At 32.5% G+C, this 115,343-nt stretch carries 90 protein-coding genes and 7 pseudogenes (1 of these 97 running past the window's edge); 29 read left to right on the plus strand and 68 right to left on the minus strand.

The window, feature by feature from the left end; genetic code table 11:
- Nucleotides 1–595: 595 nt before the first annotated feature.
- Complete coding sequence (locus tag B5P40_RS15590) at nt 596–1,552, plus strand: alpha/beta hydrolase (RefSeq protein ID WP_070139341.1); 957 nt, start codon at nt 596–598, stop codon at nt 1,550–1,552.
- An 88-nt stretch (nt 1,553–1,640) separates the two neighbouring features.
- On the opposite strand, the gene B5P40_RS15595 is transcribed toward B5P40_RS15590, so the two are convergent.
- The 7 genes from B5P40_RS15595 to B5P40_RS15625 all read right to left on the minus strand — a co-directional run bounded on the left by B5P40_RS15595 (nt 1,641) and on the right by B5P40_RS15625 (nt 20,538).
- Complete coding sequence (locus B5P40_RS15595) at nt 1,641–3,095, minus strand: pyridoxal phosphate-dependent decarboxylase family protein (protein WP_113709406.1); 1,455 nt, start codon at nt 3,093–3,095, stop codon at nt 1,641–1,643.
- Nucleotides 3,096–3,150: 55 nt separating this feature from the next.
- The gene (locus tag B5P40_RS15600) at nt 3,151–10,161 is read right to left on the minus strand and encodes a non-ribosomal peptide synthetase (protein ID WP_113709407.1); all 7,011 of its coding nucleotides are present in this window, start codon (nt 10,159–10,161) and stop codon (nt 3,151–3,153) included.
- A gap of 32 nt (nt 10,162–10,193) precedes the next feature.
- Nucleotides 10,194–11,171, minus strand: a complete 978-nt coding sequence (locus tag B5P40_RS15605; RefSeq protein ID WP_113709408.1) for a SagB/ThcOx family dehydrogenase — start codon at nt 11,169–11,171, stop codon at nt 10,194–10,196.
- 871 nt (nt 11,172–12,042) lie between these two features.
- On the minus strand, nt 12,043–14,613 hold the full coding sequence (pulA, locus tag B5P40_RS15610) for a type I pullulanase (protein ID WP_113709409.1): 2,571 nt from the start codon (nt 14,611–14,613) through the stop codon (nt 12,043–12,045).
- A gap of 516 nt (nt 14,614–15,129) precedes the next feature.
- Nucleotides 15,130–16,833, minus strand: coding sequence for a M4 family metallopeptidase (locus B5P40_RS15615; RefSeq protein ID WP_002127556.1), 1,704 nt, complete (start codon nt 16,831–16,833; stop codon nt 15,130–15,132).
- 686 nt (nt 16,834–17,519) lie between these two features.
- Nucleotides 17,520–19,466: a bifunctional metallophosphatase/5'-nucleotidase gene (locus B5P40_RS15620; RefSeq protein ID WP_113709410.1), complete on the minus strand. Its 1,947-nt coding sequence runs from the start codon at nt 19,464–19,466 to the stop codon at nt 17,520–17,522.
- A 556-nt stretch (nt 19,467–20,022) separates the two neighbouring features.
- Nucleotides 20,023–20,538 carry a DinB family protein gene (locus B5P40_RS15625; RefSeq protein WP_002185757.1) on the minus strand — a complete coding sequence of 172 codons (516 nt, stop codon included), beginning with the start codon at nt 20,536–20,538 and terminating at the stop codon, nt 20,023–20,025.
- Nucleotides 20,539–21,074: 536 nt separating this feature from the next.
- Here B5P40_RS15625 and secY point away from each other — a divergent pair.
- Both secY and B5P40_RS15635 read left to right on the plus strand, forming a co-directional pair.
- The gene (gene secY, locus B5P40_RS15630; RefSeq protein WP_002069884.1) at nt 21,075–22,379 is read left to right on the plus strand and encodes a preprotein translocase subunit SecY; all 1,305 of its coding nucleotides are present in this window, start codon (nt 21,075–21,077) and stop codon (nt 22,377–22,379) included.
- Nucleotides 22,380–22,460: 81 nt separating this feature from the next.
- Nucleotides 22,461–22,904, plus strand: a complete 444-nt coding sequence (locus tag B5P40_RS15635; RefSeq protein ID WP_002127553.1) for a carboxymuconolactone decarboxylase family protein — start codon at nt 22,461–22,463, stop codon at nt 22,902–22,904.
- 215 nt (nt 22,905–23,119) lie between these two features.
- Here the strand turns inward: B5P40_RS15635 and B5P40_RS15640 are convergent, their stop codons facing one another.
- Complete coding sequence (locus B5P40_RS15640) at nt 23,120–24,037, minus strand: DMT family transporter (RefSeq protein ID WP_002127552.1); 918 nt, start codon at nt 24,035–24,037, stop codon at nt 23,120–23,122.
- A gap of 148 nt (nt 24,038–24,185) precedes the next feature.
- Between B5P40_RS15640 and pdxR the strand changes: the two genes are divergently transcribed.
- Nucleotides 24,186–25,625, plus strand: coding sequence for a MocR-like pyridoxine biosynthesis transcription factor PdxR (pdxR, locus tag B5P40_RS15645; RefSeq protein WP_002127551.1), 1,440 nt, complete (start codon nt 24,186–24,188; stop codon nt 25,623–25,625).
- 78 nt (nt 25,626–25,703) lie between these two features.
- Here the strand turns inward: pdxR and B5P40_RS15650 are convergent, their stop codons facing one another.
- Complete coding sequence (locus tag B5P40_RS15650; RefSeq protein ID WP_002127550.1) at nt 25,704–26,267, minus strand: hypothetical protein; 564 nt, start codon at nt 26,265–26,267, stop codon at nt 25,704–25,706.
- A 456-nt stretch (nt 26,268–26,723) separates the two neighbouring features.
- Between B5P40_RS15650 and B5P40_RS15655 the strand changes: the two genes are divergently transcribed.
- Nucleotides 26,724–28,220: a multicopper oxidase family protein gene (locus B5P40_RS15655; protein WP_113709411.1), complete on the plus strand. Its 1,497-nt coding sequence runs from the start codon at nt 26,724–26,726 to the stop codon at nt 28,218–28,220.
- A 104-nt stretch (nt 28,221–28,324) separates the two neighbouring features.
- Here the strand turns inward: B5P40_RS15655 and B5P40_RS15660 are convergent, their stop codons facing one another.
- Nucleotides 28,325–28,822, minus strand: coding sequence for a DUF421 domain-containing protein (locus B5P40_RS15660; protein ID WP_002168315.1), 498 nt, complete (start codon nt 28,820–28,822; stop codon nt 28,325–28,327).
- Nucleotides 28,806–29,079: pseudogene (locus B5P40_RS34020) on the minus strand (hypothetical protein). The gene B5P40_RS15660 and the pseudogene B5P40_RS34020 overlap by 17 nt, the downstream one beginning before the upstream one ends.
- 127 nt (nt 29,080–29,206) lie before the next feature.
- Here B5P40_RS34020 and B5P40_RS33460 point away from each other — a divergent pair.
- A pseudogene (locus B5P40_RS33460) lies at nt 29,207–29,448 on the plus strand (hypothetical protein).
- Between the two features lie 35 nt (nt 29,449–29,483).
- Here the strand turns inward: B5P40_RS33460 and B5P40_RS15670 are convergent.
- A complete protein-coding gene (locus tag B5P40_RS15670) occupies nt 29,484–29,687 on the minus strand; it encodes a hypothetical protein (protein WP_000290880.1) in 204 nt (67 codons plus the stop codon).
- A gap of 398 nt (nt 29,688–30,085) precedes the next feature.
- Here B5P40_RS15670 and B5P40_RS15675 point away from each other — a divergent pair, with 398 nt between their 5' ends.
- Nucleotides 30,086–30,739, plus strand: a complete 654-nt coding sequence (locus tag B5P40_RS15675) for a CPBP family intramembrane glutamic endopeptidase (protein WP_002127542.1) — start codon at nt 30,086–30,088, stop codon at nt 30,737–30,739.
- Between the two features lie 82 nt (nt 30,740–30,821).
- Here B5P40_RS15675 and B5P40_RS15680 read toward each other — a convergent pair whose 3' ends face one another.
- From B5P40_RS15680 to B5P40_RS15690, 3 genes are all read right to left on the minus strand, one after another.
- Nucleotides 30,822–31,700 (minus strand): SDR family oxidoreductase, encoded by an 879-nt coding sequence (locus B5P40_RS15680; RefSeq protein ID WP_002168316.1) that lies wholly within the window; start codon nt 31,698–31,700, stop codon nt 30,822–30,824.
- A 134-nt stretch (nt 31,701–31,834) separates the two neighbouring features.
- Complete coding sequence (locus B5P40_RS15685; RefSeq protein ID WP_002127537.1) at nt 31,835–32,251, minus strand: VOC family protein; 417 nt, start codon at nt 32,249–32,251, stop codon at nt 31,835–31,837.
- Between the two features lie 243 nt (nt 32,252–32,494).
- On the minus strand, nt 32,495–33,865 hold the full coding sequence (locus B5P40_RS15690; protein WP_002127535.1) for an aminotransferase-like domain-containing protein: 1,371 nt from the start codon (nt 33,863–33,865) through the stop codon (nt 32,495–32,497).
- Between the two features lie 124 nt (nt 33,866–33,989).
- On the opposite strand from B5P40_RS15690, the gene B5P40_RS15695 reads away from it, so the two are divergent.
- Both B5P40_RS15695 and B5P40_RS15700 read left to right on the plus strand, forming a co-directional pair.
- The gene (locus B5P40_RS15695; RefSeq protein ID WP_113709412.1) at nt 33,990–34,928 is read left to right on the plus strand and encodes a DMT family transporter; all 939 of its coding nucleotides are present in this window, start codon (nt 33,990–33,992) and stop codon (nt 34,926–34,928) included.
- A 17-nt stretch (nt 34,929–34,945) separates the two neighbouring features.
- Nucleotides 34,946–36,637 carry a M3 family oligoendopeptidase gene (locus B5P40_RS15700; protein ID WP_113709413.1) on the plus strand — a complete coding sequence of 564 codons (1,692 nt, stop codon included), beginning with the start codon at nt 34,946–34,948 and terminating at the stop codon, nt 36,635–36,637.
- 70 nt (nt 36,638–36,707) lie between these two features.
- On the opposite strand, the gene B5P40_RS15705 is transcribed toward B5P40_RS15700, so the two are convergent.
- A complete protein-coding gene (locus tag B5P40_RS15705) occupies nt 36,708–37,784 on the minus strand; it encodes a helix-turn-helix domain-containing protein (protein ID WP_113709414.1) in 1,077 nt (358 codons plus the stop codon).
- A gap of 330 nt (nt 37,785–38,114) precedes the next feature.
- Between B5P40_RS15705 and B5P40_RS15710 the strand changes: the two genes are divergently transcribed.
- Entirely contained in the window at nt 38,115–39,083 is a 969-nt protein-coding gene (locus tag B5P40_RS15710) for a phosphotransferase enzyme family protein (protein ID WP_113709415.1), read from the plus strand.
- A gap of 84 nt (nt 39,084–39,167) precedes the next feature.
- Here the strand turns inward: B5P40_RS15710 and B5P40_RS15715 are convergent, their stop codons facing one another.
- The 5 genes from B5P40_RS15715 to B5P40_RS15735 all read right to left on the minus strand — a co-directional run bounded on the left by B5P40_RS15715 (nt 39,168) and on the right by B5P40_RS15735 (nt 43,303).
- A complete protein-coding gene (locus B5P40_RS15715; RefSeq protein WP_113709416.1) occupies nt 39,168–39,917 on the minus strand; it encodes an aminoglycoside phosphotransferase family protein in 750 nt (249 codons plus the stop codon).
- A gap of 116 nt (nt 39,918–40,033) precedes the next feature.
- On the minus strand, nt 40,034–40,828 hold the full coding sequence (locus B5P40_RS15720; protein ID WP_113709417.1) for a VOC family protein: 795 nt from the start codon (nt 40,826–40,828) through the stop codon (nt 40,034–40,036).
- Nucleotides 40,829–40,945: 117 nt separating this feature from the next.
- Nucleotides 40,946–41,779 carry an alpha/beta hydrolase gene (locus B5P40_RS15725; RefSeq protein WP_113709418.1) on the minus strand — a complete coding sequence of 278 codons (834 nt, stop codon included), beginning with the start codon at nt 41,777–41,779 and terminating at the stop codon, nt 40,946–40,948.
- 136 nt (nt 41,780–41,915) lie between these two features.
- Entirely contained in the window at nt 41,916–42,668 is a 753-nt protein-coding gene (locus tag B5P40_RS15730; protein ID WP_113709419.1) for a class I SAM-dependent methyltransferase, read from the minus strand.
- A gap of 287 nt (nt 42,669–42,955) precedes the next feature.
- Entirely contained in the window at nt 42,956–43,303 is a 348-nt protein-coding gene (locus B5P40_RS15735; RefSeq protein ID WP_002085409.1) for a winged helix-turn-helix transcriptional regulator, read from the minus strand.
- Between the two features lie 186 nt (nt 43,304–43,489).
- Here B5P40_RS15735 and B5P40_RS15740 point away from each other — a divergent pair.
- Nucleotides 43,490–44,205 (plus strand): annotated as a pseudogene (locus tag B5P40_RS15740) (SDR family oxidoreductase).
- Nucleotides 44,206–44,345: 140 nt separating this feature from the next.
- Here B5P40_RS15740 and B5P40_RS15745 read toward each other — a convergent pair.
- The 13 genes and pseudogenes from B5P40_RS15745 to yqeK all read right to left on the minus strand — a co-directional run bounded on the left by B5P40_RS15745 (nt 44,346) and on the right by yqeK (nt 57,302).
- Nucleotides 44,346–45,158: a MerR family transcriptional regulator gene (locus tag B5P40_RS15745; RefSeq protein WP_113709420.1), complete on the minus strand. Its 813-nt coding sequence runs from the start codon at nt 45,156–45,158 to the stop codon at nt 44,346–44,348.
- Between the two features lie 130 nt (nt 45,159–45,288).
- Nucleotides 45,289–46,745, minus strand: a pseudogene (locus tag B5P40_RS15750) (serine hydrolase domain-containing protein).
- Nucleotides 46,745–47,257 carry a DUF1129 domain-containing protein gene (locus B5P40_RS15755; RefSeq protein WP_002168325.1) on the minus strand — a complete coding sequence of 171 codons (513 nt, stop codon included), beginning with the start codon at nt 47,255–47,257 and terminating at the stop codon, nt 46,745–46,747. Before B5P40_RS15755 ends, B5P40_RS15750 begins: the two are co-directional and overlap by 1 nt.
- Nucleotides 47,254–47,595 (minus strand): PadR family transcriptional regulator, encoded by a 342-nt coding sequence (locus B5P40_RS15760; protein WP_002032268.1) that lies wholly within the window; start codon nt 47,593–47,595, stop codon nt 47,254–47,256. The genes B5P40_RS15755 and B5P40_RS15760 overlap by 4 nt, the downstream gene beginning before the upstream one ends.
- Before the next feature lie 462 nt (nt 47,596–48,057).
- Entirely contained in the window at nt 48,058–51,228 is a 3,171-nt protein-coding gene (locus B5P40_RS15765; protein ID WP_113709421.1) for an ATP-binding cassette domain-containing protein, read from the minus strand.
- A 79-nt stretch (nt 51,229–51,307) separates the two neighbouring features.
- A complete protein-coding gene (locus B5P40_RS15770) occupies nt 51,308–51,787 on the minus strand; it encodes an SRPBCC family protein (protein ID WP_113709422.1) in 480 nt (159 codons plus the stop codon).
- 444 nt (nt 51,788–52,231) lie between these two features.
- Entirely contained in the window at nt 52,232–52,792 is a 561-nt protein-coding gene (locus B5P40_RS15775) for a class I SAM-dependent methyltransferase (RefSeq protein WP_113709423.1), read from the minus strand.
- Between the two features lie 195 nt (nt 52,793–52,987).
- Nucleotides 52,988–53,836, minus strand: coding sequence for a GNAT family N-acetyltransferase (locus B5P40_RS15780; RefSeq protein ID WP_113709424.1), 849 nt, complete (start codon nt 53,834–53,836; stop codon nt 52,988–52,990).
- 27 nt (nt 53,837–53,863) lie between these two features.
- A complete protein-coding gene (locus tag B5P40_RS15785) occupies nt 53,864–54,604 on the minus strand; it encodes a class I SAM-dependent methyltransferase (protein WP_061690203.1) in 741 nt (246 codons plus the stop codon).
- A 14-nt stretch (nt 54,605–54,618) separates the two neighbouring features.
- Nucleotides 54,619–55,254: an SDR family oxidoreductase gene (locus tag B5P40_RS15790; RefSeq protein WP_113709425.1), complete on the minus strand. Its 636-nt coding sequence runs from the start codon at nt 55,252–55,254 to the stop codon at nt 54,619–54,621.
- A 16-nt stretch (nt 55,255–55,270) separates the two neighbouring features.
- Entirely contained in the window at nt 55,271–55,981 is a 711-nt protein-coding gene (gene mtnN, locus B5P40_RS15795; RefSeq protein ID WP_002032255.1) for a 5'-methylthioadenosine/S-adenosylhomocysteine nucleosidase, read from the minus strand.
- Nucleotides 55,982–56,005: 24 nt separating this feature from the next.
- Nucleotides 56,006–56,680 carry a DUF3885 domain-containing protein gene (locus B5P40_RS15800; RefSeq protein ID WP_113709426.1) on the minus strand — a complete coding sequence of 225 codons (675 nt, stop codon included), beginning with the start codon at nt 56,678–56,680 and terminating at the stop codon, nt 56,006–56,008.
- A 13-nt stretch (nt 56,681–56,693) separates the two neighbouring features.
- Nucleotides 56,694–57,302, minus strand: coding sequence for a bis(5'-nucleosyl)-tetraphosphatase (symmetrical) YqeK (gene yqeK, locus B5P40_RS15805; RefSeq protein ID WP_085311257.1), 609 nt, complete (start codon nt 57,300–57,302; stop codon nt 56,694–56,696).
- A gap of 197 nt (nt 57,303–57,499) precedes the next feature.
- Here yqeK and B5P40_RS15810 point away from each other — a divergent pair, with 197 nt between their 5' ends.
- From B5P40_RS15810 to B5P40_RS15820, 3 genes are all read left to right on the plus strand, one after another.
- Entirely contained in the window at nt 57,500–58,195 is a 696-nt protein-coding gene (locus B5P40_RS15810; RefSeq protein ID WP_002016575.1) for a response regulator transcription factor, read from the plus strand.
- Nucleotides 58,185–59,342, plus strand: coding sequence for a sensor histidine kinase (locus tag B5P40_RS15815; RefSeq protein ID WP_002085430.1), 1,158 nt, complete (start codon nt 58,185–58,187; stop codon nt 59,340–59,342). The genes B5P40_RS15810 and B5P40_RS15815 overlap by 11 nt, the downstream gene beginning before the upstream one ends.
- 181 nt (nt 59,343–59,523) lie before the next feature.
- Complete coding sequence (locus B5P40_RS15820; RefSeq protein WP_113709427.1) at nt 59,524–60,540, plus strand: D-alanyl-D-alanine carboxypeptidase family protein; 1,017 nt, start codon at nt 59,524–59,526, stop codon at nt 60,538–60,540.
- A 58-nt stretch (nt 60,541–60,598) separates the two neighbouring features.
- Here B5P40_RS15820 and B5P40_RS15825 read toward each other — a convergent pair.
- The 4 genes and pseudogenes from B5P40_RS15825 to B5P40_RS15840 all read right to left on the minus strand — a co-directional run.
- Nucleotides 60,599–60,832 (minus strand): annotated as a pseudogene (locus B5P40_RS15825) (DinB family protein); the annotation flags it as partial.
- 20 nt (nt 60,833–60,852) lie between these two features.
- The gene (locus tag B5P40_RS15830) at nt 60,853–61,413 is read right to left on the minus strand and encodes a nucleoside/nucleotide kinase family protein (protein ID WP_113709571.1); all 561 of its coding nucleotides are present in this window, start codon (nt 61,411–61,413) and stop codon (nt 60,853–60,855) included.
- 49 nt (nt 61,414–61,462) lie between these two features.
- A complete protein-coding gene (locus tag B5P40_RS15835; RefSeq protein WP_002165757.1) occupies nt 61,463–61,975 on the minus strand; it encodes a GNAT family N-acetyltransferase in 513 nt (170 codons plus the stop codon).
- A gap of 124 nt (nt 61,976–62,099) precedes the next feature.
- Nucleotides 62,100–62,456 (minus strand): hypothetical protein, encoded by a 357-nt coding sequence (locus B5P40_RS15840; RefSeq protein WP_113709428.1) that lies wholly within the window; start codon nt 62,454–62,456, stop codon nt 62,100–62,102.
- Between the two features lie 461 nt (nt 62,457–62,917).
- Between B5P40_RS15840 and B5P40_RS15845 the strand changes: the two genes are divergently transcribed.
- A complete protein-coding gene (locus B5P40_RS15845) occupies nt 62,918–63,220 on the plus strand; it encodes a hypothetical protein (RefSeq protein ID WP_172798757.1) in 303 nt (100 codons plus the stop codon).
- 107 nt (nt 63,221–63,327) lie between these two features.
- On the opposite strand, the gene B5P40_RS15850 is transcribed toward B5P40_RS15845, so the two are convergent.
- Together B5P40_RS15850 and B5P40_RS32800 are read right to left on the minus strand one after the other, a co-directional pair.
- Nucleotides 63,328–63,708 (minus strand): hypothetical protein, encoded by a 381-nt coding sequence (locus tag B5P40_RS15850; protein WP_113709429.1) that lies wholly within the window; start codon nt 63,706–63,708, stop codon nt 63,328–63,330.
- A gap of 165 nt (nt 63,709–63,873) precedes the next feature.
- Nucleotides 63,874–64,044, minus strand: coding sequence for a hypothetical protein (locus tag B5P40_RS32800; RefSeq protein WP_181462945.1), 171 nt, complete (start codon nt 64,042–64,044; stop codon nt 63,874–63,876).
- Between the two features lie 329 nt (nt 64,045–64,373).
- On the opposite strand from B5P40_RS32800, the gene B5P40_RS15855 reads away from it, so the two are divergent.
- The 3 genes from B5P40_RS15855 to B5P40_RS15865 all read left to right on the plus strand — a co-directional run bounded on the left by B5P40_RS15855 (nt 64,374) and on the right by B5P40_RS15865 (nt 65,876).
- Nucleotides 64,374–64,742 (plus strand): FtsB family cell division protein, encoded by a 369-nt coding sequence (locus B5P40_RS15855; RefSeq protein ID WP_113709430.1) that lies wholly within the window; start codon nt 64,374–64,376, stop codon nt 64,740–64,742.
- A 197-nt stretch (nt 64,743–64,939) separates the two neighbouring features.
- Nucleotides 64,940–65,377, plus strand: coding sequence for an exosporium leader peptide-containing protein (locus tag B5P40_RS34025; protein ID WP_113709431.1), 438 nt, complete (start codon nt 64,940–64,942; stop codon nt 65,375–65,377).
- A 301-nt stretch (nt 65,378–65,678) separates the two neighbouring features.
- Nucleotides 65,679–65,876 (plus strand): hypothetical protein, encoded by a 198-nt coding sequence (locus B5P40_RS15865; protein ID WP_002017016.1) that lies wholly within the window; start codon nt 65,679–65,681, stop codon nt 65,874–65,876.
- Between the two features lie 443 nt (nt 65,877–66,319).
- Here B5P40_RS15865 and B5P40_RS15870 read toward each other — a convergent pair whose 3' ends face one another.
- The 13 genes from B5P40_RS15870 to B5P40_RS15930 form a co-directional block, all read right to left on the minus strand.
- Nucleotides 66,320–68,260 (minus strand): AMP-binding protein, encoded by a 1,941-nt coding sequence (locus tag B5P40_RS15870; protein WP_113709432.1) that lies wholly within the window; start codon nt 68,258–68,260, stop codon nt 66,320–66,322.
- Nucleotides 68,261–68,309: 49 nt separating this feature from the next.
- Entirely contained in the window at nt 68,310–69,851 is a 1,542-nt protein-coding gene (locus B5P40_RS15875) for an acyl-CoA carboxylase subunit beta (protein WP_113709433.1), read from the minus strand.
- 2 nt (nt 69,852–69,853) lie between these two features.
- Complete coding sequence (locus B5P40_RS15880; RefSeq protein ID WP_002017012.1) at nt 69,854–70,642, minus strand: enoyl-CoA hydratase; 789 nt, start codon at nt 70,640–70,642, stop codon at nt 69,854–69,856.
- Between the two features lie 4 nt (nt 70,643–70,646).
- On the minus strand, nt 70,647–71,558 hold the full coding sequence (gene mvaB, locus B5P40_RS15885) for a hydroxymethylglutaryl-CoA lyase (RefSeq protein ID WP_002017011.1): 912 nt from the start codon (nt 71,556–71,558) through the stop codon (nt 70,647–70,649).
- A gap of 21 nt (nt 71,559–71,579) precedes the next feature.
- The gene (locus B5P40_RS15890) at nt 71,580–71,795 is read right to left on the minus strand and encodes an acetyl-CoA carboxylase biotin carboxyl carrier protein subunit (RefSeq protein WP_001985297.1); all 216 of its coding nucleotides are present in this window, start codon (nt 71,793–71,795) and stop codon (nt 71,580–71,582) included.
- Between the two features lie 26 nt (nt 71,796–71,821).
- Nucleotides 71,822–73,159 (minus strand): acetyl-CoA carboxylase biotin carboxylase subunit, encoded by a 1,338-nt coding sequence (locus tag B5P40_RS15895; RefSeq protein ID WP_113709434.1) that lies wholly within the window; start codon nt 73,157–73,159, stop codon nt 71,822–71,824.
- A 15-nt stretch (nt 73,160–73,174) separates the two neighbouring features.
- Complete coding sequence (locus B5P40_RS15900; RefSeq protein ID WP_002189664.1) at nt 73,175–74,320, minus strand: acyl-CoA dehydrogenase; 1,146 nt, start codon at nt 74,318–74,320, stop codon at nt 73,175–73,177.
- 216 nt (nt 74,321–74,536) lie between these two features.
- The gene (locus B5P40_RS15905) at nt 74,537–75,505 is read right to left on the minus strand and encodes a YbgA family protein (RefSeq protein WP_113709435.1); all 969 of its coding nucleotides are present in this window, start codon (nt 75,503–75,505) and stop codon (nt 74,537–74,539) included.
- A gap of 4 nt (nt 75,506–75,509) precedes the next feature.
- On the minus strand, nt 75,510–76,163 hold the full coding sequence (locus B5P40_RS15910) for a TetR/AcrR family transcriptional regulator (protein ID WP_002065518.1): 654 nt from the start codon (nt 76,161–76,163) through the stop codon (nt 75,510–75,512).
- 24 nt (nt 76,164–76,187) lie between these two features.
- On the minus strand, nt 76,188–77,207 hold the full coding sequence (locus B5P40_RS15915; protein ID WP_033709125.1) for an ABC transporter permease: 1,020 nt from the start codon (nt 77,205–77,207) through the stop codon (nt 76,188–76,190).
- The gene (locus B5P40_RS15920) at nt 77,204–77,929 is read right to left on the minus strand and encodes an ABC transporter ATP-binding protein (protein WP_002032219.1); all 726 of its coding nucleotides are present in this window, start codon (nt 77,927–77,929) and stop codon (nt 77,204–77,206) included. Before B5P40_RS15920 ends, B5P40_RS15915 begins: the two co-directional genes overlap by 4 nt.
- Before the next feature lie 184 nt (nt 77,930–78,113).
- The gene (locus B5P40_RS15925; RefSeq protein ID WP_113709436.1) at nt 78,114–78,365 is read right to left on the minus strand and encodes a hypothetical protein; all 252 of its coding nucleotides are present in this window, start codon (nt 78,363–78,365) and stop codon (nt 78,114–78,116) included.
- A gap of 216 nt (nt 78,366–78,581) precedes the next feature.
- Nucleotides 78,582–79,424 (minus strand): metallophosphoesterase, encoded by an 843-nt coding sequence (locus B5P40_RS15930; RefSeq protein WP_002189658.1) that lies wholly within the window; start codon nt 79,422–79,424, stop codon nt 78,582–78,584.
- A gap of 600 nt (nt 79,425–80,024) precedes the next feature.
- Here B5P40_RS15930 and B5P40_RS15935 point away from each other — a divergent pair.
- The gene (locus B5P40_RS15935; protein ID WP_002016999.1) at nt 80,025–80,594 is read left to right on the plus strand and encodes a hypothetical protein; all 570 of its coding nucleotides are present in this window, start codon (nt 80,025–80,027) and stop codon (nt 80,592–80,594) included.
- Nucleotides 80,595–81,015: 421 nt separating this feature from the next.
- Entirely contained in the window at nt 81,016–82,431 is a 1,416-nt protein-coding gene (locus tag B5P40_RS15940; protein ID WP_113709437.1) for a phosphatidylinositol-specific phospholipase C, read from the plus strand.
- 153 nt (nt 82,432–82,584) lie between these two features.
- Here B5P40_RS15940 and B5P40_RS15945 read toward each other — a convergent pair whose 3' ends face one another.
- On the minus strand, nt 82,585–83,961 hold the full coding sequence (locus tag B5P40_RS15945) for a lytic polysaccharide monooxygenase (RefSeq protein WP_113709438.1): 1,377 nt from the start codon (nt 83,959–83,961) through the stop codon (nt 82,585–82,587).
- Nucleotides 83,962–84,249: 288 nt separating this feature from the next.
- Entirely contained in the window at nt 84,250–84,825 is a 576-nt protein-coding gene (locus tag B5P40_RS15950; protein ID WP_002016995.1) for a TetR/AcrR family transcriptional regulator, read from the minus strand.
- Nucleotides 84,826–84,972: 147 nt separating this feature from the next.
- Between B5P40_RS15950 and B5P40_RS15955 the strand changes: the two genes are divergently transcribed.
- Nucleotides 84,973–86,097 carry an alpha/beta fold hydrolase gene (locus B5P40_RS15955; protein ID WP_113709439.1) on the plus strand — a complete coding sequence of 375 codons (1,125 nt, stop codon included), beginning with the start codon at nt 84,973–84,975 and terminating at the stop codon, nt 86,095–86,097.
- Between the two features lie 182 nt (nt 86,098–86,279).
- Here B5P40_RS15955 and B5P40_RS15960 read toward each other — a convergent pair whose 3' ends face one another.
- Nucleotides 86,280–86,516 (minus strand): ArsR/SmtB family transcription factor, encoded by a 237-nt coding sequence (locus tag B5P40_RS15960; protein WP_113709440.1) that lies wholly within the window; start codon nt 86,514–86,516, stop codon nt 86,280–86,282.
- A gap of 516 nt (nt 86,517–87,032) precedes the next feature.
- On the opposite strand from B5P40_RS15960, the gene B5P40_RS15965 reads away from it, so the two are divergent.
- The 5 genes from B5P40_RS15965 (at nt 87,033) to B5P40_RS15985 (ending at nt 94,661) form a co-directional block, all read left to right on the plus strand.
- The gene (locus tag B5P40_RS15965; RefSeq protein WP_002127477.1) at nt 87,033–87,356 is read left to right on the plus strand and encodes a hypothetical protein; all 324 of its coding nucleotides are present in this window, start codon (nt 87,033–87,035) and stop codon (nt 87,354–87,356) included.
- Between the two features lie 1,688 nt (nt 87,357–89,044).
- Nucleotides 89,045–90,088, plus strand: a complete 1,044-nt coding sequence (locus tag B5P40_RS15970; RefSeq protein WP_002016992.1) for a Fic family protein — start codon at nt 89,045–89,047, stop codon at nt 90,086–90,088.
- A gap of 850 nt (nt 90,089–90,938) precedes the next feature.
- Nucleotides 90,939–92,447, plus strand: a complete 1,509-nt coding sequence (locus B5P40_RS15975; RefSeq protein ID WP_113709441.1) for a spore germination protein — start codon at nt 90,939–90,941, stop codon at nt 92,445–92,447.
- The gene (locus B5P40_RS15980; RefSeq protein WP_002109990.1) at nt 92,434–93,537 is read left to right on the plus strand and encodes a GerAB/ArcD/ProY family transporter; all 1,104 of its coding nucleotides are present in this window, start codon (nt 92,434–92,436) and stop codon (nt 93,535–93,537) included. The genes B5P40_RS15975 and B5P40_RS15980 overlap by 14 nt, the downstream gene beginning before the upstream one ends.
- Nucleotides 93,534–94,661, plus strand: a complete 1,128-nt coding sequence (locus B5P40_RS15985) for a Ger(x)C family spore germination protein (protein WP_113709442.1) — start codon at nt 93,534–93,536, stop codon at nt 94,659–94,661. The genes B5P40_RS15980 and B5P40_RS15985 overlap by 4 nt, the downstream gene beginning before the upstream one ends.
- A gap of 503 nt (nt 94,662–95,164) precedes the next feature.
- Here B5P40_RS15985 and B5P40_RS15990 read toward each other — a convergent pair.
- Both B5P40_RS15990 and B5P40_RS15995 read right to left on the minus strand, forming a co-directional pair.
- Nucleotides 95,165–96,601, minus strand: a complete 1,437-nt coding sequence (locus tag B5P40_RS15990; RefSeq protein WP_113709443.1) for an MBL fold metallo-hydrolase — start codon at nt 96,599–96,601, stop codon at nt 95,165–95,167.
- A gap of 66 nt (nt 96,602–96,667) precedes the next feature.
- The gene (locus B5P40_RS15995; RefSeq protein WP_113709444.1) at nt 96,668–97,867 is read right to left on the minus strand and encodes an NAD(P)/FAD-dependent oxidoreductase; all 1,200 of its coding nucleotides are present in this window, start codon (nt 97,865–97,867) and stop codon (nt 96,668–96,670) included.
- Nucleotides 97,868–98,390: 523 nt separating this feature from the next.
- On the opposite strand from B5P40_RS15995, the gene B5P40_RS16000 reads away from it, so the two are divergent.
- Nucleotides 98,391–98,645 (plus strand): DUF5065 family protein, encoded by a 255-nt coding sequence (locus B5P40_RS16000; RefSeq protein WP_078177185.1) that lies wholly within the window; start codon nt 98,391–98,393, stop codon nt 98,643–98,645.
- 681 nt (nt 98,646–99,326) lie between these two features.
- Here the strand turns inward: B5P40_RS16000 and B5P40_RS16005 are convergent.
- From B5P40_RS16005 to hblC, 4 genes and pseudogenes are all read right to left on the minus strand, one after another.
- Complete coding sequence (locus B5P40_RS16005) at nt 99,327–101,936, minus strand: putative mucin/carbohydrate-binding domain-containing protein (RefSeq protein ID WP_113709445.1); 2,610 nt, start codon at nt 101,934–101,936, stop codon at nt 99,327–99,329.
- Between the two features lie 511 nt (nt 101,937–102,447).
- Nucleotides 102,448–103,581 carry a hemolysin BL binding component B gene (gene hblA / locus B5P40_RS16010; protein ID WP_002016983.1) on the minus strand — a complete coding sequence of 378 codons (1,134 nt, stop codon included), beginning with the start codon at nt 103,579–103,581 and terminating at the stop codon, nt 102,448–102,450.
- A gap of 31 nt (nt 103,582–103,612) precedes the next feature.
- Entirely contained in the window at nt 103,613–104,842 is a 1,230-nt protein-coding gene (gene hblD / locus B5P40_RS16015) for a hemolysin BL lytic component L1 (protein ID WP_142396323.1), read from the minus strand.
- A 62-nt stretch (nt 104,843–104,904) separates the two neighbouring features.
- A pseudogene (gene hblC / locus B5P40_RS16020) lies at nt 104,905–106,224 on the minus strand (hemolysin BL lytic component L2).
- Nucleotides 106,225–106,831: 607 nt separating this feature from the next.
- Here hblC and B5P40_RS34365 point away from each other — a divergent pair.
- A pseudogene (locus tag B5P40_RS34365) lies at nt 106,832–106,918 on the plus strand (undecaprenyl-diphosphatase); the annotation flags it as partial.
- Nucleotides 106,919–106,925: 7 nt separating this feature from the next.
- Here B5P40_RS34365 and bla read toward each other — a convergent pair.
- Together bla and B5P40_RS16030 are read right to left on the minus strand one after the other, a co-directional pair.
- Nucleotides 106,926–107,852: a class A beta-lactamase Bla1 gene (gene bla, locus B5P40_RS16025; RefSeq protein WP_419762247.1), complete on the minus strand. Its 927-nt coding sequence runs from the start codon at nt 107,850–107,852 to the stop codon at nt 106,926–106,928.
- Nucleotides 107,853–108,289: 437 nt separating this feature from the next.
- The gene (locus tag B5P40_RS16030; protein WP_002168356.1) at nt 108,290–110,425 is read right to left on the minus strand and encodes a peptidoglycan D,D-transpeptidase FtsI family protein; all 2,136 of its coding nucleotides are present in this window, start codon (nt 110,423–110,425) and stop codon (nt 108,290–108,292) included.
- 410 nt (nt 110,426–110,835) lie between these two features.
- On the opposite strand from B5P40_RS16030, the gene B5P40_RS16035 reads away from it, so the two are divergent.
- The gene (locus B5P40_RS16035; protein WP_002032185.1) at nt 110,836–112,596 is read left to right on the plus strand and encodes a peptidoglycan D,D-transpeptidase FtsI family protein; all 1,761 of its coding nucleotides are present in this window, start codon (nt 110,836–110,838) and stop codon (nt 112,594–112,596) included.
- An 11-nt stretch (nt 112,597–112,607) separates the two neighbouring features.
- On the opposite strand, the gene B5P40_RS16040 is transcribed toward B5P40_RS16035, so the two are convergent.
- The 4 genes from B5P40_RS16040 to B5P40_RS16055 all read right to left on the minus strand — a co-directional run.
- Nucleotides 112,608–113,435: an SH3 domain-containing protein gene (locus tag B5P40_RS16040; RefSeq protein WP_033709119.1), complete on the minus strand. Its 828-nt coding sequence runs from the start codon at nt 113,433–113,435 to the stop codon at nt 112,608–112,610.
- Complete coding sequence (locus B5P40_RS16045) at nt 113,425–113,958, minus strand: RNA polymerase sigma factor (RefSeq protein WP_002127457.1); 534 nt, start codon at nt 113,956–113,958, stop codon at nt 113,425–113,427. The genes B5P40_RS16040 and B5P40_RS16045 overlap by 11 nt, the downstream gene beginning before the upstream one ends.
- A gap of 203 nt (nt 113,959–114,161) precedes the next feature.
- On the minus strand, nt 114,162–114,842 hold the full coding sequence (locus tag B5P40_RS16050; RefSeq protein ID WP_002032182.1) for a lipoprotein BA_5634 family protein: 681 nt from the start codon (nt 114,840–114,842) through the stop codon (nt 114,162–114,164).
- A gap of 35 nt (nt 114,843–114,877) precedes the next feature.
- Nucleotides 114,878–115,343: the final stretch of an FtsX-like permease family protein gene (locus B5P40_RS16055; protein ID WP_113709446.1), read on the minus strand. Its footprint extends 1,472 nt past the window's final position; the window shows 466 of its 1,938 coding nt (coding positions 1,473–1,938); its start codon lies beyond the right edge, outside the window — the gene reads right to left on this strand; it ends in the stop codon at nt 114,878–114,880.

The raw sequence follows: 115,343 nt of genomic DNA on the forward strand, positions 1-115,343 counted from the left end.
CTACTTGACAGGGGTCACTGCAGTGAGTTCTTCTCTTTTTTATATTTTTTTAAGATTACTATCCAAAGTAATTATTGCAATTACTTTAAGCTGGCTTTTGAATTATAAATTCTGATTTTCATACTTCTTCATGAGTCTAGATAAGAAAAAAGAATCTACTCCTTTTCTAGCCAAATAAAAGGAATTTTTTTAAACAGTTATTTTAATTTGTACTGTTTTCCTATATTAATGCCTGCCCATGAGTATTTCCCTGAATTATATATTAAGGAATGAAAATGGATTAATTCTTTCCGAGTATGAATTCGAATAGGTATCACTTGCAATATGTCATTAAAATAAAAAGGATTATCACTTGGTTTAATTAGAAGACTAAGTGTACATAAATACAACGACATGAAAACACTTTGCTCCTAAATCCACTACTTGTATTATTGGTTGCGTGAAACTCCTTCTTGAGAAAGGCTTTAATTTCCGAATATTCTGTTGACTTTTATCGCATATCCAATTTACAATTTAATTGTGATATTTTTTCACAATTAAACTACTTAGAATACACTTCATTTATTCGAAAACAATTACAAATAGAGGTGCTAAAATGAAAACAAGAGTAAATCCAGAGTTATTACAAGGGTTAGAGATGTTTCCAAATCTCGATTTACACCCGGAAAACTTGCAATCAATCAGAGAAGGAATAGCTCAAATGAGACCACCTACCGTTGTTGATGAATCCCTTTCGTTAACAGATGAAGTCATTGTTGGACCTGATGATAATCCGTTACCATTAAGAATTTATCGTCCAAAATCAAATAATGAACCTTTACCTGTCTTATTATGGATACATGGTGGTGGTTATATCTTAGGGTCTATAGATGATAACGATGATACTTGTATGAGGTTTGCAAAAGAAGCTGGCTGTGTGGTCGTGTCTGTAGACTACCGCTTAGCACCTGAACACCCTTACCCAGCACCAATTGAGGATTGTTATTCAGCTTTAAAATGGATTGCTGATAATGCGAAGTCATTAAACATTGATTCGAATCGAATTGGGGTTGCAGGAGTAAGCGCTGGAGGTGGACTAACAGCAGCATTATCATTATTAGCCCGAGATCGAAAATATCCTTCAATTTGTTTACAGATGCCACTCTATCCAATGATTGATGACCGAAATAATACACCTTCAGCGAATGAAATTAAAGAAGGATTTATTTGGAATCAAAAGGCAAATGAAGCTGGTTGGAAAATGTATTTAGGAGAAATGTATGGAACAGATCAAATCCCTGTCTATGCAGCGCCTTCTCGAGCAGAGGATTATAGTGATTTACCATATACTTACACATTTGTTGGTCAATTAGATCCATTCCGCAGTGAAACATTAACCTATGTAAGCAAACTAGCGCAAGCTGGTGTTGATGTCGAGTTTCATTTATATCCAAATGCCTATCACTGGTTTGAAGGGTTAAATCCAAATGCCGATGTATCTATTTACGCTGTAAACGAAATGGTACAAGCAGTAAAGACTGGTTTCAAAAGAGTCTCTAAGGTTGAGGCTTAATCCCTTTACAAGAAAAACACTCGTAAATAGTATAATAGCCGATTCTCATTTAGAATCGGCTATTAATATGTAAAATTCACCTAATATATCAAGGTTGAGAAACAGATATAAGATGTTTAGGCGATGTGTTTATTTCCTCTGCCAACGCCTTAATGCTCATCATGATTTGAAGTATTTCTTCTAATGTTGTCCTCGGGTTGATAGAGCAAAGTCGAATTACTACTTTTTCTTTTAATTTAGTCGTACTTAGCATAGCAAATCCTCTTTGATTAATTTCTTCCACCAGTTTTTTGTTTATTTCATGAATTGTTTCTGTAGACGTTCGCTTACAAGGAATATAACGAAAAGTAACAATTCCTAATTGGGCAGGTGTTACTACTTCCCAATCTTTTTCTTTCCTTAAAAACTCTTCAACTTGTTCAGCCAACATAATGCCATGATCTATTGCCTCACGAAAAGCTGTGACTCCAAATGCTTTAAAAGAAAGCCATACCTTTAATGCCCTAAATCTACGAGAAAGTTCAATTCCACGCTCCCCAAAATTCACTTTTTCTTCTATATTAGTTTCCGTATCCTTAATATACTCTGGGATCATACGGAACGTTTTACTTAAATATTGGCTATTGCGAATGAGTACACAACCAACATCATAAGGCTGAAAAAGCCATTTATGCGGGTCTAACGTCAAAGAATCAGCACGATGAATTCCTCTTAACACCTCCCTTCCTTTTTCACTGAGAATTGCTGCAGCCCCATAAGCACCATCCGCGTGTAGCCATACATCTTCATCACCACATAGATCAGCCAATTCATCGAGGGAGTCCACCGCTCCGCAATTCGTTGTCCCTGCATTAGCAATAACACAAAATGGTTTTTTCCCTTTTAATCGATCTTCGTTTATTTGCTTTCTTAAAGTACTAACTGAAATTCTTAAATCTTCATCTGTTTCAATTCGGCAAATTTGATGATGTTTAAAACCTAATACTTTAAGTGCTCGATCTACAGAAAAATGAGTTTGGTTAGAAAAATACACAACCGCATTTTCTATGTCATTATTCAGCTTGACCTGTCTCGCTACAGTAAGTGCAGTCAAATTAGCCATGGAACCGCCACTGACAAATAGCCCTTCAGCTGAATCAGGGAATCCTAGCATTGATTTTAACCAGTTGATTGTCGTTAATTCAATTTGTTCAGCACCTGCACCTACTATCCAAGCTGTAGGAAATACATTAAACCCACTTGCTAAAAAATCTGCTATTACACCAACATAATTATTAGGACCTGGCACAAAAGCCATAAAATGAGGATGATCCACATGAGTAATTTGATTAAACACATTGTTATTAAGAAAATGAAGTAACTCTTTTGGATTGGATCCGTTTTCTGGAATCGTTTCAATTAGCTTGTCTCTAAAAATATTACTATCAATCGTTTCCGAAACTGGTTTACTTTTTAAATGATTCATATGATCAACAATCAAGTCCACCGCTTGATATCCTAACTGACGCATCTCTTCGGCTGATAACTGCAAGTTTTTTGTCATTTGGTTTACTCCTATTCTATTTAAAAAGGCGAGTTCTTGCTCGCCTTTTCATTTTTTATAATTTGTAATCACCGATTGCCTGTATTGGATTTTGAAGAATCATGTTGATTAACTGATGGATGTGATTCAATATTTCCTGTATTTTCTCCGCTTCATATACGGTTTGATCATATCCAAACTTTATTGTAAGTTTCTCTTCAGGGAAGCACATAATTCCATACTTTACATGAGGCTCATCAACAACTTCGTAATCTGTGATGGCAAAATTTCTGTTTTTATTTGAAGAAAAGATAGCTGAGTTAGTCGGATAGTTTTCAAAAACCCAAAGATGGTCAGTCAACTCAGTTTTTAATTCACTTTGTTTTTGTATATCAACAAATGAATAGTATGCATACTCATTACATTTCAATGTTTCTAGTTGTACTTTTTGCAGGAAGTCCACAAAAGATTGCGTTTCTGTCCATGCTAGTCGAATAGGCAAAACATTTGTGAACAGACCGAACATATTTTCAATCCCTTCTACTTCGGGAGGTCTGACTGATACTAGATTAGGTAATACTACTTCTCTCATTCCGTTGTATTTGCCAAGCAATATTCCCCATACAGCTAGTAATGCCGAATTCATAGTTATATTGTTTTTAGTTACAAATGTCTGTAACTGATTAGTCAAATCCTTATCTAATGTTAAATCCATAAATGTGAAATTTAACCCTTCACTTTGAGTTGGTACTTTCTTTTTAGGAATACTAATTTTCCGATTGTATCCTGATAAATAATCCCGCCAAAAATGACGTGCTTTCTCATGATCTCGTGCTACAGTCCAATCTATGAATGTCTCAAAAGGTTTCACCATAGGTAACTCTGCCGTAGTTCCCGCATTTATTGTTTCATAGAGCTGGAATAATTCGTCTATCAAAATGCTGACGCTCCAACCATCACATAATAGATGATGGGAACTCCAAACCACCTTATGCTCATTATTACCTAGTTGGAATATACAGAGGCGGTTCATAAGTTCATCATTTTTGAATCCTTGACTTAAATTTTCATTCATCCATTGGTCTAGGAATTTTTGCTGTTCTTGTTTCGGCATCTCAATCAAGTTTTTTATCTCTGAAATCATTTGAACATCATGTATAACAGCTTGCCAAGGTTTTGCTTGTTCATCTTGCACTATTATCGTTCTTAAAGAATCATGGCGATCAACTAATTGTTGGAAACACTGAATAAAGAGATTAATATCCAGCTCCCCCTCAAGTGCCCAAATTATTTGTTCAAAATATGCATTTGTATCAGGTTCAGTCGCAGCATGTTCATAAATAACTTCCTGGAAAGGTGCCAATGGGTAAATACGTTCTATTTTTATATCCGGCATTTTTTCTTGTATTTTGATAAGTGTATGTTGATTAAGTTGTTTATCTTTAACATTTAGTACTGTAACTTTATTATCGTTCATTTTGTTTACATCACTTGTTTGCGAATTTGGAAGATGATCAAGCTTTTTAACAAATTGAACCATGTCTCCTAATATAGGAAATGAAAATAAATTTTTTGGCTCCAGCTCAAATCCTTGTCTATACAGTCTGACGGAAACTTGAATCGCTTTTATCGAATCTCCACCTAAGGCAAAGAAATGATCATTTACTCCAATCCGATTTACTTTGAGTACTTCTTGCCAAACACTAGTTAATATTTTTTCCATTTCCGTTTTTGGAGCAATAAATACTTCATTTGTTTGTTTCTCCGGAGTAGGGAGCGCTTTTCTATCTAATTTCCCGTTTGGAGTCAAGGGCAATTGTTCCAAATAAACAAAATAAGAAGGAATCATGTAACCTGGCAAGTGATCTCGCAAATGCTTTCGAAGTTCTGTTGTGCTAATATTTTTCTCAGTTACCACATATGCGACTAAAAATTTTATACCATACTCATCTGTCTGATCAATCACTACTGCATGTTCGACTTGTTTGTAAGTGAGAAGACAATGGGCGATTTCTTCTAACTCTACTCGATATCCTTGAATTTTGACTTGATAATCTTGGCGGCCTAAAAATTCAATATATCCCTCAGGATGCATTTTTCCACAGTCTCCTGTCTTGTAAATAAGACCAAAATCAGGATGTGATACAAATGCTTCATTTGTTTTCTGTTCATCATTTAAATATCCTTTAGCAAGGCCCACTCCCCCGATATATAAATCTCCAATTACACCAACAGGGCACATTTTCTTTTCATAGTTCAACACATAATACGTTTGGTTTGCCAAAGGAATCCCGTATGGAATACTTTTCCAATGCGATTCCACCTGTTTGACCGGATAATAAATTGACCAAATCGATGCTTCTGTTGCTCCTCCGAGTGAAACTACTTCCGCAATCGGAAAATGTCGTTTTATTTTTTCTGGTAAAGAAAGTGGAATCCAATCTCCACTATGTAAAACTAAACGCAAGGAAGAATGTTCAAAATGAGAACCTACTTGATCTAATGCCAAATCCATAATTGCAGGTACTGTATTCCAAATTGTAATTCCTCTACGTTCGACAGTACGGATTAATTCTTGCATGTCTCTTGGGTCACGAATCATTACCAACATTGCACCTGTGCTTAACGTTCCGAAAATATCGTATACAGATAAGTCAAAACACATAGAAGAAATACCAATAATACGATCATCTTCATTTACCTGATATTTTTGATTAATATCTTGAATGGTATTTGCAACCGCTTGGTGAGTAATAATTACTCCTTTCGGTTTTCCTGTACTTCCTGAAGTGTAGATAATATAGGCAAGATCTTCCGGACCAGCAATAGCAGGCATATCTTCTGTTGTGTATAATGACAAGCGGTTTTCTGCATAAAGACTAGGTTCTAATAAAAGTTTGCATGAGCTATTTTCTAAAATATATGTTTGGCGATCTGAAGGATGGTCGGGATCAATCGGAACATAAGCGGCACCTGCTTTTAAAATACCTATCATATTAACAATTGTGTCAACTCGTCTTTGTGCTAAAAGACCAACCTTGTCACCTAGACCAATTCCTTGTTCTTTTAAAAAGTGCGCAACTTGATTGGAGCGCTTATGAAGCTCCGAGTATGTTAAGTAGTCTTGTTCAAAAACTACTGCTACTTCATCCGGTGTACGTTTTACTTGGTCTGTAAATAATTGATTTAAAGTAGTCGACGGTATTTTTTCTGTTGTCTCATTGTATTGCTCAATTAAAGCATGGTCTAACTCTTTCATCTGCAAAGATGTTACGTCACTTTGTTTCACTAATTGTTCCAATAAGTCAACAAATTGGTGAAACATCGCTTCTATCACATCAACATCAAACAATTCTTCAACATAGTTCCAGCTAATTAATAACTCTCCATTTTTTTCAATTACCACATTATCCAAATGCACTTGTGGAGTCCGAGCATGAATATAGCGAAGTGAACCAAGTTGTTCCCAAGCAAAAGCCCCCGCACCTGCTAGCATCGAGGTGAAAACAATTGGCATAACTGCTTTTGGCGTCATTTGATGATATCGAGTAAAATCTCGAATGAAATTAACTCCATCGTAATGGCGATGTTCGAGACCATCTAATAAAGTAGATTGCGTTTCTTTTACTCTAGTAAAGAAAGATTGATCTGGATTCACATCAACATCCAACAAGATGAGTGAAGTGAAATCTCCCACAATTTGCTCTACTTCTTCATGAACAGGATAACGGTTAAATACAGTCAAATTAATTGCCAATCGACGTTGATTACTCCAATATGCCAATACATCACCATATATTGTACAAAGCAGAGCCGAAGGAGTTACTTCTTTCTCTTGTGTTAACTTTCGTAGCTTTGTCCATATTTCATTGTCCAGGATCTTATTAAGTGATTGGAACTTAGGAGTAGCAATCTCTGCCGGATCCTTTTTTAACAGCAAAGAAGGCGCAAACGGAAAGTCAGGAAGCTTACTTGTCCAATAATCTTTTGCTGTTTTATATTCTGTACTTTGTTCCAGTTCATCATAGATAAACATGTAATCTTGAAAATCAAAAGATAGAGGTTCTAACCTTTGCTCTGGTTTATAATAATAATGAAACAAATCCTGTCCAACGATGTTCATGCTTGCTCCGTCCATTAATAAAGCATCGTATCGAAAACATAATAAATACGTGTCTTCTTTTAAAAGAAAGGCTTTTAATTCAAACAAAGGCCATTGCCCTAAAGGAAATACATGATTAGTCATTCGAGAACGTTCTTCTTGTAAGCGAGCATTTTGATTCCTATCATCTAAATCTATGAGACTTACTATTTCAATCTCGTAATCAGGAACGCTTTGTAATATTTGCTGTTCTCCCTCTGGTAAAATTACAGCTCGTAACATCGGATGACGTTGAATTACCTTTTGAAAACTTTTTGAAAGACGATTGATATTCAATTCTGTTTCATATTCAAAATAAGTTTGAGGTGAAATACCACTTAATTCAAACTGTGAATTCCGTCCTAACATGTACGCTGTCTGAACCTCTGTTAAGGGAAATGGCTTAGACAAATCTTTAACATGGGTTGGTCTATTTTCAAAGTTTTCCGTTTTATGCTCTAACTTTACACAAGTACTAAGTTGAGCAATCGTGGGATGCTTAAAAAAATCTGTTGTACTTATTTTTAAGCAGTCTTTTCTTAATAGATTAATTACCTGAAGTGCTTTAATCGATTCTCCTTTTAAAGCAAAAAAATTATCATGAATACCGATTCCCTCAATCTCCATAACTTTTTCCCATGCATGCACCAATTTTTGTTCAATTTCATTGCGCGGGGCAACGTATGGAATTGATACATAATCTGTTTGTGTTATATCTAATAACCTTTTCCTATCTACTTTCCCATTTGGATTCAACGGAATCTCTTCCACCTGAATCATTTTTTCAGGAATCATAAACTCAGGTAATTTATCACTTAAATATTTTCTGATTTCATCAAAAGAGACCTTATTATCCGATACATAGTACGCAGCTAATAATTTCCTATTTCCATATACTTGATCAACAACGATAGCTTGGTTTATTTCTGGATATTCCCTTAACTGGCTTTCGATCTCTCTTAATTCAATCCGATATCCCCGAATTTTTACTTGATGATCCATTCGACCTAGATATTCAAGTTCTCCATTAGGCAACCAACGAACGAGATCACCCGTATGATACATCATTTCTCCTGCCGTAAAGGGACTCGGTACAAACTTTTCATCTGTCAGTTTAGATTTCCCAAGATACCCTCGTGCTACCGCCACGCCACCAATGCAGAGTTCACCCGGAATTCCAAATGGTTTTAATTGACCATACTTATTCAATATATAGGAATGATAATTCGGGTTGGGACTTCCAATCGTAACTTCTTTGGCAGAGCTCAAATCCTTTACTGTTGCACAAATGGTTGTTTCTGTAGGACCATAAATATTTAAAATTGTCGCTTCACTGATGCATCGAATTTTTTCAACCAAATCAATGGAAAATGCTTCTCCTGCTAACAAAATAGATTTTAAATCTTTTAGAAAATTTGCCCCTTCTGGATCACTCAAAATCACTTCCATTCGCGATGGCGTTGATTCCCATAAATCCACCTTATGTTCTTTGACCAAATAAGCTAATTCTTTTGTTGCGAACTGATCCTCTGTAGCAATAACTACTTTCGAACCTTGTGTTAAAGGCAGACATATTTCTAACAAGGAGATATCAAAAGATACACTAGCAAGAAACAAGAATGACTGATTATCTTTTACTTTTTCTCTCATTACACTTAAAAAATGGACAAGAGATTTCTGTTCTACCATTACCCCTTTTGGATTCCCTGTCGATCCCGATGTGTAAATAACATAAGCTAAATCATTAGGATAACTTTCTCGAACTAAATTACTTTCCTCACCTTGGAAGAGATATTCCTCATCAAGATACAGCACTTCACCCGCAAATTGCGGCAATTCTACTTCTGTTCGCTTGCTCAGTAAACATTTCGCTTGACTATCTTGTAACATATATTCAATTCGTTCATTTGGATAGTTAGGATCGATTGGTAAATACGCTGCTCCTGCTTTTAAAATCCCCACCATGCCAATGATCATTTCCAATGACCGATCTACCATAACCCCAATAATACTTTCTTTGGAAACACCTTTACTTTGAAGAATAGAGGCCAATTGATTTGCTTTCTTATTCAATTCTCTATATGTCAAAGATTGATCATTACAAACAACAGCAATTTGATCTGGGGTTTTTAACACTTGTTCCTCAAACAAATTTTGAAATGATTGAGACAATTCTATGTCCGCCTGACCTTGATTCAATTCTTCTAGCAACTCTTTCTCTTCTTCTGAAATGATACAAATATCTTTCACAGCCAAATTCGAATTTGTTGACACTTGCTTTAAAACATAAAGATATGAATTTGCAAACTGTTGCAAAGAAGAGAATGAATGAGACTTGAAAGAAATTTGAATTTCAAATTCATTATGTATTTCATTCCATTTTCTTTGTATCCAGATGGCTAAATTATTCTCTGCATATTCTTCTATCAAATTTTTATTATGTAATCCTTCCATCCCAATAACAATTTGAAAAGGAGTTAAATGGTGTTTCGCTAATAATTCAGAGAGTGGATAACTCTGATTGTCATACCCGAATAAAGTCGTTTGTTCAATCTGATTTACTACTTGTTTAAAGCTGTGATGCGGATAGATTTCACTTCCTAAAGGAATCAACTTATTAAGATTCTCGCTTTGTTCAATATTCTTTTCAATTACAGGAATACCAATAGTAATCCTTTCTTGATCTGTATAGTGTGCCAAACAAATCCTTAACGCGGCCTGTAACCAGCTAAATAATAATAAATCTTGAGACTTAATTACTTTTTGTATACTTTTACTAAACTCTACATTCATTATGACTTGAACGTGCTCGCAAGGATTTTCTTTATTTAGTTGGTAACCGCTATTAAATACAGAAAAATCGAGAACCTCGGAAGATAACTGCTCTTTCCAAAACGCCTCTACCCCTTTATTTTCATGAATCGAACTTCGATCTTTAATGTGCATTTTTATCTTTATCCCCCTAATATTCATTTCATCTATTCGTTAATTTTCAAGCCAACTTCAAGCCCATGGAGAAATACTTGATGGTTATCCAAACATAAAAATTGCTGAATCTCTTCAAATTTCATATGACCAACTGAACAAACGCCTAAATTCAATGTCTCAGCCACCATATTTAAGGTAGCAGTGATAATACCAGACTCAATACAAGCAAATAAATATCCATCTGAACCGTATTTCGGGATGGAAGCGTTCGCATTATAAACCAAATAAACTGAAAAGGCAGACTGAGTAAATAAATCTTGGTTAATTAACTCATGATCACTTTTGATTACTTGATCAATATTATTTACAATCACAAGACAGTTTTTTGCTGGGTTATAATAATAAAACCCAGCTTTCATACCTTCTATACGTTTTGGTTTTATATAAATAAAGATATCAATAGGGTAGAGTCCGCCTGCACTTGCGTAATGATAGTATATATGTTCTTTCCTAACCTGTTTTAGAGTTGATATGAATTGGGAAAATTCTAAAAAACTAATATGTTTTTTCATATCAAATTGGCGACAAGACCTACGTTCCTTGATTATAGTGGGTAACTCATTTGTTGTTTCAAGTTGAATTTCGGTTGACCGCACAGCATGGTGTGTTCGATTCAATTGTTCACTCATATACTTATCTAAATCTTCTTTAGAAAAGCGAATCTGGTTGCTATATGAATTCGGAAAAATCTTTTCTTGTGTGGAAAATACTTCTCTTGGGTGTAATATGTTACTTACTAACACACGATTTTTTATCATAAGCTCTACTGTTTTTTGTGTCTCTTCTACATTTCCTAACGAAAAGTGCTCTACTAGTTCACTAATTTTCACACCTTTTTGAGTAAAAAAATAAAACTCAGGAAACCACTCAGACAAAACGCCTGTAAATCTTGTTTCTCCTATCAAAATTTCATTATGCAACTTCTCCCAATGCTTAATAGGAGACCAGTAATAAATTTGCTCGCTCATATAACCCTCCATAAACGTTTTACTTATTTTTAAAATACAATTTTCTAATCTACAAAAATAGTCCTTAGATTCTGCCCTTTGTTTCATAGTGATTATAAATACATGTACTTCAACGTAACTTGAGAATAATGAAATAACTTTTTCTTCATTGAAATTTTTTATTTCGTCATAAAAAATGATTTTTTATTAGACATTTTACATCCTTTCCCATAGTAATCCTATAAGGTATAAACCATTTGGAACATTGAGAATTTCCATGTATTTTCAATGTGAAATTATTGTAATGGATTGGAAAGCAGATGGAAATAGTTATTAAACAAAATAATATTGAGAAAGTTTTATTTGTTATAGCGATAAAATTTCCTAATGAGATTTATTACAAATAGATTAAGAAAAGAATTTAAAATTTTTCTTTAGAAGTTAGTGTAAAAATGTAACATACTATTACATACAAGTGAGTTACTAACATATCGTATTCAAAATAGAGAAAAGACACCAATTAAGGTGTCTTTTCTCTATTTTGATTCTATATACTTTTACGCCGTTGTTATTTTCAAACGATTTGTAGGAATTAATATAATTTAAATAACCGGATATCCAGTTATTAGATTTTATAATGAAAATTATATAAATTAAGAATGTATTTCAGATAATTTTATAAATAAATACAAAGATATCTCCTCTCCTTACTGTTACAATAGCAATAATCTCTTGTTTATTTCTGTTATTAAATTGTAATATAATTACAGTATGTGAAATTATACTACATTAACTTTAAAAGCGAAGTGAAAACAACCTTCACTTCGCTTTTTTCATTTGCAATCCCTATTCAATTTGCTCAATTCAGTATATACTTTCACATTATTTGCTTTTATTTAATCGGTTTCTCTGTTTTTAAAACTAGTGAACTTAATGCAGGAACTTTAATTTTATTGTCATGGACAACGTAAAGTGTTTTACTTCCCGCCTGATTCTCGTTTACTAGCACTTTCCATGGACCTTTCGATGGAAGTGTTATGTCAACGGCTTCCCTATTTGCATTGTGAGCCACCATAAAGTATTCGCTTTTATTCCCACTTCCCTTTCCATCTATTGTATAAGCTACAACATTTTTGGGAACATCGATAAAAGCTACATACTTTTTAATTTGCTCTGCAGAAGTCATACGAAAAGCTGGGTATTTTTTGCGTAAATCTATTAAGCCCTTCATATACTCTACTTCATTATTAAATGCTGCACGGCGTAACCAATCCATCTGGTTAATAGAATCAGGAGATTTGTAACTATTATGATCACCATATTTTGTGCGCATAAACTCTTGTCCTGCATGTAAGAATGGAATACCTTGTGATGTTAATAAAATAGAAGAAGATAATTTATGCATTTGTTTTCGCATTTCTTCACTGTCACCTGAATTAGTCAACTCAAGTTTATCCCATAAAGTATGATTGTCATGTGCTTCCACATAAGTTAGCACCTGCTCCGGATCTTGATAAGTAGACGAATTTGTATCATAGTCAATACCGGCTGTAATGCCTTTTTTAATACGGTCTTCCATGTTTTGCTTTCCATTTACAAAACCATTTTCTTTCTCCTCAAATACACTACCTTTCAATCCATCACGAATATTATCGTTAAAATGAGCAATCCCTTTCATTTTCTCCGCATTTTTTTGATTTGCTTTCAATTCAGCTGCAAGAGGTGTATTTAAATCCCAGCCTTCTCCATGCAGAATAATAGAAGGATCAATTTGATTAACAGCTTTACGTATCTCATTCATCGTTTCATAATCATGAATACCCATTAAATCAAAACGGAACCCATCTAAATTGTATTCTTTTGCCCAGTATGTGACGGAATCTACCATAAATTTTCTCATCATCTTTCGTTCTGAAGCGGTATCATTCCCTACTCCAGTTCCATTTGCTAATGTTCCGTCTTCATTGTAACGATAATAGTAACCTGGAACTAACTTATGAAAATTTGATTCAGCGGCATTATACATATGGTTATATACTACGTCCATCACAACACGAAGATTATTATCATGCAATGTTTGAATCATTTGCTTTAATTCAGTTATTCGAACAGTTGGCTCAAAAGGATTTGTAGAATAGGAGCCCTCTGGGACGTTGAAATTTTTCGGGTCATATCCCCAGTTATATTGTGGTTCATTTAAATTCTCTTCATTTACTGAAGCATAATCAAATATCGGTAAAAACTGAACGTGAGTAACACCAAGATCTTTCATATGATCAAGTCCTGTTTTTACACCTTCAGGCCCTTTTGTTCCTTTTTCTGTTACACCTAAATATTTTCCTTTTTGCTTAATACCACTTTCAGGTTGGATGGAAAGATCGCGTACATGCAATTCATAAATAATAGCATCTTCCGGATTTTTAAATTTCGGTTTTTTGTTTGCTTTCCATTTTTTCGGATTTGTTTCTTCTAAATCAACAACTGCACCTTTATCTCCATTTACAGAAGCAGCACGCACATACGGATCAACCGCTTCAGTCCACTTATCCCCAATTTTCACCTTATACGTATAAAAGAGACCTTTTTGGTTCCCTTTAAGTTCTGCTTTCCAAGTTCCCTTTTCACCTTGTTTCATGTTTATTTCAGTACCTATTTTATTGCTCCATTTTTTATATGTAACTAACTTCGCTTCACTCGCAGTAGGAGCCCATAAACGGAACTTTGTATGTTGCGGAGTATATATATTCCCTAAATCATTACCACCATAATAAAATAAATTATCAAATTCCTCGCTACGAATGACTTTACCGATTTCAGTATTCGCATCAGCTAAGTTTGCTATTTTAACTTTGTATGTTTGTTTTAAATCAATTTTCTGTTCCGTAATTATTTTAACCTTATTAGTAATATCTCCACTATTTTTATCATAAGGACTAATTCCCTTAATTTTAACGCCTTCAATTTCAATTTTCTGTTCCTTACTATTAAACGGAACATTAGTCGTTACAGTAATTTCATTAAAACTATCAATAGTAGCTTTTTGAATTGAGAGATCCGAAGAAGGCTTAGAATCATATACTTTTTCATCACCCGAAAGGATCCATACTTCAGCACGACCATCCCTTATATTTTCAACCCAGTGATCACCTCCATCTTTTTCCCATTCATTGGTACGAACTATAAACCCTACACGATTATAGTCACCATCTATTTTTATCTTAGCGTATTTTCCAAATTCATCTTCACCAGTAAATTCATAAGATTTACCGTTTGCATTTTCTCCCCATACCCAAAGATTCCAGTCTTTTGTATTTCCAGATTTCTCTTTGTAATGAATGATAACTTCAGTTGTTTTCGAATTTGAAACTGCCTTCACACTCTGAAAAGAGAAAACAGATGATAACATAACGATTATGGTAAGTAATAAAAACGATTTGTTAATTAATTTTTTTGTAATTTGCACCCCATACACCCTTTCTTTAAATATTACGAACAATTTATTATGCTCATACTACGAAACACGGTTTAAATTAATCTAGGAATCTCTTTTACTTCACCTCCATATTGGCTATTTTTACGTATGTATTTCAATGATCTTTTATACGAAAATCAAATATAAGATGGAAACAACCCTTACGAAAACGTTTGCATTAAAACTCAAAAAAATAGATTTGTTTATTCCTTCTTATATTTGTAAATACTAAAAGATCAGGGAAATCATTTTAAAGCAATCGTTTGTTATCGCTTTCATTTTATAGCACTTACCATTAAAAGGTCAATATATTATTAATTTTCTGTTTTTATATCCTTGAAATCTTATATATTTGTCGTAACTTATTGAAGATAGATGCCTGATTATTGCTTAGTAATTTTATTTTCACTAATACATTGCTACGTAAAAAATCAGCTAATATCCTTAAAATGACATTAGCTGATTTTCATAATGTATTAATATACGAATGAAAACTATATTTCTAACTTACTTAATTTTTGCTGCATCAAATGCTTTTTGCACTGCTTGAACTTCAGCTGTATTCGCCCCATATTTATTAGTTGCCACTCGAATACATGCTGATTTCAATTCTTTGAAATTAGATGTCATGTTTAATTCATCTGTATTTGCATAATAGAAAATATCAAACATTTTATCTTCACCAATTCCTTTAACAGTTACTCCGTTATGAGTTCCACCTTTTGCAATGAGATACGCAACTTTATTAATAATACTTGAATTAAAATGAACGCCGCCTTGATCCCATCCATTAAAATCGTTAAATTCACTGTAATCATCTGGATAAGGTACTCCAAGTGAAGATGGAACAGAAGCTGGGTTTTCCATATCACGGAAAACAGATCCAGTTTGTTCTCCCATTGTCCAGTTAAAGCTTCCATTATTTACGTATTTCTCAATAGATGTTCCCATAATATCAGATAGCGCTTCATTAATCGCACCAGATTCACCGTAATATTCAAGATTAGATTCGCTAGAAGTAACAGCATGTGTAAATTCATGTCCAGCTACGTCATATGCCTTGACAATAGGATCGCCATATACAAGCATACTTCCATTATTAGCACTTAATGCATTTTGCCAATTTTTCGGATCGTTCGTATCTTCAGAATCCCAAGCATGTACAACTGAAACTACCTTTTGTCCCTTATTATCAAAACTATTACGCTTATATTTATCTTTATAAAAATCAAATACCTTTGTTGCTAAATAATGAGCACTTACTGCTTTTGGATCGTTAAATGTTGTTGAAGTGCTGGTTGCTAATGTACCAGGATAATAGCTTTCTTCTTTAGTAATATCTCTGTAATTCACATCATATGTTTCAATTCCTTGCCCTCTTGTATAATCAGCAAGTGCATATTTACCATTACTTTGTTTAGAAATACCAAATGAACGAGATATACCTAAATCATCTTTTCCTGTTCCAGTTAATGATGTAAGACTACTTTTTTTACTTTCCTTTAAAGCTCCAACTAGTTTTTCACTTGCTTTTAAGTTAGATTCTTGTACCATATTTTTTAACATATCACCATTTTGTGCATTTACTAAATAAGTTCCAGAAACATAGTTTGGTGTTGCCGCTTCAAATGTAACTTGATATGCATTGCTAGCTTGTCCATTATTTTCATCAACAAAAATAACTTCCTTAACTTCTGGCTCAGAAATAAACTTGATATCGTTCCCGTATTTCGTATAAATATATTGTTTCGCTTCATCTTTTGATAGATTAATAGGCTTTTTCAATTCTTCTTGTTTTAAATTTTGCGCGCTATCGCCTGAAACACTTTTAATAACACCGTTATTATCTACGTGTGCAGTTAATTGATGGCCATATACTTCTTTTCCTTCGTATGTTTGCTGCATACGCACAAGTGTTGTTCCATCATACGAACCACGTTTTTGAAGAACTTTATAATCTACTCCTGTTTCTCCATTGACTTGATTTGGAGAAAGAGCTTGTTCAGCTTTCTCCTTAAGAGCATCTTTTACTACATTCTCTGGTGTTTTTTGTGACGGTTGTGTAAGTTCACCTGAACGGAATGAGTCCTCCTGAATTTGAACTTGAAGTTGATCTGTTTCCTCTGCATGACCTATTCCGTATGGTGCCACAGCTGTTAAAGCTAATCCTGTTGTTAATGCTACTTTAGTTAATGTCTTTGTGTTTTTCATTTTTTCACCTCGTATAATTTTTGAAATAGAAAGCTTGTACAAAGTATACTGTCTATTTATGTCGAAAAAAAGAGAAAATACAAAATTTATGTAATATTATGCAAAATTACATATATGTGGTCGATAAAATAAAAAATGAGCCCTTTTAGGTGCTCATCCAATTGGTTAGTCGTTAATTATCTATATTCATTCTAATCAAAGTACACTTATATCTTATTAACAACATAAAAAACCACTCTTTACTATTTTAAGAATAGTAGATAAATACTTTAGTGAGGCAACGCATATACAAGTTAGATTTTTCAATATAATTTTGTTATTTATGTCTATAGCTGCATGGATTGTAACGTTTTGAGACTGCTGAAGTCTTATATGAGTTTCAGGCTTTTTTATCTTGTCAAAAATATCTTTCAAAGATATTTTTGTCTCCCCATTTAAATATAGAAAAGGACATATCTATTGCATGTTATTAACTTAAGGTATGTTCTTTTAAAGCATATTATAAATATACATAGTGAGAAATGAAACAATAATTATTCAAATGAAAAATCCCCTAAATTTTTAAAGCGATTCAGGGGATTTTTTACCGATGATTCTCTATATTTCCATACCGATCACAAACTTTTTTAGGATAATGGTATGTCCAAGTTTAATAGCTTTTTGCACGAGAGCCATCTTTTTTATATTTATTTAATTATCCTACTAAGTTTTTTGTAAAATTCACCTTTTCTTTTTACATGATTAAACTGATTTGGATTAATATTAGCTTTTTGTGAGAGTGCTACAATCTCTTCTTTTGTAATTGAATCTTTAGTATTTATAGATGCTATATTTGTATATTTTCCATCTTCTGTTTTTGGGATTTCTAAAATCCCTTTATTTACAAGATCAACTACAGCCTTATGCTCTGAAGAATGTGTATCTACACCAGTAATTTTCCAATTACGCATAACTTTTGGCGTGTATACACCGTTCTTTACCTCTTTTAAATATGTAATAGCAAGGTTACGAATGGTTCCACCTGTTTCTCCGAATGCATTCTCTTGTTTAGATGACCAAGTTTGTTCAAATTTACGTCCCTCTAAAGCTCCCCCTTTTGCCTGAAGAGCCTCCATTCTATACGCATTCATTCCTAGCGTCATAACATCGCTCATTTTGATTGGTTTATTTGTACGAATAGAGCGTAAATTTGTAATTCTACTACCATATGGTTTTGTTAAGTCAATTTCGTATTTTACGCCTCCAAAGAAATCGTTCGTACTGTATTTAGACGCACGACGATTTTTATCAAAGCTAACTGTTACATCTCCGGCACGAGATGAGTTAAAATATCCTGCTGCCCATTCCATATAGTCTTTTAAATCTTTTCCAGTTATCTTATATACTGTAATTTCTCCCAAAGCATATTGATAATTATAAGCAATATCTTTCTTCTTTATAGGACCTATATCCAAACGGGCATAATCATTATCAATTTGATGGGCTACTACATCCGCCTTACTGTAATGGAGCATGACTTCATGAAAGAAATCTGATAAAGGTGTCTCTTGAATCTGCACACTTGGAATACCCTTTATTTCATTTTCAGGAACAAGGTTTCTACCCTTTAATTGGGCGACTACAACATTTGCATCTCCTCTCGCATACTCATGAAAAGGTGTTAGTGTTTCTTCAAGTGTAGAATCAGATAATACTGTAGTTCCATCAGCATTTTTTACAGGTATAGCGGTAGCTGTTTTATCTTTTAAAACAAGCTTCCCATCTTGCTTTGTAAAAGTAAGGTCAATACGTGAAATATGCGTTCCGTATTTATCTGGTTCTGTAATAATTACGCCATTTACAACTTCTTTTTTTACAAGTTTATGCATATGAGCCGCAAAAATAGCGCTTAGTTCCGGACAAGCATTCGCAATATCTTGAACACCAGTACCTGGGATTCCATTCTCATTTTCTAGTCCCATATGCATAACCCCTACCATTACATCTACTTTATCTTCTAATTCTTTAATAGCCTTTTTTGTCTCTTCTACTGGATTTTTCACTACTAAACCATCCAAATGATCTGTCCCTTTTTCAAAATCACTAATCATTGGTGTATTCATACCAATAATCCCGACTTTAATTCCACCTTTTTCAACAATCGTATATGCAGGAAGAAAACGCTCTCCATTTTCCTTATAAATATTTCCTGCTAACGTCTTTCCCTTGTATTGCTCACTAACTTTTTTCAATGTATCTAATCCAAAGTTGAATTCATGATTTCCAAATGCCCAGGCGTCATATCCCATTGTATTCATTGCTACCATCATTGGCGATTGTGGCTTATCGTTGAATAATTCTACTGAGTTTCCTTGAATTGTATCCCCGGCATCTACTAATATGGTATTTGGATTTTCTTGACGTACCTTCTTTATAACCGTATAAAGCTGCGTCAAACTTCCACTCATATTTGCTCCATCAAGCGCATAATCCCAAGGCATAAATCTACCATGAATATCTGCAGTACCTAACAATGTAATATTAACATTAGATTCCTCAGCCTTAGAAATAGCTGGTTTGACTGTTACTGCTGTTACAAGAAGCATAAGAATAATAAAATTGCATACATAGTTCTTCCATTTCATTTTTTGCATAATAACAATATTTCTCCCCTTTTTGTACTGTCATAAAGTTGCTTGAACTTTAAAAATGTAACTTATTATTCAGAGAAATTCAACTACAAAAGATAATTTTGTAGTTGGTTTTGCTGTGAAAATATAGAGAATAAAATGCATATATCCCCTAACAGAATAGTATTTTATCATTTTCTAATTAAATACTTCTTCCTCCAACGTGTGAAGGGCGCTAAACCAACGGTAGATGTATATGTACTTTCAAAATTTTGGACATGCAACTCATTTTCGGATTTTATTTCTAATTTTTTCCTTCTATATGAAAATACTGAGATCACTTCCAAAAATAATAACCCCGCTCTTCATTTAAGACGGGGTTACACTTATACAGCAAATCGGATTCAGATTTTTTTCAAATGTTCGTTTCCTCTTCAGGAGTAAAATCTGCTAGTTTCGTATTTTTTTCTGCTTTTTGGTTGCTTTCAACTAAATTCATCATAATTTTAATCAGGACTTGTATTTTATCACTCGAACCCTTGATGCTATCCCAAATCGCTCAATAAATAGATAATGATTTTTACTTTTCAACTCCACAAAGCAATTTTATCTCTTTAATTTGTTCTATATGACGCTGTTCATGCAAATAGATCAGTTCTATCCACTGATCAAGAAGTAATTCTCCAAGAGCTGGATGCGTCACTGATTTTTTCGCTAATATAGATTCATCTTCTATTGTACTCAGGAAACGCATCAATTCTTTTCTAGAGTCGTTTAACAAATCAACCATTTGCTGCACTTCAAATGGTTCTATACTTGGTTCAATCATTTCTGGGGCTATAAATTTTATCGATCTATCTAATAAAATAGTGTGAATTTCTTTACGCTCATTTAAGATACTATCCATCTTTTTTAATCCCGATGAAATAACTGTTATAACTCTCTCATCTAATAAAACTAAGTGATGACAAACTTGTGCTATACTCCATTTATCCTTATCTGGTTTCCTATTAAATTGAGCATCACTTAACAAAGTAATTTCCTCAAATAATTGATTTCTAGTTTCATTAAACTTGTCATTTACAAATGTATTCATGTGAATTCTCCTTTCGCTAGAACCTACATACTTAAATTCCTACGCTAGAAATATTCTCTATGGAAAAAAGATTTTCCTTCACTATTATTCCAATCCAATCTTTTCTTTCTTTAGTAGGTTCTCTAATTCATGCTGAAATGTATGAGTTCTCTCAACATCCTTGAAGATTTCCTTGAGGTTATTATGCGCTACAGCTACATCATAATACTTTCAACGGAATCCTTTCAATATAACTACATAAAACGTTCCTAATTATCAATCTAGCATTAAATATATGTAAAAAATCAACCTATTCATTCATTTTTAATGCTTATGTATGTACATTTGTTAATTTATTAGTTATATTATGGGTATTGAATGATTACGAAAAGTTAATAAATCGCTTGTATAACACCTTATATTTTTATATCCGTGAAAACTACAAAATGTATAAAATTCCATTTGTCAAATGAATTTAATGCGGAAGGAGGTTTGTGGTTACTTCATCGGGATATAATAATCAGTTTTGAACTGATAAAAATATAGGAGGCGACATAATGTTTCGTACGATTTCAAATTTCATGAGAGTAGCTGAGATAAGAAACAAAATTCTTTTTACACTAGCGATGCTAATTGTTTTTCGAATTGGCACGTTTATTCCAGTTCCTCATACTAACGCAGAGGTATTAAAAGTACAAGATCAAGCCAACGTTTTAGGTATGCTGAACGTATTTGGCGGAGGAGCACTGCAACACTTCTCAATCTTTGCTGTAGGTATCACACCATATATTACAGCTTCTATCATTGTACAATTACTACAAATGGACGTTGTACCTAAATTTACAGAATGGGCAAAGCAAGGAGAAATGGGCCGTAAGAAATCAGCTCAATTTACTCGCTACTTTACAATCATTCTCGCATTCATACAATCCATTGGGATGTCTTATGGTTTTAATAATATAGCAGGTGGACAATTAATTACAGATCAAAGCTGGACTACATACTTATTTATTGCGACAGTTTTAACTGCTGGTACTGCATTTTTACTTTGGTTAGGTGAACAAATTACCGCTAATGGCGTTGGTAATGGAATCTCAATGATTATCTTCGCAGGACTTGTTGCGGCGATTCCGAATGTCGCTAATCAAATTTATTTGCAACAATTCCAAAACGCAGGCGATCAGTTATTTATGCACATAATAAAAATGGTTTTAATTGGACTCGTAATTTTAGCGATAGTTGTTGGTGTTATTTACATTCAACAAGCTGTTCGAAAAATACCGATTCAATATGCAAAAGCTGTTTCAGGAAACAATCAATATCAAGGAGCAAAAAATACTCATTTACCTCTTAAAGTAAATAGTGCAGGTGTAATTCCTGTTATCTTTGCTTCAGCCTTTTTAATGACGCCGCGTACAATTGCGCAGCTCTTCCCTGATTCAAGCGTATCTAAATGGATAATTGCGAATCTTGATTTTGCACATCCATTTGGAATGACACTATATGTGGGTCTTATCGTTGCCTTCACATATTTCTACGCGTTTATTCAAGTAAATCCTGAACAAATGGCTGAGAATTTGAAAAAGCAAAACGGATATGTCCCGGGTATTCGCCCAGGTAAATCTACAGAACAGTATGTAACAAAAATTTTATACCGTTTAACATTTATCGGTGCGATTTTCTTAGGAGCAATTTCAATATTACCACTTGTATTTACAAAAATCGCTACATTACCACCATCTGCTCAAATCGGTGGTACAAGTTTACTAATCATCGTAGGTGTTGCATTAGAAACGATGAAAACGTTAGAAAGTCAACTTGTGAAGCGTCATTATAAAGGTTTTATAAAAAAAGTGAATTAATTACAAAAACACACTAGAAGTCACAATAGCGACCTAGTGTGTTTTTATTATAAAAACTTATAATAACGGAGGTTTTGTCTTATGAGTCAAAGAATGTCTTATTATGATATTTCGCCTGATGGTATGAAAATTATGATGGATATGGAGAAATACACGAAGAAATCCTCAATTAATCGAGCTGTTAGAGAGCTTATAAAAATTAGAGTCTCTCAAATTAACGGCTGTGCTTATTGTATCGATATGCATACTTCTGACGCCCGAAAATCGGGTGAAACCGAGCAAAGAATTTATTGCTTAAATGCTTGGGATGATTGTGATTTTTATACTCCTGAAGAAAAAGTTGCTTTGGAACTATCGGAGCATCTTACTCTCATTCCTACTAAAAGAGTTCCTGAAAATCTATACAACCGTGTACGTGAATACTTTGACGAAAAACAATATGTTGATCTTGTGTTAATCATTAATCAAATAAATAGTTGGAATCGAATTTCTATTGCGATGGGTAATACCGTAATAAAAAAATAACACTTATCCACCAAATAATATGCGATCGATTTAGTTAAGTGTAAAATTAAATACACCCTATATTAAAACACAGTTGGTTATTTCTCCAACTGTGTTTTTGATTTTACTATCTCTAATCTGTATTCTAATGTGTTAATCATTTTCTTCAAATTAACTATTTTTTCTTCTAAATTTTGAATACGTTTTCCGCTGTTTTCCACATCATTAAGCTTTAACTACATCTCTTTTTTTAACAACCTTCCTTGCTTAAAATAAACTCCAAGTGTAGAACGATTCGCTAAAAATACACCAATCAAGATTAAACAAGCTCCAATTCCCATTGCAGGATTTAATGGTTCTCCTAATACAAAATAACCTACAATAACAGCGATTAACGGGGATACATATAACCACGTTGATGGAAATACAGGATTTGTTTTTGATAAAAGCCAGTAATATAAACCGTGCCCACCGATAGACCCTACAAATATGAGATATAAAATTGGCCATTGTACATTCCAAGATGTTAAGATTGTTAGATTAGGCTGTTCCATTACGATAGATACAATTAACAACAAAACTCCTCCATAGAACATTTGAATGCCGTTAATGAGAAATGGTGATACGTTAGGTAAATCTGAAAGTATTTCTTTTGAACGAATAGAACCTATTCCATAAAACAACTCCCCTACTAATATAACAAGGCAAGCGATACTCCATATGAATGTAAGTTCTTGATGCATTCCAGGTAAAGAAATGCAAAAAACACCTATAAGTGCTATAACTAAAGCAACAAGTTGTTCTTTTTGCAATTTTGTTTTATTTCTCTTTGATTGCAATAGCAAGATCATCATTGGACCCGTAGCAGATAGAATTGCAGCTAATCCAGAAGAAATATATTGTTCTGCCCAGTAAAGGGTCGCGAATGTCATAAATGTTAAACAAAAACCAGCATATATAATACGTTTTGATAATAAGTAAGGCATAATATCCTTTCTCTTTAATTTAAAAATAATAATGAGAATAAGACCGGCCAAAAAGAAGCGAATTCCAGCTGAAAATAACGGCGGTGCACCTGCCTCAATTCCGATTTTTATCGTTAAAAATGTTGTTCCAAAGATGATACATACTAAAATATAATTTAAAATGACCATTTTCCTTCCTCCTTTTTACTCTTGAAATGAGTATAGAGGATATGGTGTATAACAGTGTATCCGAGCATATAACAGTTGAATAAAAATATAGTTGATTGTCAGACTATTTTTCGCTTTAATTAAATTAAAAAGAAAAACAGGTGATTCTATGAAGATAGTACTACGTAAAGAATCCAACATACCATATTACCAACAAATATATATGCAAATTGTTGAGAGAATTCAAAGCGGGATGCTTTCGCATGGCGATTACCTCCCTTCTTTACGTTCTATGGCCGATGATTTGCAAATTAGTTTATTAACTGTTCGTAAAGCTTATAAACAGTTAGAAACGAAAAGTTATATACGAATTGAACAAGGAAAAGGTGCCTATATACATAAACGTGTGAACAAAGATTTCAAACCAATTCCATATCAATGGCAACAAACGAAATCCATTAATGTTATGCGTTCTCAATATGTAATGAACCAACATCGTAAATATTTTGATTTTTCACAGGCTGTCCTTTATCCACGTTTATTACCAAATCCGTTTCTTTCAGATGAAATGCACAAATTACTTAATAAGGATCAAATGATACTGGCAACATACGGACCTGTTCAAGGTGACAAAGAACTTAGAGTGGAAATAACAAACTACTTAAAAGAACACCAACAAGTAGTTACAGATCCATCTCAATTATTAATTACAAGTGGTGCCCAGCAAGGAATCGATTTAATCGCCCAAACATTATTAAAGCCTGGAGACATAGTGTTAGTAGAAAGTCCGTGTTATGGAGCGGCGCTTGATGTATTTGTTAATAAAGGAGTTCAAATTATCCCTGTTAGTCTTGATAACAACGGCATTCGCTCAGATTTAATCGATGATATTTGTCAAAGAAAGAATCCTGTTTTGTTATATGTGAATCCTACTTTTCAGAATCCAACGGGAACAGTAATGAGTAAAGAAAGGAGAATGGAACTTGTAGAACTAGCAGAGCTTTATCAATTTTTCATTTTAGAGGATGATTCTTTCGGAGAGATATATTTTGAAGATTTTAAAATTCCCCCTCCAATAAAAAGCTTTGATACAAATGGTCATGTTATATATTTAAAAGGATTTAGTAAAACGTTAGCACCAGGTCTTCGCATCGCGGCACTTGCAGCTGAAGGTCCTATCTTTGAATGGTTATACGCCGTGAAGGCTTCGATGGATATTGGTAGTCCCTTATTGACACAAAAAGCACTACTTCCTTTTTTACGAGCGGAACGAATGAAAAATCATTTAGAAAAATTACGGACTGCTTTACAAATTAGACGCGATTTAACAATTGATATATTATCTCCATTAAAAGAATTAGAATTTGAAATACCTAATGGAGGATTTAACTTATGGGTTACACTCCCTCAGTCAATCGATCCTTTTACATTATTACAAAAAGCGAATGAAGTAGATGTTTCTTTTTTACCCGGCACAGCTTGTCTGATAAACCATGAAAATCAATATAATCATTTGCGAATTAGTTATTCAATGTTAAATGAAAAAGATATGTTGATTGGATTAGAAAGATTACATGATACAATTGCCAAGTTTAAATCAATGATTTAAACTCCAAAACAACAACGAATAACTTCTTATTCACACAATAAAAACCAACACTTTCAAAAGTGTTGGTTTTTTATTTATTTACAAACTAATTTCTGCTGCTGTGAAAGTAATTGGGCCATTTACAAAAAGTTCTGCAGTTGGAGAGTTAGTGCGCACTGTTAAAATATATGATACTTCATCTTGTGAAGAGCCGATTTGATCAACGTGTTGTGCCACTACTTGTGTTACGTCATCATGAAATTCGGCATCAATTTCAATAATAGATTGATATATAAGCTTTCTATTGAAACCACTTACACGATAAATTGCAGTTATAAGATCACTTGGTGTTAAACTATTATTATTTATGTGGAAGAGACCATTCAACCACACTAAATCCCCAGATTTAACATGTTGTAAAATTACTTCTGCAACTGTAGTTAATTCTTCTGAAACGACAATACTATTACTTAATGGTAAGTTGATGATTGAAGAAGATGTATCATAAGCGAATCCTACTAGTCTGCTTTTTTTCTTGTTACTATCACAATCAGTATTGCATCCTTCATCTTTTTTGTTTCCATTATAATACTTACTTTTTCCTTTACAGCACTTGTGATTTTTCTCTTCATAGCTATCGCAATATTTGCAGTAATAATACAATGAAATCTCCCTTTCTAAATAAATGTAATAATATATAATATTACTTCGATTTAGAAAGGATTGGACAAACTAGAATTTTATGAATTTTGAGGTTCTCTACTAACGAAAATTCACGTTAAAATAGTTAATTGGATATCAATAGTATATCCTTGTCCTTTTTATTTGTGCATTTTTTAATACACCAATTGACTGAACCGTAATATTTTTCATATACACTCTATTTTTATTAAGTATCTCCACATTCTTTTCAATAAACACCTTCTATATTTCCTAAAAACATACAATATTCGCATTTAATATTCAGTTAAATCACTAAATTTTTATGTATATTATTTCAAGTTATATTAGCTACACATGTGCAAGCGATATAACAATGATTTTGTTGGTCAAGTATACAAACAATATAACATTCATTTAATAGAATATATTATATTAAATGAAAGGAGATAGCTATATTTGGAATTAAAAAAATTTATTGATCCCCTTCCGATTCCCTCTGCAATAAAACCTACAGGAACATATAAGGGTAAACCATTTTATGATGTACGTATGATTGAAACGCTACACAAGTTTCATATTGATTTACCAAAGACGAAAGTATGGGGTTATAATGGAATGGTACCTGGTCCAACGTTTGAGGTGAAAAAAGATCATCCTGTATATGTGAGATGGTCAAACGATTTACCTAAAAAACACTTCTTACCTGTTGATACAACCGTTCATGGGGCGCATGATAACCCAGAAGTACGAACTGTTGTACATTTACATGGAAGCCCAAGTGAACCAGATAGCGATGGTCATCCTGAAGCATGGTTTACGAAAAACTTTCAACAAACAGGACCTAGTTTCGTAAAAGAGATTTATCATTATTCGAATCGAGAACGAGCAACTGCCCTTTGGTATCATGATCATGCACTTGGGATTACTCGTTTAAATGTATATGCGGGTCTCGCAGGACTTTACTTGATTCGTGATAAAGAAGAAAAATCACTACCCCTACCTAAAGGGAAATACGAGATACCACTTATCGTTCATGATAAATCTTTTAATCCGGACGGTTCCCTATTTTATCCTGCTCAACCTGAAAATCCATCACCAGGTTTACCATACCCTTCTATTGTTCCTCTATTTTTAGGAAATACAATTGCAGTTAACGGGAAAGTATGGCCATTTTTAAAAGTTGAGCCCCGCAAATATAGATTTCGTTTATTAAACGCTTCTAATACTCGCACATACAAGTTCCAATTAAGTGACCTTAGCTCATTCTTTTTAATAGGGACTGATGGAGGCCTTCTTAAACGGCCGATTAAAGTACAAAGTTTAGATGTTTCACCAGCAGAGCGTATTGACATTATTATTGATTTTTCAAGGTTTGAAGGAAAAAAAGTAGTTTTACAAAATGGAATTGATTTAGATAATCCAACTGGTGAGATAATGGAGTTCCAAGTAACGAAACCATTATCCTGCCCAGATAAAAGTAAAATCCCATGCAAATTAAGTAACATTGACTTTATTCCCGTAGAAAAAGTAAAGAAAGTAAGACGATTAACATTAAATGACTCAGAGGATGAATTTGGACGTCTCATGCTTTTATTAGATAATAAAGAATGGGACGATCCAGTGACAGAAACACCTTTATTAAATTCTGTTGAAATATGGGAGTTAGTAAATTTGACCGTTGGGATTCATCCTATTCATATACATCTAGTTAATTTTCAAGTTCTTGATCGTCATGATTTGAATGGAAACTTATTAAATCCTCTCCCAGCTGATTTCGGATTAAAAGATACCGTGCTTGTAACAGGTGAACAGACCGTCCGAATCATAATGAAGTTTGAGCCCTATTCTGGAGATTATGTATGGCACTGTCATCGTTTAGAGCATGAAGACCATGATATGATGAGACCGTTAAAAATCATACCTTCCAATCTTAATAGACACAAATTAAATTGATAGATACATTAAATAACACGAAAGTCCCTTCAGGATTACTGAAGGGACTTTTACATATTTGCGAAAAATGTCTTTATGTACAAGAAGCGTTTTTCAATCTACAACTATTTTTTAAGATTGTATTGCTCTAATAACTTTTCAAACATTTCTAAAGTAACTGGCTGTGCCGTGGTAGTTAGTTGATACCCAATACGTCCGTTCGTTTCTACAGTTGCTTGTTGTAAATTCTTGATTTCATGTATACCTTTTTCTCTCAGATGCATAAATAATTGTTGTTCTGACATTTTCGCGCGTAATAAATTCTTTTTTAAAATTTCTCCGTTTTCTATAACAATAATGCTATTTCCATTTAGAAATTTTTCTACTTTTCGTGATTTCAATTCAAAAAAATGAATGATAAGTAAAACACTCGCAAAAATAAAAGCAGCAAAAATAGATGGGCCTACTTTCCTACTTAATATAGGTTCTACAATAATACGTCCTATAGAAACCACAATAATAATTTCAGCTCTCGTCATTTGGCTAACAGATTTACTACCTGTCAATTTTAAAACAATAATTCCAGTGAGGATTAAAATAATGCTTTCAAAAAGTATATTCATTACAGCCCAATCCTTTAATAGTGGATTTTACTAGTATTCCCATTAAAGGATTTTTATGATATTTTAAAGTATCCATTCTCTTTACGTGCCTTATTCTTTGAAGCACCTCTCTCCCAGCTAGTAATGGTAAAGCATCAACTTTCTTCATTTGCTTCTACTTGTGATTCGTTACGAATCATTGCATACACAGTATGACCTTCTTTTATTAGCATTGGTATTAAAGAACGTGCTGTTGCACCTGCCACAAAAATTTCCATATGTGTTTCTTCTTATTTTGAATATCATAATTGAGACGAGACATATATAAGCTATGTATAATAATCAATATGAAAGATTCATCCAAAATTAAAGCTATAATGTTGGCTAGCAACCAATAGTGATAACATGATAATTGAATTTGATGGATATGGAATTAATGAGTATGTTATTGGTCATAACTGTTCTATCAGTAAGTTAAAAAAATGTATTTTAACGTAAAAAATGAAGAGTTATCTAATGAGGAGCTTATAAATTTATTTTGTGTACGTTATCATTTTGAAAACATTCCAAAGTCATTACAAGAAGACATTAAGACCGATGTCGTCATTGACTTAGATACGGACTATATTTATATCCCTAATAGATAACAATAACCCAGTAAACTAAAATGGTTTAATGTAACTTACGATTCAGACAAGAATTTAATAAAATAAGTAATTGCCCAAATAGAAGTCGCGAATTGAGTGACAAAATACATTGTCCATTCGAAAGAAGTCAGTTTTCTCTCTCGTTTAATCTTCTTTAAGTATCTGTAAAATATTAATGTACTCAAAAACATAAGTAATAAAGAGAATTGTTGTAAATCATCGACTATACGTACCGCCATAGACTCCATCACCCTCCTATACAAAATATAGACTATACTTTAAGGATATCATTTTTTTGGTAATGATTCCCTATATATTTAATGAAGTTAAAAAATGTTTTATGCGATATATGTGTACAGATAATAAAGTTGTTTAATTTTGTTCTTAGAAATACATTAATCGCCTACTCATAAATTTGATGGGCGATTATTATTTTTGTTTAATAATTGCTTTATTTCAATCACGACATTAATAATAGGTTTTGGTCTAAATGATTCTTGCAAGGAATCTCCTAATCTTGGACTTACTGATTTGGAAAAATAAAATTATTATGATCGTCTCAATTACCATTATTTTGGAGAACAATGTGCTATTATATATTCGTAATCAATGAAATAATAAGAAAGAAGGGGTAGTTGTGGAAACAAAGATTATAGAAACAGAGAAGAAAATTGATTCGAAATCCCTTTTGGCTTTGGGATTATTAATTATTTCCGGGATTGTATATCAACTTTTCGCAGTGTTAGGAGATAATATACCTGAAGTATTGAGGATGATTCTTGAAGCTTTATGGAATCTTGTATTATGTGGAATTATAGGATACTATTTTTTAGGAAAAATATCATTAGAGCAATTTAAACATTTTAATTTCAAGACATTACTTTGGGGTTTGCCTTTAACAATTATCGTAGGTATGGCTTCCAACTTAATATTCAGTTACATTTTTGAACCTGCAACTAAAAATTCCGTTGCTGAAGTAATAAGTATTTCTATGATTTTATTCCGTGTACCCTTTATGTTAATGGGTGAAGAGTTGATTTGCACTAATATAATTATCGCATTACAAAAATTAGGATTAAAATTTGGCACGGCATCATTAATATGTAGTTTGTTGTTCGCTTTGTGGCATATTCCAGCTTATGGTTTTGTGCCAATGCAGTTATTAATAACTATAATCCCAATTAGATTAGCACTAAATTATATATGGAAAAATTCAAAAAGTATTTGGGTAAGTTGGATTTGTCACTTTATTTTTGACTGTATTTCATTTGTACCAATGCTTTTTAAATAACCATTTTATTTTTAAAAGGACTTTATTATTTGCGTATTGTATAAAGAACAAGAGCACTCAGCTATTGAGTGCTCTAAAAACATTAATTTTGATTCAAAACATTCTCCTCAAAATATTTCCCCCAATCTGGGCGTCTTCCATCCATATCTGTAAATCCATACTCTCTTCCTAATTCCCATGAACTTAACGCTCGTCCCGTTTTTTCATGAACATTTGGATCACTTGCTAAAGCTGCTACTGCTCTTCCAACAAAGAAAGGAGTTTCTGATGCGATAAAATGAGGGTCTTGTTTAGCTCCTTCTCGCCAATTCTCCTCTGTTACACCAAATATATCTAACATCGCTTCTGAACGAAGGAATCCTGGACTAACTGCGACAGCTGTAATATTGTGTTGTTCTAAATCTTTCGCCATAGCTTCTGCTAAATGAATTGTTGAGACTTTTGCTAAACTATAGTACAAATTACCTCGATATTGATAATCGACTCCATCTGTAATTTCAATAACAAGTCCCATTTTATTTTTCACCATTAATGGTACACCGTAATGGCTTGTCATTATATGAGAATGAACAGCTCTTTGTTGCATAAGTAGTCCGTTATGTAGGTTGTGTTCCCAGAAAGGTTTCTCCCATTCTGTTAAAGGATCGCCGCCCCAAACATCGTTTACTAAAATATCAAGCTGTCCATTTTGTTCGTCTTGAATCTTTGTAAATAATGCTTTAATATCTTCTTCTACCGTATGATCAACACGAACTGCGATTCCTTTTCCGCCTTGCTTTGTAACAAGCTCTGCCGTTTCTTCAATCGTTTCAGTTCTTCCCATACAGGATAAATTCCCTTTTGTACTTCTTCCTGTTACATATACAGTTGCACCGGCTTCACCAAGCATCATCGCAATACCTCTTCCGGCGCCTCGTGTTGCTCCGGCCACAACTGCTATTTTACCTTGTAATGGTTTCATGTGATTCTCCTTACTCTTTATAATCAAGTATAATTATTTTCGGTACCCCGTTCTGATTTTAAGAAGGGGTTAAAATCATATTAATTAAATTTGATTAGCATTGCACCCTATGCCTCGTTGTGCAGCAGCGAAGTTCATGCTTTTTTGTTCGAAATCAGCACATCTAAATAGTGCTGATTGTACATAACGCCTAATATGTTTCCGAAGGGATCAACTACGGAAGCCGTGATGAATCCCACGCCGCGCTCTGTAGGTGCCTCATACTCTTTTGCTCCCATAGACAGTAGCTTATTGAAAGTTGCTGTTACATCATCAACATGCCAGTACACTATAGAGCCAGATGGACCAGTCACTGAATCAGCTGGCGCATAACGGCTATCGATTAAACCTAGCTCGTGTTGGTAGTCGCCAATGCGAAATTCGGCATATCCTGGACGTTCAAAGTATGGTTCACTTCCTAATAGGTCAGCGTACCATTTCTTTGCGGCTGCTAGATTATCTGTCCAAAAACTAACTGTGGTTAGCCCTCGTAATGTCTGTGTATTGCTCATAATCGATCTCCTCCATAAGGTTGAGTAATATTTCCACATACTAAAACGAAATAACACCTTCTGAATTACCTTTAATTCACATATAAATAACCCATTCTCTTATCCATATTCAAGAAAATGCCCTTTTAATGGCAGATCATGAACGTAACGATTTTTTTGTAATTAAACAATAATATTGTGAATCAATAAGAGCAATACATACAAACAAGGCTATTCTATTCAAAACACGCCCCCTCATAATTTTTATTCTTTTTTAAACTGAAAATCCACACGGTTCGTTCGTTTTATTTCCCCAATTACTTTGCCAATCCCTTCTTCAATCTTTTCTTCTTTTACATTAGATACATTTAACTTTAACAATCTCTCTTTATGAAAGTTACTTAAATAATTTTTATCAATAGAATCTATGCTTATTTGACTCTTGCTTAAATTTTTAATAAATGTGTCCGTGACTATATTTTTTTTCAACTGTAAACAAGTGTGTATTCCAATTGGATCTACTGTTCTAGAAGTAAACAAATGTGGATTTTCATTTTGAACACCTTCTACTACTGCCGCTAGTTTTTTTGACCTATTGTAGTAAGATGCTTTTATTTTATGTTTATGCCGATCAAACATTCCGCTCTTTATGTAAATTTCTAAAGCAGCTTGCGAAATCATAGGACTATCGATATCTAAAATCTTTTTATACTTATAAAAGGCATCTGCAATGGATTGCGGGATGACTGCAACACCGACTCGCAAACCAGGAAAGATGATCTTCGAATAACTTTTTAAATATATAACATGATTACAATTATCTTGGCTGTAAAACGGATCTACTTTTGAATCAGTTTCTAAATCTGCTAAATAGTCGTCTTCTACTATAAATACATTATATTTCTTCGCAAGTTTAATAATCTTTTCTCTCTCTTTTTTAGAATACGAAGTTCCAAGTGGATGATGAAATCTTGGAGTTGTATAAAAGAATTTAATTTTTTCTGTGCTGAATATCCGCTCTAGTTCATTTAAATCTATCCCCTCATGCGTACGCTTAATTCCGATTACAGGAATGTTATTTGTTTCTACATATTCAATATATAAATGGTAACTTGGCTGTTCAATTAGAATCATATTATGTTCATTCGGAAATGGTATTGAAGTTAATATAGCAAGTGCTTGCTGCACACCTGACGTTATAAATATATTATCTTCCTTCGTGAAAACTTGATAGTTTGCTAACTGTTTTTGCACAACCGAAATTAAAGATGGTAACCCTTTCGGTGTTCCGTATATAAACAAATCATTCTTATAGGTATCAATCGCTTTATTAATGCAATGCTGAAAATCTAAGTATGGAAAAACATCTGGATCTGGGGCCGAAGAAGCGAAATCAATAATCTCGTTACTTTCTACGTAACTTCCAGATTTCTTAACAACGTAGTATCCACTTTGAGGTACAGAATAAATAATATGACGCTTTTCCAATTCATGCAGCGCTCGTATTACAGTCGCCTTATTACATTCATATTGTGTAACAAGCGACCGTATAGACGGTAATTTCTTTCCTTCTTTTATCTCACCATTTTGAATCATACTTTCTAAGTCGTTCAAAACATGTAAATATTTATACATCATTACACCTCCTATTTTTTTGTACCGGTACAGTTTGTATTTGTTCACATTGTAGCACTAGATCAGAAGGATTACTATGTACTTATACTGGCCAGTAAGAAATCAACTACTATGAGGTGGAATTATGACAAATACAACAAAAGCATATATATCAGCATTACTCTATTCATTTATTATTGGGTTTTCATTTATGTTTGTGAAACTAGCACTAACCATTACGAGTCCTCTTGATACTCTGGCTCACCGTTTTACAGTTGCCTTCATAGCAGCAACCATTCCGGTTATTTTCGGTTTTGTAAAGTTAAATATATCATTTAAAAACATACTTACACTTTTACCACTCGCAATATTTTATCCAGCATTGTTCTTTGCTTTCCAAGCATTTGGCTTAGTATATACAAGTTCATCTGAAGCTGGAATTATACAAGCAGCGATCCCTATATTTACGATGATACTAGCTTCCTATTTTTTAAAAGAATATACGAATACATGGCAAAAAACATCAGTATGTATTTCTGTCATAGGTGTCATTTATATATTTGTTATGAATGGTATAGGGGCTCATGAAACGAGCTTTATCGGTGTTATTCTCATTTTATTATCGGCATTATCATCTGCTTGCTACAATGTATTAGCTCGAAAAATGACAAAGAAATTCAAGCTGATGGATTTAACATACACAATGACAGCAATCGGTTTTATTAGTTTTAATTTCATCGCAATCATTGACCATATGAACAAAGGTACAATAACTGTATACTTTAAGCCATTTACGAATGGAACATTCCTTATCTCCATTTTATATTTAGGATTACTATCTTCCTTACTGACAGCATTATTATTAAACTATTCATTATCTTATATTGAAGCAGCAAAAATAAGTGTTTTTAGCAACTTATCTACACTTATTACCATTATCGCAGGCGTTGTATTCTTACACGAGCAAATTGCCTACTATCATATTGTCGGTACACTTATGATTGTTCTTGGAGTAATAGGTACAAATTTTCTAGAAAAAAAAGGAATCATAGCGAAAAAGAAGAATACCTCCTTGAGTAAATAAAAAGTGAGGGGTAAATAATGCAGAACTCTAATACGATCGATATCCGTAATATACATGAGCTAGAGAACGAATTATCTACTTTATTAAGTAAACCCATTTCTTCAGGAGAAGATTTAGAAAATTGGCTGAAAATACAGTCGAAATTAATATGGGAAATCGAAGAACAATTGAGATCACACTATATTGACTTTCAATGTAATACAGATAACAAAGAAATAAAAGATACGTTTGAATATGATCAACAATATGTAAGGCCTCTTTTGAAACGTTATCAAAATTCCTTTGATAATAAATATTTAGAGTCACCATTTCGAATGCAACTTGATCCAAAAACTTATAGCTTACTAGATAAAAAAATAAAAAATGCGCAAACATTATTTTGTGAAAAGAACATTGATTTAGAAGTAAAAGAAGACAAATTAGTAACCGAGTACTTCGAAATTACAGGCAGTTTGACTGCACTATGGGATGGCGAAGAAAAAACAATTACTGAACTACAGTCTTACTTACAAAATCCGAATCGTGATATACGAAAAAAAGCAAAAACGCTCATTTATGAAAAATTTTTATCTGTTGAAAATAATTTACAACATATTTTAAATGAATTAATTGCAATCCGTCACCAAAAGGCAAAAAACATTCAATTAGATAATTATCGTGATTATATGTTTAAAAAACATGAACGTTTTGATTATACGGCTGATGATTGCTATGAACTTGCAGAATCCGTTCGTAAATACGTTGTGCCACTTATTGATAATATATTTAATGAGAAAAAAGCTGAACTTCAAGTAGATACACTTCGTCCGTGGGATCTAAAAGCAGCCGCACCAAATCAAAAAGTATTAAAACCCATTGAAGATGAGAGTGATTTAATCGAAAAAAGTTCTCATATTTTACAAAAACTAGATCCAGAATTTTCTGCATTATTGAGCCGTATGCATAAAAATGATTGCTTAGATTTAGAAAGTCGTAAAGGAAAAGCACCTGGAGGATTTTGCGAACACTTACCTGCTTCTCAATTATCTTTTATTTTTATGAATCTCAATCATACACATTATGATGTTACTACTTTCCTCCATGAAATGGGCCATAGTATTCATAATGAATGTATGAAGCAGCTAAAGCTACAAAAATATTTAGAAATCCCTTCAGAATCAGCTGAGCTAGCCAGCATGACAATGGAATTGTTTTCGATGGAGTATTGGGATACATTTTATGAGAATACAGAAGAATTTATAAAAGCAAAATTAGATTTCTTTAAAGATATTGTTAAGTATTTACCACAAATGCTTATCGTTGATCAATTCCAACATTGGATGTATGAAAATCCAAATCATACTGCTAAAGAAAGAAATGAAAAATATTTAGAATTACATAACACTTACCAATCGAATGTGGTAAATATTGAAGGTTATGAAAACTGGATAGCAACTGGCTGGTTACCTGTACTACACATATTCGAAATACCATTCTATTATATCGAATATGCAATCGCGCAACTTGGTGCATTGCAAATGTATAAACAATATAAAGAGAATCCTAAACAAGCACTACAAAATTACAAAAAAGCATTATCTCTAGGTAGCTCTGAATCCTTACCAGAGGTATATGAAGCAGCTGGAATTCGTTTTGATTTTTCTAGTGAGACAATAAAAGAATTAATGGCATTTGTAGAAGAGGAATTAAATTTACTTGAACAAATATAAGTAAAAAAGATGCACCTATACTTTTAGGTGCATCTTTTTTACTGTATTCTCTTCTAATTAGTTTCAATTTTCATCTCGCTTTATTAATAAGCTCTATATATTGTAGGTCCCCATATCCTATTGTTGGAAAAAGATTAAACAACCTTTTTAGTAACTCTTGTGTTGGTAAATCTTTATTTTTGGAGATATACTTTACTACTACATTATTTTCTTTTAGCATCTCTAAATATAAATCTATCGCCTGATACATTACAGGTAGTATCTCATGAGATGGCTTTTTATGATTTACTAGAACTTCATTATAAACAGAAAAATAGTTCCCTAATTCAAGTTCAATTTGACTTACTTTAAATTCATCCTCTCTGAAGCTATTTAAGTATACTTTTCCCTTATAATCAGACTGTTCAAGGTAAGAAAGTACGGTAAGTAGATTCATTTGGCAAAACATATCCTCACCAAACCATAAAACGATACATTTATACTCTTTTTTAAAAAGATTCTCTAAAGGATGAATAACCTTTTTCATATAATTTTCTACAGTACCTTGATGTCCTTCTGCCCTTGTTTTAATAAACTCATCATCAAAAATCTGTGCAGTAGTCGCATTTACACACATAGCTTCATTAAATGGAGCGTAATCAGACTCCCCCATTAGTCTTTCACTTTTAAATTCTTCATACATAAATTGACCATTTAATATGTTTAGTACATCTTTATCAAACAGCTCACTCTTCGCATTTCGTAACTGATTAACTTCAACTTTTCTAGAAAAATTCATTCTATCCCACTCCTTGCCATCATTGATTGAGAGTTTAATAAATGATTGAACCGGTATTTTGTTAAGTTGGAATTTTCCTGGGGTTATACCAAAAACAGTTTTAAATGCTCTACTATAAGCCTCTTGCGAAGAGTAATCGTAATCAAATGCGATATCAATTATCTTTCTATCATTCGTCAAATCTTCCGTTGATAAATACAATCTTCTAAGAAGAATATATCGTCTAATACTTATCCCTGTTACTTGATGAAATTTAAACGAACAGAAGTAAGGAGAATACCCCATATAATCAGATAATTTATCTAATGAAAACTCCTTTTTTAAATTGCCCTCAATCCATTCAATCATTAGCTGTATATGTTCATTCATTTATCTCCCTCCTCACTAAATATTATAAGAAGTATCCACTTCTTTCTTTTGATATTTCTTGTGGTTTATAACATTAACCACCCTCTAGAACCTTTAAATATCATATGTAATTACTCATTTCATATTTTTTCAGCTATCTTATTTTGTCATACATTTACTTAACTTTCCAATAAAGTGAAACTTTAATCAGTGGGGATTTTGTTCCTCCCCACTGATTATTATCCCATACTAATCGGACTTTTACGGGATAAATCTTTTTTAAAGGATTCTACCAAATAAAACACGAAATTTGTAAGTTAAGGAACTAGTAGTTTTGTGAGTGGAAAATTTATGTTTGGAAAGAAAGTTAAAATGAATAATATAGAAAAAGAGATACTTAAACTAATTAATAAACTATATCCATTGGATTTTATTGAAATGAAACCAATAACAAATGAAATGTATCAATGTCTCACAGCACAAGGTACTTACTTCGTTAGAATTACAAACTATAAAACATATGAAGAGCAATTAGAAGAAGTTACATATACGAACTTTTTATATCCAAAGGGCTTAGGAGTCCCTCCCATAATACCTTCTTCAAAGGGGAATTTAGTAGAGAAAATAACATTAGACAAAGAAGTTTTTGCTGTATTATATAAAGCTGCTCCTGGTATACATTTACCAAGAAACGACTGGAATTCTAATGTATTTAAAAAGCTTGGTCAACAAATTGGAAAATTACATCGTATATCTAAAAACTTTGAAAGAATTCAACCGGTAAATCATATAAACGACTGGTATGAAAATGAAGAGTATAATTTTCTTAACTATATCCCTAAAGAAGAAACTACTATAAGAGAAATTGCATCTGACGTTTTAGCTTCTATAAAGGAACTGCCAAAGAATCCTTCAAATTATGGCTTAATACACGGAGATTTATGGTTAGAAAACATATTAGTCGAAAATAATTCAAATTTAACAATGATTGATTTTCAAGACTGTGAGAAACATTTTTATATATTTGATTTAGCAGTCCCAATTTATAGTGCGATAGAGTATTCATTCGTTGGGAATGGTAACATAGTTGACTATGAGAGTTCTATTACAAAAGCAATAGTTGAAGGATACAAAGAGGAAAATGATTTACCTAAAGAGATGCTAGACCAGCTACCATTGTTTACTAAATTAAAAGAGATATTCGAATATAGCTTAATGCATATGTATTGGGATAAAGAAGAATTAACTGAGGAAGAAGTACGGATAATGAATCTTTATAGAATGAAGATAGAAAATAAGTATACCTATATCAATATTTAAAAATGCTGTTGTTTAACTAAAGTTTTCTTGTAGTTAAACAACAGCATTTATTAATTAGCTACTAGATAACCTTTGTTTCATTACTTATAAATACTGATTCAATAATCTTTTCAAATACACTTCATTTTGCGGAGATATTTCCTCAGAAAATCTAGCTGCAATAATAATAGGAGCCCATTGAAAGATCTCATCTCTTGTTAGATCAGTATTACTGCAATATATATGTAAATACATTTCAGCTAATTCCACTGAATTCTGTGAATACAATAAGTATGTCCGAAACACATCTGCACGAATATCACCTGAACTAGCATCAACCCAATCTATAATATTCACATCACCATTACTCATAATTAAATTAAACGGATGAAAATCACCATGACATACTCTAGGTTCAAATGTGATTGAATCTAACTTTTTTAATATATTTCCCTTTTGTTTTTCATCCAGATCATGTACGGAGTTAATTTGACGATAAAGCCTTTCTTCCATCGGTTCTATTTCATCCGAGCTCACAGATATAGCATGAATTTTTTGTTGTACACTAACACATATACTTATGTAATGCTCCGCTTTACTCAAATTATTAAGCAAAAGCTCACCAACACTTTCCCCTTCTACATATTCCATAATAATAGCTTGTCTACCTTGTATCTCTGTAACTTCAAATACTTTAGGAACGTGTAAACCACATGAATATGCATACTTTTGTTTTCGTGCTTCGTATAGAGATTCTGTATTAGGGAGGTATTCTTTAAACAATTTCACAACTTTATTATCACAAAGATAAATTTCAGCCGTATTTCCTTTGGCTATCGGATTTCCTAGATTCAATTCATTTCTCTCCTTACAGTAAATTAGAATAACGCCTTATAGTCCTCTATAAATTCAGTGTAATTATACTGAAACCCTTCTTCATGAAAATGAAAAAAACTTACCCCTCCCTATAATTATATAGAAAGTGGTAAGTTTAATTTTCTAGGAATATCGGAATGAAACTCCGGTGTATGCAAAACAGAAAATGAATACCCTTGTTGAATAAACAATACTTCAGTATGTTTACTTTCAAATGGAACACCATTTTTCTTAAAGTTATTTTGGATTTGTTGTAAAAACGCATGATCCGGTGTTCCGAATGAAACATGTACTTTCGGTGGTAAAGCTTTCATCGCGATTGGAATCCACGGTCGCTGCCACCAGGTTGCAACGATATATGCAGTGCCACCTATAACAAAGTTGAAAATATCCCCATCTTCCTTCGTTTTCATGTCTAGATTTGATTTCAACCATTCCGTAAATACAGGTACACTTTTAACCGGAAGACCAATTTCCCTTACGTATAAAATGTTTAACGGTGAATGCGGGACTAATACCTCTTCTTTAATATAACTATGTGCGATAATTTCGAGAAGATTTCCATCACCATCTTTAAAGTATAAATTGAATAGACCGCTCTCCTCACCAATTGTATGACCATCTTTCCATTTCACAATGAGTAATCCAGACTCTTTAAGCCATTTTGCCGTTTCATGAAATTTTGAATATGGGATCTCAAAAGCGAAATGCGCAGGTGCAATTGGTTCATATACTTCTTGAAAACTAATTGTTGTATACGGTGTTACTTCAAATTGAATATATGATGCGGTTTCTTTTTTTATTGGAAAAGATAATATGTCTTTATAAACTTGTTTTACCCCTTCTATAGAAACCGTTTGTAGTTTTATATCTGATATATGTGTAATCACTTTACATTCCCCCTTGTTTCTTATTATCTATTCTTATTGTATTACACTTATAAATAGATAAAATCAAACCGAAGGGTGGATTTTTTATATAAAAACTACAACTTTAGTATGAATATGTTAGCTCCAATTACTTTTTATTTCCTCTATAACAACTTCTGGTTTATCCCAGTGTAACAAATGTGTAGTATCAGAGATTAATTTTACTTTCGCGCCAGTTTTTAACTTGAAAATTCTCACTGTTTTATCTCTATATTCATCCCATATTTGTGGAACTGTAGCTCGAAGCAATATAATATTAGATGGTAACTTCTCGTAAATATCTATCGTTTCATCTTTATGCATACCTCTTATTATATTACCAGCTGTTGTACCTCTCGCATGCCAACATACTTTATTATCCATTTCAATCCCTAGGTCTTTTACAGCAACTTCTACTAATGGAGACCACCTAGTATATGCTTCTTTTTCACTTTTGAAAAATCCACCCCAATTATTAAAAATATATTCTTCAAAATCCTTTTCGTAATACGCGATTTCCTCTTCAAGCGTTTCTTCTTGAAGCCTTTTTGTTTGATATCCACCATCAATAAGAATACTTCCTAGTACTTTTTCTGGATTATTTAATAAATAAAATAGTGCTACAAAACTTCCCCACGAATGTGATAAAAAATAGAAATGTTCAATTCTCAGTTCATTTATTATTTCATTTAACCAGTTTGCTAAATTCAGCATCTCATAATCTTCCGTTCTTTCAAAGGGCGGTGTTTTACCATGCCCAGGTGCATCAATGGAGATAAATCTATACTCTTCCTTTAATTCCTCTGCAATTTCTATAAAACTTAAACTCGTACTACCTAACCCATGTAAACAAAAGATAACGGGCTTTTCATTATTTCCCCACTCAGTAATATGCGCGTTTATTTTTTCGTTGTTAATATAGTAACGTTTCAAAATAATTATCCCCTATATTTCAATTTTTAGATTACCACTTTACCTATTTCTATGATTTTTAAGTTTCCCCTGCATTCTTTTCCACAAAAAAAGCTGATTTTCTTTTAAAGAAAATCAGCTTTTACGTTAAAATACACTATGATTTAACAGCAATAATCATAAACCTTTTTGAATTCGTACGAATACCTTTTTCGGAACTATTAGCGTCAATGAACTTTTGTAAAATATTAAAGTCCTCTTCTTTTTCTCCAAATCTAGGAATAATAGGCGTATGTTTTAATAAGAAAATAAGATCCTCAGGAGTACTGTAATAATCAGTAACATCATATTCACGTACTTGTACGAGTTCAAATCCTGCACTAATAAGTTCACCCATATAATTATCTTTTAACGTACCATCTCTTTCACCTAAACATTGCCCTCTACCAAATGCTTCTTTAAGATTTAATTTATCATGTTCGCTAACTTGTTGTGTTAAGAAAAAAGCACCTTTTTTCATTACTTTTGCCAATTCAGGTGCTACAAACGGCACATGACAACTTGAAGTAATATCAAAATGAGCATGCGGAAACGTTAAAAATTCCGAATCCGTTTGAAGAAATTCAACATTTTGTACACCTGCTTTATTCAAATTGGAATGTGCTGTTTTGATCATTCCATTAGAATTATCTATTCCAATCAGTAATGCAGCTGAAGATGCTATTTTTAATATATTCTCTCCTCCACCTGTGCCAACATCAAGTAGAATATCTGATGGTTTACATCTTTCTTGCACTTCTCCATAAAAGTCCCAAGTGTCACCTACAGTTTCACACTTTAGCTTACTAAAGTCCCACCCATTTAATCGTCCCACTTTATCATAAAAACTTTTATACTCTAATTCATTCATTTTATTATTTCCCCTTTGTAAAAATGCATTAACTGTTTAGATGATTCTCGAAATAGACTCATAGTTGATATTATCGTGAAAGGGCCTACGTCTTCTTTTATATCTGCTACGCATTTTTTCAGCCCCGAACAACTAGTTACTTCGAACGATACAGCATTTCATCTATATCACTTCATCCAGAAAACTTTATATACAATAACCTATAACACTATTTAATTATATATTATAAAATACAAATTATTAAAACGATATGTTTCGACACATCCTATTTAGTTTACATAATAATATTATAGTTTATTTTTATCGATATATTCTAAATGTCCTCTTCCCCAACCACACATACTATCCAAAACAATACTGACTGTTTTTCCATGCTCAGTTAAGCTATATTCCACTTTAGGTGGTATTTCTTGATAAATTTCGCGTTTTATTAGTTGATCGTGCTCTAATTCACGAAGCTGCTTCGCTAATGTTCCTTGAGAAATGCCTGGTATTAATCGCTTTAATTCACCAAACCGTTTCGTTCCATCTGTTAATAATATAAATAAAATGAGTGGCTTCCATTTCCCACCGATTATTTGTAATGTCGCTATTACCCCTTTTAATTTCGGTTCCTCTAAATTCACTTTCCTCACCACTCTCCTCAAATCATAAATTATAATGAGTAATTTTTTATATTATGTATCCATATAACAAGCGATTAGTACGAAATTTGCGACTATGTACATATAAAGTGCGTACTTTTCACTTGCAATCTTTTAGCGAATAATAAAAGTATAGCAGTTTTATTTTAAAGTTTTTATTAAAGGAGGGGCTAAAATATGTCTATTACTACATTAAAAGATACTCGTATCGTTATCATTGGTGGAAGCTCTGGTATTGGATTAGTAACAGCAAAACAAGCAATCGAACAAGGCGCACATGTTATTATTGCAGGACGCTCGGAAGAAAAATTAAAAATTTCTCGAGAATTAATAAATAACAACCATCTTCAAACTTATGTATTGGATAATCAAAATAAAGAGCAATTACAAGATTTTTTCAAGACAGTTGGGAATTTTGATCATTTATTCACACCGGGAGCCTCTTACACACTTGGACCAATAACCGCTACAGAGGAAATTGCTGAAAGCAGCTTTATCGGAAAGTTTTGGCCACAATATTACGCCGTAAAATATGCGATTCCTTTTCTCTCAAAATCTGGATCTATCGTGTTAATGTCGGTGCATTTAGTCAAAGACCACTTAAAGGTGCACCTGCTTATGGCGCTTGTAATGGTGCTATTGAAAGCTTAGGGAAAGCTTTAGCTGTTGAATTAGCTCCTATTAGAGTTAATGTTGTTTCTCCTGGAACGATACGAAGAGAGAATGAACAAAATGAGAAAAGACTAGCTGCTTATGAAGATTATAAATCTCTTTCTCTTGTACAGAGACCTGGGTATAATGATGAAATTGCACATACTGTCCTGTATTTAATGCAAAATGGTTTTACTACAGGTAATGTATTATTTCCTGATGGAGGATACACATATCATTAATTTATAACAATTCAATGCCTCCTTAGATTAACTAGTATTAAGGAGGCTATTATTGTTAATCAACGAGTCCTTTGTGCTAAATATTTTCAGATGGAAATAAAGTAAAAAAGGCATATACGATACCTTTTTTACTTTATTGTTTATTTGTTTATCTGATAACAAACCTCTGTAACCCACTTATTAGGATCTGATTCCATCGCTGGACTAACATGATAAATATTAAACATCGGTCCGGCTAACTCATAACCTTCCGTTTCAATCCATTTTGCTGCCGCCTCATTTACAGCTGTCATTTGTTCATAACTTCCGTTAACTGTTATTGAAGCTACATAGGATGGATCTATCTTTTTGAAATTAACATCTTTTGTATTTTCATGCTCCCCTAAAATATTTATCTGTATTTCTACATCCACATCATTTTCCTTATATTCTTGATCATGGAATGTAGCAATACTATAACTCGGATTAGCTATACTAATATTTTTAACATTAATTTCTTGCATCAATATACTCCATAAATCCCCTTCGCAATTATACGATGGAATAACCTTTCTAACACTTGCTACATTTCTTTCTGGAATTTCTTTTAATGAAACATGATAGTTCATTTCAATAACATCCTCTCTCATCGTTTTCATTGAGTCTTCGAGGAGACGTAATTGTTTTTTGAGATCGTCCATTTCTTCCTTTACTTGAGCACTACGATTTTCAAATTGTGACTTTATTACTTCAATATTTTCACTCTCTACTAATTCTTTAATAGTGGCAATATTAAATCCCATATCTTTTAACACTTGAATTTGATTTACTTTCTTTAATTGGGCTGCTGAATAATATCGATAACCACTTTGCTCATCGACTTTTACTGGTTGTAATAATTCCACTTTATCGTAATGTCTCAACATACGTATGCTAATGGAAGAAAGTTTTGAAAAATCTCCTATTTTGAACATTAGTTCCTCCTATTTATTACAATTATTCGAAGCTCAACTTAAGCTTAAACAATGACATTGTGTGAGAGTCAACTATTTATAACAGTTTAAACGATTATTTAATGTATTATATTTATATAATTAAAAGCTCTTACGACTTATTTACCAATTCACTTTTTAACGCAATATATATTGATATTAATCCATTTACATTCAATAAAGTAACTATAATACTAATGAGCAACGCTACATCTGCAGAAAACATTTTAATCGTCTGCCACGGTGAATTTGTACCATAAATAAGAAGTGGAATTAAAGTAATAGATAATATTAGAAATAAACTCCCTAGAAAAAGCCAGGTCATTTTTTTACAAATTTCCTTACGTTTATACTTTATTATTAACATAATTGCTGTAATAAAAAGTGCGAATATTAATATTGACATAACAATTTGAACTATTGGTATATTTTTTGGTATATCAACCGGTTCTTCACCATTCAAAATATTAATAATCCCTTTTTTAAATTCTGGTAGTGATGCTTCTTCTAAAACATGATTTTTATTCGTTAAAATCACAACACCCCAGCCAGTTTCATTTAAAATAAATATTTCTGCATGTGAATCAGGAGTTGAGCCTGAATGCCAAACCATCTTTTCGTTTCCATTTATATTTGTTGTCCTCAGTCCAAAACCATAATATTTCGCTGAATCTATTTTATATAATGGAGATAAATAAAGATCCATACTATCTTTATTTAAAAATTGTGTATGCTCTTGGTGATTCAAAAACTTAATGAATTGAATCATATCTTCTAGATTTGCTGTAATATATCCATATGGTGTCCCACCATTATCATACGACACCGTACTTTTTCTTGGTATTCCAAACCATGATTGATAACCTGTTAAATAACCCTTTTTATAAGATCACTATTTGCTGCTGCACCATTCATTCTTAATGGCTGAAAAATTTGCTTCTCCATATAAGTAGAGTATGTCTCTTTTGAAACTTCCTCAATAAGTGCACCAAGAACGAGATAATTTGCATTACTATATTGATATTTTTGTCCTGGGGGAGCAGTTAATGTTACATTCGACAGTTTCATTACATTTTCTTTTATAGCCGTAGTAGTCTTTGATTGCTTATCTGATAATGCTAAACCTTCATAGGTACTCATTCCACTTGAATGTGTTAGTAGATGTTGGATTGTTATATTTGAGGCCGATTGATTATCTTTTACTTTAAACCAAGGAAGATGTTGTTGAACTGAATCCTCTAATTTTATTTTTTTATCTTCTATTAACTTGACTATAGCTAAAGCTGTTAAAGATTTACTTATTGAGCCAATCGCAAATGGGGTTTTACTAGTTACCTTTTTTTCAGACTCCCCAGTAATCCCCCATGTTTTTGTAAAGAATACATCTTTATGATGTACAATTGCAACGGAAGCTCCAGGAATGTTCTGTTCCTTTATAAATTTTTCAATATACTTATCTAATGTAACTGTAATATTTTGCTGAGCATAAACTTTTGGATGTACGATACATAATATTAATACATTACAAAGAATACAAATTTGAAATAGTTTATAGATAGTTTTCTTCATTATACTTTAGATAGCTTTCTTTTTTTATAACTTACTAGGCTAATAAATACTAATATAGAGAGCGTAAAACTAAACATTATTAATACATAGTTCCACCATTGATTCTCTGCTATACGATATAAAAGATTATAATTAAATGTATTTTTGCTATTAGTTCCGTTAAATGATTCAGTTAAAAATAGTGAAAGTGTAGTTTGTGAGATGAGGTAAGTAATAACTGCGATGAATATGCCACCTAAGATAAATGTGCTCGAATTTCCCTTTTCATTTTGAAGTTGCCTCATTTTAACTTGTAGGTCAATTTCATTTATTTCTAAAAAATCTTGAACAAATAATTGAGGCGTACCTAGATCATTTATACTATCCTCCCCATTTTCACGACATTCTTGAATATGCTCTAATATTTGTTGCTTAATATTTTCCCTTTCTTCTAAGCTGATATCGTATTGCTTTAATTCCTTAAGTACGTCAGTTAAAAATTGATTTTCTTTACCGTTTAATTCATTCCTCATTTCAGAAGGTCTCCTTTCAAACCACTTTTTAATAATGTTTGAATATCAGATTGTAATTCTAACCACTCATTAATTTTCTTCTCAAGACGTATTTTCCCGTTTTCATTAATTTCATAATAGATTCTAACTTTACCACTGTCTGTTACTTCTTGATAAGTATTTACCCACTCTTGATTTTTTAACTTAGTTAAAATAGGGTAAATACTTCCTACTCCTTTCAATTTTAAATTGTGTACTTCAAGTTCTTTCATAATTTCATAACCATAACTTTTCTTTTTCGACAAAATAGATAACACACACATTTCTAAATGACCTTTAATTAAACTTGTTTTGTCCATAGGATAAATTTAACAGAAATATATACTTCATTCAAGTATATATTTCTGTTAAATTTAAAAATTCTAATAATTATACAATCACTAAAAAAGTAGCATATTCCTTTTGTTATTATCCAAATAACCTAAATTATTATCCAAAAAAACATTTTTATACGTCAATAATTATATAATAAATGATCATAATTAACGATTTAAAACTAACTCTCACAGATAAATGAGCTAAATGTATTTACATCTTAGAAAGACTAACAAAACTTAAACATAAATGCCAACCTGTAATACCTTTCAGTTTAAAATTTAAGAATAATTTATATTGGTATTACAAATAGATTTTTCTTGCTCTATTATCTATCCACCTTAACACGTTTAAAGAAACTCTTCTTCAACATAAAAACTCATTTGCAGATTATTGCAAATGAGTTTTTAATCCCTAACTGACCACTATTTTTTATTCTTCTTAATTTAATTATTTTTCTCAAGACATTCATAAACTGCCATCATTTCTCGCTTATTCAACTCACGAATTCGATTAAATATTAGAATGTCTGGAACATCCTCAGTTCGTAAGCTTTCATCCACAACATCACTAACTTTTCCAGTTAACCATGTTTGTACATCTATGCCATCAACAATTTCTTTAAGCCCTTCATCATTAATACCACTTGCATTACAAGTTATACATGGAATTGTTAATTTAAACACGCCATCATGTAGATTATCCTCGGTTATAACTTTTTTTCCGTTACAGAATGGACATGGGTTGCTTTTTTTAATTTTATTAATTTGGGTAACTAATTTTTTATAACCAAATGCTTCATACACATATGTTAATTTTTTATATTTTCCATTTGTGAAATACTTATCTATGATAGTTTCTCTTGTTTCATTGATATTTTGGAAATCACAAATAGTCATCTTATTATTATTGCTGATTGATTCGATATTACCTTTAATTTGGCTCCAGAATGGTAAAACATTTTGTAACACCATTTCATAGTTTGAAAAGCTTGCTTGTTCTAATTCAAACATTTTCAGTGCAACTTGTGTTTTCCTAGGCAGTAAAGAGACATCTTCTGTCATAATCATATTGTCACCTACGATAGATTTCAATTTGATGAGTACAGGTAAATCTCCTACAATTTTTATTATTTCATTAAGCGGCTGATTGATAATTTCACGAATATCTGTATCTCCAAATTTAAGCGATTTTTGGTGATTTAATACAGTTGCCTCACAAATTGGACATGTCATCATTTCTTTAGAAGTCTTAATATCTTCTTTAATAGCTGCTTTTGAAATAACAATATATCCGCCAATAATTGTATTAAATCCTACCCATGTTCTACGTGTCTTTCCTTTCTTATCATAAAAGGACTTATCAAAATAGCCGTACCAAAATGTATGTTTTTCTTCCTCAGACATATCATTATAGCTCTTTGACAAATCATGACCAAGCTCATTTTTAATTTCTTCAAATAGAAATTCTATTTTTTCATATTGATAAAATTTTAATACTTTCATGATTTCCGGATCGAATAGACCATCCCAAAATGGAACATTTTTATCTTGAATTGTAATTTCTTTATCAAAAACTTCAATTTGAAGACGTCCCGAACATGATGGGCAATGATTATCCTGAGAATAGAAATCGAAGCTTCTCGTATCTTTATTAGTCGGATGAGCAGCTACAATATGATTGATCAATCCACCAATTTCATATAAGAAACTATATTGACTATACAAATGTCTTTCGAGATCAATAGCAACTACAGGTGCAATTGTATCAGATTCGTATTCACCGTAAATTAAACGAGCCATTGATGATAAGCTTTTTAATATACCACCCTTATAGATGTTTTCTGCATTTTTAAAATAATCAATATGATTTTCTTCTAAGTAATTAATTCCATTTTGTTGATTCAGTGTTGAAGAAATATGTATTTGCTCAGCATTATTCACACTGCTTTTTTGACGATAATAATCATCATGACTTACTACATCAAGATGCTCTATAGATTCAAGCTGTCTTTTTCCAAAATCGACAATATAATCAGAACTTTCTAGCATGTAACTGTTATGCTCAATCATTATGATAGAGACTGATTCATCTTGTAATATCCCTCTAACACTATCTATAAATTGATTTAAAATATTTTGCGATAAACCTTTTGAAGGCTCATCAAAAATAAACAATGTATGTGGATTTCTTGTTTTTGCAAATAACTCAGAAACTAAATGAACACATTGAAACTCACCCGTTGATAATGTTTGTGTTTTTCGTTCTAATGTTAAATAGCCCAGTCCTAATTTGATTAGTAGGCTCAAGCGTTTATACGCAATATCTTCGTTTGGAATTTCATCAATAATATCCTCAATTGAGCGCTCAAAAATATCATCAATTTCTTCACTATACTTTGTCAGTTTCTTTTTAATATCTAAGAAAGTTGCTACAGTTGATCGACTTGTAATCGATTGGTTTCGATCTTGCCCTACCATAACTAGTTTATCTTTTGGATATCGTTTCAAGAAATCTGTAGCTAAACACTCATTGACAAGTGTAGATTTCCCGCATCCAGACTCTCCTGTAACAGTTACAAGTCTATTTTTAGGAATCTGAAACTCAGTCATTTGGATATTTCGGCAATATAATTCATGGAATGTATAATATTCTGTTGGCATTTTGTAATTTCGTTCCGATAGTATTGGCTTTGGCCTTGGTGATTCTTTTACGATTTTCCCACCATATTTTCCACTACCAGGTCCGAAGAACATTTGCTCATCCGTTGTATCCAGTACTGTATCTGAATGATCAATGAGCCAAATTTGATTTTTGTACCCTAATCTTTCGATCTCTTCTAATATTTGTAATAATGTTTCGTGATCAAGCCCCACGGAAATCTCATCAATAATAATTACAGCATTTTCACTTACTGCCATGAATTCAGCTAAGTAAAGTCGTGTTAATTCTCCACCTGACAACGTACCCATAATTCGATTTAATGTTAAATAACCAATGTTCATATTGATAATATTTTGCAGTATATGTTGTTTTGCTTCACTAACATTTAATTCTTCTGCTAGTGAAAGAATAGATTCAACACTTAAATCGTTAATATCCGAAATTGTATGTGATTCAGCAAATAACTCAATAGTACGTTGTTCAACTTCTTCACTATAACGTTTCCCCTTACATTTTTTACACTCAATATTTTTAGTAGTACCACGCCCTTTACAGCCAGCACACCAACCTAATTGATTATTAAATGAAAAGACTTCAGGAGAAAGATTAAATTCTTCCGCTAATTTTTCACGAATCTCTTTAAAAACACCTGTATGAGTACCAATCGTCGAACGCGGATTGGAAGAAATTGATGATTTCCCTAAAAAAAGTACTAAAGGCATTTCTTCCATTTTAATTGCACTAAAATTAGTTTCCATAATATTAGGAAATAAATATTGATATTCAGCCTTTGGCAATAAGGAAACTAGACGCTTCTTTGATTCTTCACCAATTGTTTGACAAAGAGTTGTTTTTCCAGATCCAGATAAACCAGCAATACCAAGTGATTTATTAAACGGAATAACAGTATCAAGTTTATTTATGTTATTAGCAATTAATTGATTTACTTTCATATTAACCTCTATTCTTATTTTTCCACAAAATCATTTTTACAATATGATAATTACATAATGAATATTACCTATTATACAATTATCCTCTCACTTCTTGAATCTCATCCTTGTATTTTTCGAACCATTGTTGCCATTCGTTTTTAGAAAATTCCTTCTCTTCCTCTTCTAAAACTGAAGAAAAAAGGTCAAGACAAATATGCCAACCAGCTATATCTTTTGGTGTATAATCAGTTAATTCATGAATGTATTCTTTAAGTAGTAAAAGAGAACCATTTTCCTCTTTATGTATTTCAAATCGGACACGATCTTTATCCCATGTGAATTCAAGTACTGAATTTAATTGGCACTCTAAAATATCAATATTTAAAAATGAACCATCCATCATGTCGAACTTTATAATTCCACCTGTTTTAAGGTTTTCAATCTGTAAATTAGACATCCATTTTTTAAGCTTGCTGTTTTCAGTTAAAACAGACCAAACTTCCTCTATTGTATTGGGAAATTGGCGTTCAAATTTTATAATATAGCCATCAGTTTGTTTCTCTATTTGAGCTAACATATTTATTTCCTCCTACTCTTGTACAGAATGTATGTTCCTGTTTTATTTTACACGAATTTATGTATAAAAGAAATCTCTATGGCAATGAAATATTAATTTAATGTGTGAATGGTATCTTGAACATTAATTGATTTATTATATATTCTCTCCATGTGTTTATTACAATAGGCGTACCTCAACATTTCCACAAAAAAATTCAACATGAGAAAACGTTGATTTATTTATTTTATATAATATTTCCATTAAATATTTAAAAGCAATTTCCTTTAAGATAAATGGTGTTAATAAGAGCTAATATAGTATTCAAATCAAGTTATGTAATGTTCAAAATCACATATTATGTATGTTTGCTTCCATGTTAAACTTAGGATTACAGCACAAATAAAAAAGCCGCATTTGCGACTCATGAAATTATAGTACTAGCACCTGCTTTAGTTGAATGACTTAACGTTTAATTGCATCAACAATTAGCGATGGAAAACCAAATTTATCGCCTCTATTTCTAGAATCATACTTTTTCGAACGGAAAATAACACCATCGTTTGCATCCCATTCATTGTAATAAAATTGACCATTTTCATCACAATATTCAAGTAAAACTACCTCAAATCCAGCAGTTTCAAACATTTTCTTTAATGTTTTATAATTATGAACAATTTTATGACTTGCTGCTGGGTGGTCTTTCGGACCAGGCCCGCCTATTTGAACTATATTTTGATATGCTTCATCTCGGAAAAACGCATCAGGAACACCGCACCGAATATGCCCTGCTGGCTTTAAAAATTTATAACAAATTTCAGCTGCTTTTACACCTTCTTCAAACGTAAGGTGTTCCCATACATGCTCTGCTAAAATAGCTGAAATAGAATTATATTCAAATCGCTCTTCCCAAGTAGTTTTATCTAGTAAGTTAAGTTCATCTTCTCTAGTTTGAACCCAACCTGGATTATTATTAAATACTCCAGCTCCGACTACTACTTTAATTTCGTCTTGCTTAATTGCCATCACTTTCACCTCATAAAGCTTTTAATGTATTAATATATTCTATGTTTATTATATTTTTCCCTTCTTCAACTAAAGTGCCAGTTAGTTCAATAAGATAGATAACAAAACTTCTGTTGTTTTTACTTATCCTCCCACATACAGCAAAAACGTTTATAGTACAAAATAAAAAGCGAAAAGAATAATTCCCTCCGCTTTTTATAGCAATAAATACATTTCATATTGTGCTAAAGAATTCTTTTCAAATCCAGATTTCTTTAAAAACCCTTCCAGTAAATTGTTGTTTGGAAACCCAATTGATAAACTTGATAACTTTAATTCTTCACTTGCTACCTGTAATAATTTCGTCCCAACACCAATATTTCTATAATCTTTGTCTATGAAAATAAAACTAATTTTCCCTTGTTCATTTACACATACAGAACCTTTTATATCACTATCAACATATGCACCGTAAAATGTATGATTTGTTTTTTCGATATAATCAATATCATTTTGCCAATTTATATGGAAGCTTAGCCATTTCTGAATTTCAACTTTAAATGTTGGAAATTCTAATTGTTTTACTTCAATATTTTTATTACCTTTATTCATTATTTTAGTTAAATCATTTAAATTATAATAAGAAAGATCATATACTTTTTCATAACCTAATTTGTTATAAAAATGAATCGCCCGATCGTTTCCTACAATAACTTCAAGAAAAAGCTGCTTACATTTATTTTGTGTCGCTTCTTCTTTATGTAACTCAAATAAATTTTGACTTACACCAATGCCTCGAAACTCTGGATGAACAGCTAATGTTCCGCAGCGCATTGTTTTTATACTTTCATATACCTTAATACCACCAAGTATTACACCAACACATTTATCACCGTCTAAAGCAAGAAAGGAGTGTTCTAGCGAATTCCCTTCTGGCCCAAAAAATCTTTTTATAAAATCTTCTTTTGAAACTTCCAGTTTAATGATGTAATCTGAAAATCCATCCTTAAAAGCTTTATACACTAAATCTATACTTACTTCACTACATCTTTTGTATTGAATCATATAAGTATAATCCCCCGCTTTGACTTGTTATAAACTGCATTCAAATACATGAAATGAATTACCTTCACCATATCCATCTTTTATTTCATGAACAACAATTTGACTAAACCCATTAGTAATAAGTATATTTTCAAATTCTTTTAAATCATATAGTCTTATAGGAAAATCCATAATCTCAGTTTCTTTTATTTTCTCATCATGAATGATTTCATATTTCAGTATAATATTTAGAAGTTTTTGCGCCTTATCATATGAAACTTTTCTATACTCAACAATTAATTCATTGTTAATTTCTTTTCTATTTGTCTCTATCCAATCTAAAATTTGTTCTGTCTCACTTCCACCTTGTACAATTGTCAGAAGTAATTTGCCATTTTCCTTTAAGTTGTTTTTCATATTTTGAAGACTATTGTCTACTAAATTATTTGGTAAAAGTGAAAATGAACCGATAGGAATCATAATAAGATCGTATTTTTTATCACTATGATATTCTTCTATTCTTCCTTGTGACACAACCGGTTTTAAGTTTAATTTTTCTGCTTTATCTTTACAAACTTTAAGCATATCTTTCGAAATATCGAACCCTTCTATATTCACACCATTTTGCATAAAGGGAATTAACATTCTACCATTTCCGCACATTGGTTCTAACACATGTATATTTTTATCTTTTACAAAAGAAAGATAAAAATCCAATTCTTTTCCGGCTGCAATTGATTTATCACTTTCATATATCTTTGTACAAAGTTCTCCATAATACGTATGCAATTGTAATTCACCTCTTAATTTGAAATGAGCGGACACTTTCCTATATATCTTTCACTATTAATTTGTTTTATTACAAACGGTGCAATATCCCCATTTTGAATTTTGATTCCTGGCATATCTACTAAACTCTCTTTAATATCACCAATCCCATTTCCCTCTATAACAAACGGTAATCTAACAATTGTCCAATCTATTTCACTACTTTGTATAATTTGCAATTCTTTATATTTATCCTGCATCATCTTTGGAAGAAATAATCGAAACAAATTAGCCCCTATTTTATTTGCAATTCCCTTCTGATCTCCTTTTACATTTAAGGAGCCTCCAGAAATAAGAATATAGCGCTTCATTTCATATTCCTTCATTACTTTTAAAATATGCTTCGTAACTGTACTAAAAATATAAGGTTCATTTTTCGGCTGACCCACCGCATTAATCACAGCTTTACACCCTTGAAGTAATTCCTGTATGACTGAAAAATCGCGGGCATCCCCACTGATAGTCTCTATATTTTCATTAGTTATCGTCATATTTTTAGAATTTCTCGTTAATATTCGTACTTGATAGCCCTTTTCTAACGCTTGATTTACGAGGAATTTTCCGACTTTTCCATTCGCACCAAGAATCGCTATTTTATTTGTAGCTTTCATCACTATATTCCTCTTACTATACATTGTTAACTACAGTAATCTCATAAACACGTAAAAAAGTAATTAAATGCTCACATGCTCGTTCACATGCTAACATTTTAAAAACCTTTTGTTCTTCTTTCGTTTTGTCATTTGCTTGATCTGAGGCAGCTTTTAAACATAGAAATGGTTTGTTATTTACACGACATACATAAGCAAATGCTGCCACTTCTTGATCAACGGCTAAAGCACCGTAAACAGTATGCAGTAAATACCTCATTTCTGAACTTCGAATACGCTGATCTCCAGATAGAAATGTACCAAAATGGACCGGGTCATACGAACGCAATTTCTTCATTCGTTTTACGAGTGATTTAGTTGTTTCAATAGGTGCTGTTCTACCATCATATAGATTAAAACTATCTTCTCCTGAACCAGCCGCTGTAACATCATGCTGCAAAGTATTAAGAGCTACAACGATGTGTCCATTTTTCACCTTATCTGATAAACTCCCGCAAATCCCTGTCATAAATAACTGGTCTGGCTGGAATTCACTTATTAATAGTTGTACACAACTAGCACAACTTACTTTACCGACACCAGTTACAACTGAAATAACTTCTAATTCATTAATAGAATGAAAATGAAATTCCCAAGCTGCTATTTTTTCTACACGCTCACTTGGATAATGTTGATGCAAATACGTAAGCTCTGGTTCCCATGCAGATACAATTGCGATCCTTTTCATTATACACTTCACTTCCTCCTATTTTCATGTAAATAAGTCATCTATACTCTCTCGTTCATATTCTTGTATCCACTCTTTATACTTCTCATATAAATCCCGTATCTTTTCTTTATTCTTCGCAATTACTTCACATCCTCTATCATCGTAAATAAACATGATAATATCCTTTGTTACATTTATAAAAAATACATCTGGATATGAAATTTCTTTTTTTCGTCCTAAGCGTGGACGTAGGTCAGGGAAATCCTCATGATTAACAGCTTCAATAAGCGGTTCATATTTAATATCTTCTGCAAAACATTGTAAAGAAAATTGATATGTACAATATAAGTCAGCTTCTTCATCTTCAAATAGAAAAGGGAATGTTTCTTGTCTTATATGAAACTTTAAATTCCCCTTTTTAATAAACCTATTGTATACATTTATTTTCTGCGCATTTTTTATATTTTCCTGTTTAAATCGATAAACATTTGTGGCTAAAAAGACGGTATCTTCTTTTGAAAATATATCTTTAAATAGATTTTTATTATACCTATATAGTTGTGTGAAATATTCCATATTATACGTGTTACCATCTTCTTTGAATTGATATTTATCTTTCCCAAAATCAAAATGAAGATGATTTTCCCACTGAAAGTATATGGACGGTACTAATGTAACTCCTGGGAATGTTTGATTCATATATTCTTTTAATTGCATTTTTATACCCTTTCTACTCTACAATTTCTTTTAAATACCAATATGCTTCTTCTAACCACGGGTGTATGACTTTTAATGTATCTTTTCTTTCCCACAAATATGAAATATATACAAAAGCAGCATGTTCTAAAGAGTTTCCTAAAGCTTTTTTTACATTTATTAAATATGGAGGTGTCCCTATTTGATCCCATTCTAATTTATCAGCAACAAATAGTACTAAATCCATCTTCGTTGCATGTTTACGCAAAGTAGTGTGGCAACAGATAGCATTTAAAACTTCTTTATCTTCTACTTTAAATACCTCTTTTGCAATTACTCTCGATAATTTTTGATGAATAATCATTGGAAATTCTCGTTCTTCTTGTAATATTTCTATTCCAAATTTTTCAGCAACTATAATCCGCTCCTCGTTCGGAAAGATTGCACTAATATCATGTAAACACCCTGCAATCGCTGCTTTTTCTTCATCTTCATAAAATATTTTCGCAATTTTTCTCGCCTCATTTGCCACACGAATTGAATGTTTATATGTAAATTCTTTATTGTATTTTAATAGAAAAGCTTTAATATCATTTTCTATTTTTCCAGTTGGAGTAAATGAATATATATCATTATATAACATAGCAAGTCCCCCTTATAACTATCTTTCAGTATAATGTGGAGTTTAAATATCCTTCTTATTTTATATTCGTTATGAATGTTTTAATTCCTTTTTAATACGATACGTGAAATTTAATGTAGAAACATTACTACAAAATACATAAATGTTTGATATTATAGTAATGTTGATTAATTGTAAGGAAGGGAACTAACTATAAAATGAATAAAAACATATTAATTATTGATGATGATAAAGATATTGTAGAATTACTGGCTGTTTATTTACGAAATGAAGGCTATAACATTTATAAAGCTTATGATGGTGATGAAGCATTACAAATGATATGTACATATGAAGTTGACCTTATGCTTTTAGATATTATGATGCCAAAACGAAACGGATTGGAAGTTTGTCAAGAAGTGCGTGAAAATAATACTGTACCTATCCTTATGCTTAGTGCAAAGGCTGAAGATATGGATAAAATTTTAGGACTTATGACCGGCGCAGATGATTATATGATTAAACCGTTTAATCCACTAGAATTAGTGGCTAGAGTGAAAGCTTTATTACGAAGATCCTCTTTCCAAAATGCTACTTCCCAAAAGAATGAAGATGGTATTATTCGTATTCGTTCTGTTGAAATACATAAACATAATCATACTGTTAAAGTAAATGGAGAATATATTAAACTCACCTCTATCGAATTTGATATTTTATATTTACTAGCGAGTAATACTGGAAGAGTATTTAGCTCTGAAGAGATATTCGAACGAGTTTGGAATGAAGACGGTTATGGTTCTAATAAAACGGTAATGGTCCATATTAGTAATTTACGCGATAAACTTGAAACCGTAATGAATGGTGAAAAACTAATTCATACGGTTTGGGGAGTAGGATATAAAATTGAGAAATGAAGCATTTGATATATTAAAAGATATACCAAAGTGGAAGCTTATTTTTTGGCTTTTATTAGCTATCACTCTTACACCAATTACCGAATTAATTATATTTCGCCTCGTAACGAGTGTAATTGAGAGTTCACTTACTCTAAGTGAACTAGGAAAAGAATTCATTAGAATTTTTGGCCATGAAAAATATATTGGATTAAAAGAGTCTTTATGGATGATGATTGTATCTTATTTGTTTTTATTTTCTATTTTCTCATCCTATTTATACATTTTTTATCGTCATGAAAGAAAGGTTTACTATGAAACTTGTATAAAAAAAATGATTGAAGAGATTCGGTATATTGCAAGTGGAAACTTTAATCATAAAGTTTCCATCGTACACCATAATTATTTAGAAGAACTGGCAACTGGGGTCAATCAAATTATTGAGCAATTAAAAGTTTCGATTGATGAAGAAAGACAGGCAGAACAAGCAAAAAGCGAACTTATTACAAATGTATCACATGACTTACGAACCCCTCTTACATCTATAGTTGGATACGTAAATTTAATCCATCATGATAATTATAGAGATGAAGTAGAATTACGATACTATATTCAAGTCATTTACGATAAAGTAACCCGTCTTAATGCATTAATGAATGACTTGTTTGAATATACACGTGTTCAAAATAAAGAGTTAAGTTTATATTCTGCTCCCATTGATATTGTAGAATTGCTTGGACAATTAACTGTCCAATTTCGGATACAGCTTCAAGAAGCTAATATTGAATGTCGCCCTTCTTTCCCATCTCAAAAGCTAATGGTACTAGCTGATGGGGATAAATTAGTACGGGTGTTTGAAAATCTAATCATAAACGCTATTACTTATGGAAATGATGGAGATCATATTGATATTACCGCTTACGAAAGCAATAACATGATTACAATTGATATAACAAATTACGGACAACCTATCCCTAGTACTGATTTACCTCATATTTTTGAACGTTTTTATCGTGTTGAAAAATCACGTTCAACAAACACTGGTGGATCTGGGCTCGGATTAGCAATTGCAAAAAGTATTGTTGAATTGCATAAAGGAACAATTGAAGTATATAGCGATGATAAAAAAACAACTTTCACTGTAAAATTACTCCCTTATAAAGCTTAATACCACATATTTATAGGTTCAATTTTTTATCATATAAGAAATTGAACCTTTTATATTCCATCAATATCCAAAATTTAATAATCCTTTATAATTCTTTAGAAATTCTTTACCTTTTCTTTCTTCCTAATTAAGCATTCCTTTTTACAATAATATTATTGATGTAATAGTAGGAGGATCGCTAATGCAATTCTTAAAAAAAATAACAGTTTTATTATTATCTTTTCTTATTACTGCACTTATCGTTTTATATTTTTATCTTTATGTAAATGGTCCAATTATTCAAGCTAAATCAGTTATTTTAATAGATACTAATTCTGGTGAGATTGTTTATAAAAAAAATGAAGAAACTCCTATACAATCAGCTACTTTATCTAAATTAATGACAGAGTATATCGCACTGGAACAACTGAATGAAGGAAAAATACAGTTAGATGAATTAGTAAAAATAAGTAACGAAGTTTTCCGAGCAGAAACGAGTCCTATACAAGTAACTTCGAAAGATAAAACGACGGTTCGTGATTTACTTCATGCATTGTTTTTGACAGGGAATAATCGTTCCGCACTTGCCCTTGCAGAACACATTGCTGGAAACGAAGATAACTTTACACTTTTAATGAATGACAAAGCAAAACAACTAAAGTTATCACAACCATCCCCGTTTCTAAATGCTACTGGAATTAATAACGATACGAATAAACAATCAACTACAACATCGATAGACGTCGCTAAACTAGCAACACAATTAGTAAAAGACTTTCCAGATGTATTGAATGTTACGAAACTAACCTCTTACCAATTTACCTTCAAAGATTCAAAAGTTTTCAATACAAATAAAATGATATATTCCCTTAATAAAAACATTAAACTCCAAGGTGTTGACGGCTTACAAACTAGTTTTTCAACTAATGGTAATTATAGTTTTGTCAGTACAGCCACACGAGGAGATACTAGACTTATTTCAGTAATATTAGACGCCGGTGATGAAAACAGTACTTTTATTGAAACAAAAAAATTACTTCAGTACGGTTTTGATCCTTCCTCGTACTCTGCACTCCAAGCTTTTAAAGATGCTGTTACATCTTGGACAATATTGTTTCAGTTTAAAAATTTAATCATACAAACGATTATGATCTTTTTCATCATTACAATCTTAATGTTTTTATATATACGTCAAAAAAAAGCCGAGGATTTTAATTAAGAAATCTTCTTATATATAAAAACCGACTTGCGTTTACACTGCAAGTCGGTTTCTAAATCTACAATCCTCTTCCAACTAAATTCGCTGAAACGGGCTGAAGATTTAATTCTCTTGCCCATATTGATAGCTGACCTATATGATGAATTTCATGTACAATTACATGCCTTAAAACTTCACCGTATTTATATGATTTATCTGTCCATGAAGCTTTCAATATTTTTGATTCGAAGTCGCCAGACCATAACTGCAAAAAGCTTTCTAATTCTCGTCTATATAAATCAGATAATGACTTGTACATATCGTTTTATACATTTAACCATTCACAATCACTTCTCTTCGATTAAGTTCCTCTATTATTTGATCAATTATGTCACTTATAGATAAAGATCCATCCAATACAATATCCGAATTCGGCTTAACAGTATGAATTGCCTCTAAATAAGCTTTTCTCGTATGTGTCATGTAATGTTTCAAATTATTATGTATTTCACTCATTGTATCTTCTTTAAAATCTCTCAAAATTCTTCTAGCCATCGCAATATCTAAAGGTGTATCGATAAATATAGTTACATCAATGAATTGTCCCACTTCTCTATTTAAGTATGCAAAAGGATAATCTACAATAATATAATCTAAACTACTATCTTGTATAGAACGCTGAATATCATTCATTAGCGGTGTAAGTACCCATTCATCGTAATTAGCTCCATCATCAATCCATTTGCAAATATCAACCGGACAGTTATCAAATTTATATCTATCAAAATATAGAGCCTTTGATTTTTTCAACTCATGAGCTAAACTTTCTGTAATGGTAGTTTTACCGCCCCCTGAAACAGCTGCAATTGAAATTATTTTTGTTTTTTTATTCACGATTCCCACCAAACCCCTTTTGTTAACATAATATAATTATAAAATACTATTATTTATTGTTCCATTCATATTCTAACATACTCATTTCCCATAAATTCCAATAGGTTTCTCCTACTCTTTTTGACTCTCTTAATAAACCTTCTTTTACAAAACCTATTTTTTCGTAACAAGAAATAGCTGACTTATTAAAGTCATAAACACCAAGAGTTACTCTATGTAGTTTTAATTCATCAAAAGCAATACAAAGTACGGCTTTCATCATATGTTTCCCTATAGAACGCCCTCTCATTTTCGTATTACCAACTAGCACTTTTCCAATTCTAGCAGACTTATTTATATTATCTATTTGTCCAAGAGAAATATGACCAATAACTGCTTTAGTCTCTTCATCCATTATTTTGAATGCCAGTGTGTTTGCACATTCTGTATATTTCTCTAATTGCTGTTCATTTAAAGGATATGTGAATGCATTTCCCGACCATTGTATTAAAAATTCTTCGGAATTAATCCAATTTATTAATTGTTTGAAATCAGTTCTTGTAAATTGTTTCAGCTTGATCACTCTCATTCTCCTTTCACACAACCTTTTATACACCTTCAAATTTATTTCTATATGAAAAATATATTCCCTTTTAAACAAAATAAAAAGCCATTCATAAGAATGGCTTAGCATCAATAAAGCATAATTAATCTTTATTTGCTACGTCAACACCGTTAAAATCAAACTCATCAGTAACAGTTGTAGCAGGTGGTAAAATTGCTTCAATTTTACAAAGAGATATAATTGCTGCAACTGAACCAGGAATAGCAGCTAGCTTAACAACATCGCAAGTTACCGAAGAAACAGTACCTATATAAGTACGTCCTTCAGTGTTAATTCGCACTGTTTTATTAATTAATTTTTTAAGCTCATCTCTAATTCCTTGTACACAAGAGTTGTCACATTTCTCATTCTTTTCCTTTTTACACTCTTCAAAAATGTCCCAACAATCATCATGCTTACACGTACATTTCTTTCTACAATTATTAAATCGAGAACCCAAAACCTCACCCCCTAATCCTTTCTACTAGTAAAGTATGTCCAATAGCTTAAAAGTGTACGAGACAAAAGCATAGAAACAAAAAAACAAACACTTGTACTAAACCTTCTTATTTATACTTTTAATAAGCCGGCTCCTTGAATAGGGACCACCTTTTCCTATTACTTCACATATACATAGGCTTTGTTCGCAGTGATATGGTGTATTTTTCCTTTACCATTGTGAAATATACATTCAGAAAAGCGTACTCCAAAATAAGATATTATTTAAAATCTTAACGTTTCCTTCAACAAGTGTTTGTTGATTAATATCATAACCAGTAGTTCTCTCAACTATCTCTTGAAAATTAGCATAGTTTGTATGAATTCTATATCTAGTAGAAAGCACTCTATCATATAAAGGTAAAATAATAGGTTAATAAACAAGCCATTCTTTTACTAAAATATAGAATAGTATGAATCCTATTGAAGGGAGGTATAAAAGAATGTCCTGGAAAAATGATTGCTGGAGTTCTAAGAAAAAGCATTGTTGTGATGACTGGTGGAAATCTAAAGAAAAGAATCATTGTGATGATGATTGGAGTTCTAAGGAAAAGCATTGTAATGATGATTGGTGGAAATCTAAAGAAAAGAATCATTGTGATGATGATTGGAGTTCTAAACGAAATAAGTGTCGTTGTAAATGTTTCTTTATTTGTTGTCATTGTAAAAGAAAAAATTGGTAATATTTTCAATATCGACTTAAAAGAGAGAACATGTCTTTTGTGACCGATAAATACTAGAATGTAATATACAAAAAGCTGACTAAGTATAGTCAGCTTTTTGTCAATGAACACGTAGAGATTTATTTTAATATAGTTCTTATTAGAAAAGGATTATTTTATATAGATTACTATAAGCATCCATAAAGCCAAGGCGCCAATGATAGCGAGCGCTATACGTGTAGATAGTACCCTTAATTCAAAGTCTGTTTTCTTGGAGGGTTCAGGATATGCAATTATGTAGATTCCCTTTAATAATGTAAGCCATGCAATAACCGTTAGGAACCCCTGCCAGTTGAATACCCATACATTATGTAGGATTACACTACCTAACCCTAGAAAAATCGATAGAAAACCATACATAATACCAAATCCTCTGTCTTCAACCACTAATTTTTTCAATTCACGTAGTACCGATGGACGTACGAAAAGTATTCCCGATACGATAACCGTTATCCATCCCCAAAACAATCCTAAAAAAGTACTAGTTTCCATTATTAGTTCACTCCCCTCAATTATTTATATTTCAGATATACCCCCTTTAGAACAATTCCAACATCTTTATATATAGGCTAAATTCTGCTCTTTTTTAATACAAACATGGCATATTCTATGCCCATCCTTAATCACCTCATTTCTCTACAAAATGAAATTTTTATATCATTCTTCATCATCATCTATCCGAATCAACCGAAGTCGCTTTGTACTATTACCGCACACTTTTTCATAGCTTGGAGCTAACATGTGCCAAAGCCAATATAATGATTTATTCGCCTTTTCACTAACCTCTAAAATTGTCCCCTCTGTAATAAAATAATCACCTTGATACAATGTATACTCGCTTGTCCCATGGAATCATCATTATTCCCCTCCCTATTAAAATAGCGTTTTTGTTTCAAATAATGCTCTCATTAATTTGGACGCATTTACCAGTATATTTACCAAAAAATTCATGATATCGTTAACTAGTCGAGTACGTCATTACTTGACGATTACCCTTAGGAGCCCCGCAGACAATCGGGGTTCCTTTTATTTAAATGAGGATTTTGTTTAAACTTTACAAAACTCACCTATATTAAACTATCTTCTAAAATTCCCATTGAACATTTATAATACTTTTAAACAGTTTAAATTCTACAATCAGTAATGGAGGCATTTTAATGGGAAACATCCCAAAAATATCATCACAACAATCAAATCCTAAGATACCCTCACTGCAAGTGAACCCTAACACCCAACAAGGTAATAATAAAAAAACAAGACGCCGTATTATAACTACTTTGGCTTTTATATTACCTATAATTTTTGTCCTTCAATATTCTCTTAATAACCAACAAGAAATGATTAAAGAAAAACAAATCACGGTTAATACGGAGCAACAAAAATTATCTTCTTTAAAGAAGGATGGTCATACCCTTAAAAATGATGTTAAAGTTTTAACAGGTAGTGAAGAAGAAGTTTTAAAATTCGCAAGGAAGCTGTATGGATTTTCCAAACCGAATGAAACTATATTTCAAATAACTGAATAAAATTACACTGTATTATCCAAAAGGCGATATGAAGATAATCGCCTTTTTATATTTAATTTCTAAAGTAATCATACTAATCTCTCTTTCTATCAAATAACTATTTTGTTTAATTTATTAAAATACAACCGCTTGTCCATTTCACTTTGCTCTATCATTACATTTACTATTAGTAATACGATTTTTAGAGGTAATATATAATGGACGAGTTTTTATCTTTTGCTGCACTTAATCCGGGTTCTATTGGACCTACACTTCCACCTGTTCCACCCTTTCAATTCCCTACCGGATCAACCGGACCAACCGGATTTAATCTTCCTGCTGGGCCTGCATCTATTACCTTGACTTCTAACGAAACCACAGCATGTGTATCCACTCAAGGAAATAATACTTTATTTTTTTCGGGTCAAGTATTAGTAAACGGTAGTCCTACTCCAGGAGTAGTGGTCAGTTTTTCATTTAGTAACCCTTCTCTTGCTTTCATGGTTCCTCTTGCTGTCATTACCAATGCTTTAGGTAACTTTACCGCTGTATTTCTAGCCGCTAATGGGCCTGGAACAGTAACCGTTACTGCTTCACTTCTTGATTCTCCTGGAACAATGGCTAGCGTCACTATTACCATTGTGAATTGTCCGTAATGGTTTTATTTTTAAGTACTAAGTAATTTTTGATAAGATGAGCACTGATTTACAGTGCTCTTTTTTATCATTGGGATGTTCCTTTCAAATGAAATTTCGTAACACCCTACTAAAATAACGCTTTTATTAAGAACTAATGATCTTTATATTTCTTAAGCTTGTCAGCACAAGTAATTTTTATAATTAGTTAAATTCTCAATATAGTTTGTGTATATAATTCCATTCAAAGATACATAATACCCACGTAACTATTTAAAAATACTTTGTTTTTATATCTAAGTTCAAAAAGGAGCTACATAACATGGATAAAAAAGATTTATTAAGTCAACAACTTGATCCTGTGTCATTAGATGCGCTGAATACCCCTAGTAAGGCCCAAGAACAACTGCAAGAAACATCTCAGGAGGCACATAATTCAAACAAAAAGGACAGTACTCAAGCTTTACATGGCGAAGATTTACCAATTTCAGATGTATATAGAACAACGAACAAACAGTAAATTTAAAAGGGAAAAAATCTTAAGAACGAGTGAACTTAATTCTTTTCCCTTTTCCTATTTAAATAAGACTTTTATATGAAACCCGTACACATTTTTGACACATCCACTATCACAATCTCCTGAAAATTCGTGATAATATTAATTTGTCGGATACGCCAAATTTCGACATTGAACGACAATAATATCTCCCTTATTGAATCCCTGTCCCCCAGGGATTTCTCCTTTTATTCATTACTTTTTTCTTCACTAAATTTTCATTCTTAACAAAATTCATTCACTCCATTGAATAGACAGCCACAGTATCCTATTTTGATAAAAACTAAAAACAAACAGACATACTTAACACTAATAGTAGATTTTTTAACTTCAAATTTACTTTTTCTCTCTTATCTTTTTGTAAACATTAAAAATGAGCTCTATTTACATAGAGCTCATTCGTAATTTTATAGTTTGCTAGACTGTAGTCCTTGAATAAAGGGTACCACTTCAGGATTTACAAGTGACGATAAATCTCCTAATTCTTTTCCTAAGTAAGCAGCTTTTATGACACGTCGCATTACTTTAGAATTTCGTGTTTTTGGTAAATCTTCTACAACGTGGATGTCTTTTGGACATAAAGCTTTACCAATATGAGAGTTTACTAAACTCATTAATTCTTTCTTTAATTCTGCTGTAAATATTACACCGTCTCGTAATACTACAAAGCAATGACAAACCTCACCTTTAACATCGTCAGGTACACCAATTGCAGCTGCTTCTATTACATTATTATGTTTCACAAGAATAGATTCATATTCAGCAGGTCCAATACGTTTTCCAGCAATGTTTAACGTATCATCTGAACGGCCTGTAATGATATATTGTTCACCGTCATAAATGACCCAGTCACCATGAACCCACTTATTTTCAAAACGTGACCAGTAAGTGTTTACATAACGCTCATCATCTTCCCAGAAACTTTTCGTCATACCTACCCAAGGTTTTTCTAAACATAATTCTCCGACTTCATCTCGAATTGGTTTACCTTGATCATCAAGTACAACCGCTGCCATTCCTGGTAAAGATGCGTTAAAACTAATCGGTGCGATCGGCTTAATTAGGACATTCCCGAAAATCCCACCTGAAATTTCAGTTCCACCTGAATAGTTACAAATTGGTACTTTACCTTTACCAACTGTATTAAATAACCACATCCATGGGTCTGGATTCCAAGGTTCTCCTGTTGATGCGAATACTTCTAAACTCTTTAACGAGTGTTTATTTACATATTCATCACCTTTTGCCATTAATGCACGGATTAATGTTGGTGAAATACCGAGATGAGTAATTTTATATTTATCGACTGTCTCCCATAAGCGGTCTGCTTCTGGAAAGTCTGGGACACCTTCATACATAACCATTGTTGCGCCATTAATTAAAGAGCCGAATAGTAAAAATGGTCCCATCATCCAGCCCATATCAGTTACCCATAATACTCGGTCGCCTTGTTTTATATTCATTCCAAATCCTGCATCAAATGCAGATTTTAGCGGGAAACCAGCATGTGTGTGTACTGTCCCCTTCGGCTTACCAGTTGTTCCGGATGTATATATAAGCATTAATGGATCATCACTGTTCATTTCTTCAGCATGTATAAATGGTTTTTCTTTTTCTAACGTACTCCATGAAAAATCATAATTATGCGGTGTAAAATCATTTCCTGCATGACGAACAATTACCACCTTTTCAACAGTTGGACAATGTTCACAAGCTTTATCTACTTCATCTTTTAATGAAACAATTTTCCCACGGCGTGAAAAGCCATCTGCGGTAATAACCATTTTTGAACCAGCTGCTTGTACACGTGTCATTACTGCATCAGCAGCAAAACCTGAGAATATTGGTGAAATAATCGCTCCAATTTTCATTACCGCTAACATAGCAACAACTGTTTCAGGAATCATTGGCATGTAAATTGTTACACGATCACCTTTTTCAATACCAGCATGTTTCAAACCGTTGGCAACACGGCTTACCCAGCTGTCAAGCTCTTCATATGTAAATGATTTCGAAGTTCCGTTTTCCCCTTCATACATAAGTGCTGCTTGTGTTTTCGTTTTATCGTCTGCAAGCCAGCGAGATAAAGCAGATTCTACAACGTTACAAGTTCCCTCAGTATACCACTGTGCAAACGGTGTACCATTTTCTAAATCTAACACTTCTGTATATGGTTTCATCCACTGATAGCCAACTGCTCTCTCAGCTTCTCCCCAAAACCAAGCTGTTTCTTCAATTGACTTATTATAAAAAGCTTCGTAATCTTCATAGCCTAATGAATTCATCCAACCAAATAAACGCGTTTTTTCTTTATATTCTTCTGTTGGAAACCAAACTGCTTGTTTCAATGTTTTCCCCTCCTTGATTTTTTGAGCAAGAAAGCCCTAAATAGGGCTTTTAAACTGGATATACAGGATGTTTACGATCCGTGAATACTTGATATTTACTCATATACATTTCGAATCGTCCTTTTAACTCTTCACGTAAATTGTTTGGATGAACAATACCATCAATCACCATCTCAGATGCTAAACGGTAAATATCAATATCTTTCTTATACTCTTCTCGTTTTTCAGCAATAAAGCTTGCACGCTCTTCTTCTGGTAAAGCTGCAATCTTATTTGCATATACAGCATTGACCGCTGCTTCTGGACCCATTACTGCAATAGAAGCTGTTGGTAATGCTAAGCAGCAATCTGGTTCAAACGCTGGACCTGCCATTGCATATAAGCCAGCTCCATATGCTTTTCGAACGACGATAGAAATTTTCGGTACAGTTGCTTCACTCATTGCAGAGATCATTTTTGCACCGTGACGAATAATTCCGGCACGTTCTACTTTTGTACCAATCATAAATCCAGGTACATCTGCAAGGAATAATAATGGAATATGGTATGCATCGCATAAATTTATAAACTTCGCTGCTTTATCAGCTGAATCGTGGAATAATACGCCGCCCTTCATACGCGGCTGATTTGCAATAACGCCAATTGGCTTACCATCAATACGTGCTAAACCTGTAATTAGTTCTTGAGCAAATAATTTTTTCACTTCAAAGAAAGAACCTTCATCAATAATTCTGTTAATGAGATCTTTCATATTGAAAGGAGCATTTTGATTTTCTGGAATGATTTCTTCTAACGTTTTATCGAACTGTTTCGGTTCTTGAGGTGTAATCAAAGGAGTTTTTTCTAAATAGTTACTTGGAAAATAAGAAATATATTGTCTTGCTTGCGTAATTGCATCTTCTTCTGTTTTACATAAAACATCTCCGCATCCTGATACTGAGCAATGCATACGTGCTCCGCCCATTTCTTCTAAAGTTACCTTCTCACCGATAACCATTTCAGCCATACGCGGAGACCCTAAATACATAGAAGCATTTCCTTCAACCATCATAACAACGTCACAAAATGCTGGAATATACGCACCACCAGCTGCTGAAGGTCCAAATAATAAACAAATTTGTGGCACTTTACCAGATAATTTCACTTGGTTATAAAAGATTCTTCCCGCACCACGGCGTCCAGGGAACATTTCAACTTGATCTGTAATACGTGCCCCAGCGGAGTCAACTAAATAAAATAACGGCACACGTAATTTCTCAGCCGTTTCTTGAATACGTAAAATCTTTTCAACTGTACGTGCTCCCCATGATCCAGCCTTAACAGTTGAATCATTTGCCATTACGCACGCAGTGCGACCATGTATTTTACCAGTTGCAGTTACAACGCCGTCAGCTGGTAACCCGGTTTGTTCACAATTTGCAAATAATGCATCTTCCACATATTCACCATTATCGAATAAAAGAGCTAAACGATCTCGAACAAAAAGTTTTCCTTTTGCTTTGTTTTGTTCATGATATTTCGGTGCCCCGCCTTGCTTAATTGTTTCAACTCGTTCTTCAAATGAATTAGATTGTTGTTTTTGATCTAACATATTTACTCCCCCTTATACATTGGTTTGCGTTTTTCCTTGAATGCCTGTAATCCTTCTAATCTATCTTTCGTATGGATTACGCCCTCATACGCCTGTTTTTCCATTTGTAATCCGGTATGTAAATCTACTTGAATACCATTTGAAATTGCTTCTTTTGCTAATCGAACAGCAATTGGACCATTTTTAGCAATTCGATCTGCAATTTCAATTGCTTTCTCTTCTAGTAAATCAGCTGGTACTACGAATTCTACTAAACCATATTCTTTCGCTTCTTGCGCCGAAATACGTCTTCCTGTATAAATTAATTCTTTTGCTCTACCGACTCCAATTAATCTCGGTAAACGCTGCGTACCACCTGCTCCAGGTATAATTGCAAGAGAAGTTTCAGTAAGACCTAGACTTGCAGTGTCAGAAGCAATTCTAAAATCACAAGCTAAGCTTAATTCAGTACCTCCACCAAGTGCGATTCCATTAATAGCAGCAATAACTGGTTGTGGTAATTGTTCCACCATCTCCATAGTAGAACGAATCATACCCACAGCATGGCGAACTTGTTCTTCACTCATGTTGGCACGCTCTTTTAGATCAGCACCAGCGCAAAATGCTTTTTCGCCATCCCCTGTTAAAATAACAACGCGCGTATTTGATTCTTCGTTTATTTGAGTTAATATGGTTTGTAATTCTTCTAATAATGCCAAAGATAATGAGTTTGCTTGTCTTTCACGATTTAACGAAATCTTTACAACGTGCGGTGTAACATAGTCAACTGAAATGTTTTGTAATTGTAGCATCTTCTCACCTACTTATCGTTTTATGTTGAAGCGCTCTATACACATGACTCGGTAATTGGATATTCAACTTACTTTGAATAAACTGACTAGCTCTCAATAACTTTTCTTCATCAATATTAGTTTGGACTCCCAGCTTATGGAGCATATGCACTAAGTCATCAGTAGCAACATTACCCGATGCTCCTGGTGCATAAGGACATCCTCCGAGTCCACCACAAGAACTATCAAACGTTGTAATACCATATTCTAAAGACTTAACTACATTCGCCAGAGCCATTCCATACGTATTATGAAAATGCATTGCAAACTGCGAAGCATCATACTTCTTTAATAGATGTTCTAATACTTGTTCTACTTGTAATGGATTCGCTACACCAATCGTGTCACCGAGAGAAACTTCATAAATGCCGTATGAAAATAGTTGATTACATATTTCGTCAACTGCTGTGGCACTTATATCCCCTTCATAAGGACATCCAAATACAGTAGAAACATAGCCTCTTACCTTTTTACCTTCGAACGTTGCCTGTTTTGTTATATCTTCAATTACAGCTAATGCTTCTTTAATAGATTTATTAATATTACTTTTATTATGAGATTCACTTGCTGATAAAAAAACATTCACCTCATCTACATTTTGCAAAAAAGCTCGTTCCAAACCATTTTGATTTGGAACAAGCGCTGCATATGTAACATTTGGATCCCTTTTTAGCTCAGAAAACACATCACTTGCATCTGCTAATGCAGGAACCCATTTAGGGTGAACGAATGAGGAAACTTCAACGTACGACAATCCCGCTTCTGTAAGTAGTTGAATCCATTTTACTTTATCTTTTGTGCCAACAATCTTTTTTTCATTCTGTAAGCCATCACGTGGCCCGACTTCTTTAATGACAGCAAAATTAGGTAGTTTCAATTCGCTTCCCCCTATATCTCCCTATTCAATTTCTAGTAATACATCTCCTTCATTTACAAAATCGCCTTCTTGTACGTTAATTTTCATAACAGTTCCGGCTTCTTCTGAAACGATTGGAATTTCCATTTTCATAGATTCCAAAATGACGACATCCTGCTCTTCCTCTACTGTATCTCCTACTCCTACAACAATTTTCCAAACATTTCCTGCCATCGATGCATATACTTTCGTCATCATTTTTTCCCCCTTAATATTCATAACTCTTATTTTTTAACAAGTTGTTTCGTTACAAAACCTGTTGTATAAATACCACTTTTGAACACATCGTCTCCGAGTACTTGCAGTAACATTGGTGTGTTTGTTTTAATACCTTCTACTTTTAACTCTTCTAGAGCAATTTTTAATTTTGAAATCGCTTCTTCACGAGTTTCACCATGTGCGATTACTTTCGCAATCATTGGATCATAGAAAGGTGTAATCGTTACTTGATTCTCCAAAAAGTGATCAATACGTATATTTGTCGGTAACGTTAAATCTGTAATTTTCCCAGGTGATGGGAAAAATGTTTTCGGATCTTCTGCATAAATACGAGCCTCAATGGCATGACCACTACGTTTTACATCATCCTGTGTAAATGATAGCTTCTCACCATATGCGATAAGTAATTGTTGTTCAACTAAGTCTAACCCAGTAATTTCTTCTGTAACTGGATGTTCTACTTGTAATCTCGTATTCATTTCTAAGAAATAAAAGTTCTTTTGATCATCTACAAGAAACTCAACTGTACCTGCATTTGTATAACCAAGTGCTTTAGCAGCTTGTACAGCAACTTCTCCCATAGCCTTTCGTGTACCCTCATCTAAAAATGGTGAAGGTGCTTCTTCAATTACTTTTTGATTTCGGCGCTGCACTGAACATTCGCGTTCCCATAAATACACTGTATTACCATGTGTATCTGCTAAAAGCTGAATTTCAATATGATGTGCATCTGCTATATAGCGTTCTAAGTACATTTCTCCGTTACCAAAGAAATTTTGCGCTCTTGTTTTATTACTTTCAAATGCTTTGGTGAGCGTTTGCTCAGTTTCCATCAACTGCATTCCAATGCCTCCGCCGCCCGCGGATGCCTTAAGCATTAATGGATAACCAATTTGTTTCGCAATTTCAATTGCTTCTTCAGCAGTTTCAATATTTGTAGTAATGCCTGGAACTACTGGCACATCTGCTGCTTGCATCGCTATACGTGACTCAATTTTACTTCCCATCTTAGTAATGATTTCTTCTGAAGGACCGATAAATGCGATTCCTTCTTCTTTACAGCGAATCGGAAAAGATGGATTCTCTGATAATAATCCGTACCCCGGATGGATTGCTTCAGCATTTGTCTTCTTAGCTATTTCAATAATTTTTTCAAGGTTTAAATAGCTTTCTTGGACACGTGGACCGCCTACTAAGTAAGCTTCATTTGCCAATTTTACATGAAGGGCATTTTCATCAGCCTCCGAATAAATAGCAACAGTGCGAATGCCAAGTTTTTGACAAGTTTTCATAATGCGAACTGCGATTTCCCCGCGATTAGCAATTAATATTTTTTGAAACATAGTGACTCCTCCTTTTTATCTACATCCTAAATGTCTTGCAATTACGAGACGTTGAATTTCAGAAGTTCCTTCACCAATTTCTAAAAGTTTTGCATCACGAATATATCGTTCAACTTCATATTCACGCATATAGCCATATCCACCATGAATTTGTACTGCATGATTTGCTATACGACTTGCAGCTTCAGATGCAAACAACTTTGCCATAGCCGCTTCTTTACCGAAAGGTTTATCGTTATCTTTTAACCAAGCTGCTTTATGTACTAAATTACGCGCTAATTCTACTTCAGTCGCCATATCAGCCAATTTAAATTGAATCGCTTGGAAATTAGAAATCGATTTTCCAAATTGTTGACGTTCTTTCGCATATTGCAATGCACGCTCAAATGCAGATTGTGCAATACCTACTGCTAATGCTGCAATTGAAATACGTCCTCCATCAAGTGTATATAAGAATTGTTTAAATCCTTTATTTACATCACCAAGAATATTTTCTTTCGGTACACGTACACCATCAAGTACGATTTCACAAGTATTAGAAGCACGAACACCCATCTTATCGTAAGGGCTTGAAATCGTTAATCCTTCACTAGTAGTCGGTACGATAAATGCAGAAATACGTTTTTTACCATTGTCTTCAAAACCGTTGATAGCGGTTACAATAATTGTATTTGCATACTCTGCGTTTGTAATCCAGCACTTTTCACCACTAATAACATATTCATCGCCATCTAAAATTGCTTTCGTTTGTGTGCCCCCTGCATCAGATCCAGCATTTGGCTCCGTTAATCCGAAAGCACCTAAGGTTTTACCTGACGCCATTGGAACTAAAAATTTCTGTTTTTGTTCTTCTGTACCGAAATAATAAATTGGAGAAGCACCTAATGAAATTGTTGCAGCATAGCTTAAACCTGTTCCACCACAAGCACGACCAATCTCTTCAACAGCTAACGCGTACGATAACGTATCGCCACCTGAACCTCCATACTCTTCCGGGAATGGGATACCTAATAATCCTAGTTCGCCCATTTTTTGAAATGTTTCATATGGAAATTCCGCAGTTTTGTCATAATATACAGCTTTCGGTGCGATTTCCTTTTCAGCAAAGTCACGTACCATTTCTTTAATCATTTGTTTTTCGCGAGTTAGAGTAAATTCCATTCCGCTACACACCCCTTATCGAATATTGAGTTTCGACAGCGTGCGAGTTTCTACTACAAACATTACTTCTTAAAAGACACGAATATTAGTTAGACAATTGCTATAATTCTGTCATAACTTAATTTTAAAACAGATTCTGTACCAATGCACAAAAAAATTCCTACATTGTTCTACAACAACATAGGAGGTTTTGTGTCGAATTATGTAATTTATTGTTTAATAATCTCTACCTTTTCCCGAATCAGAAATTTCTACTAACCCTTCAGGGTATGGTTCGAAATATGTTTGTCTTAATAAATACTTTTCATCAAATCGAATGGCCCATGTTTTTAAAATTACAAGTAAACTACTAAGTGGGATTTTCTTTTCAGAATACTTCTGTAACAGCTCTAAAAAATGATCTTTTTCTTGTTTTTTTAGCTTTGTTTTAAAATATCCGAAAATGTGCTCACATACATTTACATTCGATGTATAGCGCGGCGCGCGAATAAATAATTTATATAAAGTCTTCTCATAGTTATCAAATACGACTTCAATTGTTTCATTTTTTTGATTTGCAATAATACGCCCTAATTCTTTTTGTTTCACCTGATTATATGCCATAAATAAATACTTATAATCTGATTGAAACGCTACGAGTTCTTTTATGTTTTTAGTATGTTTAATCATTTTGTAATGCGCGATTGTAAACAATCTTGTAAAGAAATGCTCTCTAATAATAAAATTCGACAATCTACCTTCTTCTTCAATTGGAAGATGCGAAAATTTTTTTATTACTGCTCCGCCAAATAATCCAGTTCCTTTTCCTTTTACTGGCCCTTTTTCAAAACCAGAATAGATTTTCACATCACGAGTTCCGCAACTTGGCGAACGATTCTTCAAAATAAAACCGTCAACTTCAGGTAATGTTTGTAAAAATGCATTTGAAAATTCATTCATTTTTTCAGTTACATCTTCTCGTATTGACGGTTGTACAAGCCTATTCGCACCATTTTTTTCTACAATACGTATCGTTTCACGAGGAGTCCCTAAACCAATTTCTACTTCAGGACATACAGGTATAAATGTAACAAATGGCTGCAAGTTTCGAATTGTTAAATCTGGAACCATCTCTCCATTATAACGACAGGCATCAAATTCTAAACATTTACTTACAACAATTATCGGTTTAGCAAATTGTCGCATCACATTACCTCCGTGGCGTTAGTCCATACAATATAAATTGAATCGTATTTTCAATTTCCACTTCATCGTCCCATTTCTCTTCCGGCAATAATAAAAACCTCGTTAAGAGCAACCCTAATACAGCTGATAAAGTAAGACGTAATACGGAAGATGGCGGAAGTTCAATAATTTCCCCTTCTTCTTGAAACTTTGCAATCAGCTTTTTAAAATGTACAAGCAGTTCTGTTTCTATTAATTGTTGTATTTCACTTTTTAGTTCCGGCTGAAATGGTACTTCTTGAATTAATATTTTTATCATTGGAAAGTGCTTTTTAGCAAATTCAAATCTATTTTGAATTATTACTCTTAAAAGCACTTCATACGATTCATACTCTGTTTTAAATATTTCTTTTGCAAAGGCTTGTACGAAAAATGGTGCAGCGAACTTTGTTAAGGTCGGCATCACGACTGCAAACAATAAATCTTTTTTCGTTTTATAGTAGCGGAAGATTGTTCCTTCCGCTACACCAGCTCGCTTTGCAATTTCACTCGTTGAAGTTGAGGCGTACCCTTTTTCTCCAAACATATCAACAGCTGCCTCTAATATACGCATTTGACGTTCATTACGTTTATCAGTATTAGTTGCGGCAACTAATTCTTCCAGCCAATCCTTCTTCATTTATTGTGCTCCTTTTTATCATCATTATATTTTGCGATGTTTCTTTAATGCAAATACATTTCCTACTGCAAATAATAGTGAAAAAAGTAGTAATACAGTAAGATCTAATGCAATCTCTGTAAACCCTTGATTCCGAATCATTACTTGTCTCATAGCGTCAGCACCATATGTGAGTGGAAATAATTTACCTAACATTTGTAACCATGTATTCATGGATTCCATTGGAAACAACCCAGAAAAGAAAACTTGTGGCACGATAACAAGCGGTATAAATTGAATCATTTGAAATTCATTATTTGCGTATGCCGATAAAAATGTGCCTAATGTTAGTGCAGTTAAAGAAAGCATACATGTTATAAGTAGCGTTAGCCATATTGAGCCAGCTACATATAAATCTAAAATATAAACTGAAAAACTTACAATTATAATAGATTGTATAAATGCAAAGATTCCAAAACCAATAATATATCCTAAAACTATTTCCCATCTTCTCACTGGTGTGGACAATAATCTCTCTAATGTACCACTTAAACGTTCTCTTACAAAAGATACTCCGGACAATATAAATACAAAGAAAAATGTAAAGAAACCAATTAATACGGGACCAAGCCCATCGAACATCGTAATGTCTTTAGAGCCATGTAAATAATCCACTTCAGGCTTCATCATTGATACATTATTCTTCTCTGTACTCTTTTGCAATACTTGAAGTACCGCACGGTTCTTTGATGAATCACTACCTTCTAATAGAAGATTCATTTTTCCATTTTCTAAATGAATTACTGCATCTACCTTTTGCTTTTCTAATTCCGAAATTGCTTTGTCTTTACTATATTCATAAATTGATGCTTCTTGATTTTTCATTGCTTTTACTATAGGAGCAGGTACATCGACTACAGCAATATGCGGTATATAGTCTTTTTGTGTAAATATTAGCGATAATAACCAAAGTAATAACATTGGTGCCCCAAACATCATTGCTAAAGAACGCTTATCTCGAAAAAATTGACGAATGATACGGATGACTACACCATTAACTCTCATGATTCAATCACTCCTTCTAACATAAAGACATCTTCAATTCGTCCAGAAGATGTTTGTTTTTTCAATTCCTCCGGTGTGCCAATCGCAACTAAATTCCCTTCTCTAATTAGCCCTAGACGTTCGCAAAACTCAGCTTCATCCATAATGTGCGTTGTTACAATAATAGTTGTTCCTTTCTTTTTAAGGTCATAAAACTTCTCCCAAATCGATTTTCGAAGTAGAGGATCTATCCCAACTGTTGGCTCATCTAAAATTAATATTTCTGGTTCATGAAGGAGTGCTATCGCCAATGATAAACGTTTTTTCATTCCACCTGAAAAATGCTGTACTTGCTTTTTCATATGCTCTGATAATTGCACAAGTTCAAAAACTTCTACGATTCTCTCTTTCTTACGCTTACCTTTTAACCCATACATCGTTGCAATAAAATCTGCATTTTCATATGCCGATAGTTCTTCGTATAATGCATCAGCCTGAGCCATATAACCAATTCTTTTCATTTCATTTAGATTAGGCATGTTTGTATTAAAAACAATTACATCCCCTGTAGTTGACTCATTAATACCTGCAATCATTTTAATGAGTGTTGTTTTCCCTGATCCGGAAGGTCCAACCAAGCCAAAAATTTCTGCTTTTTCTACTTGCAGCGAAAGGTTATGCAAAACTTCTTTTTTCCCAAAACTTTTTGATACATCTCGTAAAATAATTGAAGGTTGCTGCACTAAAAATCCCCCTTTTCTATAAAATGAGTGAGTACTCACTTTTATTTTACTCTCGAATTATTATATGTCAAACTTTTCAAACATATATTTTTTCTGTTATTTACTAAATCAATGAAACAGAGTCGACATTAGAATATCTTTTCTTAAAGTCGACTCTGTTTCATTGTGAATTATTCGATTTTTGTTATGTTTTTAAATTTAAATACCTTCTAATTCTAGCAACATCTAATGAATATTCGATAACTATTTGCTGTATTGGTAATATAACCGTTTCCGGATATAAATGTGCATATTGTAACGTTTCTGCATACTTTTCCAACCGTTTTTCTAAATACTTTACAATTTGCTCAGGATGACTTACTAATAAAGACGTACTATAATAATGAATTTTCTCCTCAATCGCCGTATATTCTTCAATTTCAAATTCTTTATGCATTTGTACACCCCTTTATATTTTTAATATTGCTTAATAATAACTATTTTAACTCGACTAATTTTTAAGTTTTTTGATTATTTACACTATAACAAACTCAATAGGTCAAATTTTGTTACTTTATGTAACGTTGAAAAATTTTAACAAAATTGTAATGGAAACTTGTACTCAAGAAAAACTACCTTTAAATTATTCTCCTGAACAAAAAAGCCGTACAGATTAATTTAACTGCACGACTACAATCTCAGGTCTATTAAAAACTCTTTGCGGAATGATACTATTGCCTAATCCTCTACTAACTATCATAGACGTATTTTGTTGTTCATATAAACCCGCTGTATATTTGGGCAGTATTCCTTGATTAGGAGCAACTAATCCCCCGATAAAAGGTAACCGAACTTGTCCCCCATGTGCATGACCCGATAACACTAAATCTACTTTCTCCTCAGCATACTCTTCTAGAAATTCAGGCCTATGGGATAATAATACATTATACCTATCTGGCAGCGTTTCAATTTTTGCTTTTACAATTGCATCTTTTACAATACTTCCTTCATCAATATCTCCAGTATTAAATTCCGGATCATCAATTCCTAACAAGTTTATTTCGTGTCCTCCCTTTTGTATTATTACATGTTCATTTCTTAAAACAGTGACATGCTGTTTCTTTAATTTTTTTTCTAAACTGTTATATTTCCCTGACCATTTTTCATGATTTCCTGTCACAAAATATACCGGATATTCCTTCACAAGTTCTCGTATTACTTGCATACTCATTTCTGCATCGTACGATTTACTGTCTATTAAATCACCCGTAATAGCAATAATATCTGGGTTTATGCTTTTTACTTTTTGAATTAAAACGTCTTGATTATCACCAAATTTTTTATTATGTAAATCTGAAATTTGTAGTATTTTATATCCTTTAAAAGAAGAGGGAATTTTACTAGAGGTTATTTTAACCTCAGTTATACTTATTAAATTGTTTTGTAAATATAAAAAGATACTAATGCCTACTAATATACCAATAATTAATATGATTCTTTTAATCTTCTTGTTCATACTTCCTCCTAAAATCTTAATCAGTACTACAGTTCACAATAAATATTACGTGCCCTTCGCATTCAGAATAACTGAAATTTTTTAATTGATTTGTAGTATTTGTTATAGTTTTATACGCCACTTATAAAATTTTTCAATCGCATGCGTGTATGATGTCATGCTCATTTTTCAGTAATTTTATAGCAGATCACTGGAATCTCTTCATAATATTAACATTTATCTTACTTAGTTTGATAACTATATCATGATAATTCCTATAGTTTTTTATAAAAATATTGTGTACTTTTCTCGAAGTATATACGACATTTGATTACAAATATATTATTACCACTACGATTTTAATTTGTTTAAAACGTACAAAGAGAGAATTGAAACACTAAATTGCCTTATGAAAAGGTATTACTGTATTATTTATTAGAAAATTGAAAAAATACGTGTAGATAGCTATCATTGTAAGTGCATATATAATTAACTTTAATTTCCTGACATAATTTCACATAATTCTTAAACTAGTTTTTTGCGTGCATTATGAAATAAAATATTGCCCCATGTCAGTCTTTAAAAAATTATATATCATAACTTTAAGGGAGGAAGAAAACTATGAAGATGAAAAGAAAAATCATGATGACGACAGCACTTGCAGCTACATTGGCTACAGGTGCACTACCAAGTACATCGGTGTTTGCTGCTGAAAAAGAGGCTCCTATCCAACAAGAAGAGACACAGATGAGTATTCAACCATTTGCACAAAATAATTTGGAAACAGCAGTTAAAGCTGCCTTAAATGGTCCAGAAGTTAAAAAAATTAAAGTATTTGAGCATGAATTTAATGTAAAACCAATTGAAGTAGTAAATTTAGGTGGCGGTAAAACATATGTTAAGGGACAAATTTCTCATCATTTAAGTTTTCGTCCAGATGATCAATTTTATTATGAGTTTACAGTGCAAGATGGAAAGGTAATAGATAAGCCTGTATTTAATATTGATAGAGGTGGTTGGACACCATTTGCTGCTCCACTTTTATCAATTCTTGCTGCGTATAATGGGATTCCAGTTAATCCAAATGATTTAAATGCACTTGGTCAACAGATTGGAAAAGTGATAGATGGAAGCTGGGAACATGCAGCCCAATCTATCGCAACTGTAGTTAGTTTAAGTTTTAATGAGTAGAATTTCTTAATTTTTGTTAGCCTAACAGAGTCCCATTTTTCATAAGTAACCTTGTTATAAAAAATTCTGAAACAGCTATAAATAGATTTTTACCACTCAGTCACATTATCTTGATTTGTTAACCACCTTATCATTCATTATATGTCACAAAATAGAAGTCTTTTTTAAGACTTCTGTTTTGTTTGTATACAGTACAGCGGAAAGTTTGTTTTTTACCTATCTATGCTTCAATTCTTTAAGAATCCGTTTGACTATTAGATACAATTTATTACAACAAACTATTAAAATCTCAAATAACTTCCTACCCTATTTTGATTTTTTCAAACACAAAAATTCATTACTTTAAGAATGAAAACAATAGATGTAGTAAAAAATCATCTTGTTTTATTATATCTATTGTTTAAAAGTCAGGAGAGATAAAATGAACAAAATAAAAATGAGGAATTTTTTTAAAATTAGTATCCTTACTTGTTTCACACTAGCAAGTTTAAGTACACCATCTACTATTTTTGCTGATAGTCATCCAGGTTATTCCTATGAATCCAATATAGGCTATCAAAACCCAGCATGGATGTCGAAAGTAGCAGATTCAACAAAATTGAGTGAAATATCTATTCCAGGGACTCACGGTACAATGGCTTTACATGGAGCAAGTTTTCTTGATGAAAATTTGACAAGAAATCAAACTATGAGTCTACCACAACAATTAAATTCCGGAATTCGATATGTAGATATGCGTGTTAAACGTGTAAAAGATTCTTTTGCAATGTACCATGGGATTGTAAATCAAAAAGCAATGTTTGAAGATGTATTAAAAGAGGCAATTCAATTTTTAAAAGATCATCCTACAGAAACAATTTTAATGCGCTTAAAAGAAGAAACTACTCCTGAAAGTGGCTCACTATCATTCGAGGAAATACTTAATAAATACAAAGACCTTAATTCTTCCTATTTTTGGGATCCAAGTTCTGTACCAACTTCAAAAAGAAATAACCCTACTCTAGGAGACATCCGAGGGAAAATTGTAATCTTACAAAACTTTACAGCCTCTCAGCAATATGGTATTAATTACGATAGCTTAAATATACAAGATACATTTGAAATTGAAAACGGACCAGACGGAATGTATGAAAAATGGAATGTGGTGAGAACCCACCTTCAAAATGCAAATAATAATTTTAACAATGATAAAATCTATCTTAACCATTTTAGTGGCACAGGTGGTGCTGCTGCATTATTAAATAATGTTTATCCTTGGTTTGTTGCAAGTGGTAAAGAGAGCAGAAATACTGATAGTAACCCCAAGATGATTCAAAAAGCTACAACTAATGCGTGGGAAGATTTCCCTCGTGATATAAATGGTCAAGTATTTTATGGTGGAATGAATACACTTGGGACCGAACTCTTGCAACAAGGTGGAATTAAACATTCTGGTATTATCGCAGCTGATTTTCCTGGTCCAGGTTTAATTGATAGTATCATTAAATTAAATGGTATACATTCGAATGAAAAAGAAATATTAATTTCGCAAATTTCATCCGAATCTAGCCCTTTAACCGGACAACAAAATCGATCCAGTCAAAACTTTAAAATTGATAGTTTACCTGTAGGTACTAAGGAATTAAAATGGATTATTGAGCCTTCAGAAAAAGATCATCCTTCTTCTATCTCTTTCAATGTAATGATTGACGTTTCCCTAGGTACAGATTCTACTCGTTGGAAAAATATTTCACATGGATCTAGGACTGAAGCTTATACGAATGCTAAATATTATATTGCAAGCCCACTTGGTGCCACTAACAAATTTACAGTGAAAATATACGCTATTACAAATTAAAAAATAAAGAATCCCAATGGAATTCCTTTTTGATGGAATACCATTGGGGTTCTTTAATAATTTCATTTCGTATATATTGGGATGAAGAGTAAAAATTGCACCCCTGTTCCGGTATTGCACATAGAATAAGTGATAACTACCCTTTTCCACTTATCATTTATTTAAAACTGGCTTCCAAAGCGATAGTGCAAAAATCCAATTTGGATCGCCGTTCCCTTGATAACTTTGAATCGCTTCATACACTTTTCCCTCATGTACTACTTTATCACCTTTATTGTATGCTTTTCTTGCATCCCATTTTTCATAAGTAGAGTCCTCTAGTTTTGTTGCTACAGTTAAAACATCACTTCTACTAGACTCATTTCCAGCTAAATCACCCGCCGTCACTACATATTTATACGATGTATTAGTTTTTAAATCTTTATCCATAAAGGATGTATTATCCGCTGTCCCAATTTTATTCATAACCCCAGTGCTTTCTCTATATACAACATAATGATCAACACCTACATTATCTTCAGACGCACTCCACATCAAATCAACAGTTGTCGCTGTTGTACCCATACTATGTAATCCTTTTGGTTGAGTCGGAGCCTCTTTATCTGGAGTTTCATTTGTTGTCTTTACCTTTAGTTTTTCACTTTCTTTTGATATGTTTCCAGCAGCGTCTAATGCCTTTATTGTATAGGTATATTCCGTATTTGCTTTTAGTTTTTTATCAGTAAAAGTTGTACTTAGTACCGTACCAATTACTTCTCCATTACGTAACACTTGATATTCTTTTACGCCTATATTATCATTTGAGGCCTTCCATGTTAGTTCAACACTATTGGCAGAAACTTTAGACGCATTTAATCCAGTTGGTTGACTTGGAGCTACTGTATCGGGAGCTTCATTATTTACTAGATTTACATCAATTACATTATAAAACGCATTTGACGTATCTGCTACATCCCATACAGCTAAAATAACATGATAACCATTGCGATCAGTTGGTACATTAATTGTATGTGTTAAATTATTTGATGCTGCCGAACCGTCATGTTTCACAGTTCCAATTGGTTCTAATTCAGCACGTGTTAATGGTTTATTAGGATCCCATCCCTTTTTGGTAATGTAATAATGCCATTTACTTGTAGAATGTGCTGCTGTGTATTTCCATGTAAATGTATTTGCTCCCCCCTTTATTGTGTTTTTGAACCAGCGATTTGATGTTTGTTGGTCAAGAATCCCTCCAAACAGTCCTCCTGCCGAAGCGATTTTCCCATCAATCGGTCCACCATCTGGGAATCCTTTAGGTGCTTCTAGACTTTGAGGTTCGTACATTACATTTCCACAATTTAAATTTAATGCTCCATAATTCTGACTACATAAAGCAGCACGACTACTCGGCTTTTCAACAAACCCATGTGCATATGCACTTTGAGGAATCATTGTAATTGCCGTCACCCCTACAGCTAAAACACAAGCACCAATTTCTTTTTTACTTTTTTTTAATCTTTCTAACTTAGATGTTAACTTCAAATTCATACTTGTCCCCCCAATATATTGTTTATGCTAATATAATAGCAATATAGGGATAAACGAACAAATCACCTACTAATATATTAATAGTTCAATAACATAAACACATTTAGTTTATTTATTAACCTGATATGGGGATAAATTAAGCAAATTAATTCTATTTTGTAACATTATGTAGTAAAGAGTTTATAAAAAACCAATAAAGATTCACAAAAAATCCAAATATCGATTACTTAATTTTTTACAACCACACCCCACACGATAACTACATTATTAAGCAGGTTTCATGATTTATTACATTCTCTCGCCACCTGACAAAATCAGATCAAAAACATATCCCTGCATATTATCGATTAATTCAACCACATCTGGATTTTTATCGTTGCTCAGCGACCAATTGATTGACACCATTGCGTTTGCTGTATACAACTGAGCTACAAAGTCAATCGGCACACTTACTTCAACCTGCTGCTCTTTCAAATAGGAATAGCAGGCATTATATAAAATGGATTCTAATTCTAAACGTAAATCCGCTGAGGGAACACGTACATGGAGTAAAGTTGCAATCTCTTTTTTTCGCGCTGAGATCTTATCGGTTATCATATTAATAGCTTGAGCCACATTTCCATTCTCTATTAAGGCGAAACGAAATTCAATTTCTTCCTTGAACCAGCAGACATAATTTTGCACTAATTTTTCCAAAAGATCATATTTATCTGCAAAATGGCTGTAAAATGTGGACTTACTCACCATAGCATGTATGCAAATATCTTTAGTTGTAATTCGCCCAAACTCTTTTTCGTTCAAGAGGGTAATAAGTGTATTAGAAATATTTTTCTTCGTTTTATAAACGCGAACATCCTCTCCCATTAATAATCAATCTCCTTCCCAAAGTTGCTTATCAAACCATTTATATCCTTATGGTTCAATTTCGTACTTCTTACCCTTTCCTGCTTGTTGTTTCTTTAATATACTTCTCTTATCCTTACCTTGTAGTCAAATATAAGGAGGGATTTTATGTTTAAACAGTATGTAAACAACGAACAGTTCAATTTGCAAATTAACCGTTTTTTCAACGATTTCTATCAAGACGATGAGCGGGCAAATCAGGATTTGCAAGCCATCATCCCAAGACTTACAGACACGGACAGCTGGTATAACACTTGGATAGAATATGCAGCAATGCGGGAGCATCAGAAAGACTTCGATCTAGCTTCGGTTTATTATCAGGCTGCCGAGTTTTATATGGAATCCTCCGATCCAAAAAAAGAAAAAGTGTACCAAAAATACCGTGAAACTTTTTATAAGGGCTTTCATGACTTTGAGTATGAAACCTATCAAATTCCTTATGAAGATTCCTATCTTCCTGCAATCAAATTCATGACACCAGGCGCATGTAATACACTACTTTTCTTTGGAGGCTACGATTCCTACATGGAGGAAATGATGAAGATGATGAACTACCTCATAGGAATCAATTATAATATTATAGTTTTTGATGGACCTGGACAAGGAACAGCACTGAAAAACGGCTTAAAATTCATCCACAACTGGGAGAAGCCCGTTTCCACAGTCATTGACTATTTCAAACTTGACCGTGTTAGTATTCTCGGAGCTTCTTGGGGCGGCTACTTGGCAATGCGTGCCGCCGCTTTTGAAAAACGAATCGACAAAGTCATCGCCTTTAATATTTTTTATAGTGGCCTTGATGCACTCAAGAAGCGCATGCCGGATAATATCTGGAATAAATTGACCACGCTTCTGGCTACTAATGAAGCTGACAAAATTAATACCATGTTTAAACAAATGATGACCACCAGCATCGACCTGAACTGGAAAGTTAAAAAAGGTATGGAAAATACAGGTGAAAAAACGCCATTTAACTTACTTAAAAACTTTGAAAAACATACGATGGCAGGAATCGGTCAGTTCATAAATCAAGAAGTATTGCTCCTGGCTGGTGAAGACGATCAGTACGTTCCAATTGGCCGATTACCGCAAATCGAATCGGAGCTATGTAATGCAGCCTCCATCACTTCTGTAGTTTTCACTAAGAAAACTGGTGGTGAACAACATTGTCAGGCTGGTCATCGTCACTTAGCTTTTGATGAAATTAAAAGATTTTTGCGACATAACTTCTAGTGAATAATATCAAGCATTTTAGCACTTTCAAAATTTTTCATATACTAACACATTAGAACATGGTGACTATCGTGACACTCCTCAAAAAAACTGATATTTTGTCATAAAAGAAATCCCCCACTTATTTGTGGGGGGATTATTCTGTGCTTTACTTATAATGATATGTGTGAAGTTTTGTTTATTTACAAACCTAAAATCCCTACCATCTGACTCGCCTTTAAATTAGTAATATAATTGTACATCTCTAAGCCTTTTCTTTCAGCCTTTAGCACCTTGCCTCTCATTTTCGATAAATGTTGGGAAACAGTAGATTGTGGAATTTTTAAAAGCTCCGTCAATTGTGTAACATTACATTTTTTATACTGAATTAACTCGTTTATAATTTGCAATCGAATTGGATGTGCCATTATTTTTAACATATCTACATCCTATTCAGTTATTACACTCTTTTTCATTTCACTTTTATACATTGTCATAAGAAATTCTCCTTTATTATCCGTGCATTTCCGCACGTCTTTTAATTAGAAGTATATTCTAAAATTATTACGGTTTAATATTCTTACTTTTTGGTATATTGAAGTTTATATTTTCAAAATAATATAATTCCAGAAACGCCTTACACACATATTGTAAAATTCCAATATACGATTCACATGAACTTAATATACGGTTTAAATGAATCTTATATAGTGAATCTCACTTCACTATGGAGACACTGTTGAAACTTTACTTCAATAACTCTGTAGGAAACTTATAAACAACTAAAAAAGGACACACCTATAGCATATGTATGCGTAGGTGTGTCCTTTTCTAAGATAAATTTTAGAGTATTAACTTCTTTTTATCTCATCGTATAAGATAACTATTTAAATTTCAAAATATATAGTATAGAATAGGAACATTCGCTATATTTATGTATGAAAGGATTTTCGGAAATGGACTTGTTGCAAATCAAGAAAATGGAAAATTTAATTTGGACTATTGAACATAGTAGTGACCTCTCAAAAAGGTTTTACATAATAAAATTTTTTGATAGAGAAAATACAATTAAGCCAATTGAAACATTAGAATTTGGAAATAGAAATATCGACAAATTTGAATGGGTGTTTATTAATATATTTCCAAGGGTAGTAACAACTTATGTCCCTTCCACTGGAAGGAAACCTGATGAATCATTAATAGATACAACTAGAGAAAACAGTAAAGAATCACTTATTTTACAAGGAATACGAACCTACACCAAGTTTTGGTCATGTTAACCCCCACCCTTCTATAGCAGCAAATATAATTTTGCATAAAATGTGTTTTTTTGAGTTAAGGTGAATTCTATATGTAAATTCTTCTGAGAGTTTCATTCACATTGTATTGTTCGTTATTTGAAGAACAAGGAGTTTTTTATAATATACGATATATCAATTTTTAAAATGTATGCTTATACTTATTTTTTTAGGCATTTTATTCTCTTAAGAGCATCCACGCAAATACATGCTCTTAAGAAAATAAAAGTAGTACGCATGAGATTGAATGAATATTAAATAAAACACTTTGGATCTGGAACTTACCTTACACTTTGTTTTATATACATAAAAGAAGAGTAGAATATCCTTTTTTATTTTTAGATTTGCCTACTAACACTTCAAACAATCTATCAGGACGTTAAGTAGTGAATAGTTCAATTTAAGGGGATTGTTTTAGTCTCTACTAATTTAGCAGAAAATTCAGTTCCACATTTAACCTTTTTAAATTCTAGATGATTAAATCCTTGATTAGCGCCTCATCGGTTGAATCAAAAAGGGTATACACTTTAATACACCTAGTCCAACAAACGTAAATATTACTCCTACCAAATCAAACAAAAAAATTTGAGTAGCCCCCTATTTATTGCACTAATTATAACTAGAGCTAGCCCTTTCCTTTTCTTTAAATTCCTACTTTAACTAGAACATACGGACGTTAAGTGATATGAATTTATTTTATAATGGGGGGATTTTTCACCTTTTCTAAACAACTTATTATATTATTTTTATCTAATAAGGCACAGAAACAAATTAAAAAACTTTAGTGCTCCTGAAAATCTCTTGAGGAAAAACGTTTTTAGGGTGAAACGTTTTTCAGGGTACTTTTATACTGACTCTTTTCCTTAAAATGTTTCTGTACCTAATATTTAAATTAACTTATGTCAAAATATTTCGCAATACAAGCGCTAAATGCTACATGGATATATAGAAAATGACACTTTTTATGAGCATACCCCATCAAATACTTATATTAAATATAGAAAAGTTACCTTACTATTATTAAATTTGTTAAATTAAATAATGAAAATGGAGAATACTAACTTTATAATTGTCACAATTTAATTTATATATCTACTCTTTTATTACTCGTAAAAATCATTTGATAATTCCTTCAATATTAATTTATGAAATGCAGAGACCATCTAAAGCAACAATTTTCTTACATTAGATTGTTTTTCTATTTAATTTATTTTGTCGAAAAAAGTCGATATTTTCATATTTTTTTCATTTAATTATTGTACATTTGCACATTTAATGTTAGGATTATGCCTATTCAAATTAGATCCTATTGATTCCTCTTTAAGATTTCTTTATTTTATTTGTGAAAATTAGTTACTTTCTAGTAAATTCCCAGCAATAATACAGCAAACTACACTAATAATAATTCTAAAATTATATTTTCATCTCGTAAATTCATAAAAAGGAATTTAAGTCAAACTATATTTTCTATCTGTATATATTCATTCTTTATTCAAACATGATTAATCATAAGTTCTAACTCGTTAATCAAATTTAAATAACAATTTTGATTCTAAAATAAGTTCAAAATCAAAATAAATATATTGTTATTTCAAAATAATGTTGTAAACTATCTTTAGAATGGAAAGATTTATGTAACAGCATGTTAAGGGGTTACAGGGGGAATAAAAATGAGAAATTTTTTCGATGACAAGTATAAAAATATTGAATTAAAAAGGAGACTATTAAATATAATCAGTGAAATTAGTGAATTAAAAGGAAAATTAGCTGCTTATCAGGAACAAAATCCTGATATATTTACTAGCTTAGAAAAAACCATACCACTTCATTACATAAAAAACTTTACTACTACCTATGAAGATATAAAAGTCCCAAATAAAAGATTAAAAGAACTTATTTTAGATGATATAGTACCTCAAAATATTTCGGAAGATGCTATCTTTTGTTTTTATCAAACACTTACTTTTGTACATAAGAATTCCTGTGATTTATTAATCAATCCAGAGACTATACAGGAATTACATTTTCAATTAATACATTACATTACCTCTGACAGTGCCAAATGGCGCGAAAAACCGTTTACTATTCCAGGTATTCCTGAAAACGGAATGCACTTAAATAGTTACCGCATTCTTCCACATGAGCTTATTCCACAAGTAATGGAACAATTATGTGATCAATATAACTCATTAAATTCTAGTAAGGGCCATCATTCACTTTTATTAATAGCTCGTTTTATATTTAATTTTTATTGCATAGTCCCTTTTAATCAGGGTAACGGCAGATTGGCACTTATGTTAATGCAATTGCTATTAATTAAGAGTGGAAATACATTTGTAAAATATGTATGTCTGGATAAATACATTAAGAAAAATGAATCTGAATATTACAATTCGATTTATAAATCTTCGGTAAATTGGTACTGCGAGGAACATAATAGTAGCTTTTGGTTAAAAACGTTTTTAACTATTATATTAGAGGCGTACAAAGATCTTCATAATACAGTTCTAGATTCTATATGTAAGCATACTAAAGTGGAGAGAATTCAGGATTTTATCCTTAAACAAAAACAACCCTTTACTAAGGAGTGTATTCGTAACACATATCCAGACATAGCAGAGAGTACAATCAGTAAGGCTTTAAATTCCTTGCAATTGTTTGGCCATATTAAGCTAGTGACAAAAGGAAGAAATGCTAGTTGGATTAAAGTTTAACTATACTTGTAAAACACTTACAGTTCAAAAAAGAAAATTATAACTTTATCATTTAAATTCATGCCTTTGGACTCTTATTCATTGAATTTCACTTTAATATATTAAGCTATTATTACTAATTTAGTTATTTCTAATTCCTACAAAACACAAAACGGTTTATAGGAATATTTGTCGAAAAAAGTCGCATTTTAATATTTTTTCTTTATTTTCTGGTTGTAAACGTTTCATTTTCGTGTTACCATCTTAATCAAACAATAGATGGTAATAAAAATGAAAATATTTCTTTCCCTTAGAAACATATAAACGTACGGTCATATCAAGAAAATAAGGCCAAAGAAATATTTGATACCTATCCAAATTACCAATAGGAATTTTGCCGCATTAACTTTCTGTTATTTCAGAATAAAACTTCACATTTTGTCCCTAAACAAAATTTGTTAGCGTGCAAAATTCAAATACACTAAAACACCCAAATAAATGAAATGTCCTTTTTTATTGAGCATTGAGGTATGAAAAAATAATTCTTCCTACAAAATTCAGCTGAGTAACATAAAGACATCTAAATTACTACCTTTATCGCCATCTATTGTTGACAACATATTTACCAACTATTAAAAAGAACCTATCAAGGGTTCTTTTTTATTATAATCATTCAAATTTCACTTCTATCTTGATACTTAGATTTCTACACAAATTACATCTACTTTTTTACTCTCAATTATTGAATTTATAATATAGTACTTCAATTTTAGTTATTCTTGATCTCAATCCGTTTAAATTAGTGAATAAAATTCAAACATATAAAAATAATAACTACAACTAATCGTTATATATTAAAGAGGTGTCAATTTTGTCCTTAAATGAAAAGACCCTAGAAACAAAGACAGATAAAACCATTGAAAAAATCCAAACAAGTAACTTAAAAGAACTTAAAAATACATTAGATAACATCTTTGATATTAGTGCAGATTTGATTGAACATCCTTTGCAATTAAAAACAAACACGAATATTTTACTATATTATTTTGAAGGCCTTACAGATGGTGTTGCATTAAAAGGAAATGTTGTTACACCATTATTACAAGAAGTGAATGAAGACAGTCAAATATTTAATTCTAATATTATTGCTACTCATACCAAAATAGTATATACGTGGAATGAAATTAAAGAAGGATTACTTGAGGGACAATGTGTACTGTTTATGGAAGGAGAAAAGAGGTCCCTTCTAATAAATACAAAAGGCTGGGCAGAGAGAGCGATTCAAGAACCCATTTCAGAAGTTACTATTAAAGGCTCACATGATGGGTTTATTGAGAATGCTACAAAAAACATAGGCTTAATTCGTCGATATATTCCTTCTACTGAATTGAAAATTAAAAAATTGACAATTGGAGAACGCGCCACTTCTTTAGTCTATTTAATTTACTTAGGGGATGTAGCAAACGAAGATGTGGTCCAAGAAATAGAAACTAGAATCTGTAAAATTAAAACGGATGCGGTATTGAGCATTGGAGAACTATCTAATTTTACAAAGGATCAAAATTGGACTCCTTTTCCACAGGCTTATTTAAGTGAACGCCCAGATGCCATTTCTAATCATATACTTGATGGAAAAGTAGCAGTGTTAATTGATAGATCTCCTGGTGCGATGATTGTCCCAATGAATTTAATTGGATTTTTTCAGACTCCAGATGATTATAATATACATTGGCTCATTGCATCATTTTTTCGCTTATTACGATTTGCAGGATTTATTATAGCTATTTTTTTACCCGCAATTTATATTGCTATAGTCTCTTTTCACTTTGAAATCATTCCTTTAGATCTATACACTTCTATTGCAACGTCAAGAGTTAAAGTCCCTTTCTCTCCTTTATTGGAAGCTTTTATAATGGAAATCACACTAGAAATGCTACGTGAAGCTGGTATTCGCTTACCACAACCAATTGGACAAACAATTGGAATTGTTGGAGGGATTGTAATTGGGCAGGCGGCTGTTCAAGCTGGTCTTGTGAGTAACGTTATGGTTATTATCGTATCTATTACCGCCATTGCATCATTTATTGTTTCTAATTATGATTTATCAAGTTGTATTCGGCTTATTCGTTTTCCAATGATGTTATTGGCCTATTTTTATGGGATTGTAGGTATTGTTAGTGGATTAATGCTCTTATTTGCTCATTTTGTTTCACTAACTTCCTATGGTTCACCATATGGATTGCCAATTGCACCATTTCGTCTCCAAGAGTTAAAAGATTCTTTTGTAAGATTTCCTATTTCTATGATCACCACCCGCTCGAGTACAGGACAGCCGAAACAAAAAAAGAAAAAAGAAGGTGGTTCGCATGGGAAATCTTAAATTCCAAAGCATAACCTTATTCGAATATATTGTTTTCATTCATTCACTGCAACTTGCATCAGGTATGTTAATTATGCCAAGCCCTCTTGCCACTACCGCTGGTACAGACGGCTGGATTTCTATCATTCTGGGATGGATAATTACTTCTATAATTGGCGTAATTATTATATTAATGTTACAAAAAAATCCTAACAAAAATTTCTCTCAGATCTTAAATACATACTTTGGTAAATGGCTAGGGACAATTTTTCTTCTTTTATATGCCTTTTATCTATTTTTTGCTGGTTTTAATACTTTATTAAAGGCAACTGATATTGTAAAAGTGTGGATATTCCCTTCCACTCCTGCTTATCAAATCGCCATATTATTACTATTGCCTTTTATCATTTTAGCCCTGAGTGGGTTAAGGGCTCTTACTAGTTATTCTATGCTTGTTTTCTTCTTCACTACTTGGATGCCACTATTTCTTCTTTTTTCATTAAAAAGTAACTACAATCCTTTACATCTACTACCTATTTTTAAAGATGGCATATACCCTATTGTAAAGGCAACAAAAGAAACCATTACTCCTTATGCAGGCTTAGAAATTGCATATTTTATTTATCCGTTCTTACAAAAAAAACAAAAAGCCATAAAAGGAATACTAATAGCGAATACTGGAACCATGTTTTTCTATATATATGTGACTATTCTTTCTTATATATACTTTAGTCCGGAGGGGATAAAAGACGTAATTTGGCCAGTATTTCATCTGTTAAAAGGGGTTCGTTTTTCTTTCGTAGAACGATTAGAAATTATATATATCGCTTACTATTTGATTGTATTTTCCACTACAATATATCCGTATTTATTTTTCAGTTTCGAATCTGTAACCATTTTATTTCAAAAAACCGTTCGCAATTGGGTGCTAGTTGGTTTTATGCTATTAATAGTCGGCTTATTCGTTTTTCTAAATCCCGATGTGGATCAATATTTATTTATATATTCTCTTATGGATATCTTAAATATCATTTTCTTTATTCTATTACCAATCTTTTTTTTCGCTTACAGCATTCTTTTTACTTGGTTTACTAGGAGGAAACAGCTTTGATTCGAAAATGGATATGGATTGTAATCTGTTGTGTATGTTTAATTGGTTGTAGTCAGAGAATTCCTCTTGAGAAGGTTTCATTAATCCTTTTAATTGCCTTGGATAGAAACTCTAATGGAGACGTAAAGGTGGGCACAAGCATACCACTCTTTCATCATAGACAGCAAAAAAGTACTATAGAGAACTGGACTCAGGCATCAACTGTATATAATGGATTCAGTAAGATAGATACGAAGTTAACGGGCTATATGACAGCCTCCAAAGCTGAAATCATTTTAATTGGGAAAAAATTGGCCCAAGAAGCAAATTGGATGCAGGAGCTTGATTCTTCTTACCGTGATCCTTACGCTACCATTAATGCTAAAGTAGTACTTGTTGATGGACCTGTAGAAGAAATTTTCACAATTAATAAGCCCGATAAACCATCACTACCATCTTATATAAGTAGTGTAATCGAATCCTCCATTCAAAATAATCAATCCGTTTCTTCCACTATTCAACAATTAATGAGAGAAAAAAATGAAGAAGGAATGACACAAGCTGTTCCAGTTATCAAAAAAACAAAGAATGAAATTGACACGATAGGAATTGCACTTTTAGATCGACAAGGAAAATTTTTAACTCGTATCCCTAAAAAAGATGTTAAATTCTTCAATCTTATAAATAAGCCCAAAAATAAAGGTCGGATGATACTACACCTTGTGCTTCCTCCTAAAAAATCCAACAAAAAACCAAACACTTCTATCTTGGTACAGAATGCGACTAGGAAAATAGATGTTAATTTTCAAAAAGGAAAGTTTGTATTTAATTTCGATATAAACGCTAATGTAGCTGTAATAGAAAAAACTAACGTACATTTAATTAAGGAGCATTATGATAATAAAAAAAACATACATAATTTAGAAAATGAGGTTCAAAAAGAAATTAATAAGAAATTACAAAATATGTTGTATGAATTACAAAAGAATAAAATTGATCCTATCGGATTATCGTTATATGCTAGAGCTTTTCAATATAACGAGTGGAAAAAACTAAAAGGAGATTGGTTGCAAGCGTTATCAGAGGCTAAAATAACTGTAAAAACACACGTCAAAATAAAAGATACTGGGACCATTAGAAATTAGATTAGCCTATTCTTTTATTTGACAGCATTTCTCAGTCGAATTTCCCTTCCTCAATAATTATGATGTAAAAGACGCTAATTCAAAGAAAAATCTTTCGGTTAAATGCTAACCAATAGATTTTTCTTTTTTCTCTAACCAGTTCTTTTAAAAGGGCAACAATTTAACTACGGTAATCAAGTACAAGTTTCTAATTTAAGGAATTTAAGAACTTATAACTCTATTGCAGTAAACATGCCAGATACCATTATCAAAGCCGAAATTCCTAAGTTAAGGGGTTTCGGCTTTTTGAGTTCGTTCGAATATCTTAGTCTTAGTTTTATGTACTTTGATAGAATTGATACACATCAGCATATTTGTGCTTAATTTTATCGTTTAATGCGGCTTTAATAAATCATTTTTAGTTTATATATCCCATACTGATAGCAATTGAATTTTATTATTTATCCCCTTAGGATTATTTCAAATGATTCTATTTTCTTTCCATTTGACTCTTTTGATATATTTCAAATTTCTTGATTACATGTTGTATAGGGGAGCCCTTCTTTTTTCCACGTAAGAAATCCCCCCTTTAAATTAACTACTTTCTTTATATCAGCTTTTTGTAAAATGCTAGCTGCTATAGCGGAACGTAACCCCGTTCGACATTGTAAAACTATTGGACAATTTTTCGGTACATCATCTAGCCGTTCAAGTAGATTACCTAAAGTGATATGTATTGCATCATGAAGATGTCCTTCATCCCACTCTTTTTTACTACGCACATCGATAACCTTTACACTTCCATCTTTTATTAACGGATATAATTCATTTGATGTTTTTTCCTTATAAATCTCTAAACTATGGAATCTTTGAATTACCTTTGAAGGTGCAAAAGCAATAATATTATCTAAGCCAATGGACTCAAAGTCTCTAATAACTTCCTCCACTTTAACATTTTCCGCATCTAAAATTATTAAAGTTTCTTTTTTATAATCTAATATCCCCCCACACCAAGTTGTGAAAGAATTGTTATAAGGTATGTTAATTGACTTCTCGATGTGGCCAGCAGCAAAACACTCTACATCCCTTATATCAACTATTTGCTGAACACCTCTCATCACTTCTTGAAGTTCTTCTATTATATAAATAGCAGTAATCTCTCTCTTCTTACGAGTTGGTGGACCATACTTATTTAAATGCTTCATTAATGGAAAATACTTTGGAGGCTCTGGCTGTCCCGTCAATAAATTCGATATAAAATTATCTTCATCATTACATTGAAACGCCCAATTAAACATCTTTTCATAACCTAATGTGGAAGTTGGAATTGCTCCTAATGCTTTTCCACATGCACTTCCTGCACCATGTGTTGGCCATATTTGCAAATAATCGGGGAGTATTTTTATTTTTTGTATAGAATCAAATAATTGTTTCGCTCCTATTTTTGCGGTATCTTTAATACCAACAGCAATTTCTAATAAATCGGGTCTACCTATATCTCCTACAAATATAAAATCACCTGTGAATATTCCTATCGGTTTATCATTCATATAATTATTTTGACTTGTATCGGTTACTAAAAAGGAAATACTTTCAGGCGTATGCCCTGGGGTATGAATGACATTGAATTTTATATGACCAACCTTAAACTCTGTTCCCTCTCTAACCAAATTGTATCGGCCCTCGTTAAGATTTTGATATTTCCAATCACTATCTCCTTCATCTGATACATATAAATTTGCATTAAAAAGAAGGGAAAGTTCTCTAGACCCAGATAGAAAATCTGCATGAATATGAGTCTCAGCCGCAGCAATTACTTCCATTCCCTCTTTCTTAGCAAATTCTATATATTGTTCTATATAGCGGCTGGGATCAATAATAATTGCTACGCCTTCCTTCTGACAACCAACTAAATAGGAAGCATGAGCTAATTTTTCATCATAAAAATATTTTAAAAGCATAGCTATTCCCTCCAAATGCTTATTTCAAATTACTTCTCGGTTGTTACAACAACTCTCTATCTTTCCTTATAGAATCCCTTTCAACATCAAATTCCAATACATATAGGGCAACATATACCTTTTAAGTAAAAACATACTATACCGTTCTTTCGCTTGATTAAACGGAAACGTTTCTTGAGGCTCATGTTCATAGTTAAATTCAGCGAGTATAAGACTTTTATATCCTGTAACAATCGGACAGGATGTATACCCATCATAATTTGCCTGCAAGTCTCTTCCATTAAGTACGTCCAAAATATTTTGTTTTAAGACAGGTATTTGTTTTCGAATTGCCGCTCCAGTTTTAGATGTAGGTAAATTGGTACAATCTCCAAGTCCAAAAATATTCTTATATTTTACATGCTGCAAAGTATAAGGACTTATATCTACCCACCCCTGATGATCACTTATCTCACTTTCTTTAATAAAGTTAGGTGGCCCCATTGGTGGAACAACATGTATCATACTATATGGTACTGTTTCTCGTTTCAGTGTTTGCGTATCTTCAAAAATTGCTTCTCTCTTTTCAGCGATAATTTCTACTAAGTTTTTATTATAGTTCGTTATAATTTGCTTTCTTTCTAGTACTTGTTCTAATGTTTCAGCATAACGCGGTACCTGAAATATGTTAGCGTTCGCAGAATAAAACATTACTTCACTTCTGTTTTTCAAACCGCCATTACAAAAATACTCTTCTGCTAAATACATAATTTTTTGTGGGGCGCCACCACATTTAATAGAAGTGTTGGGGTGGGTAAAAATCGCATTTCCTCCTTTGAATTTTTCAATTTCTCTCCAAGTAGAATCAACATATTTATAAGAATAATTGCTACAAACCCCATTAGTCCCAATAGACTCCTTTAAGCCTTTAATACCACCCCAATTTATTTGTATACCGGCTGCTACAATAAGAATCTCATATTCAAGTAGCATTCCATCATCTAAAAGTATCTTATTTTGATCTGGAAACAACTTAACAACACTTTTAGGAATCCACGTTGCTCCTTTTGGAATAAGTGATTCTTGATCACGCATCGTACATTCCTTTGAAACAATTCCTCCCCCAACTAAACTCCATAGTGGTTGGAAGTAATGTTTTTTAGATGAATCGATAATAGCTATACTTTCTTTCAATAGGGATACATTTCGTAACAAATGTGCAGTAGAAGATAGTCCTGCAGTCCCAGCGCCAATCACAATAATTTTATAATTATCTCTGGTCTTCATTATCCTCTTCCTATCTGAATTTAATTTTTAAGTTAACTAATTATTAGCCTTATTTCATCGTAGTAACAATATTATAAGATAAAAATACTATTATTTTTTCTTATTAAAACGAATATTCCGTTAACTTTATCCGTCGATATTACTATATGCGTAAATCCCTTATGTTACTTCTTTAATTTGTTTCAAACTCTACAAACTTTACATTTCTCAATATTAGCCTGTATCCTATCTCACTTTAATGACATTACACTTCTATAAATAATGAAATGCAAGTTTCTTTGGTATGGTTTGTCCATCCTCCTTTTCAGGAGATAGACAAAAACAATCTTATTCCAATAGCTATATTACCTATTCTTTTTTGAATCTTTGTTATAAATATCTATACATGCATTTGAGAACGTCTTTGTTGTTTTTCCAGTCCCTCAATAATGTGAGAATTGCTATTACCATATTTCCCGTAGCCTTTGATTTATAGGGAGCTGAAAATAGTACATACCAACCCGACTGGAATATTGAACACCTCATAACAGGAGATACTTTCTACTTAACTCAACGTTTTGGTAGAGCGCATTTTGGTGCCAAAATGAAGATTTTCAAGGTTCACCCTGACGGTACTTTACAACGCTTTATTACAATTGAACCGGAATTTATTACTACGCCTAAAGGGTTAGAAATTTGGAGAACACCAATTACAAATGTATATACTAAAGGGACATATATTGCAGTAATTAAGTATAACGGAGAATTTACCTACTCAAATCATTTTCAAATTAATTAACTCTTTCCTACTCAGTAGCTAGAATTGATTAATTAGGTAGCTATGAAGAATTAAGATCTTAACCAGCTTCAATTGGATTTTAACTTTTTTAATATAAACACATTTTACTTTTAATAGAAGTAAGTTAACTATTATATCCACCTACTCTTCGTATGCAATATTGCATACGAAGAGCCTTAAATATTTTGGTATACTATGCATGTGGATTTTTCATCCAAAATTCCACCCAAACGCATATTTATGTATATGCCGACCCTAATTGCTAAAAGTGAGAAGAATGTTATTCATTCTTCTCACTTTTTTTATTTAAAATGTGTGCTTGTACTTAGGTCTTTAGATATTTTACATTTTGAATCTTAATACTAATCCACGTATGTGAATTTCCTTATAAAAATAAACTCCAAAATAGAATTAATCTTCCAAATTCCACCTATGGAGTCAGTTGTTTTCTAAAAAACATTCCAGCGTTTTTATCAATTGATTTTAGAATAGTTAAATAATAATACCATATACAAGCTCTGCATAAATTATTCATTTTCTTTTATATAATACCTACCTTTTTACTTCTGATAAATCATTAAACATTGGATTATATTTCACTTTTATATAAATAAAAGCCAAATAGCCGTTCATAATGAACGACTATTTGGCATCTTACTAATAATTTGAATGTTCTTCATGTTAATCTATTTTGTTTAATCCCGTAGAAGTAACTTGATAGGTTCTTTTTTTACCTATATATTCTTGTTTATTATTCTCAAGGTTAATAAGTGTAGCCCGTGTCTTTTCTTTTACTGCTTCCCCTTCTATATGGGTAAACTCGATATAATCTCCCACTTTGACTGGCACAGTTTGTCTTTCAGCAGTTTGCTGTCTATTTCCCACTATTTCCTTATTGGACACAACACTACCGGATGAATTCTGTACTTTGATACTTGCATACGTATTATTAAAATAAGAATGTGGTACGCCTGCTTCTAAATTCACCTGCATTTTCTCTGTTGCCCTATTATAATCTACTTTTGCGACTTCTCTATCACTATATCCCTTTAAAGACCAACCAAATTGATTTCCGTCTAAAACCGTTGCTTCTGGCATTTTTTCTACTTTCTTCAGACCTTCTTTTGTAACTTCGTACATTGCTTTTTTTCCAAAGCTCTCTTGTTTACTGTTGTCTACATTTGTGAAAGTAGCTCTATGCACACCTTCTAAATGTGTTAACTCAATATAATCTCCTACTTTAGCTGGAACTTTTTGCAATTCAGCATTTTGTTGTTTGTTTCCATAAATGTCTTTCTTGTATACTACTTTCCCTGATGCATTTTGTACTTTAATACTCGCATATGTTTCATTAAAATAATGATGTGGTACGCCTGTTTTTAAGTCAACTTGCATTTCTTCTGTCGACTTATTGAAATTGATTTTAGCAAACTCGAAATCACTAATTCCTTTTAGTGACCATGCAAATTGATTTCCGTCTAAAATTGTTGCTTCTGGCATTTTTTCTACTTTCTTCAAGCCTTCTTTTGTGACTTCATACATTGCTTTTTTTCCAAAGCTTTCTTGTTTACTGTTGTCTACATTTGTGAAAGTAGCTCTATGCACACCTTCTAGATGTGTTAACTCAATATAATCTCCTACTTTGACTGGAACTTTTTGCGATTCAGCATTTTGTTGCTTGTTTCCATAAATGTCTTTATTGTATACTACTTTTCCTGATGCATTTTGCACTTTAATACTCGCATATGTTTCATTAAAATAATGATGCGGTACGCCTGCTTTTAAGTCAATATGCACTTCTTCTGTCGACTTATTGAAATTGATTTTAGCAAATTCGAAATCACTAATCCCTTTTAATGACCATGCAAACTTGGTTCCTTCTAAAATATTATTTACATTAGGTATATCTGGTTTAATTGGATTAGAATCCGTCCCCTTCCAAATCTCTGCTGTTAAAGTTGGATACCCTAATGCAGCCACTTTTTGAATGGTATCGTTATTTGGACGTAATCCCCACTTCTCAAAGAAAGGTATCAAATTTTGTTTGGCTACTTTTGATGCCGAAATCATAAATAATTGTTTTTTATTTTCATCAGTTTGTGGAAGTTCACTTGAAGACATGTCTCTATACAATTGATGCAATTTAGGATAGAAGTCCTCTCCATATGCTAACTGTAGTTGCCAAAGCATAACAAGCTTAACAAAAACATCACTAACTTCGTCATAATTTTTATTAGGTTGTTCTAAGTATTGAAATGCCTTAGTATAAGCGCCCTCCTGTTGCAATCTAAAAGATTGATTAGATGTAAATGCTTTTTCTACAGAAAGGCTGTAAATATTATTTTGTACTTCTGTCATATTATAAAACTTCCAAGGTGATTGCTGTCTCAAATGCCCTGCCTCATGCCAAGGACCCCAGCCATCTTTTACAAATTTATTAATATCTAACACGTATTGGATTGCATCTCCTACATATGCGGTTCGATAAGAAGTTGCATACATATAATAATCGGGAGAATGATTTTCTTCTACGTAATGAATATAATGTTTATCTACTTGTTCCTCGGATAAACCAGCTACTTTGTCTTGAATTCGAGTAGCTTCATCCATCTTTTTTAAGAGTTGTACAGGATCTGTATTAGAACCTAACAAATATTTCTTAATACGTGCAGGGCTAGCCGTAATTAATACACGTTCTCCTTTTAACTCCACTGCATGTGCATTGGGATATTGGTCCAGCATGTTTATTAAATCTTGTTTCGTATGCTTTCCTAGTTCAAAAAAAGGAGTAGTCGTTCCACCTGTTGTGACTGTTGTTCGAATGGTACCACCTTGTTGTTTATTATAAAAATAAACCATCCCCCCATTTGGAGATTGGATTGTGTTTATACCAGGTTTTAATGTAAATGATTTTATTTTAGAATCTTCTCTCCAAGAAGCATCATACGAATACGTTCCAATGTATGCTTGAATATTTTGATTTCCTTCTACATTAATCGTTATTTGTTCATTTGGCTTTGCATATAAACCAGTGGGTTCATATGGACTAAATGCCATACTTTTTCTTTCCTGTTGTTTTAGTACCTCAACATCCCCTTTTCCTGGGACTGTATATGTTCTATTTTCTAATTTAACTGACTTTTCTTCTTGCAGTGATGTTGATAATTTTTTTTGCTGCTGCATTTCCTCTGCAAAGACATCCGGTGAAGAAATCATTCCAGTCGCAAGCATAGTTACTGTAGCAGTAGCTGCAAGTATTTTTCTAGTTTTATATTTTGAATTATTCCCCATATTATCTCCCTCATTTTTCCTTAGTGCATGTAAGGATTATTATTTTATTTATTATGTTTTTACACCGAAAATCATTTACGCTATTTATGTTGTATCTAATACTCTATTTTTTCTCATAATAATCTCCTTTTCTTTTTTTCTAATTGTTTATAAATGTTATTTGATGACACATAAAATAACAACTTTGCGATAAACTCATCAATAACAACCTATTATGTTTTGATTTAGTATTGTTAACTTCCATCTAATTGTATAAAAGTATTCAATTAGGAAAATAAGAATATAAAGCTCACTAATCATAGATTAGGTTTTGCGGAAAAATTCATAAAAATCATTCACCTTAAAAATTCAAACTTGTATAACTACTTTCTACATATAGGATGGAATTATAAAAATATTTCAATAAAATAAAAGACAGAGGCCTGATGATACCTCCGTCTTTTCAATTTATAAAGAACAAAAAATCATTTTATAACTGTATAAATGCCCTTGCAACAAATACTGTATTCCGCTATTTTTTTGAAGAAACAGGATCCATTTTTAATGTTTTTATCCCTTCTTTTAATGTAAACGCATCCGCTCTCAATGTTTTCCAACTATCTTTCGCTGCATTCAAATTAGGTTTTAGGAATTTGAATTTATTTTGATCCGCTTTTTGGGATGCTTTATCAATATGACTAAGCACTCCCGAATATTGAGAATCTAAATCATGCCATTGTGCAGACATATAGGTAAGTGCATTAATAGCCGATCCAATCGCATTGTGCATTTCATTAATATTATTATACGCAACACCAACTACACGATTTAATGTTACTTTATAATCTATAGTCTGACGTAATTGTGCCAACAACGGCTCTAACGTACCTAAATTATTTCTTGCTACCCCTATCATTACACCACCAGCAATCCACGTAGGAATTGAGGGAATTGATACAGTTATTATTCCATCTGATTCTACTTGTTTAAAATGTCTTACTTGCTCTAAAACTTCATTTAGGCGCTTTTCATCTTCATCAATTCCAGATGCTTGGTTTTTCAGAATCGAATGCAAAATATCTTTATGACCTGCAAATGCTCGGACATCTTCTCCAATACTATCTCTTAACTTAGCTAGTTCTTGTATTAAATTCTGTGTATATGCTTGATTTTGTTTAATCTCACCTTGTAAATCTGTCATGCCTTCTTTTAATGTGTCTGCATCCCCTTCATTAATCGCTTCTACTAATGTGTCATAATAATTGTCGAATTTAGTATCATACTCTACAATCCCCGTCAGTGTATCTAAAAGTTGTTTTTTTATGTGTGAATCCCATTTCGTAGCATGCTCTCTTGCATTCTTTTGATCTTGTAGAATTTGACTAGGTAGATTTGTATATCCTTTAATGTCAATGCCTTCAAAGTTAACATCTGGGTTTTTAATTAACAAATAAGAGTAATCATTCATGGATTTTGCAAATACCCCAGCATCTTGCAAAGCTTTTTTCATCTTTTCGCTGTTTACAGAAAGAGATATATCTTCGGTACTAGTTTGTTCCATTTTACTTTCACTTGCGAAGGCTGCCACTGGAGAAACTACAGTAGTTGTTGTCAGAGTTAAAAACGTCGATACAGCAAGTAGTTTATAAGGAAAGTTTTTATTCATTTTAATTCCTCCTATACATATATATTGATTTTTAATTTGTTTTTTCTTGTTTAAAAGCAATGTCTTTTGAAATGAATTCTGCATCCTTATGAATATCATTCCAACTTTGTTTTGCAGCCTTTAAATCATCAGGTATTAAAGAAAGTTTATGTTCTTGCATTTGGTCGATATTATCATATAGATCTTTATAATTCGCTCCCATCGTATTCCATTGTTGCTGAATACTTGTTAGAGACATAATTGCTTGATCAACTGTTTGATACAAATATGTTAAAGTGTCTTTTGTATTAGTAAGTGAAATAACTGCTTGGTTAGCTAAATCAGCTTTCATACTTAATTCTCCAATTTTATTCGAAATTTCATTATAGGAGTTCATATGATTAGATGCCTCAACACCAGCTGCTGTTCCTAAACCGATACCAGCTGCCCCTAGAGCTGTTAGACCACCAACAACAGCTGGTGTCGCTGTGCCACCGGTCACAACAATTACTACCGCTCCTGCAATCGTTCCAATAACTAAAATAGCTGCTCCTAATCCGCCACCAATTGACCAGGCTAATACATTATCAAAATGTGCTTTCTGCGTAGAACGTAAATTCTCAATTTCGGCCTGAAGTTGTGGGAATAGTGCTTGTTTTCCCGCTAATATAGCCGTTAATCCCCCTTGTCCATCTGGACCTCCAACATTATTTTTAAAATCTACAGTATTTGTATACAACTTTGTTTTGAAAGCTTCTAACATCTTAATAACTTCCGTAACTTCATTTGAATTTGTATGAATTGTACCGATTAAATCCCCTATTCCTTCTTTGAGGCCCGCCTTATCTTTCTTTTTTACAGTATCTACTAGTGTGTCGTAATAATTTTGAAATTGTTCATCATAATTTACAATATTACGTGCTGTCTTTTGAATGTTTGGCTTCGCTGTATCTAGCCAGTAATTTGCATTGATTCGTGACAGTTCCTGATTCAGGTGAATGTTTTTGATTAATTCTCCCCCTCCTGAACCTAAATCAATGTTGGATAAATTTACATTCGGTTGCTTAATCATTGTTTTTGCGTACAAATCCATTACAAGAATATGAGAGCCTGTTTCAGCCAACACTTTCTTTAACCCTTCAGGTCCTAACGCATAATTTTCTATTTTCTGTTCTTGTGCTGTCTGTTCTTGTGCAAGTGCGTGAATAGTACTACCATTCGTAGCAGTTATAACCGTTGCTAAAGTGGCCAAAGTTATGACCTTAAATGGAAATTTCATTATTTGATTCTCCTCCTTATTTTCAATTGAGTTATTATCTTTTTATTAAACCTAAATTCTTAATATTAAAATTTATAAACTTGTTCTTCGAGTTGATTTGTTACATTTTTTAGTCGTCTTAATGTATCTTTTTGAGACTGAGTGTTACTAGTATCAACTTCAGTCAATAATTTTGTAATACTATTATTTATTAGATTAAAATCCTCTTTATAACGTTTCATTAGCTCAATTTCTCCATCTACTTGATTAGCAAATGTATGCAAATCATTTTGCATGAAAAGAATCATTGATTTTTGTAAATCTGCTACTGTTAATTTAGTTGTTAAGTCATATAATTTCTGATTTTGTTTCTCTAAATCATTTAAATATACTCTTTGCTCTGCTGTTAGTTTATTAATTTCGGCAAAGGTACTATATGTTTTTTAAATTTTTTCAGGATCAATCACTTTCATAAGATCATACTCTTTCGTTTTTGTAACTGCAGCTGCAGCAATTTCACCTTTTTTACTTTTCTCTATCGCTTCACGTGCTTCTTTTTTGGCAGCTTCAATTTCTATAGCTGATTTTCCCTTTTCTGTTGCTTCCTGCTCTGCTTTCTTCTCTGCTTCTACAATAGTATTATTTATTTCTTTTCCTTTGTTATACGCTACTACCGCTGTTTGAGCAGCCGGTTCAATGATATCTTTTGATAGACTATAAATCTCTTGGAATACCTTTAGCCCTTGTTCATTTAAAGCTCCTGGTAATAATGCTATTTGCTCTAAATCATTTTGAATTGATTTTTTTGTATTTAGCATTTCATTTTTTAACTTGTCTATTTTTCCTGTTCCCTCTGAACTAAGTACACTCTGTGCTTTTACCACATCTGTATCAAGATTTTTCAGTTTCTTATCTACCTGTAGTTTAAGATCTGTTAACTCATTAATCTGACGTTGCACGTTTTCTTTGTTTGTTATAGTCATATCTTGAAGAACTTCCAGTCTATCTATAAACCCTTCTTTATCTTCCTTATTATCTACAAATCCTTTTAATGTTGGATAATAGCTATTAAATTTGGTTGCAAATCCTTTACTTTTTGAATTTAGTAGAATTAATTTTGGATATAGTTCTGATGACCACTCTTTCATATCTTGTTTAATTAGAAATTGAGTTGTATTTAAAGATGGAACTTCTTCAAGTTGCACATTCGGACTTGCTAAGGCTCCATCTATAAAGGTTTGTGTTAATTTGGAGTGTGCACCTATTTTTCGTAATGCTGAGGAAATATCTATATTATCTTGTTTCGTTTCTGCCTGAACGATTGGCATTGCGAGAGTATTGATAGGAATAGTCGCTCCAGTAACGATTGATGTTATTAAAAATCCTGTCATAATTTTATTCTTCATTCTGTACACCTCTTCACTATTGTTTTTTACAGTTTTAATCGTAAATTTTGTACAACCTAACGTTAGGATTTCATCACACACACTTGAGGATAGAAATTTTTTCGATAGAGTAATCGTATCTCGTTTTTTATTTATTTTTGATAGAATATAAGGACCTTACTTCCCCCTCATTTTAAACACTATGTTTTTCATAAGTAAACCTGAAAATCACATTGATTGAATTTAATTTTTCAGATATTTATTATTCGAATTTAAAAATATTATATTTAAAAAAGTTAAATACAAATTTCATTTCATAAAGTGAAATAATTATACTATGATAATTAAACATAAAAATTCTTTGATTCCCTTAAATCTATATGAATCCCTTACTTAAAAATGATTTCAATATAATTTAATAGTGATTAACACATATGTGTCTTTTATATGGATATGTAAAATTACATATCCATATAGGAGTATCTAGCTTAACTACTCCAAAATATTATTATCGTATACATAATAATCATATTGCTACGAACACCACAGGAGAAAATTTCCCTCATGCACTTTAGGGGATAAATTGTCCATGAAATAATAATTTTCGCTTATATACTTACTATTCATTATAGGAATACAAAAAAGCGATTCTTTTCACAGTAAAAAGAATCGCTTTCTAGGTTCCTATTTTCAATTACATTACATAAAGAATTGAGAAATTATCATTTAAGAGCCTTAACTATAACTTCAGCTGCATCTGCAATTAATTTATTATCATAGGTAGCTTCTTTCTCATCTTTACTAGATAAGATTGTAATGATAATAGGTGCCCTGTTCGGTGGCCAAACGATAGCAATATCATTTCGTGTCCCATAACTTCCAGCTCCTGATTTATCTCCAACTACCCAGTCAGTTGGTACGCCTGCACGAATAAGTTTGTCTCCTGTAGCATTTCCTTTCATCCACTCTGTAAGAATTTTACGTTTATCAGCTGGAAGTGCATTTCCGACCGTAAAAGCCTTAAGATTGGTAGCAATGGCTTTCGCTGTACTAGTGTCACGAATGTCGCCTGGAGTAGCTTCGTTTAACTCTGGCTCAAAGCGATCAGCCATAGTAACCCGATCACCCATCTGTCTAAGTGCTTTTTCATATCCTTTAGGTCCGCCTATTTTATTAAATAAAATGTTCCCGGCGGTATTATCACTGGAACGAACAGCCGCCTCTGCAATTTCCCCAAGTTTCATGCCTGTATCTACATGTTTCTCTGTAATGGGTGAATATTCCACCAAGTCGTCTTTCGTATAAGTGATAACTTCATTTAATTTCTCAGTTGAGTTTTGCTGTAGCAATACTCCTGCCGCTAATGCCTTGTAGGTTGATGCAAAGGCAAATCTTTCGTTAGGTCGATAAGCAATTGTTCGATTTGTACCAGTATCAATAGCATATACACCTAATCGAGCATCAAATTTTTTCTCAAGTTGAGAGAATTCTTTATACGTCGCATGATTTTTATGTTTAACTGGTCCGGTCTTTTCTTTCGCTTCAACTTGCAATGCCCCTCCTGTAAAAGCTTCTAGGCTTGTAAGACTTAAACCTAATATACCAACACATAAACCTATTTTTAACATCCTCTTGTTTTTCAAAATCATCATTCCTTTCAAATTTTCAATACTGAAAACAAGTAGTAAATTCAATACACTGTATCCTATTTGAACACCTGTTTTTATACGTACACATAATAGACCATCTAAGAAACAAGTTTGTTCCATAAAGTGAAACTTTAATCAGTGGGGGTTTTGTTCATTCCCCACTGATTATTAGCCCTCACCAATCGGGCTTTTACGGGCAGCCCGACTCCCGCCTAACTTCTTTGCTCCAGCTGAATTTTGAGGTGGGAGTTTTACTACCCGGCAAATAGCGGGATAAATTTAAAACCTTTTTAACTAGTAGCCAAGATATTAACAAAAGTAAGAGATAGCAACTATGATAGCCGCTATCTCTTATTTCAAATTTTCCTTTTTCTTTAACTTATAAAGGCTTTTATATAAACAGGGTCTCTTCCCCTGAGAAAAGTGCACAAATTTTACTAATTTTGATTCGAACTATCTGTACTAGCAGCTTCACCATGTATACGTTGCTTTTTTAAATCAAAGTATACATCTAAAATTTCCTTTCCAATTATAGAATTAATTCCATTTTTATCATCATGAAGCCATGGGACTACTACAGAAAATGCTACTTCTGGATTATCATATGGAGCATATCCAACTAATGTTAAGTTGTAACATTCCATACGTTCTCCTTTTGCATTTCTACCAATTGGATCATCTCCACCATATACAGTTTGAGCTGTCCCTGTCTTTCCTGCTGGTTTATATGGCGCATTTTTGAAATACTTCACGCCAGTTCCATCACCTTCTTGGAATACCCATCTAAAACCTTCTTTTATCCGATCAATATGTTCTTTCTTCATATCAACTCGATTTAATACGACAGGCTCTATAGAGCGTATAACTTTACCGACCTCTTCTTCTTTTATTGATTGCTCTCGTATTTCTTGTACAATTTGGGGTTGCATTCTATATCCACCATTTGCAATAGTTGAAATATATTGTGCCAATTGCAATGGCGTATACGTATCATACTGACCGATAGAAAAATCTAGTAAAAACCCAGGTTGACTATCTACTTTTCTCGTTTGCCCAATTATTTCATTCGGTAAATCAATACCTGTTGGGACACCTAGACCAAATTGTTTAAAATAATAACGCATTTTATCAAATGCTTCTTGTTTAATATCCAATGAACCATTTGGTACGTAATTAACTCCCGCAATTTTTAAAGCTGTCTGGAACATGTATACATTCGAAGATACTTGTAAAGCTCGTAAATCATTAACATTACCAAATCCGGATACATTCCATGATTTCTTGGCTTGTGTACCTTTAAATTTCATCGGTGCATCATAAAATTGATCTCCTGGCTGTATTGCCCCTGTCTCATATCCAGTTAATAACGTTGCGCCTTTTACAGCTGATCCTAGCTCATACGAAGTTGTCATGTTACCTAATGCCAAATCCTCAATCTCTATTTTCCCTTCTTTTTCTACAATCTTTTTGCCTGCCATAGATAAAATCTGTCCGTTATTCGGATTTGTCATGACGACAAACGCTCGGTCCAACAGTGGCTCTGAACTCTTAAAAGCTCTCAAATTTTTCTCTATACTTTCTTCCACTTTCTTTTGTAATTCCATATCAATCGTTAATGTTAAGCTACTACCACTTTTTCCTTTAGAGATTATTTCTGTGTTTATAATGTTTCCTGATTTATCAGTAATGTTTTTCACTTCTTCTTTTGTGCCGTGTAATACATCTTCATATCGTTGTTCAATATAACTTTTTCCTACACGATCATTACGGTTATATCCACGTACCAAATAAGAATCTAAGTTTTCTTTCGGTAATCCTTCTTCACTACTTGTAATATTACCTAACACGGAACGAAATAAATTACCATTTACATAATTACGTTCCCAATCAACTGTTGTATCTACTCCTGGAAACTCCGCAAGGTTTTCACTTATCCGCGCATATTCTTGATCTGTCACATCTTTTTTTATAATTTGTGGTGTCAGTTGATAACCTGAACTCATTTTACTTTTAATAGCTAACACCTTTAAATCTTGTGCTGTTAATTCTGCCAATTCTACTTCTGTAACGCGACTTCGTCTTAAGTCTTGAATTTTTTTGTCTAGTTCTTTTCCCTCTATTCCCTTTTCTTTAAACTTTCCTATGTCGTTTTTAGTAATCTTTGATTCCGCACGTTTCATATTCAATTGCATCCAAAAATCTTTTTTATCGATATCGGTTAATTTATTTATATCTTGCTCAGGCATTTCAAGTACCTTCGCCAAGTCTTTTGCTGTTTTTAAAATATCTTCACTCGTAATCCCCTTCACCCTTGTATACGTAATTGTGCGAAGAGATTTATTATTAACGACTGTTTTCCCTTCTCGATCTAGAATCTGTCCACGTGGGACTGGTATACTAGTTGTTTCATTTTGACTGTTTTCCACTTGGTTCTTATAAGCCTCTCCCTCAACGATTTGTACTTTTCCTAGCTGCATAATAATAGCTGAGAATAGTACAAATATGCAAAGGAACATTATATTCAATCGAATAGATATATATGTCTTCTGTTTCTTTACTTTTTGTTCTTTCATAAATCCTCCATATAATTCTTCAGGAAATCCTCACTAATACTTAGTAAATAAATATACTAAAAGCGTTCCCTATATATTAGAAACCACTATTCAGTTATAATAGTGTCTTATCTTTTTTGTTAAATCCTTGTAAGCATCCATTCCTTTTGGTTTAGCCGCGTAATTGATAAATCTCCCTTCCTGTTTTTTTCTCTATTTTTTTGTCGCCTGCATTAGAAATGCTAAACTGTATAATGACTCATATTAAACTTACACATAGACTTACTATTAACATGTACTTTTTTTCATACTGATTGTTCCTTTCTTCATGCTGTAATACTTAATAGACAACCTAAGTAATAAAGTTGTTCCACATTTACAAAAAAAAAAATTAACTATAAGATGGAATAGGCTACATAAGGGAGGGTTATATGTTACATACGAAAAGATGGAGATTTTTTGCGGTTCTTTCTATTGGAAGTGTGATTTTACTAATTTTATTAAAAATCAACTTCATTTCAATTACTATCGCAACTTCTTCAGCTGAAAGAGGAAAAATTCTTGATCAAAATGGTGTAATACTAGCTACAAATAAGAAAGTTAAGTCTCTATATTGCACTTCTAATGATGAAAAACTATCGAATAAAGATACATCAAACACATTAGCTTTTTTCAATCAATTTTCAAACGAGTTTCAACATGACATTTCTACAGAGGACATAAAATCTCAATTACAACAATCCTGTAATAAGCAGACTATGAATGAAATATCCTTATACTCTGATATAAATGAAAATGAAATTTCATTCATAAACAAGAATAAACCTAAAAATGTAGTGATCAAAGACGAATTCATTCGATATTATCCAAAGAACGAAATTGCTTCACAAGTAATTGGGTATGTAGAAAATGACCTTAATTCTAAGTATGGACCTGTTGGTAAAAGTGGGATTGAGCTTCAATATGAAAATGATTTAAAAGGAAAACCCGGAAAAACTCTGATTTTTAAAATGAATAATAAAAAGTTCTTATGGAACATTCAAAAAGTACAAAAAGGAAAAGATGTCCGGCTAGCTTTAGACTCTAAATTGCAGCAAAAAACAGAGGAAGCACTAAGATCTCAAATTAAGAAAGTACCTGATGCTAATGCTGGTTATGCAGTAGTAACCGATGTAAAAACTGGCGCAATATTAACTATGGCCAATTCGGCAGTTTTTGATCCAAATATATTAAATACACATGTATCATCTAAAAAAGAAAACATTAAATCCCTTTCGCAAAATAAAGCAATTCAAAAATTAAAGTATGGTGAATCTTATGTAAATATGGCCTCTACTATAAAGCCACTTACTATTTTAATCGGATTAAACGAAAAGCTTTTTCAACCTGAGGATACATATTTGGATAATGGTAGTTTTCAGTATGATAATCAAAATAACATCACCAATGCTCCTGGAACACCAACAGGTGAAATTACACCGAGTCAAGCTATCATTAATTCATCAAATACATTTATGACAGCAAAAGTAGCTCTCCCCTTATTCAACCGAAATAATGGGAATATAGAAAAAGTAGCAAATATATGGACAGATTATTTAAAGCAATTTGGCCTTCGTTCTAAAACTGGTATTGATTTACCCTTTGAAGAAGACGGGGAATATGAATTTCACCCATCTAATAAGTTTGAAAATGGAATCTCCGCTTTATTAAATGCTTCTTGGGGAGGAAATGAAGTGCATACCCCTCTTCAACTCGCTCAATATGCAGCAACTTTGGCAAGTAAAGGTGATAAATATAAACCTCAAATCGTAAGTGCTATTATTGGTCAAGACGATAAGGAAACAAAAAAGTTTAAACCACTCTTAGAAAGTTCAAATCGTTATCCTATGAAATTTTGGAGTGTCGTGCAAGGTGGGATGAGTCAAAATATAGAGGAGATTAAAAACTTGCCCTTTCATGTCGCGGGTAAAACAGGGATAACTGGCTCTCCGAACGAGCAAGAAAGAATGATAAATCATTCTCTTTTCATTGCATATGCTCCTACCGAAGATCCAAAAATTGCTATTTCTGTCGTTATTCCTGGTAGTAATTCGGAAAAAAATATTGCTGCTCTCGTTACATCAGAAATTTTAGAGTGCTGGAATTCACTTCAAAAAGAGGATAAAGATAAAGAGGAAGGTTCATTAAAGTGAACCTTCCTCTTTTACCATATAGAATCTATATTCGTTATTTCCCATATACCTTCATCATTCTTTTCAAATATGAAAGAATATTTAATATCAGTTAAAACATACTCTTTTTGTACATATCCAGTATAACCGTTAATTGTCGATATTTTTATATATCCATCATTCAGCGCTTTTTCTGGAATCAAAGCTTTTACCATTTCATTAGATACTTCATATAAAACTTGTGATTCTCGTTTTGGTTCAGCTAAAATTTTCGTTTTATTTCCAGTAACAGTTGCATATATAAAATGCGATTGCTTTGGTTGGTTACTTTCTGTCAATCCACTTGGTACTTTGTATGCTTTCTTTGTATCATTTGCAAATTCTCCCCCCATTGTAAGAGCGACTTGCAACTCATGAAAAATATCCTCATCAAACTTCAATTCATCCTTCTGATAACTTTTCCCTTTAAATAGAACTTCATCATTTAACGCTCTATACAGGTCATTTTCATTTTTTGAATTTGTACTTCGATATAACTCATTCATAAATTGTTTTAATGATGGATCTTGAGCAGACTCATCTTTTGTTTTAGGCTTAATTTGAGTACTACTTTGTACCGGTGATTTATTATCATCAAGCCAAGGTTGTTGAACAATAAAAAATAACATTGTACAAACCAAAACTACTACAATAGGCAATGCTTTTTTACGAAATGGTCTCTTGTATGGTACAGAGTCTACTTCACTATTTTGGTATATCGATTGCTTTATTTTATAAATAAATGCTTCTTCATCTTTACGACGCTCCATTGGTCCATTTTTTAATTTGCTATACCAGTCAGGATTTTTTTTACTGTTCATCACTTCTACCCTCCCCTATTAATTTTGAAACTTTACTTCTTGCTCTGCTTAACCTAGATTTGACTGTTCCAATGGATACACCTAATGTTTCAGCCATTTCTTCATAAGATAATTCATATTTCGCGTCCAATATTAGTATTTCGCGGTGTTTTTTAGGTAGTTTTAATACAACATCCCACACATCATTCATTTCCTCTTGATTAAAAAATTCTTGTTCTGCCGATGGAGATTGCTTATCGTCACTAAAAAATCCCACTAAAGATATCCTTTTAAAATAAGAGGATTTCAAATAGTTTATTGCCGTATTTCTTGTAATTTTTAATATCCACGTTTTAATAGATGACTCCTTTCGAAACGAATTCCAATGTTTAAAAACCTTAATAAATACATCTTGTGTGATGTCATCTGATAAGTGTGGATCTTTCGTAATAATAAATGAATAATTCCATACATCTTGCCAATAGTCTTTTATAACATAGTCAAGCTCATCATGATTACATTTTTCAATAAACTTCTGTTCCATTTCCACACCTCAAACTTATTTGAATAAACATAAAGCTGCCCTCACTTTTAATATGGTTTCAATATATAGACATGATACAAGTTTCATTTGTTCCATTGTTTATCTTTTTTTTCGACAGATGATATTTCTAAAAAAATGTAATAAAAAAAACCAGGATAAATTCTTAAAATCATCCTGGTTTTTCTGTATTAAATATATTTTCATTATTTTTTTATAATAGAAACCGCATCTAATACATCCACTTGACTCCCCATAGTTTTAGTGAGTTTTTTCCATTCAGTTTCTGCTTGTACAGCCGTAACATCATCTGTGTTATATGGTCTATCTTCACCATACGATTTATTGAAATGAAGGATTTCCATTGATGTTTCATTTACAGGGATTTGATTGAAAGTAGTATTGTCAACAATTACAATCAGCTCCTCATAATCTGAATTACGATAGTGACCAAACCAAGTATCGCTAGCATACTGGACTTCTATTTTCTTTTCATTAATTGTTAATTCCTTAATTTTTTTATTTTTCTTACTAGCCAATAATACAGCTTTACCTTTTGGAGCTGTAGGTAATGACTTTATTGGATCTGAACTCCATACTTCATTATCATTATCTGATTCTCTCAACACACCTATCTCAACCATTTTCTCTGCAGTTTTTCGTTCCATAATTAATAGTTGTTTACCGCCAGTTTCTGCTTTTTTCACTTTATATAAAGTGTTGGTCTTAATTTCACTTTTATGTTGACTTACTATTTCTTTTAATGATTGTTCTTCCCCAATCAATAAAGCGGCATTCCTTGGTTCTTCTTTCTTTCCAAAAGAACAAGCCCCTAACATAGAAATTGATACAACTCCTGCCATACACACTTTCATTACTTTTTTCATTTCTTTTTCTCCTCTTTGCTTGTTTTATCAATACGTTACATGATTTTTTTATATAACCGTTGTAAATAACGCCAACGGACAGTGAAAAAGTACACACTTTGAATGGATATAAAGGCTAGTATAATTAAAATGGACATCTTTAAAACAGAGAAGTCAATTAGCTGTTGCAAGGCTATAAAAGCGACACCACTATGAATAATCGCTATAATTAAAGGCAAGAAGAACATTAACGTAAGCTGACGCGTTACGATTTTCTTTAGCTCTCTTCTACTTAGACCGACCTTCGCAATCATTTCATATTGTTGTTGTTCCCGTTCTAAATCTGCATATAGTCGGAAATATAAAAGACTGGCTGCGAACGTAAAGAATACGATACCTACTAATACACTAACGATAAGTAAAATACCGTTCTTTTGTTTCGAAGAAATCCATTCGGAATACAATGCTTCAAAATAATGATGTGCTTGCACCGAATTATTATTACCCATTGTTGCTTCTAAT

This window comes from Bacillus sp. SRB_8, assembly GCF_003264205.1.
Classification (GTDB): domain Bacteria; phylum Bacillota; class Bacilli; order Bacillales; family Bacillaceae_G; genus Bacillus_A; species Bacillus_A mycoides.

Coding starts and splice junctions, on each gene's coding strand:
- B5P40_RS15590 (WP_070139341.1), top strand. CDS start 596: ATGAAAACAAGAGTAAATCCAGAGTTATTACAAGGGTTAGAGATGTTT.
- B5P40_RS15595 (WP_113709406.1), bottom strand. CDS start 3,095: ATGACAAAAAACTTGCAGTTATCAGCCGAAGAGATGCGTCAGTTAGGA.
- B5P40_RS15600 (WP_113709407.1), bottom strand. CDS start 10,161: ATGCACATTAAAGATCGAAGTTCGATTCATGAAAATAAAGGGGTAGAG.
- B5P40_RS15605 (WP_113709408.1), bottom strand. CDS start 11,171: ATGAGCGAGCAAATTTATTACTGGTCTCCTATTAAGCATTGGGAGAAG.
- B5P40_RS15615 (WP_002127556.1), bottom strand. CDS start 16,833: ATGAAAAACACAAAGACATTAACTAAAGTAGCATTAACAACAGGATTA.
- B5P40_RS15620 (WP_113709410.1), bottom strand. CDS start 19,466: ATGCAAAAAATGAAATGGAAGAACTATGTATGCAATTTTATTATTCTT.
- B5P40_RS15625 (WP_002185757.1), bottom strand. CDS start 20,538: ATGAATACATTTGTAAATGACAAGTTTAATGAAACTAGAAATCAATTA.
- secY (WP_002069884.1), top strand. CDS start 21,075: ATGTTTCGTACGATTTCAAATTTCATGAGAGTAGCTGAGATAAGAAAC.
- B5P40_RS15635 (WP_002127553.1), top strand. CDS start 22,461: ATGAGTCAAAGAATGTCTTATTATGATATTTCGCCTGATGGTATGAAA.
- B5P40_RS15640 (WP_002127552.1), bottom strand. CDS start 24,037: ATGGTCATTTTAAATTATATTTTAGTATGTATCATCTTTGGAACAACA.
- pdxR (WP_002127551.1), top strand. CDS start 24,186: ATGAAGATAGTACTACGTAAAGAATCCAACATACCATATTACCAACAA.
- B5P40_RS15660 (WP_002168315.1), bottom strand. CDS start 28,822: ATGAATATACTTTTTGAAAGCATTATTTTAATCCTCACTGGAATTATT.
- B5P40_RS15670 (WP_000290880.1), bottom strand. CDS start 29,687: ATGGCGGTACGTATAGTCGATGATTTACAACAATTCTCTTTATTACTT.
- B5P40_RS15680 (WP_002168316.1), bottom strand. CDS start 31,700: ATGAAACCATTACAAGGTAAAATAGCAGTTGTGGCCGGAGCAACACGA.
- B5P40_RS15685 (WP_002127537.1), bottom strand. CDS start 32,251: ATGAGCAATACACAGACATTACGAGGGCTAACCACAGTTAGTTTTTGG.
- B5P40_RS15690 (WP_002127535.1), bottom strand. CDS start 33,865: ATGTATAAATATTTACATGTTTTGAACGACTTAGAAAGTATGATTCAA.
- B5P40_RS15695 (WP_113709412.1), top strand. CDS start 33,990: ATGACAAATACAACAAAAGCATATATATCAGCATTACTCTATTCATTT.
- B5P40_RS15700 (WP_113709413.1), top strand. CDS start 34,946: ATGCAGAACTCTAATACGATCGATATCCGTAATATACATGAGCTAGAG.
- B5P40_RS15705 (WP_113709414.1), bottom strand. CDS start 37,784: ATGAATGAACATATACAGCTAATGATTGAATGGATTGAGGGCAATTTA.
- B5P40_RS15710 (WP_113709415.1), top strand. CDS start 38,115: ATGTTTGGAAAGAAAGTTAAAATGAATAATATAGAAAAAGAGATACTT.
- B5P40_RS15730 (WP_113709419.1), bottom strand. CDS start 42,668: ATGAATGAATTAGAGTATAAAAGTTTTTATGATAAAGTGGGACGATTA.
- B5P40_RS15745 (WP_113709420.1), bottom strand. CDS start 45,158: ATGTTCAAAATAGGAGATTTTTCAAAACTTTCTTCCATTAGCATACGT.
- B5P40_RS15755 (WP_002168325.1), bottom strand. CDS start 47,257: ATGAGGAATGAATTAAACGGTAAAGAAAATCAATTTTTAACTGACGTA.
- B5P40_RS15760 (WP_002032268.1), bottom strand. CDS start 47,595: ATGGACAAAACAAGTTTAATTAAAGGTCATTTAGAAATGTGTGTGTTA.
- B5P40_RS15765 (WP_113709421.1), bottom strand. CDS start 51,228: ATGAAAGTAAATCAATTAATTGCTAATAACATAAATAAACTTGATACT.
- B5P40_RS15770 (WP_113709422.1), bottom strand. CDS start 51,787: ATGTTAGCTCAAATAGAGAAACAAACTGATGGCTATATTATAAAATTT.
- B5P40_RS15775 (WP_113709423.1), bottom strand. CDS start 52,792: ATGGCAATTAAGCAAGACGAAATTAAAGTAGTAGTCGGAGCTGGAGTA.
- B5P40_RS15780 (WP_113709424.1), bottom strand. CDS start 53,836: ATGATTCAATACAAAAGATGTAGTGAAGTAAGTATAGATTTAGTGTAT.
- B5P40_RS15790 (WP_113709425.1), bottom strand. CDS start 55,254: ATGAAAGCTACAAATAAAATAGCGATTCTTGGTGCGAATGGAAAAGTC.
- mtnN (WP_002032255.1), bottom strand. CDS start 55,981: ATGAAAAGGATCGCAATTGTATCTGCATGGGAACCAGAGCTTACGTAT.
- B5P40_RS15800 (WP_113709426.1), bottom strand. CDS start 56,680: ATGCAATTAAAAGAATATATGAATCAAACATTCCCAGGAGTTACATTA.
- yqeK (WP_085311257.1), bottom strand. CDS start 57,302: ATGTTATATAATGATATATATTCATTTACTCCAACTGGAAAAATAGAA.
- B5P40_RS15810 (WP_002016575.1), top strand. CDS start 57,500: ATGAATAAAAACATATTAATTATTGATGATGATAAAGATATTGTAGAA.
- B5P40_RS15820 (WP_113709427.1), top strand. CDS start 59,524: ATGCAATTCTTAAAAAAAATAACAGTTTTATTATTATCTTTTCTTATT.
- B5P40_RS15850 (WP_113709429.1), bottom strand. CDS start 63,708: ATGGAAACTAGTACTTTTTTAGGATTGTTTTGGGGATGGATAACGGTT.
- B5P40_RS15855 (WP_113709430.1), top strand. CDS start 64,374: ATGGGAAACATCCCAAAAATATCATCACAACAATCAAATCCTAAGATA.
- B5P40_RS34025 (WP_113709431.1), top strand. CDS start 64,940: ATGGACGAGTTTTTATCTTTTGCTGCACTTAATCCGGGTTCTATTGGA.
- B5P40_RS15865 (WP_002017016.1), top strand. CDS start 65,679: ATGGATAAAAAAGATTTATTAAGTCAACAACTTGATCCTGTGTCATTA.
- B5P40_RS15875 (WP_113709433.1), bottom strand. CDS start 69,851: ATGTTAGATCAAAAACAACAATCTAATTCATTTGAAGAACGAGTTGAA.
- B5P40_RS15880 (WP_002017012.1), bottom strand. CDS start 70,642: ATGCTACAATTACAAAACATTTCAGTTGACTATGTTACACCGCACGTT.
- B5P40_RS15890 (WP_001985297.1), bottom strand. CDS start 71,795: ATGATGACGAAAGTATATGCATCGATGGCAGGAAATGTTTGGAAAATT.
- B5P40_RS15895 (WP_113709434.1), bottom strand. CDS start 73,159: ATGTTTCAAAAAATATTAATTGCTAATCGCGGGGAAATCGCAGTTCGC.
- B5P40_RS15900 (WP_002189664.1), bottom strand. CDS start 74,320: ATGGAATTTACTCTAACTCGCGAAAAACAAATGATTAAAGAAATGGTA.
- B5P40_RS15905 (WP_113709435.1), bottom strand. CDS start 75,505: ATGCGACAATTTGCTAAACCGATAATTGTTGTAAGTAAATGTTTAGAA.
- B5P40_RS15910 (WP_002065518.1), bottom strand. CDS start 76,163: ATGAAGAAGGATTGGCTGGAAGAATTAGTTGCCGCAACTAATACTGAT.
- B5P40_RS15915 (WP_033709125.1), bottom strand. CDS start 77,207: ATGAGAGTTAATGGTGTAGTCATCCGTATCATTCGTCAATTTTTTCGA.
- B5P40_RS15925 (WP_113709436.1), bottom strand. CDS start 78,365: ATGCATAAAGAATTTGAAATTGAAGAATATACGGCGATTGAGGAGAAA.
- B5P40_RS15930 (WP_002189658.1), bottom strand. CDS start 79,424: ATGAACAAGAAGATTAAAAGAATCATATTAATTATTGGTATATTAGTA.
- B5P40_RS15935 (WP_002016999.1), top strand. CDS start 80,025: ATGAAGATGAAAAGAAAAATCATGATGACGACAGCACTTGCAGCTACA.
- B5P40_RS15940 (WP_113709437.1), top strand. CDS start 81,016: ATGAACAAAATAAAAATGAGGAATTTTTTTAAAATTAGTATCCTTACT.
- B5P40_RS15945 (WP_113709438.1), bottom strand. CDS start 83,961: ATGAATTTGAAGTTAACATCTAAGTTAGAAAGATTAAAAAAAAGTAAA.
- B5P40_RS15950 (WP_002016995.1), bottom strand. CDS start 84,825: ATGGGAGAGGATGTTCGCGTTTATAAAACGAAGAAAAATATTTCTAAT.
- B5P40_RS15955 (WP_113709439.1), top strand. CDS start 84,973: ATGTTTAAACAGTATGTAAACAACGAACAGTTCAATTTGCAAATTAAC.
- B5P40_RS15960 (WP_113709440.1), bottom strand. CDS start 86,516: ATGTTAAAAATAATGGCACATCCAATTCGATTGCAAATTATAAACGAG.
- B5P40_RS15965 (WP_002127477.1), top strand. CDS start 87,033: ATGGACTTGTTGCAAATCAAGAAAATGGAAAATTTAATTTGGACTATT.
- B5P40_RS15970 (WP_002016992.1), top strand. CDS start 89,045: ATGAGAAATTTTTTCGATGACAAGTATAAAAATATTGAATTAAAAAGG.
- B5P40_RS15980 (WP_002109990.1), top strand. CDS start 92,434: ATGGGAAATCTTAAATTCCAAAGCATAACCTTATTCGAATATATTGTT.
- B5P40_RS15990 (WP_113709443.1), bottom strand. CDS start 96,601: ATGCTTTTAAAATATTTTTATGATGAAAAATTAGCTCATGCTTCCTAT.
- B5P40_RS15995 (WP_113709444.1), bottom strand. CDS start 97,867: ATGAAGACCAGAGATAATTATAAAATTATTGTGATTGGCGCTGGGACT.
- B5P40_RS16005 (WP_113709445.1), bottom strand. CDS start 101,936: ATGGGGAATAATTCAAAATATAAAACTAGAAAAATACTTGCAGCTACT.
- hblA (WP_002016983.1), bottom strand. CDS start 103,581: ATGAATAAAAACTTTCCTTATAAACTACTTGCTGTATCGACGTTTTTA.
- bla (WP_419762247.1), bottom strand. CDS start 107,852: ATGATTTTGAAAAACAAGAGGATGTTAAAAATAGGTTTATGTGTTGGT.
- B5P40_RS16030 (WP_002168356.1), bottom strand. CDS start 110,425: ATGAAAGAACAAAAAGTAAAGAAACAGAAGACATATATATCTATTCGA.
- B5P40_RS16035 (WP_002032185.1), top strand. CDS start 110,836: ATGTTACATACGAAAAGATGGAGATTTTTTGCGGTTCTTTCTATTGGA.
- B5P40_RS16040 (WP_033709119.1), bottom strand. CDS start 113,435: ATGAACAGTAAAAAAAATCCTGACTGGTATAGCAAATTAAAAAATGGA.
- B5P40_RS16045 (WP_002127457.1), bottom strand. CDS start 113,958: ATGGAACAGAAGTTTATTGAAAAATGTAATCATGATGAGCTTGACTAT.
- B5P40_RS16050 (WP_002032182.1), bottom strand. CDS start 114,842: ATGAAAAAAGTAATGAAAGTGTGTATGGCAGGAGTTGTATCAATTTCT.